A 111,354-nucleotide genomic window follows, 5' to 3' on the forward strand; every position below is an offset into this window, starting at 1 on the left:
GAACAGGTAATCGCCCACCAGAACGCTGGATTTGTTGTCCCACAGCAGGTTCGCCGTTGGGCGGCCACGCCGCTGGGCGCTTTCGTCTACCACATCGTCATGCAGTAGGGTCGCCGTGTGGATGAACTCAACCGTCGCGGCCAGCCGCACATGGTGGTCGCCCGCGTAACCGAACAGACGTGCGGCCGCCAGGGTCAGCATCGGACGCAGACGTTTGCCACCGGCCTCAACCAGATGTGCTGTTACTTCGGGGATGCGCGGCGCGTGATCAGAGGCCATGCGCGTGCGGATCAGCTCATTCACCGCAGCCATTTCGCTGGTCAGAAGGTCAGCCAGCCGCTCATGCGGTTTTGTGATCGCGTCGATTTCCATCACACTCCTGATACAAGGCTCGACTTTCGACTTACCTTGCCCTTACATCCATCCCTATGAAAGAACTTTTGCGCAGCACCGATCCGACGATCCTGGCCTTTGCTTCGGCCCTTCTTGAGGGTGAGGATATAGACTGCTTTCAGATGGACGTAAATATGAGCATCCTCGAAGGCGGCATCGGAATCTTCCCCCGTCGTCTGATGGTGCGGGCTGATGACCTGACGCGGGCTGAACGGGTGATGCGCGATAATGAGATTCCGCTGGGTCGATGAGCCATTTTCCGGATAATGATCTGACATGTAACGATTTTTTGAACGGCCGTGTGCGCCTGTGGCAACCGCGTTTGGGATATCGTGCGGGCGTGGACCCGGTCTTGCTGGCTGCCTCGGTTCCGGCGACACGTGGTCACACCGTGCTGGAACTGGGCTGCGGGGCAGGCGCCGCGATCCTGTGCCTTCTGGCGCGTGTGCCGGGATTGCATGGGGTCGGGGTGGAGTTGCAGGCCAGCTATGCCGCGCTGGCCCGTCGCAACGCAGCCGAGAACGCCGCGTCGTTCGAGGTGGTCGAGGCCGATCTTGCCGCCCTGCCTGCCGATCTGAAACAGCGCCAGTTTGACCATGTCATCGCCAACCCGCCTTATTACCGCGCCGGAGCGCACAGTGCCGCTGCGGATGACGGACGGGCAATCGCGCTTGGTGAGGGCACACCACTGGGTGTTTGGTTCGACACTGCGGCCAAACGTCTCGCACCGCGCGGCTATTTGCACATGATCCAAAAGGCCGACCGTTTGCCAGATATGCTTGCGGGCTGCACGGGGCGCCTGGGCTCAGTCGAGGTGTTGCCTTTGGCGGCACGCGCGGGTCGGGCTGCCGAATTAGTGATTTTACGCGCCAAAAAGGGCGGAAAGGCCGCGTTTCGGTTGCATGCGCCGTTGATTTTGCATGCAGGCGCGCGCCACGAAAAAGACGGTGAAAGCTACACACCGCAGGTTTCGGCGGTGCTGCGCGATGCGGCCGCCCTGCCGGGGTTGTCCGGCCAATAGGCAGTAACCAGCCGAATTTGTCGGATTTATTACAGAATCTGTGCGTATGCAGCGTGACAGGGTGGAAACGATGTGATCAACTTCTTACGTGAAACTCAGACACCAACAGAGGAGTATCGCCATGAGCGTGAGCGCACACCTGACCGAACTGAAGAAAAAGCACGAAACACTCGGTCTTGAAGTTGAACAAGCCCAACGCTCGCCTGGCATCGACGATCTCCATATTGCACAACTCAAAAAGCAGAAGCTTAAGCTAAAAGAAGAGATCGAGCGCCTGTCAGCCTAGCGACGCAAGCTCGCCCGCGCGGCAATGGCCGCGCCGCCAGTGATCAACACGGCCGCGATCGCCAGACCCCAGGACGGGGCGGCGATCCCGGCCCCAACCAAAGCCAGCGTAGACAACAGCGGTGCCGCGTAAGAAGCAGTACCGAGGATTTGTATGTCACCCTGCTTTACCCCGATATCCCACACATAAAACGCTAGACCCACCGGCCCCAGACCCAGTGCCACGACCGAAGCCCAGCCAAAGGCGCTGTCGGGCCAGATGGTTTCTTCAACAGCCAGATGCAGCGCGCCCGAGGCAATCGCCGCCGCGATGCAGAACACGGCGACCGAACTGGTCGGAGTGTCCCCCAAACGGCGCGACAGGACCGAATACCCCGACCATGTCAGCGCGCACAGCAGCGCCAGCCCATACCCCGGTAGATGAGCGGTCTGAACCCCTGCGCTACCGCCTCCTGCGATGATGATCGCAGCTCCGGCAAAGCCCAGACAGGCCCCAAACAGATGACCGATACGCAGATGCTCGCCCGGCAATAGCCCGGAAAACAGCACGATCAGCAGGGGCCAGAGATAGGCGATCAACCCAGCCTCAGCTGCTGGAGCCATGCGCAGGGCCGAAAAATAAAGCGCGTGATAGCCGAACAGGCCCGTGGCACCGAACAGATATGTTGTCCAGGGCACCGCCCGTAATTGGGGCAAACCGCCGTTGGCCCATGTCCAGATCAGGCCCAGCGTGCCGCCGATAGAAAAACAGATGGCGTTCAGCAAAAGCGGTGGGGTTGGGGTCGAGCCGACTGTGAACAGCGCCAGTAAAGACCACAGCAGCACAGCCACAAACCCAATCGCTGATGCCTGAGCTTTTGTCATAGGGCCGTGACCTTTTTCACCGATCTGCTTTGAAAGAATACAGCCACCGGGAAGACGTGCAATTCTTTAACTGTCGGTTTCAGAACGAAAAAGGCCGATCCAAAAGGACCGGCCTGAATTGTTCGTGGGTCTGCAGATCAGACGAAGAACTGCGCACCGTTGGCCGAAATTGTCGAGCCATTGATGAACTGAGAATCGTCCGACGCCAGAAATGCCACGCAGCGCGCGATTTCCTCGGGCTCGCCCAGTCGACCAGCCGGGATTTGACCGATGATGGATTCACGAACCTTCTCGGGAACCGCCATCACCATCTCGGTTGCGATGTAGCCGGGGCAGATGGCGTTCGCGGTGATACCAGCACGAGCCCCTTCTTGCGCGAGGGATTTCACAATACCGAGATCACCCGCTTTGGTCGCGGCATAGTTCACCTGCGCGAACTGGCCTTTCTGACCATTGATCGAGCTGATGACGATCACACGGCCAAACTTGCGCTCGCGCATGCCGGACCATACCGGGTGGACGGTGTTGAAAACGCCGGTCAGGTTGGTGTCGATCACCTGATGCCACTGCTCAGGGGTCATTTTGTGGAACGGGGCATCGCGGGTGATGCCTGCATTGGCGACCACGATGTCGATCGGGCCAACTTCGGCTTCGACCTTTTCGATGCCCGCTTTCGATTCGTCATAGTCGGCCACGTTCCACTTGTAGGTGGCGATGCCGGTTTCCTCGGTGAATTTTGCGGCGGCTTCGTCATTGCCGGCATAGGTGGCTGCAACATTGTAGCCTTCAGCCTTGAGCGCCTTGGAAATTGATGCGCCGATGCCGCGGGAACCGCCGGTGACGAGTGCTGTACGTGCCATTGAGGAATCCTCCAATTAAGTCTGACTTGGTAATTCTGTTACTCTGAGAGAGATTGCTGCGCAATATCGTTTCGTCTTCGTTTTGATCTTTCTGTTCGGCGATATTGTCGCATCTAAGGGATAGGGCCCGAATGTAACAAAAAAGGGCGCCCAGTAGACGCCCTTTTCCATTTAGTTGTCAAAGCACTTAGTCGCGCTCCACACACAGGGCGACACCCATGCCGCCGCCGATGCAAAGGGTCGCCAGACCCTTTTTCGCGTCGCGGCGCTTCATTTCGAACAGCAGGGTGTTCAGAACGCGGCAGCCCGATGCGCCGATCGGATGGCCGATAGCGATTGCGCCACCGTTGACGTTCACGATGGATGGGTCCCAACCCATGTCCTTGTTCACGGCACAAGCCTGTGCGGCAAAGGCTTCGTTGGCTTCAACCAGATCCAGATCGTCAACCGACCAGCCCGCTTTTTCCAGCGCTTTGCGCGAGGCATAGATCGGACCAACGCCCATGATCGCCGGGTCCAGACCCGCCGTGGCGTAAGAGGCGATGCGGGCGAGAGGCTCGATCCCGCGCTTTTCGGCGTTTTCGGCTGACATCAGTAGGGTTGCGGCGGCACCGTCGTTCAGGCCCGAGGCATTGGCTGCGGTGACCGAGCCATCCTTGGTGAAGGCTGGGCGCAACTTGCCCATGGCTTCCATGGTTGCGCCGTGGCGGATGTACTCGTCTTTGTCCATCACGATGTCGCCCTTGCGGGTCTTGATAGTGAATGGAGTGATTTCGTCGGCGAATTTACCAGCCTTTTGCGCGGCTTCAGCCTTGTTCTGCGAAGCAACGGCGAATTCGTCCTGCATGTCACGGCTGATCTGCCATTTTTCAGCAACGTTTTCAGCGGTTTGGCCCATGTGATAGCCGTTGAAGGCATCCCACAGACCATCGCGGATCATCGTGTCGATATATTTCATGTCGCCCATCTTGTGACCGGCGCGCAGCGCGGCGGCATGGGGCGAAAGGGTCATATTTTCCTGACCACCGGCGGCCACGATTTCGGCATCGCCCAGCTGGATGTGCTGTGCGCCCAACGCAACCGCGCGCAGACCCGAGCCACACACCTGGTTGATGCCCCAAGCCGCGCTTTCTTGCGGCAGACCGGCATTGATATGGGCCTGACGCGCCGGGTTCTGGCCCTGTGCAGCCGTCAGTACCTGACCCATGATGGTTTCGCTGACTTCACCCTTGTCAACTCCGGCACGGTCTACAACTGCTTCCAGTACGGCAGTGCCAAGGTCATGTGCGGGTGTGTTTGCAAACGAGCCGCCAAAACTGCCGACACCGGTACGGGCTGCAGATGCGATTACTACGTTAGTCATATAGACAATCCTTTACCATCAAGGTCCAGTGGGAACCGTGATGACGCAGATCGCAGAGGTCCGGCCTCTAAGATCCAGAGCGCCTCATGATCCCCCGCTCCAACTGCTCATGGAATAGCGTAACGCTGCAATTGCAGCAACGGTCAGCTTGTCTCAGGTAAATTGGAAATGGATTCTAAATCTTTAACTACCGGTTTTCTTGAGTTTTTTGTCTTTCCAAGGGCCCGACACAGTGGGTGCGCCGAACAAAAACCCCTGCAAGCAGTCCACGCCATTGGCCACAAGGAATTCGGCATCGCCCCTGGTTTCGACCGATTCGGCGGTTACTAGAATTTCAAATTCCCGGGCCACAGCGACCAGTGCCCGGACCAACGCTTGATTGTCCGGGTTTTCGGAAACTCCGCGCACGAACTGACCGTCGATCTTGGCGGCATCAAACAAAAACTCGCGAAAGTGGCGGAAACTGAAATTGCTGGCACCGAAATCGTCCAGCGCAAACGCAACGCCGCGCGGTTGCAGCCGGTCCATGAAATCAATCACCAACTCGGGCACAGTCATGGCCGAACTTTCCGAAATTTCCAGAATCAGCCGTTCGCCCAAATTGGCGTCTTTCTTGAGAAACCGATCTAAAACCCGAGAATACCGCGCATAGCCGATCGAACGTGCGGACATGTTGATGGACAGGCGGATTTCGGGGTTATTGATCAGTGTCCTCAACCCCATTTCCAATGCGACACAATCCAGATCCCGCCCGATCGGGGTGTTTTCCAATTGCGGCATGAAATCCCGTGCAGGAATAACCCGCCCGGTTTCGTCCAGCACCCGAATGAACCCTTCGTAGAACGCTACACCGAATGGTTGATGCGCCTGCATGACCGGCTGAAAGGCCAGTTTGCATTGTTTGTGCTTTACCGCTTCGGTCGCCATCTGAACCGAGGATTCGTCACGGGATGCGACGGCTGCGTTCAGCGGGCTTTCGGCACCCTCGGGCGCATCTGCCTGTTTCCTGTCCCGCATGTCCTTGCCAAGCCCCTTAACGTCACCGGTCAGGGCCTTATTTCAAGGCAAAGGTATGAATTTGCGGTTAAGAGGAGCGATTTTGCCAGGTGTCAGCGCGCGGATTCCCAAACCCGTCCTAGTACAGCGGCGGCGCCGACCACGGCTCCCATGAAGCCCAGTGCAAGCATGACAAAGCCCATTGCAACGATGGTTGAGGGGCCACCCGTCAGTGCCGTCAACATGGCCAAAGCCAGACCGATCAAACCAAGTGTGGTCGATACTGTCATCAAACGGGTCATGGCGGCCTCCGGGTTACTGGCTACGGGTCACATCCGCTGAATATGGAATGTGAAATCCCGTTTTCAAGAAAGCAGAGAGTCGAACAGGCGGATTTAGGCCTGTTTTGCCTGTGGATTGGGCGTCTGGGCCTCAAGTTGTTCAAAACCGGGCGTTCCGTGATCTTCGGGATGGCGCGCCAGATGCCGGGCTTTGATCTGTTCCGAGCTTTCGCGGCTGCCATCATGGCTGTAACCCGGTGGAGCAAAGCAATAGGCCAGACGTTCGCGCAACGTCAGCCTCGGCTGGGTTGCGTCGCGCCAGATACTGACCCATTCGTGAAAGGCCACGCGCAGCGGGTTGAACGTGCCGATATTGTGGACCAGCCCGTAATCGACGCGGTCGTCCTTTTGTTCGGGCACAAACGTGCCAAACAGTTTGTCCCAGATGATGAAAACCCCAGCATAGTTGCAATCCAGATAACGCGCGTTCCGTCCATGATGGGCGCGGTGGTGGCTAGGGGTGTTCATCACCGCCTCGAACCAGCGGGGCATTTTCCCAATCGCCTCGGTATGAATCCAGAACTGATAGATCAGGTTCAAACCGCCGCAGAACAGCACCATCGCCGGGTGGAAGCCCAGCAGGATCAGCGGCGCACGTACCACCATCATGAAGGTAAACGTATAGGTCCATGTCTGCCTCAGCGCCGTGGTCAGATTGTAGTGTTGAGAACTGTGGTGGTTCACGTGACTGGCCCAGACCCAGCGGATGCGGTGACCGAACCGATGCACCCAGTAATAGCGTAAATCATCCAGCACAAAGCACAGGATGATCACCGGAATCGAGGTGCCCAGGTTCAGCGGCGTGATCTGCCACAGCCACATGAAAAAACCATATGCGATGAACCCAAGCAGCAACCCCGAGGCGATATTTCCCGCCCCCATGATCAGCGAGGTGACGGCATCGCGCGTCTCATACCGTCCGCCCCTGCCTTTGAAAGCGATCCACAGGAACTCGGCCAGAATGGCGGCGATGAAGAACGGCACCGCCCATTGCACGGCGTCGGGAAAGCTCACTTGGTCGGTCATGCGGGGTCCATCAGGTTTTGCCAGTGGGGGCGTTCGAAATCGTCAAGGCGGATCAGGGCTTTGGGCGTGCCGAAGTCATGAAATTGAATTTCGAACCCCTCGGGGTGATCGATCCAGTCGAAATCCAGAAGGTGGCGCGCCACCGTATCGGCACCAAAGGACCACAACAGCCCGTTTCCCGTCTCGGTACGGATCAGGGCGGACCGCTTGTCATGTGCGATTGTTATATCAATTATTACGTCGTCCGGCGCATGGCGCAGCCATTCCGAACGCGCGGTCTGGGGGGTCAGTTCGCGCACGCGTGACCGCCCTGACAGGTGCAGCAGAACGGTGATGCCGACGATGCCTCCGACCACCAGAACCAGAAGTATTTCAAGCGGCATTCTTTCCTCCCGCCCGACAGATTGCAGAGCGGCAATGACGCTGTCAAAGGTAGCGTTACGTCAGCCAGCTTCGAACGTGTCCAGGACTTCGTGCTGCACCACGCGTTCGACAAAGGGCACCAGCCCATCAGGCCCCGAGGCCCTGTCTTTCAGGTGTATGCAGATGTCTGGCCTGCGTGCTGCGATGATGCCCACCATCTCGCCGCGGATCTTGTCATCCAAGCCCGCGCCCATGACCGCACAGACGATCCGTGGTTCGGCATCCAATTGCCGCCGGACCTCATCCTGATCATGCGCACCCAGCCATTGAATCGGCATGTGATCCAGACGCCGCGCCACGTCGCCGATGACATTCGGCAAGCGACCGATCAACAGAACCACTGGTTTCATTGTCGCCTCCTTTCACTGGTAACCAACAGAAAAACCGGCCCCGAGGGACCGGTTCTATTCTAGCACAGATGAATTCTGTGTTTCTGCCTAGTTGGAAATGGTCATAGGCACAGCCTCACCTTTTCCTTTATCGCGTGTGAAGGTTACCTGATTGCCATCGATTGTAACTTTCTGGCAATCTTCGGGAAGTTGGTTGGTTCCAATAAAAACATTTCGGCAAAAATACCTTTTGTTCCAGACCCAAGCCCCTTTGATTTTGCCTTTTTTGGCGGTTTCCCCCTGAATCGTTCCGTCTGCCGCGACGACAAGCCAGGACCCTCCGCTTACGAGCTTCTTGCCAACGATTGTGTCCATGAATTGTTGTTGCTTTTTAATGTCTTTGGCGTCTGCTGTCGTCGCTGCAATACAAAGAACACTGACCGCCGCGATCAGGATGGCAATTGATTTCATAGCTATTCCCCCAACGATTAAAGCTGAGAGAGTAGCATGATTCGTCGTTTTTCGTGTGTGTTTACTTAGCTTTCAGCGCCGACAAGCGTCGCGATAATCGCCTTGGCACTTTCTGAATTCCATTCCGCATCGCCGATTAACCGGGCAATTTCCTGACCCTCAGGATCCAGAATAACGGTGATTGGCAACGCAACAACGCCAAACTCGCGCGCGGCGGCTGAACCGGGGTCCTGATGGCGCGGCAGGTTATTGATGCCGTTTTCCTCGAAGAACTTCTTGATCCCGGCGGGTGAGTTGCGCCCGGTGGCAAGGGTCAGAACCTCAAACTTGTCACCGCCGAACTCTTCTTGCAGCTCGGCAATCTGCGGCATCTCTTTGCGGCAAGGCGCACACCACGTGGCCCAGAAGTTCACCAGAACATACTTGCCGGCATAGTCCTCAAGCGTTCCAACTCCGCCCTCATCTTCCAGCTGGAATTCGATTGTTTTTGCGGGCTTGGGTTCTTTGTGCAGGATCAGGCGTTTCAGTGTTCCATCACGCAGCGGGCCAAGCGTTTCGGCATCTGTCGCCAAAGCGGCGTTTGCACCCAGCGCAAGGGCCATATAAAGGGGGATCAGACGAAATAGGCGCATATCAACTCCGGGTTTTCTTACATGACCGATCAATCTTCGAACCAGATGTGGGGCGGCCGCTTTGCCGCCGGTCCAGACGCGATCATGGAGGCAATCAATGCCTCGATCGGGTTCGATCAGCGGATGGCAGCCCAGGACATCGCAGGCTCGCGCGCCCATGCCGCCATGTTGGCTGCCACAGGCGTAATAACTGATAGTGATGCGCAGGCAATTCGGGAAGGGCTGCTCACCGTTTTGTCAGAAATTCAGAACGGGGAATTTCAGTTCTCGACCGCGCTGGAAGACATCCACATGAATGTCGAAGCGCGTCTGAAAGAGGTTATTGGCGAGCCTGCAGGTCGTTTGCACACGGGCCGCAGCCGGAATGACCAGGTTGCGACCGATTTCAAACTGTGGGTGCGTGATCAACTGGACGCGGCAGAGAGCGGCCTGCTGGCCCTGATCCGCGCGCTTTTGGCGCAGGCCGAGGCCGGGGCCGATTGGGTCATGCCAGGCTTTACCCATCTGCAAACCGCACAGCCGGTGACGTGGGGCCACCACATGATGGCCTATGTCGAGATGTTTGGCCGTGACCTGAGCCGCGTCCGCGATGCGCGAGCCCGGATGAACGAATCCCCCTTGGGGGCGGCGGCCTTGGCTGGGACGTCTTTTCCCATCGACCGCCAGATGACGGCCGAGGCGCTGGGCTTTGACCGGCCTGCCGCCAACTCGCTGGACGCAGTCAGCGACCGCGATTTCGCGCTTGAGTTCCTGTCGACCGCCTCGATCTGCGCCATGCACCTGTCGCGCTTTGCTGAAGAGCTGGTGATCTGGTCTTCGGCCCAGTTCCGATTTGTCACCCTGTCTGATCGGTTTTCAACTGGTTCGTCGATCATGCCGCAGAAGAAGAACCCGGATGCTGCAGAGTTAATCCGCGCCAAAGTGGGCCGCATTTACGGTGCAAATACCGCATTGATGATGGTGATGAAAGGCCTGCCGCTGGCCTATTCCAAGGACATGCAAGAAGACAAGGAGCAGGTCTTTGATGCCGCCGACAATTGGATGCTGGCGCTGGCTGCGATGGAAGGTATGGTTAAGGACATGACTGCCAACCGCGAGAGCCTTGCGGCGGCAGCGGGCTCGGGGTTCTCGACCGCTACCGACCTTGCTGACTGGCTGGTTCGTGTATTGGGCCTGCCGTTCCGCGACGCCCACCATGTGACCGGATCGCTGGTGGCCATGGCCGAAAGCAAAGGCTGCGACTTGCCTGACCTGACGCTGGAGGACATGCAATCGGTCCACGCAGATATCACCGATGACGTCTATTCTGTCCTTACCGTCCAAAATTCGGTAAACTCGCGCCAGTCTTATGGCGGCACCGCACCGGATCAGGTGCGGGCCCAGATCAAGCGATGGAGGGCGTTGGTATGATGCAAATTCTCCGTGTTGTCCTGCTGATTGCGGCTGGGTTTGCCCTGGCCGCCTGTGGCGCAGATGGCGAGCCGATCCAACCCACGATGAGCGCCAATGTAGGCGTCGGAAGCAGTGGCACCTATGTTGGTGGTGGTGTTGGCTTTCGGCGCGGTGGATTGGGTGTTTTTCTTGGGGTTTAATCCTCTGAGGTAATTGCATTTTGTCCACGCGGCGCCCATGTTCGCACGTATGATCGGCCTAGCGCCGAATTTCCTGAGCTAAGATGACATCATGAAGATTTTCGGCCTGATCCTGACTATTGCCGTACTTGCGGCCTGCGAGCCTTCGCACAACTCCCGCCCCGAACCCGAGGCGAATTCCGGCAGCTCTGGCGTTTCGATTTCGGGCTATGGTCGGGTTGGCGTTTCTGTCACCAACTGACCGAATAGCGCCGGATGTGCGGAATCCATTGATCCGCCGGGCGGTTTTGGTCTAAGCGCGCTGTCATGGATCACTTTCTCTACCGCGACGGCGCGCTTTACGCCGAGGATGTCCCAATCTCCGAAATCGCTGCCGCGGTCGGGACCCCGTTTTACGTCTATTCCACCGCGACTTTACTGCGCCATTTCCAGCTGTTCGATGATGCGCTGGAAGGGACCGAGCATCTTGTATGCTATGCGATGAAAGCCGCCAGTAATCAGGCGATCCTGAAAACGCTGGCGCAGGCGGGCGCGGGGATGGATGTGGTCTCGGGCGGGGAATACCTGCGCGCCAAGGCGGCGGGTGTGTCCGGCGATAAAATCGTGTTCTCAGGCGTTGGCAAAACTGTGGATGAGATCCGCACCGCGCTGACCGGGGGCATCCGTCAGTTCAACGTCGAATCCGAGCCCGAGATGGAAGTGATTAACGCTGTAGCACTGGAATTGGGTGTGGTTGCGCCGATCACTGTGCGGGTTAACCCGGATGTTGATGCCAAAACCCACGCCAAGATCGCTACAGGAAAGTCCGAGAACAAGTTCGGTATTCCCATCGCCCGCGCGTCAGAGGTCTATGCCCACGCCGCGTCCCTGCCCGGGCTTGAGGTGATTGGCATCGACGTCCATATCGGCTCGCAACTGACCGAGCTGGAGCCGTTCGAGCTGGCCTATACCAAAGTCGCAGAGTTGACTGAGCAGCTGCGTGCCGAAGGTCACAATATCCGCCGTCTCGATCTGGGCGGAGGTTTGGGCATTCCCTATACCCGTGCCAATGACGCACCACCGCTGCCCGTAGAATACGGTGCGTTGATCAAGAAAACGCTGGGCCATCTGGATTGCGAGATCGAGATCGAACCTGGTCGTCTGATCGCGGGCAATGCCGGTTTGATGATCAGCAAGGTGATCTATGTGAAATCCGGTGAGGGGCGCGATTTTCTGATCCTCGACGGGGCCATGAACGACCTGATCCGCCCCGCCATGTACGAGGCGCATCACGATATCGTTGCCGTGCAGGAACCGGCGCCGGGCGTTGAACAACAGCCCTATGATATTGTCGGTCCGGTCTGTGAGACCGGTGATACCTTCGCCAAACAACGCAACATGCCACCGCTGGCGCCGGGTGATCTGGTGGCCTTTCGCAGCGCCGGAGCCTATGGGGCGGTGATGGCCAGCGAATATAACACGCGCCCCCTGATCCCTGAGGTTCTGGTACATGGGGATCAATTTGCAGTTATTCGTGAACGGCCAAGCTTTGACGAAATCATAAACCGCGATACCATACCTGAGTGGCTTTGACACGATGACCGTGCGGGCCCGCTCAGGAGGCCTGCCTTGAACGCAAGACATAACCTGCCGATTCCAAGACTTTCCCTGTGGCTGACGCACGCAGGGATGCTGGCCGAGCAGGTTTTGCGCGCATTCTGGCCATTTTTCTCGATTTTCATGGCGATTCTGGCTGCGTTGATGCTGGGGTTGCAGGATCACGTCCGGGTCGAGGTGGTCTGGGCAGTGGGTGTTGTCGCAGTGATTGGCCTGCTGGTGGCGCTGGTCTGGGGTATCAGGCGATTCCATTTGCCCAGACGGGCCGAAGCGCTGATGCGGGTGGATGCGTCACTGCCGGGGCGTCCGATTCAGGCGCTTATGGACGATCAGGCCATTGGGGCGATGGATGCCGATTCAGTCGCGCTGTGGCGGGCGCATCAGACGCGTATGGCGCAACGGGCGGCGCAGGCTGAGCCGGTCAAACCAGATTTGCGGCTGGCTGATCGCGATCCTTATGCGTTGCGTTACTCTGCCTTGCTGGCGCTGGTGATTGCGGTTTTGTTCGGATCATTCTGGCGCATTGGTTCAGTGGCCGAGATGACGCCGGGCGCGGCCACGGCTGGGCAGGGGCCCAGCTGGGAAGGCTGGGTGGAGCCGCCACGCTATACCGGCTTGCCGACGCTTTACTTGGCGGATCAATCAGACCCGACACTATCTGTTCCGCAAGGTAGCCGCATCACCCTACGTTTTTATGGCGAAGTCGGCGACCATAGCTTGACCGAGACAACATCGCCCCTGGGCGCCGAAGACGCATCTGAGGTGGAACAGGATTTTATTGCCACCCGTTCAGGCCAGTTGACGATTGATGGTCCGGCAGGGCGGAACTGGGCCGTAAACATCATTGCGGATACGTCGCCGAAGATTGCGATCGCCGACGAAGCCGAGACCGAGGCTGGTGGACGCATGAAACTGCCGTTCACTGCTGTGGACGATTATGGCGTGGTCTCTGGATCAGCCGTGATCGCGCTGGATCTGGCTGAGGTCAGCCGGAGCTATGGTCTGGCCGCTGTACCTGAACCGCGCGAAGTGATCACCGTGGAACTTCCGATGCCGATTACCGGCGACCGGATCGATTTTACCGAAGACCTGATCGAGGATTTCTCGCAGCACCCTTGGGCGCATTTGCCGGTCAAGATTACATTGACGGCACGGGATGCGGCCGATCAGGAAGGCCACTCTGATCCGTATCAGACCACATTGCCTGCGCGGCGTTTCTTTGATCCACTGGCCGCTGCAGTGATCGAACAGCGGCGTGATTTGCTGTGGGCCAGGGACAACGCGCCCCGGGTGTCTCAGATTTTGCGCGCGATCTCGCATCTGCCCGAAGGGTTCTTTCGATCCGACACCGCGTATCTGCGTCTTCGTGTGACCCTGCGGCGATTGGAAATGTTCGATGACTACGGGCTGACACTGGAACAACAGGAAGAGATCGCCCAGGCCCTGTGGGATCTGGCGATCATCATCGAAGACGGTACGCTGGCCGATGCGCTGGAACGGATGCGCCGGGCACAGGAACGCCTGACCGAGGCGATGAAGAACGGCGCCTCCGATGAGGAAATCGCTGAGCTGATGCAAGAGCTGCGCGAGGCAACGCAGGATTACATGCGCCAACTGCAGCGTCTGGCACAGGAAAACGGTGAGTTTGACGAAAACCAACAAGGCGAGAATGGCGAATCCCTGCAGATGACGCAGGACGATCTGCAGCGGATGATGGACCGTATTCAGGAACTGATGGAACAGGGCCGCATGGCTGAGGCTCAGCAGGCGCTGGAAGAGTTCCAGCGGATGATGGAAAACATGCGTGTCACTCAGGGCCAGGGGCAGGGCCAGCAATCCGAAGGCCAGCAGGCGATGGAAGGGTTGGCCGAAACCCTGCGCGAACAGCAAGGCCTCAGCGATCAGGCTTTTCGCGATCTGCAGGAACAGTTCAACCCTGGCGCGCAGGCTGGTGAAAGCCAGGGCAACGAAGGCCGCAATGGCGGTCAGGGTCGGGGGCAAAGCCACGAAGGTCAGGGTGGTCGCGGCGCAGATCAACAGGGCGACGGCCAGCAGGGGCAAGGATCGCTGGCTGATCGCCAACAGGCTTTGCGCGATGAATTGGGTCGTCAGCAACAGAATCTACCCGGTGCGGGCACGCCCGAGGGCGATGCCGCGCGCGATGCGCTGGGCCGCGCAGGGCGGGCTATGGACGAGGCCGAAAATGCGCTGCGCAATGATGATCTGGCTGATGCAATCGACAACCAGTCCGAGGCGATGGAAGCCCTGCGCGAAGGCATGCGGTCACTGGGTGAAGCCTTGGCCCAGAACCAGCAGAACCAACCGGGTCAGGGATCGCAAGAAGGTGATATGCAGGCCAACAGCCGTGATCCGCTGGGCCGCAACCCGGGTTCAAATGGATCGATCTCAACCGATGACAGCCTGTTGCAGGGCGAGGATGTCTATCGTCGCGCCCGCGAATTGCTGGACGAAATCCGTCGCCGCACCGGTGAATCGGATCGTCCTCAGATCGAGTTGGAATACCTCAAGCGGCTGTTAGAGCGGTTCTAGGTCCGTCTTTCAATCAGGTCAGTTCTGTGCTGTCCCCGAAGTCTGTGCTTCGAGCCACAGACGTGCCTGATCCACCAGCGACACATATGGGGTCAGGATCGGTTCGGCCTGCGGCACAGCCTCGCTGATTTTTTGGGCGTTGCCATAGACCAGCAACAGAATGATGCCAACAATCAGGATCAATGCAAATCCGCGCACAAATCCGCCAGATTTACGCGGCGCGGGCTCGTCTTCTGCGCCCATGATGTCGTCGCTGCGCAAGCTGGAATTGATCGCTTCGACATCGGGCAGGTCATCTTTCTGGCCCGCGTCTTCTGCGGTTTCCGTGGCCGTCAGTTCCTTGATGGCGTGTTCGGGGTCAGGTTCCGGAGGAGTGTCCAGTGCCAAATCGGGCTGAGTTTCTATGCTGCCGCCTTCCTGGGCACGCAGCTCAGCCTCTCGGGCGGCTTCCTCTTGCAGGATGCCGGCAACAGCGGGGTCGATATTTCCGGTTGTTTCGGGTTTTTCTGGCTCGGGGGCTGCTTCAGGTTCTGGTGCGGGTGTTGCTTCGGGTTCCAGCGCAGGTTCAGATCTAGGCTCAGCCTGCGGTTCCGCGGCAAACGCTTCATCCACCGGTGTGGGGGTCGGGTCTGTCGCGGCTTCCTCGGCTGCAGGCTCTTCTGAAATGAGCGTGACCGCTGCGGGCGCGGGTTGGTCCGGGTATTTGGCCTGGAACCAGGTGTTCTCGCAATTTGAACACTGAACGTCGCGGCCCTCTTCCGGGATGACTTCGTCTGGCACCTCATATTGGGCACCGCAATTCGGACACGTAAGACGCATGCTGCCTCCTGGTCGGGACCTCGACCTGATAATAGTTTTTTTAGGGATGTTATTCCGTTAAGACCTGACCGCAAAGGGTGTTTTCGGTTTGGCAGCATAAATGTCACCAATTCGCCCCGGTGCAGGCATTGAAACCACAACCACGCTCGGGCAAGAAGAGCAGCAATTAGAACGGGGGCCCCTGTGATCGAGCTGGAAAATGTCAGCTACACCTATGGTGGAGGTGAATTGCTGAGCAACGTGTCCCTGCGACTGCAGCCGGGTTCGTTCCACTTTCTGACCGGCCCTTCGGGCGCGGGCAAGACCACTTTGCTTAAACTATGCTACGGCGCATTGCTGCCCACGTCCGGACGGTTAAATGCGTTTGAACAGGACGTGGCCCAGCTGGATCGCGACCAGATGGCCCTGCTGCGCCGCCGGGTTGGCGTTGTGCATCAGGATTGCCGGTTTCTGGATCATATGACGGTAGTCGAAAATGTCTCGCTGCCGCTGATGGTGTCGGGGCGTTCGGAATCTGCGTTGCGGGATGATCTGACTGAATTGCTGAACTGGGTGGGTCTTGGCACCCGGCTGGGCGCGCTTCCGCCCGAACTGTCGGGTGGTGAACGTCAGCGCGCCGCGCTGGCCCGGGCGGTGATCCTGTCGCCCGATGTTGTTCTGGCAGATGAGCCCACTGGCAATGTGGACTGGGAGATGTCGCAACGCTTGCTGCGCCTATTGATCGAGCTGAACAAGATGGGCAAAACCGTGCTGATCGCCACCCATGATCTGAGCTTGATCCGAGCTGCCAAAAGCCAGGTGCAGGCACGCGTGCTGCGTATTTCGCAACGGCAGGTCCAACTTGCGGGGGCAGACCTATGAGCAAGGGGATGACCCGAAACTTGCTGAAACGGGATGCGCGCGCCGATCGGGTGGTGCCCCCCACCGGTTACACCGCACATTTGACCTTGTTCGTATCGGGCGCGATGGCTTTTCTGACCGTGTTTGCGCTGGCCCTGTCGCTGGCGTCCGGGCGATTGGCCGACCGTTGGGCAACCGAACTGGCCGGGGCGGCCACCTTGCGGATCAATGCCCCCGCCGACCAGCTGGCCGCCCAGACCGAGGCTGCGTTGACCGTGCTGGCCCAAACCCCCGGCGTCGCATCGGCCCGGGCGCTGACGACCGAGGAGCAGGCCGCGCTGTTGTCGCCATGGTTTGGTTCTGACCTGCCGCTGGACACATTGCCCGTTCCGCAACTGATCGAGATCATCGAAGGCGATCCGGGTCTGGATGCAACCGGACTGCGGTTGCGGTTGGGGGCCGAGGTGCCGGGCGCTGTGCTGGACGACCACACCCGCTGGCGCGAACCTCTGGTCGATGCGGCCATGTCACTGCGCCGGCTCGGTTGGGTCTCGATCCTGCTGATCGGTGGCGCGACCGCAGCCATGATTACGCTTGCGGCTAATGCCTCGCTTGCGGCCAACGCGCAGATCATTGAGGTGCTGCGTCTGGTTGGTGCCAGGGATCGCTTTATCGCCCGCGCCTTTGTCCGGCGCTTTACCTACCGGGCATTCTTTGGCGCGGTTGTCGGGGTATTGCTGGGTATGACCGGGGTGCTTTTGCTGCCCGAAGCCTCGGACGAGGGCGGGTTTTTGACCGGTCTGGGCTTTCAGGGGGCAGGCTGGTTGCTGCCTGCACTGATCCCTGTATTGGGCGCAACTGTTGCCTTCCTGGCCACGTGGACCGCCGCCAGCCGCAAATTGAAGGAGCTTTCGTGATGGCCACAGCGTTTCAATGGGTACGCTCTTTGATCTTCATGATCGTGATCTATGTCTGGATGCTGATCCTGGGCATCGTGTTTGCCCCCTTTGCCCTGTTCAACAAGCGTGGTGCGTTGCGGGCGTGTAAGACCTATGCCCGCACAACCCTGTGGCTGGCGCGCTGGATGGTTGGCATTCGATCCGAAGTACGCGGCACAGTGCCGGTGGACGAGGTGGTGATTGGCGCCAAGCACCAGTCCTTTCTCGACATCATCATAATTTTCGACGCCATCCCCCACGGCAAATTCATAATGAAGAAAGAGCTGCTGTGGACCCCTGTCATTGGCATGTATGCGCGGCGTCTCGGCTGTATCCCAGTCGATCGCGGTAAAAAAGGCGCGGCCGTTGCCAAGATGGTCAAAGACGTCGCCAAAGAATTCACTGAGCCCGGTCAATTGGTGATCTACCCGCAGGGCACACGCGTTGCGCCAGGGGTGCAGAAACCTTACAAAGTGGGCACAGCGGTTCTGTATGAGGGGTTGGGATTTCCCTGTGTCCCGGTGGCGACAAATGCCGGAGTTTTCTGGCCGCGCACAGGTGTTCTGCGCAAACCGGGTTTGGCGATTGTGGACTTTCTTGATCCGATCGAGCCGGGGGTTGCGCGCAATTCGTTTCTTGGTCGATTGGAAGACGTGATTGAGACGCGATCCAATGCATTGATGAAAGAAGTGGGGTTTGATCCGGATGGAGTTCATTAAGGACATCAAATCGCTCGAAGAGATCTACAACAGACCGCCCGGCGCGGCCTCTTTTCGAAAAGTGGTACACAGCCTGACACCACTTTATCGCAAATGGATCATGAGCTCGCGGCTTTGTATCCTCAGTACCGTGGGTCCCGAAGGTGTGGATGGCAGCCCCCGCGGAGATGATGGCCCGGCGGTGTTAGAGCTTAATCCAAATACGCTGGCCCTTCCGGACTGGCGCGGCAATAATCGATTGGATTCACTGCGCAATATTGTGCGTGATCCGCGTGTGGCCTTGATGTTTATGGTATCGGGCTCCAACAACGTGGTGCGTGTAAATGGAACGGCCCGACTGACTGCGGATGCAGACCTGCGCGCCCGGTTTGAGAAACACGGCAAACAGCCAGCCACGGTCATCGTTATCGAAATCACCGAGATCTACACGCAATGCGCCCGTGCCTTGATGCGCGCTGAAATTTGGACCTCGGGTGACAATTCCGCCGAGTTGCCCAGTATTGGTGAGATTTTGGCCGAGGCAAGTCAGGGTGAGGAGGGCGGTGAACGCTACGATTCAGAATGGGGCGCACGCGCTGCAAAAACGATGTGGTAAATGGGGGCTCTGCCCCTGCTGCGGCAAGCCGCAACTCCCCCGAGGTATTTAATGGCCAGATGAACGAGGAATCCGTCTTTTCATCTTGCCAAAAATATCTCGGAGCGCGAGGCAGAGCCTCGCTAACTCCGGTTGAGTCAGTGCTGTCCTACGAGTGGATCGGACCGTCACCACAAGCCAGTGCAGCTTCGCGCACCGCTTCCGAATAGGTCGGGTGGGCGTGACAGGTCAGGGCCAGATCCTCGGCTGACGCACCGAATTCCATCGCCACGCAGACCTCGTGGATCAGATCACCCGCTGCCGGGCCGATGATGTGACAGCCCAGAATGCGGTCCGTGTCCTGGTCGGCCAGAATCTTCACAAAGCCATCGGCGGCAAAGTTCGCCTTGGCGCGCCCGTTGCCCATGAACATGAACTTGCCGACTTTGTAGTTGCGGCCCTGTGCTTTCAGCGTCTCTTCGGTTTCACCCACATTGGCCACTTCGGGCCAAGTGTAGATCACGCCGGGAATGACGCCATAGTTCACGTGGCCATGCTTGCCCGCGACCTGTTCAGCAGCGGCCATGCCCTCATCCTCGGCCTTGTGGGCCAGCATCGGGCCTTCGGTCACGTCGCCGATGGCGTAGACTCCCGGTACGTTTGTCTGCCAGTCGCTGCCAACTTTGATCTGACCGCGCGGTGTCATTTCGACCCCCAGAGCCTCCAGTCCCAACCCGTCAGAGAACGGCTTGCGCCCGGTGGCGACCAACACGGTATCCGCGTCGATCACATGCTCGCTGTCGTCTTTCAGAAGTTTATAGGTGACCTTGGCCTTGGTTTTGGTCGCTTCGGTCTTTTGCACCGCTGCGCCCATCACAAACTTCAAGCCCTGTTTCTTGAGAATGCGCTGGAAAGTCTTCTGAACCTCGGGGTCCATGCCCGGTGTGATTTCCTTGAGGAACTCAATCACCGTCACTTCGGCCCCCAATCGCTGATAAACCGAGCCAAGTTCCAACCCGATCACACCGGCACCAATCACGACCATCTTCTTGGGAATCTTGCCAAGTGACAGCGCACCAGTCGAGGTCACGACAACCTTTTCGTCAACGTCTACACCAGGCAGCGAGGACGGTTCAGACCCCGAGGCAATGATGATGTTCTTGGCCGTGTGAACCTCATCGCCCACCTTGACCTGACCGGCAGCAGGGATCGACCCCCAGCCCTTCAGCCAGTCGATCTTGTTCTTTTTGAACAGGAACTCGATGCCCTTGGTGTTCCCTTCGATGGTTTCTTCCTTGTAGGCCTGCATCTGTTTCCAGTCGACCGAGGGGCTTTTGCCCTTCAGGCCCATCTTAGCAAAGTTATGCTCGGCCTCATGCAGCTGATGGCTGGCATGCAGCAATGCCTTGGACGGGATACAGCCCACGTTCAGACAGGTGCCGCCCAGCGTTTCACGTCCTTCGACAACAGCGGTTTTCAGGCCCAGCTGGGCGCAGCGGATGGCGCAGACATAGCCGCCGGGGCCGGCGCCGATTACGATGACATCATAATTTGCCATTTTACTCTCCTAAGTCGACCGGATTGGCCGGTGGCCGCATGATCCAAAGTGGTTGGATCATGCTGTGCTTACTTCAAACCGGTTCCAGCAGCTTGATCGTGATATGGGCGATGCCGCCCCGTTCATGGTGCATCGCCAATTCCTCAGATCCGAAAAAGGCGCGGGCCTTGTCCAGGTTCGTAACCTCGAACATGGCAATGGCATGGTCGGCCTGATCCGGGTCACGCCAGACGTGCAAGTCGCGGATACCCGCAGCCTTGCGCATTGGCGTATCCTCACGAAACACTTTCAGCCAGGCATCGAAATCGGCCACATCGGCCTGCCACAATACATGCGTTGCCATAATTACAGATCCATCAGCAGGCGGCGCGGGTCTTCCAGCGCCTCTTTTACACGAACAAGGAAGGTCACGGCGCCTTTGCCGTCAACGATCCGGTGGTCATAGGACAGGGCCAGATACATCATCGGACGGATCACGACCTGACCGTTGATTGCCATCGGACGGTCCTGAATCTTGTGCATGCCCAGGATACCCGATTGCGGCGGGTTCAAGATCGGCGAGGACATTAGCGAGCCATAGACACCGCCATTCGAGATGGTGAAGGTGCCGCCCTGCATCTCCTCCATTGACAGCTTGCCATCACGGGCGCGCTTGCCTTTTTCGGCGATGGCTTTTTCGATCTGGGCAAAGGACATCGAATCCGCGTCGCGGATAACCGGAACCACAAGACCGGTCGGTGTTCCGGCGGCAACGCCCATATGGACAAAGTTCTTGTAAACGATGTCGGTGCCGTCGATTTCCGCATTCACCTCGGGCACTTCTTTCAGCGCGTGGCAGCAGGCCTTGGTGAAGAAAGACATAAAGCCCAGACGCACGCCGTGCTTCTTTTCGAACTGGTCTTTGTACTGGTTACGCAGGGCCATCACCTCGGTCATGTCCACCTCGTTATAAGTGGTCAGCATGGCGGCGGTGTTCTGACTGTCTTTCAGACGCTTGGCGATGGTCTGGCGCAGGCGGGTCATCTTGACCCGTTCCTCGCGCGCGGCATCACCTGCTGCGACCGGTGCGCGCGGTGCAGGTGCAGGCGCTGGGGCCGGAGCAGGGGCTGCGGGGGCAGCTGCGGCGCGGGCCACGTCCTCTTTCATGATGCGGCCATCGCGGCCAGTGCCAGTGACCTGATCGGCAGACAGACCAGCCTCGGCCATTGCTTTCTCAGCCGAGGGTGCATTGGCCACGTCTTTTCCTGCAGTGGCTGCCGCAGGCGCTGCTGCGGCGGCTGGGGCTGCGGCCGGGGCGGCTCCAGCACCCGAACCCGAAATCACGGCCAGCTTGGCCGAGGCGTCCACGGTGGTGCCTTCGGGCGCTACGATTTCCGCCAGAACACCAGCAGCCGGTGCCGGAACCTCAACCGAGACCTTATCGGTTTCCAATTCGCACAGCATTTCGTCTTGCGCCACGGCATCGCCAACCTGTTTGAACCAGGTCGAAACGGTAGCCTCGGTCACGGATTCACCCAAAGTGGGCACCATCACATCGACGCTGCCACCACGAGCGGCCGCTGCAGGCGCGGCAGCAGGGGCCGGGGCAGCGGCGGGTGCCGGTGCAGCACCTTCGCCTGCGGTGATGGTGGCCAGCAATGCGTCAACGCCTACGGTTTCACCTTCGGCAGCGACGATTTCGCCCATCACACCGGCAGCGGGGGCTGGAACCTCGACCGTTACCTTGTCGGTTTCAAGCTCACAGAGCATCTCATCCACGGCCACAGCGTCACCGGGTTTCTTGAACCAGGTGGCAACCGTAGCTTCGGTGACGGATTCGCCTAGCGTAGGTACACGAACTTCAATGGTCATCGTTTACTTTCCTTCGAGGCTCAGCGCTTCGTTCACAAGCGCCTCTTGTTGAGCTTTGTGTTGGCTGGCCAGACCCGTCGCGGGCGAAGCCGAGGTTGCGCGGCCGACATAAATCGGCCTTGTGTGTTTGGCGCCGATGCGGGTCAGCACCCATTCGATATTGGGTTCGATAAAGGTCCAGGCGCCCTGGTTCTTGGGTTCTTCCTGACACCAGACCATCTCGGCCCCTTTGAAACGCTCAAGCTCATTGATCAGCGAGTGGGCGGGGAAGGGGTAGAACTGCTCGATCCGCATCAGATAAACGTCGTCGATCCCGCGGGCGTCGCGTTCTTCCAGCAGGTCATAGTAGACCTTGCCGGAACACATCACGACCCGCTTGATCTTGTCATCCTTGACCAGCTTGGTGTCCGAATTGCCGTGTTGTGCGTCATCCCACAGCACCCGATGGAAGCTTGAGCCTGTGGTGAATTCGTCGGCAGTACTGACCGCCAGCTTGTGGCGCAGCAGCGATTTCGGCGTCACCAGGATCAGCGGTTTGCGGAAGGTGCGGTGCAACTGACGGCGCAGTATGTGGAAGTAGTTCGCAGGCGTCGTACAATTCGCCACGATCCAGTTATCCTGGCCGCACATCTGCAGGAACCGCTCAAGCCGTGCGGATGAGTGTTCGGGCCCTTGCCCTTCAAACCCGTGCGGCAGCAGGCAGACCAGACCGGACATGCGCAGCCATTTGCTTTCGCCCGAGCTGATGAACTGATCGAACATGATCTGCGCACCGTTGGCAAAGTCTCCGAACTGCGCTTCCCACAGGGTTAGTGCGTTCGGTTCGGCCAATGAAAACCCGTATTCGAAACCCAGTACAGCGTATTCGCTGAGCATCGAGTCGATCACTTCGTATTTCGACTGGCCTGCACGGATGTTGTTCAGCGGGTAATACCGCTCTTCGCTTTCCTGATGCACAAAGCCCGAGTGACGTTGACTAAAGGTGCCGCGTGTCGCGTCCTGACCGGACAGGCGAACCGGGAACCCTTCGGTCAGCAACGAGCCAAAGGCCAACGCCTCGCCCGTGGCCCAGTCAAAGCCCTTGCCGCTGTCGAACATGTTCTTCTTGTGATCCAGCAACCGCCCGACGGTCTTGTGCAGGGCAACGTCGGCGGGTGCATGCGTCAGGGCCTTGCCGATCTCGACCAGAGTGTCCGGCGTGATCGCGGTTTCGCCGCGGACATATTCTTCTTTGTTCTTGTCCAGATGTGACCAGCGCCCGTCCAGCCAGTCAGCCTTGTTCGGTTTATAGTCTTTGCCCGCGTCGAACTCATCGTTCAGATGGGCCTGAAAGGCGGCTTTCATATCCTCGATCTCACCCTCGGGGATCAGACCGTCCTTGACCAAGCGCTCGGTGTACAGCGACAGCGTGGTCTTATGGGTTTTGATCTTCTTATACATGATCGGATTGGTGAACATGGGCTCGTCGCCCTCATTGTGACCAAACCGGCGATAGCAGAAGATGTCGATCACGACGTCTTTGTGGAACTTCTGGCGGAACTCGGTTGCGACCTTGGCGGCGTGCACGACGGCCTCTGGGTCGTCACCGTTCACGTGGAAGATTGGTGCTTCGACCATCAGCGCGATATCCGTGGGATATGGGCTGGAGCGTGAGAAGTGCGGAGCGGTGGTGAAACCGATTTGGTTATTGACCACGATGTGCATGGTGCCGCCGGTCTTATGCCCGCGCAGACCCGACAGGCCAAAGCCTTCGGCCACAACGCCCTGACCGGCAAACGCCGCGTCGCCATGCAGCAGGATGCCCATCACAGTCGTGCGGTCATCGTCTTTCAACTGGTCTTGCTTGGCGCGGACCTTGCCCAGCACCACCGGGTTCACCGCCTCAAGGTGCGAGGGGTTCGCGGTCAGTGACAGGTGGACTGAGTTGCCATCAAACTCACGGTCGCTGGAGGCGCCGAGGTGATATTTCACGTCGCCCGAACCATCCACGTCTTCGGGCTTGAAGCTGCCCCCCTGGAATTCGTTGAAGATCGCGCGATAGGGCTTGCGCATCACGTTGGCCAGAATGTTCAGACGGCCCCGGTGCGGCATGCCGATCACTATGTCCCGAACGCCTAGCGCGCCACCGCGTTTGATGATCTGCTCCATCGCCGGGATCAGGGCCTCGCCGCCGTCCAGACCAAAGCGCTTGGTGCCCATGTATTTGACGTGCAGGAATTTCTCGAAACCTTCGGCCTCGACCATCTTATTCAGGATCGCCTTGCGGCCTTCCTTGGTGAAGGCGATTTCCTTGCCGTAGCCTTCGATCCGTTCCTTCAGCCACGCGGCCTGTTCGGGATCAGAGATATGCATGTATTGCAGCGCGAATGTGCCGCAATAGGTGCGTTTTACGATCTCAACGATCTGGCGCATGCTTGCCATCTGCAGGCCAAGCACGTTGTCGATAAAGATCGGCCGGTCCATATCGGCCTCGGTGAACCCATAGGTCTTAGGGTCCAGCTCTGGGTGCGTGCTGGCGGTGCGCATGCCCAGCGGGTCCAGATTGGCGGCCAGATGGCCCCGAATCCGATAGGCCCGGATCAGCATCAGCGCCCGCAGGCTATCCAGCACCGCACGCTTGATTTGATCGTCGCTGACGGTAACGCCCTTGTCCGCGGCCTTTTCCTTGATCTTTTTGCCCGCTGCCTTGGCGTCGATCTCGGCCCATTCGCCGGTTAGCGCGCCGGTTAGGTCATCGGCTGGCATCGGCGGCCAGTCGGTGCGCGCCCAGGATGGCCCCTCGGCCTCACGCTGCACGTCCGGCGTGGCGTCACCCATGGCCTTGAAAAACTCGGCCCAGGCGGCATCCACCGCGCCGGGATTCTTGGTGTACTGGGCATAAAGCTGTTCCAGATACTCGGCATTGTGCCCCTGCATAAAGCTTGAGGCGTGAAACGCGGAATTGGGCGTATGTTCGGTCATTGGGCTACCTCATATGGGTTGGGACCGTATTGGTTGGTGCCTGGTTGAGACGGGCGGGTCAGCCACCACAAAACCAGGAGGGGCGACACAAACAGAACGAAAAGTGTCGGAAGGACGACCAGCAAAGTGGCGCGAGTGAACAGGATGTCCAGATTTCCGCCATGCGGGAAATGAGAAGCGAGGCCGATGCCAAAGATCAGGACTCCGAAGGCCCCGAGGATCAGCAGGATTGGCAGTAGAGCATAAAGCCCGTTGCGCCCTGTATCATGCATCCGCCGCCAAGCGACCGCCAGATGGGGGATGAACACGATCAGGCTAACGATGCTTTGCACCGGTGCCGAAGACGTGCCGGTGACGGATTTGGATGTTTCAGTTTCAGTCACAGCAACCTGAGTGAAGAACTGTGCATCAATGATCCCGGCGATGATACTCCAGATCACGATGAACAGGAAAAAGAACCAATATTCAGACCGCGAGGCACGACCTGAAAAGGTTAAGAACTTGGTAAAGCAAGTGCGTATGGCGTCGGAGAAGGTCATATAAACTATTCCGAGGTCCTCAAATCTAACCGGTGCATCGCACAACCAGATGGCGCGCTCCCGGCAACTCTTCTGGATGGTGCAAGTCCGCTTCTTCTATCTCGTAGACCTTGGCACCTCTTTCTGCGCATAGCCTCGCGGGGGCCGCATCCAATTGTTTTCGATCAATCTTATCTGGATAGTAAAACACACCAATTTGCGAACCAATTCCAATAACGGCGGCCAGGGCCTTTTTATCAATGCCTGAAATAGGCTCGATGCCCGCAGGCTGCTCGTTCCCGATTACGGCAGATTGATCTACCGTTGAACCGTGTTCAGACACACAACCTTGCAGCAACAATGTTGCTGCAAGGGACAGTATGAATGGTGTTAACCTCACCCAATCGCTTCCAGCACCGCCTCACCCAGTTGCGCCGGGCTTTCGGCCACGACGATACCGGCGGAGCGCATGGCTTCGATCTTGTCCTCAGCTCCACCTTTGCCGCCGGCGACGATTGCGCCTGCGTGGCCCATGCGGCGGCCCGGAGGGGCTGTGCGGCCTGCAATGAAACCGGCGGTCGGCTTCTTACGGCCCTTCTTGGCCTCATCCGCCAGGAACTGCGCGGCTTCTTCCTCGGCTGAGCCGCCGATCTCACCGATCATAATGATCGACTCGGTTTCGTCATCGGCCAGGAACCATTCCAGCACGTCGATATGCTCGGTGCCTTTGATCGGGTCGCCGCCGATGCCCACGCAGGTGGACTGGCCCAGACCCACATCGGTGGTCTGCTTGACGGCCTCATAGGTCAGGGTGCCCGAACGGGACACAACGCCGACCGAACCGCGCTTGTGGATGTGACCGGGCATGATGCCGATCTTGCAGGCATCCGGCGTGATCACGCCAGGACAGTTCGGACCGATCAGGCGCGAGCTTGAGCCTTCCAGCGCGCGTTTCACCTTCATCATGTCCAGAACCGGGATGCCTTCGGTGATGCAGACGATCACCTCCATCTCGGCATCAATCGCTTCGAGGATCGAGTCAGCCGCGAAGGGCGGCGGCACATAGATCACGCTGGCGTTGGCTTCGGTCACAGCCTTGGCCTCGTGGACCGAGTTGAACACGGGCAGGTCAAGATGCGTCATCCCGCCTTTGCCGGGGGTCACGCCGCCGACCATCTTGGTGCCATAGGCGATGGCCTGTTCGCTGTGGAATGTGCCCTGCGAGCCGGTAAAGCCCTGACAGATCACTTTGGTATTTTCGTCGATGAGGACTGCCATTTCGTGGCCTCCATAGTGATTAATATTAGCGCGCTAGATGTTTTGATCACCAGCGCTGCGAGTCTCGTTTTGGTCGGGATCAGAACCGCGTCGTGCCAAGGCGTCGATGACCTGGTCTCGGGACCAAATCCCCAAAGACCGTTGTTTCTGACCTTCTCGCGTCAGCATAAACTCGGGGTCCAGGTTGATTTCGCCCGTTTCACTGACGGTCTCGATCGGTTCTAAAAAGTTAAAGGGTGCAACGCACGGGTTGAACCGTTTGAAACCTCCGTTTCTTGGCAGTCTGGGGTTTTGGGGGATGTAATGCCGCGTCGTCAGCAAATACGGGATTCCGCTGGCGACGAAGTTTTCAAAAAAGGCCCACCGCAACCACCATTTTAGATGAAAAAGACAGTCGCGGCACATCATCATGTCCGCCTTTGGCAGAGTGTCTGATGTGATGTCGAGGTGCATGAACTCGCGTCCCGGAGCAGCATGCTGCTGTTTGACCTCTTCCAGAACCTCCAGCGAAATGTCACCGCCGACATATTGAATGCCGGTCAGGTCCACATGTTGCATCCAAGTCCAATCACCACATGGCGCGTCAAGAAACGTTTTGACATTGTACTCGTCAAAAATACGCGGAAGCGCATCACGCAGCGGTCGGGTCGCCGCAAGGGTCGACCCATGCCCCGAGCGCGGTCCGTTGCGGCGTCCGGCCCAGCTCAGCGTTTCAAAAGTGTCTCTCAAACCACTGCGCATAGCGGTTCTCCGTTTGGTTTAAGGTTCGATGAGCTGTGGCGATTACCCCTTAACCGCCTTCACGATCTTCTCGGCACCGTCTTTCAGGTTGTCCGCCGCGATCACGTCCAGGCCCGAGGTGTTGATGATCTCTTTGCCTTTCTCGACATTCGTGCCTTCCAGACGCACGACCAGCGGGACCTGCAGGCCGACCTCTTTCACCGCGGCGACAACGCCCTCGGCGATGACGTCACAGCGCATGATGCCGCCGAAGATGTTGACCAGAATGCCTTTGACCTGCGGGTCCGAAGTGATGATCTTGAACGCTTCGGTTACTTTCTCTTTGGTCGCACCGCCGCCCACGTCGAGGAAGTTGGCAGGCTCGGCCCCGTACAGCTTGATGATGTCCATCGTCGCCATCGCCAGACCAGCACCGTTGACCATGCAGCCGATCTCACCATCCAGCGCGATGTAGTTCAGGTCGTACTTGGAGGCTTCCAGTTCCTTGGGGTCTTCCTCGGTGGTGTCGCGCAGTTCGGCGATGTCGGGGTGGCGGTAGACCGCGTTGCCGTCAAATCCGACCTTGGCGTCCAGCACCTTGAGGTCGCCGCTGTCGGACACGATCAGCGGGTTGATCTCCAGCATCTCCATGTCCTTCTCGACGAAGGCGTTATAGAGCTGACCCATCAGCTTGACGCATTGCTTGACCTGAGCGCCTTCCAGACCCAGCGAGAACGCGATCCGGCGACCGTGATAGGGCTGATAGCCGGTTGCAGGGTCAACCGAGAATGACAGGATTTTCTCGGGCGTGGCTGCGGCCACTTCTTCGATGTCCATGCCGCCTTCGGTCGAACAGACGAAGGAAATGCGGCTGGTCTGGCGATCCACCAGCAGGGCCAGGTACAGTTCACGCTCGATGCCGGAACCGGCTTCGATATAAATGCGGTTAACCTGTTTGCCCGCCGGGCCGGTCTGATGCGTAACCAGCGTGCGGCCCAGCATCTTCTTGGCTTCTTCGGCGGCTTCTTCCACCGATTTGGTCAGACGCACGCCGCCTTTTTCACCGGCATCGGCCTCTTTGAAGCTACCTTTGCCGCGTCCACCTGCGTGGATTTGCGCTTTGACAACCCAAAGCGGGCCGTCCAGTTCACCGGCTGCGGTTTTGGCTTCCTCGGCGCGCAGAACCGCGCGTCCCTCGGAGACCGGAGCGCCATAGCTGCGAAGAAGAGCTTTGGCCTGATATTCGTGAATGTTCATCAACACTGTCCCGTCTGACTACGATTACCCCGTTATAGAGGGCTGTAGAGCGTAAATATAAAGGCTTTTTTGACGGCGAAGAGCTTTTTAGTGTAGATTTTTGTTATTTGTGATCACAGTTTTTTGGGGTGTGATCACAATTCATTCTCGGGCAGTTACTTGATTCGAATCTGAAACCAAACCTGCCAAAAACACATTCAAAAACAAAATTTAAAACGTTTGCGCCAACATTTTCGGTAGCTCCATTCGGACTTGGGCAAACGGGCAATAGAAAAGCCGGACCTGAAAAGGACCGGCTTTCGAAAGTCTCATAAATGGGATCAGGCCAGCGAGCTGTCGATACCTTTGCACGCTTCGATCAGGCCTTTCACCGCATTGACCGAATTGTCGAAACCGGCCTGCTCTTCTTCGTTCAGCTTGATGTCGACAACACGCTCGATACCGCCCGCGCCGATTACGGTGGGCACGCCCACATAAAGGCCGCTGACGCCCAGCTCACCTTCGCAATAGGCTGCGCAGGGCAGGACGCGCTTTTGGTCTTTCAGATAGGCTTCGGCCATTTCGATTGCCGACGTGGCCGGTGCGTAAAAGGCCGAACCGGTTTTCAGCAGGCCAACAATTTCGGCACCGCCGTCACGGGTGCGCTGTACGATAGCGTCCAGCTTGTCTTGCGTGGTCCAGCCCATTTCGACCAGATCGGGCAGCGGGATACCAGCGACGGTCGAGTAACGGACCGACGGCACCATAGTGTCGCCATGGCCGCCCAGAACAAACGCGGTGACGTCTTTCATCGAGACGTTGAACTCTTCGGCCAGGAAATGAGCAAAGCGACCCGAATCCAGAACACCTGCCATACCGCAGACCTTGTTGTGCGGCAGGCCCGAGAATTCACGCAGCGCCCAGACCATCGCGTCCAGCGGGTTGGTGATGCAGATGACGAACGCGTCGGGTGCGTTGGCCGCAATGCCTTCGCCGACAGATTTCATGACCTTCAGGTTGATGCCCAACAGGTCGTCGCGGCTCATGCCCGGCTTGCGAGGGACGCCAGCGGTCACGATGCAGACGTCGGCGCCAGCAATATCTTCGTAGGACTGAGTGCCTTTCAGCTTGGCGTCAAAGCCTTCGGACGGGCCGGATTCAGCGATGTCCAGCGCCTTGCCTTCGGGGGTGCCTTCGGCGATGTCGAACAGGACGACGTCACCCAGTTCTTTCATTGCTGCGAGGTGGGCGAGCGTGCCGCCGATCTGACCTGCGCCGATCAGCGCGATCTTGGGTCTGGCCATTTGGATTATCTCCGGTCGGTTTTGAAATCGCGGTTTTGCTAGTCGTTAAATGGGTTTCGCGCAAGTACCCTTGGGCGCGGCATGCAACCGCATACCATTTGCACCCGGTCGTGTGATTGCGCTAAACGGCCTTTTAGACAGGCCAATTTGCAGGACGCCACATGTTCGAATTGAACTTGATGTTTTTTGCCGTGGCGATCCCTGCGGTGGTCTTTGCCGGAATCTCGAAGGGCGGGTTCGGGTCGGGGGTGGCGTTTGCGTCCTCGTCGATTCTGGCCCTGATACTTGAACCCGGGCAGGCGCTTGCGCTGATGTTGCCGATCCTGATGGTGATCGATGTGGCCACCCTTGGCCCATACTGGAAACGGTGGAGCTGGCCGGATTCACGCCTGTTAATACTGGGCGCTGTGCCGGGGGTTGCGCTGGGGGCGTGGTTGTATCGCGCCACCAATGATGACCTGCTGCGATTGTTGATCGGCGGAATTTCTGTCGGATTTGTGATTTGGCATTTTTCGCAGACCAAAGGCTGGGTGCGCGGTTTTGCCAACCGCCTGCCACCGCCTGCCGGGCTGTTCGCGGGTCTGATCGCCGGGTTCACCAGTTTCGTCAGCCACGCCGGAGGGCCCCCGGCCGCGGTCTACCTGCTGTCGCAGCGCTTGACGAAAACTCAGTTTCAGGCGTCGACCGTGCTGGTTTTCTGGGTCATCAATATCGCGAAGTTTGTGCCTTATGCCTATCTGGGTCTGTTCACCTGGCACACCGCATGGGTTGACCTGCTGCTGACGCCCTTTGCTATTCTGGGTGCTTGGCTGGGCGTCCGGGCGCATTTCATGCTGTCCGAGCGCCTGTTTTTTGGCATTGCCTATGTGCTGCTGACATTGACCGGCAGCAAGCTGATCTGGGACGCGTTGACCTAGACGTTGGGCGGCAGCGCCTCGGCCATATCATCATAGGCCTGGCCCGAGGCGACCAGGCAAGTTATCCCGTCCGGCAATGTCACCGTGATCGTCCAGCTGCCGCTTTGATCCGAAGCGTAAACCTCCATCATGGTCCCTTGCCGCGCGACGCCGATACTGCGGCGTGTTTCGCCGTAGGTCTCGGTCAGGCGCCTCACTATGTCCTCGCGCGGGGCACAGGTGCGGGCCTGTACCTGTTGTGCGGCCAGAACCATGATCCCAAGGCCCATCGTCATCTTGAACAACGTCGTTTTCATCAGTCACCCCTTTCGATTCCATAGCAATCAGAGTGCGTCCGGCGGGCAGAAATCCGGTTAAAGCTCCGCACGTTGCGTCGTAAATGCTGCAGCGCGGCGATTTTGCTCTTGAACTTTCCGACAAAAAATGCCCCATTCCGCGCAACATTCTTTCAAAGGGAGAGGCCAATGGACCCCCGTCAGCGCCCCTATCGTTCCGTTCTCTATATCCCCGGCTCGCGCGATCGGGCGCTGGATAAGGCCCGCACCCTGCCAGTGGATGCGATCATCTTTGATCTTGAAGATGCCGTTGCCGCCGACGAAAAGGTCAATGCGCGCGAAACGCTCAGGGCGGCACTGGCTGCTGGCGGGTATGGTGACCGGGTCAGGATCGTGCGCATCAACGGGCTGGATACCGAATGGGGCCGTGCCGACGCCGAAGCCGTACGCGAGATGGACGCGGATGCCGTGTTGTTGCCCAAGGTGGGTTCGACCGCTGACGTGGACGCGCTGGCTGCGATCACCGGCGACATGCCGATCTGGGCGATGATGGAAACTCCGCAAGGGATGTTGAACGCGGCCGAGATTGCAGCGCATCCGTTGATGGCAGGCTTTGTCATGGGCACCAACGATCTGGCCAAAGATCTGCAAACCCGGTTCCGTCCGGACCGTCTGCCGTTGATGACGTCGCTGGGCCTGTGCGTGTTGGCCGCCAAGGCCCATGGGCTGATCATCGTGGATGGTGTCTATAACGCATTCAAGGATGAGGCTGGTCTGGCCGCAGAATGCGAACAAGGCCGTGACATGGGTTTTGACGGCAAGACGCTGATCCACCCGGCGCAGGTCAACATCACCAACGCGGCCTATGCGCCGTCAGAGGCCGAGATCGACTTGGCCCGCCGTCAGATTGCAGCGTTTGAAGAGACCGAGGCACAAGGGCAGGGCGTTGCCGTCGTGGAGGGGAAGATCGTTGAAAACCTGCATGTTGTAACAGCCCGCGAAATTCTGGCAAAAGCAGAGGCGATTTCAGCTTTGCAAGCGGGGTAAGCCAGCAATGGGCTTTGTTCTTCTGATCCTTGGGGTGGCGCTGTGGTGGGCCGCTCATCTGTTCCAACGCGTCATGCCGGCGCAGCGCGCGGCGATGGGCAGCGCGGGCAAAGGCGCGGTCGCGCTGGCGCTGGTCGCGGCAATCCTGCTGATGATCTTCGGCTATCGCATGACCGATACCGTTTTCGTCTGGGCGCCACCATCTTTCATGACCCACATAAACAACCTGATGGTGTTGATCGCGATCTATATGATGAGCCCCGCAGGCACCAAGGGTCGCCTGTTGAACAAGCTTCGCCATCCGATGCTGGGCGGGTTCAAGCTGTGGGCTTTTGCGCATTTGCTGGTTAACGGCGATTTGGCCTCGATCATTCTGTTCGGCGGGCTTCTGGCCTGGGCTGTTGTAGAGGTCATTGTGATCAACAAGTCCGAGCCCGATTGGACACCCGGTGAACCCGGTACCTATGGCAAGGACGCGATGTTCTTTGTCGCCTCGATCGTGTTGTTGGGTGTGATCGGCTATATTCACGGGCTGGTTGGTCCGTCTCCGTTCCCATCTTAAGGAAATGACATCATGGCAAAACTCTATCGCCTGCTGACCGAGGAAGACACATCCGCCTTCTGCCACAAAGTGTCAGACGCCTTGGCAAAAGGGTGGGAGCTGTATGGCGGCCCGTCTTACGCCTATGACGAAAACAGCCGCATGATGCGGTGTGCGCAGGCTGTGACCAAAGAGGTCGAGGCCGACTATTCCTCCGATATGAAACTGGGACAGCAATAATGGCAAAGACAAATCCGGGCCGCTTTTTCGAAGACTACTCTGTTGGGCAGGTGCTGCATCACGCCGTGCCGCGTACTGTAACCGACGGAGAGCGGGCGCTGTACCATGGGCTCTACCCGGCGCGGCACGCGCTGTATTCGTCGGATGAATTTGCTCGGAATTGCGGCTTGCAGCAAAGCCCGATTGACGATCTGGCTGCTTTCCACGTGGTGTTTGGCAAGACCGTGCCAGACATCTCGCTGAACGCGGTTGCCAATCTGGGATATGCCGAGGGGCGCTGGTTGTTGCCGGTCTATCCGGGCGATACGCTGCGCTCTGAATCCGACGTGATTGGGGTCAAGCAGAACTCGAACGGCAAGACCGGTGTGGTCTGGGTGCGCACGCGTGGCCTGAATCAACGCGATGAGGTTGTCATCGAATATGTCCGTTGGGTGATGGTGCGCAAATCGAACCTTGACGCCCCCGCGCCCGAGGCGGTTGTACCGGACCTGAAAAAGGTACTTGAGCCAAAAGATCTGGTGGTGCCCGCGGGGCTGGATTTCTCGAATTACGATTTTGCCCAATCGGGCGAGGCGCATCGTTGGGGTGATTACGAAATTGGCGAAACCATTGATCATGTCGACGGCGTGACGGTGGAGGAGGCCGAGCATATGCTTGCCACCCGGCTGTGGCAGAACACAGCCAAAGTGCATTTCGACCTGACCTTCCGGCCCGATGGTCGTTTGATTTATGGTGGCCACGTAATTTCGATGGCGCGGACATTGTCGTTCAACGGCCTGGCCAATGCGCAGATGATTGTCGGCCTGAACGGCGGCGCCCATGCCAACCCCTGCTTCGCAGGCGACACAATCAAGGCCTGGTCCGAGGTTCTGGACAAGGCCGAAACTGGTGTGCCGGGCGTGGGTGCCATCCGTCTGCGGCTGGTCGCGACAAAGGGTGGAGAGCCGTTTGCGCTGAAAAACGAAGATGGCCGGTATCAGCCGAACGTCCTGTTGGACCTTGATTATTGGGCGCTGATGCCAATCTGAGCACGCCCCACATTCATTTGATCGCAGCCTGCGTCAATCATGCTAGGCTGCGATCATGGTCCTACTTCGATCACTTGCTGCCTGCCTGTTTCTGACGCCGCCCGCCGTCGCGTGCGATCTGGCGTTGGCATTGGCAGTGGACGTATCCGGTTCGGTCGATACGACGGAATACCGGATTCAGATGGATGGGCTGGCCGCCGGGCTGCGCGACCCCTTAGTGTCCGAGGCGCTGGTGCGGGGGCAGGCACAGTTGATGCTGGTGCAGTGGACCGGGTCCTCGCGTCAAAAGGTAACGATCCCGTGGACTCGGATCGATAGCTTTGACACGCTTGAACGGTTTGCCGATCAAGTTGCCGACGACCCCAGGGTTTGGCGCAACTTTTCAACCGCTATCGGTGAGGCGCTTGAGATGACCATGTCCAGCTTCGATGCGGTGGCGGATTGCAAACGGCATCTGATAGACATTTCGGGCGATGGGGTGTCGAACGAGGGTGTCGAACCAACCGAGACGCACAGGGCGTTGCGCACACGCGGGGTGACGGTAAACGCAATTGCGATCGAGGAAAGCGAACCGGACCTGACCGCCTATTTCTTTGAAAATGTCATTGTCGGCGAGGGCGCATTTGTGGTGTCGGCAGCGGGGTTTGCTGATTACCCCGAGCGGATTCGAAAGAAGCTGTTGCGCGAAGCTACACAGCAATCAGCGGCTTTGGAGCAGCAGTAGCAGATTCGTGATCACAATGCTTGTTCCCTGAAAACGCTAACATTCAAGGCTTGGAAGGGTTTTCGTGATCACAGTATTATTTTGCGTGATCACAAACTGATGAAATCTGCTATTTTGAACCCTTTTTACCCATTTTTGCGCATGCAGCACGTGACAGAAGGGCAAAAAACAGTAAAACGACCGGTAGCCAACGAAAGAGGAGCCGACATGGCCGATGTCAATCGGGGCAACCGCCCGCTCTCGCCACACATTATGATCTATCGCCCCCAGATGACTTCGTTGTCGTCGATCATGGTTCGCCTCTCGGGATTGGGCGCCTTTGCCGTTGCAATCCTGATCGTCTGGTGGCTGTTGGCCGCTTCGACATCGGAAAGCGCGTTTCTGGCCATCGATGGATTTTTGCGCAGCTGGTTCGGCGACATCCTCCTGACCTTGGCCACCTGGGCACTGTGGTATCACACGCTGGGTCGTCTGCGTCACGTCTTTTGGGATTTCGGCTACTGCCTTGATGTTGAGGTCTCTGAGAAACTGGGTCTTGGCATGTTCGTCGGTGCGACCATCCTGACCATTATCACTGTGGTTGCGGTTTAAGGGGACGGCACATGCGATATCTGACTGACCGTAAACGCGCGCAGGGTCTGGGCGCAGGGAAATCCGGCACACAAACACATTGGCGCACCATGGTCCGGGCGATGATCCTGACCGTGCTGGTTCCGATCTTCATCTTCACCTTCGGGGCCGGTATCGGCGGCACATACGAAGAAGTCGTCGCCTATTTCAGTCGCCCATTCCCGGCAATTGTGACCGCTCTGACTTTGGTCGTGGGCATGCAACAGCTGATGTATGAGGCGCAGGAAACCATCGAAGATTATGTCCATGGTGTTCTCGAGAAAGTCTCGCTCGTTGCAATGTGGGCCCTGGGCTACACGCTGATCGCGGCCGGGCTGTTCGCTCTGGTCAAGCTCGCCCTGTGATGCGCGGTAAGGAACAAGAACAATGACAGCAGCATATGAATATGAAACCCACGAATACGACGTCGTTGTCGTAGGCGCAGGTGGTGCAGGTCTGCGGGCGACGCTGGGCATGGCCGAACAGGGCCTACGCACTGCATGCGTCACCAAAGTGTTCCCGACACGCTCGCACACGGTTGCGGCGCAGGGCGGCATCGCGGCATCTCTGTCTAACATGGGACCGGACCACTGGCAGTGGCACATGTACGATACCGTCAAGGGCTCGGACTGGTTGGGTGACACTGACGCGATGGAATATCTGGCCCGTGAAGCACCCAAAGCGGTGTATGAGCTGGAGCACTATGGCGTGCCCTTCAGCCGGACTGAAGAAGGCAAGATTTATCAGCGCCCCTTCGGTGGTCACACAACCGAATTCGGCGAAGGTCCTGCCGTGCAGCGTACCTGCGCCGCCGCTGACCGGACAGGCCACGCGATCCTGCACACGCTGTATGGTCAGTCACTGAAGAACAACGCCGAGTTCTACATCGAGTATTTCGCCATCGACCTGATCATGTCCGAGGACGGACAATGTCAGGGCGTCGTCTGCTGGAAGCTGGACGACGGGACGATGCACGTATTCAACGCCAAGATGGTGGTGTTGGCGACCGGCGGCTACGGCCGTGCTTATTTCAGCGCGACGTCGGCCCATACTTGTACTGGTGACGGCGGCGGTATGGTGGCCCGGGCGGGCCTGGCGCTGCAGGATATGGAATTCGTGCAGTTCCACCCGACCGGCATCTACGGTTCGGGCTGCCTGATCACCGAAGGCGCACGGGGCGAGGGTGGCTACCTGACCAATTCGGAAGGTGAACGGTTCATGGAGCGTTACGCGCCCCAATACAAGGACCTCGCGCCGCGCGACTATGTTTCGCGCTCGATGACCATGGAGATCCGTGAAGGCCGTGGCCATGGTGACAATGGCGACCACATCCACCTGAATCTCAGCCACCTACCGGCCGAAGCGCTGGCGGAACGTCTGCCGGGCATTTCGGAATCGGCGCGTGTGTTTGCAGGTGTGGACGTGACCAAGGAACCGATCCCGGTTCTGCCGACCGTGCACTATAACATGGGTGGCATTCCGACCAATTATTGGGGCGAGGTTCTGAACCCCACAGCCGACAACCCAACCGCTGTTGTACCGGGCCTGATGGCCGTGGGTGAAGCGGGTTGTGCCTCGGTCCATGGCGCGAACCGATTGGGCTCGAACTCGCTGATTGACCTTGTGGTGTTTGGCCGGGCGGCCGCGATCCGGGCCGGTGAAGTTGTCGATGCCAAAGCGTCGAACCCGGTTCTGAACCAAGCGTTGGTCGACAAGGCGTTTGACCGGTTTGATGCTGTGCGGAATGCCAGCGGCGCAATCCCTACCGCTGATCTGCGGCTTGAAATGCAGCGGACCATGCAGGAAGACGCAGCCGTATTCCGGACCGCCAAGACCATGGCCGAGGGCGTCGAAAAGATGACGGTGATCGCCGCCAAGATGGACGACCTGAAGGTCTCTGACCGCTCGCTGGTGTGGAACAGTGATCTGATGGAATCTCTGGAACTGACCAACCTGATGCCAAGCGCGCTGGCCACCATCGTTGGTGCCGAGGCACGCAAGGAATCCCGCGGTGCTCATGCGCACGAAGACTTCACCGAGCGTGACGACAAAAACTGGCGTGTCCATACCGTTTCGCGGGTTGAGGGCAACAAGGTTGAGCTCAGCTATCGCCCGGTCATAGCCGATCCGCTGACCACCGAAGAAGAAGGTGGCATCAGCCTCAAGAAAATCGCGCCGAAGGCGCGGACGTTCTAAGGAGAGGAACTAATGGTACAACTAACCCTCCCCAAGAATTCGCGCATCACGACGGGCAAAACTTGGCCCAAACCCGAAGGCGCGACCAATGTGCGTAAGTTCCAGATTTATCGCTGGAACCCGGATGACGGCAAAAACCCCCAGCTCGACACCTATTTCGTCGATATGGACAACTGTGGTCCGATGATTCTGGATGCGCTGATAAAGATCAAGAACGAGATCGATCCGACTCTGACCTTCCGCCGCTCGTGCCGCGAAGGGATTTGTGGGTCCTGTGCGATGAATATCGACGGGATCAACACGCTAGCCTGTATCTACGGTATGGATGAGATCAAGGGCGACGTGAAAATCTATCCGCTGCCGCATATGCCGGTGGTCAAGGACCTGATCCCCGATCTGACGCATTTCTATGCCCAGCACGCTTCGATCATGCCGTGGTTGGAAACCAAGACCAACCGCCCCGCGAAAGAGTGGAAGCAGTCGATCGAAGACCGCAAAAAGCTGGATGGTTTGTATGAATGTGTGATGTGCGCCAGCTGCTCGACCTCGTGCCCGAGTTACTGGTGGAACGGCGATCGCTACCTTGGGCCCGCCGCGTTGCTGCATGCCTATCGTTGGATCATCGACAGCCGCGATGAAGCCACGGGTGAGCGTCTGGACGAGCTGGAAGATCCCTTCAAGCTGTATCGCTGCCATACGATCATGAACTGTGCCAAGACCTGTCCCAAGGGGCTGAACCCGGCCAAGGCAATTGCCGAGATCAAGAAGATGATGGTCGATCGGTCCGTTTGATCACAGCCACAAAAGAAGACAAAACCCGGGGTGGAAACACTCCGGGTTTTTTCGTGTTATGCGGGCATTGTAATATCGGAGTACATCAATGACCCAAAGACTACTAAAAGCCCTGTCTATTTCTGCGATCACCGTTCTTTCAGCGTGTGGCGGATCAGGTGGCAACCGGGCGGAACTTGTTTTTAAGCAGGTAGACTGCGCGAAGCAGGCGGGAATTGGCGGTTCATTTACCACTCAATATGTCCTCCAGGATGGTAAGCAGACTGAAGTGTTCGTGCCCGGCAACGGTATCAGCAAAGAACAAACCGCTAAAGCGAATGCTTGTATGACCGCGTAATTGGCGAAAAACGAGAAAGGCTGGCAGATGCAAGTGCCAGCCTTTTATGCAGTTTTGTCATACCGAGGTTGCGAAAAGATGTGATGAAGTCAGTTGTTGGACTGCTTAACCTTTAAACAGGGGAGGAGTGATGGAACCGAAACGGGATCGCTCCGATGCACGACCAAAACTCAAAAACGAACGCTGCCGAGGCTCTGGAACTGCTAGAACAAGCTTGGGCATATTACACGCCGGAACCTGCGTCGGTGGCTGAGGTTCACGAGCCTGAATTGTTCGAATACGCAAACGCCGCCTAACGCTTGAATTTATCCTTGGATTGGGCAATGCATAAGCATGCCCATTCTGTTGTTAGTACTGACGGCCGGAGTGTTCGCCTATTTTATCTGGCGATCACGGACGTCGTCGTTGACGCGCGATTGCCGATGGCGGCAGCACCGCAAGGAAGGCGTTTGGGTTTGTGCCTATTGCGGGGCACAGCACGAAGGTTCGGATACTCCGACAAGTTGCCTGAAAGGGAAATAGGATAGCAGGGCGATCATTCGCCCTATCAGTGGCTATGCCGCGTCGGGAAATGCTGCTTGCAACGCGATTTCCACCATATCCCCAAAGCTGCTTTCGCGTTCGGACGACTGCAGTGCCTCACCCGTAAGCAGGTGATCGGACACGGTCAGAACGGCCAGCGCGCGGCAACTGTGACGCGCGGCGAGGATATACAATTCGGCGGCCTCCATTTCGACCCCCAGAATGCCGTGTCGCACCATCTGTTCGTTCAAATCAGGTCGTTCGTCATAAAACACGTCCGACGAATAAATCCCGCCGATGTGCGTGGGTGTCCCTTTCGCCGCCGCCGCCTGAGCCGCCGCCTGTAGCAAACCCCAGTCGGCGCAGGGGGCAAAGTTCAGTTCTTTCAGAATGCCGCGTGATGGCGTGCTGAGCGTTGTCGAGGTCATCGCCAATATCACATCGCGGATATTGACACTGTCCTGCATCCCGCCGCACGATCCGATGCGGATCAGGGTTTTAGCACCAAAATCGCGGATCAGTTCATTGGCGTAAATCGACAAGGACGGCATCCCCATGCCGCTGCCCTGAATTGAAACCGGGTTTCCTTTCCAGGTTCCGGTGAAACCCAGCATGCCCCGCACGTTATTGACCAGCCTGGCATCCTGCAAAAAGGATTCTGCCGCCCATTTCGCCCGATAGGGATCACCGGGCATTAAAACGGTTTCAGCAATTTCACCTTTTTCTGCGCCAATATGAATTGTCATTTTTCACTCAATTCCTGTCAGATTTCCAAATCCGAAATATCTGCCCCGGCTTTTAACGCGTCATGAACCCATTGCGGTTTGCGGCCTCGGCCCGACCAGGTTTGTTCGGGGTTGGAGGGATTTTTGTACTTTGCGTTGGCCTTTGAACTCTTAGGTAATTTTGAGCCATTGCCAGACAGGTCTGAAAGTGAAAATCCGAACTCAGCGGCGGCCTTTTCGGCCGCTTTCAAAGCCTCTTTGCGATCACGCTTTTCCGCATTTTTAAGCGCGATTTCCACCTTGTCGCGCAATTCAAGCAGTTCTTTTCGAGACATTTTATCTAGGCTGATCGCCATTTTTTTCTCCGTTCCGCACTTCGTCATACGTGGACGCAATAGCCCACCGTAATTCCAAATCCGAAATTTATCTATCCCCTCGTGAAGGGGAATAGAAACAGAGATTTCCCAAAAAGGGTTGAACTATTCAGCCGCGATATTTTGCGGATCGACCAGAGTTACGATATCACCCATGATCACATTCAACTCAAAGTTCTTGGGCGTATAGATTTTGGCAACGCCCATTGCCTTGAGTTTCGCTGCATCATCATCGGGAATGATCCCTCCAACCACGACAGGGACATCGTTCAGCCCGGCTTCGCGCAGGCGGGTCATGACGTCTTGCACCAATGGGATGTGGCTGCCGGACAGAATCGACAGACCGATGACATGGGCCTTGTCTTCAATGGCAGCCGTGACGATTTCCTCGGGCGTCAGGCGAATGCCTTCATAGCTGATGTCGATGCCGCAATCGCGGGCGCGGAAGGCGATTTGCTCGGCTCCGTTTGAATGGCCGTCCAATCCCGGCTTACCCACCAGGAATTTCAGGCGGCGCCCCAGTTTGTCACTGACCGCATCAACAGCAGCGCGCAGATCCTCCAGCCCTTCGGTCTTGTTCGACACCGAGCCGGACACGCCGGTTGGGCCACGGTAGGTGCCGTAGACCTTGCGCATTTCTTCAGCCCACTCGCCGGTGGTGACACCTGCCTTGGCGGCGGCGATTGACGGCTCCATCACGTTGGTGCCGGATCGCGCCGCCTCGCGTAGTGCGGCCAAAGCCGCCGCGACGGCTGCGTCGTCACGATCTGCGCGCCATTCATTCAGGCGGTTGATCTGTTCTTGTTCGACGGCCGGGTCGACGACCATGATACCGCCGTCTTCGGTCTCCAGCGGTGAGGGTTCTCCCTGTGTCCACTTGTTTACACCGACCACAACGGTTTCATTCCGTTCGATCCGGTTCAGACGTTCGGCGTTGGAATCGACCAGACGGGATTTCATGTATTCGATCGACGCCACCGCGCCGCCCATCGATTCGAGGTTGCCCAATTCAGCCCGCGCGCCTGCTTTCAGCACTTCAACCTTAGCGTCCACGGCGGGGTTGCCGTCAAACAGGTCACCATATTCCAGCAAGTCGGTTTCATAGGCCAGGATTTGCTGCATCCGCATCGACCATTGCTGATCCCACGGGCGTGGCAAACCCAACGCTTCATTCCATGCGGGCAATTGCACAGCACGGGCCCGGGCCTTTTTCGACAAGGTCACGGCAAGCATTTCGATCAGGATGCGATAGACGTTGTTTTCGGGCTGCTGCTCGGTCAGACCCAGCGAGTTGACCTGAACACCATAGCGGAACCGACGGTATTTTGAATCCTCGACGCCATAGCGTTGTTGCAGAATCTCGTCCCAAAGATCCACGAAAGCTCGCATCTTGCACATTTCGGTGACAAAGCGGATGCCCGCGTTCACAAAGAACGAAATACGACCGCAAAGCGCCGGGAAATCCTCGGCTGGGACGCGGGGGCGCAGCTCATCCAATACGGCGATGGCCGTGGCAAGTGCATAGGCCAGCTCTTGTTCGGGTGTCGCGCCGGCTTCTTGCAAGTGATAGGAACACACATTCATCGGGTTCCATTTCGGCACGTTGGTATAGCAATACTCGGCCACGTCCGCGATCATCTTCAGCGACGGTTTTGGCGGGCAGACATAGGTGCCGCGGCTCAGGTATTCCTTGATCAGGTCGTTCTGCACGGTGCCTTGCAGCTTGGACACGTCCGCGCCCTGTTCCTCGGCCACAGCGATATAAAGCGCCAGCAACCAAGGGGCGGTGGCGTTGATAGTCATCGAGGTGTTCATCTGTTCCAATGGAATCTGATCGAACAATACCCGCATGTCGCCCAGATGGCTGATCGGAACGCCAACCTTGCCGACCTCGCCGCGCGCCAATGTGTGATCGCTGTCGTAACCGGTCTGCGTCGGCAGGTCGAAAGCCACGGAAAGACCGGTCTGTCCCTTCGCCAAATTCCCGCGATACAGCGCGTTTGAGGCCTTGGCGGTGGAATGACCGGCATAGGTTCGGATGAGCCAAGGGCGATCTTTCTGCGTCTGCGTCATAGCTGGGCCTCGTGTTGCGGGTGGGCAAGAAAATTACGTCACTGGCCTCTAAAGCGCAATTTTCGGGATATGTCAATTCGCTGCGTCGCGGCATTTCAGGTTCTTCAGATTGTAGGTGGCCCGGTTTGGTGGCAGGGTGCGTGCATGACTCAGACCGTGGAACTTCCGCTTTGGCTGTTTTTGCTGATCGTGGTGTTTGCCGCGGTCACTCTGGCCTCGCATTTTCTGTTTCCTTCGGTGCGCTGGTTTTTTCGCCGCCGGCTTGAGCGGGCAGTCAAACGCCTGAACAAACGCCTGCAGCGACCCATCCAGCCATTCAAGCTGGCGCATCGACATGACATGATTCAGCGGCTGATTTATGACCCGCAGGTCGGGCAGGCGGTTCAGAACTTTGCACGCGAGGAACGTGTTCCCGAGGCCGTGGCCTTTGAAACGGCCCGTCGTTATGCGCGCGAAATCGTTCCGTCCTTTTCAGCGGTAGCCTATTTCAGCATCGCCATCCGCCTGACTCGTATGCTGAGCAACGCGTTTTATAACGTGCGTCTTAGCTATATGGACGAAAAAGCCCTGCGCAACATTGACCCTGAGGCGACGGTTGTTTTCGTCATGAACCATCGCAGCAATATGGACTATGTGTTGGTGACCTATCTGGCGGCGCAACAATCTGCGCTATCTTATGCGGTTGGGGAATGGGCGCGGGTCTGGCCGCTTAGCCGTTTGATTCGTGCGATGGGCGCTTACTTTATCCGGCGAAAATCAGGCAGTGAACTGTATCGTCAGGTGCTGGCCTGCTATGTGCGCCACGCGACCGAAGCGGGCGTGACACAAGCCATGTTCCCCGAGGGCGGTCTTAGCTTGACCGGCGCACTGGGTCGGCCAAAGCTGGGGCTGCTCAAATACATCATTGATGCCGCCACCCCCGACGGGAGGGACGTTGTTTTTGTACCCGTCGCGCTGAATTATGACCGCGTGCTAGAGGATACAATCCTGACCAAAGCGGCGCTGGGAAATGAACGCAGGTTTCGGGCCAGGATCGGGGTCATCGCCTGGTGGATTATCAAACAGGTCGGCCGACGGTTGGTAGGTCGCTATCAGCGATTCGGCGTGGCTTCGGTGCGGTACGGCCAGCCTGTTTCGCTGCGGGCGTTCCGGGCGGACCACAATACCAACCTGATGACCGATCTGGCGCGGGACTTGATGGTGGGCATTGGTAAAGCGATTCCGCTGGTTCCGGGGCCTGCTACGTGTTGGTTGGTGCGTGAAAAGGGCGAAATTGCCGAAGCAGACGCGGTGGCGCTGATAGACCAACTGCTGCGACGCAACGGAAGTTCTACACCATTGGAGCACAGTGCAATCGAGGCTAGTATTCAGCAATTGGTGGATCGCCGCATTCTGAAACGCGAGGGCGGGATATTATCGTCGTCAGGTCAAAGAGTTGACCTGTTGAACTACTATGCTGCCTCGGCGCCACTGGATGCAGGGCAAGTGATTTCTGCGACTGCAAAAGAAATTTCTGCACCCGCTGGGTCATAAAATTACAAAATGAACTCAAAATGGGTTGCAATATTGCTCGATGGAAAATACTCATCGGGTAAAGCCGCCGATTCTGCGTTGCGGCAAGGATTTTAGAAAAGGAGGCCAACATGGCTCTGGACACCGATAGCGGCATCGCGTCGTACGAGGCACCGGAAAAAGACCTCTATGAGATGGGTGAAATCCCTCCGATGGGGTTTGTCCCGAAACAAATGTATGCATGGGCGATCCGCAAGGAACGCCATGGCGAGCCGGACACGGCCATGCAACTGGAAGTGGTAGATGTCCCCAAGCTGGACAGCCACGAGGTGCTGGTTCTGGTGATGGCTGCCGGCGTCAACTACAACGGCGTCTGGGCGTCGTTGGGTAAACCGATCAGCCCGTTTGATGGTCACGGACAGCCGTTCCACATCGCCGGTTCGGATGCATCGGGCATCGTTTGGGCCGTAGGCGACAAGGTCAAGCGCTGGAAAGTGGGCGACGAAGTCGTAATCCACTGCAACCAGGATGACGGTGACGACGAAGCCTGTAACGGCGGCGATCCGATGTATTCGGACAGCCAGCGGATCTGGGGCTATGAGACGCCGGACGGGTCGTTCGCTCAGTTCACTAATGTTCAGGCACAGCAGCTGATGCCGCGCCCCAAGCACCTGACCTGGGAAGAAAGCGCCTGCTACACGCTGACGCTGGCCACCGCATACCGGATGCTGTTCGGTCACGAACCACACGATCTGAAGCCGGGCCAGAACGTTCTGGTTTGGGGTGCGTCGGGTGGTCTGGGCTCATATGCAATCCAGTTGATCAACACTGCGGGTGCAAACGCAATCGGCGTGATCTCGGACGAAAGCAAACGTGACTTTGTAATGGGTCTGGGTGCTAAGGGTGTTCTGAACCGCAAAGACTTTAACTGCTGGGGCCAATTGCCCACAGTGAACACACCGGAATATGCCGATTGGTTCAAAGAAGCACGCAAGTTCGGTAAGGCCATCTGGGACATTACCGGCAAGGGCAATAATGTCGACATGGTGTTTGAACACCCCGGCGAAAGCACCTTCCCGGTGTCGACCTTCGTGGTGAAAAAGGGCGGCATGGTTGTGATCTGCGCCGGCACCACCGGCTATAACCTGACCTTCGACGTGCGCTATATGTGGATGCACCAGAAGCGTCTGCAGGGTTCGCACTTTGCGCATCTGAAACAAGCGGCTGCTGCGAACCAGCTGATGGTCGAGCGTCGCCTGGACCCATGCATGTCCGAGGTGTTCTCGTGGAATGAACTACCCGATGCGCACATGAAGATGATGCGCAACGAGCATAAGCCGGGCAACATGTCGGTCTTGGTTCAAGCTCCGCAGACCGGAATGCGCACTCTGGAAGAGGTTTTGGACGCCCGCGGTTGAACCGCACCAAAATCAGGTAATGGTGCCCGCGAATCGTGTTAACGGTTCGCGGGCGTCACTTTTTCAAGGGTAAGTCTATTCATTTTAAGGGGTTATAGATATTAACCCCACTGTTTTGGGGGAGTAGAAAGCAGCGAATAGGCAAAAAAATACTGCACATGTTATGGTTGTGTTAACCCTTCGTTAACCGTTTCGGAGAGACCCTGATGGCGCAGAATGAGTGGATACTGGACGTGTTGTCGGACCTCAACGCCTTCGCTGTTGAGAATGGTATGATCGCGCTGGCCGAACAGCTGGACGACACCAAGCTGATCGCCGCAGCCGAGATCGCGTCCATGAAGGCTGAGGTACGGACGCCGGCGGATGGGAAAAATACTCGATATGAGCCAAGTCCTGGAGGACTTGGAAAACACCAGCACGCTTGATGAATTAAGTGGCGTCGCAATCCGGTTGCGTGACCGGCTGAAAGTCGAGCACCTTATATACCACTGGGTCGATGGTGCCGGGGATCAGTACGGCTATACGACCTATCCCGACGCTTGGGCAGAGCGATATCTGGAAAAGAGTTATCACCGCATTGATCCGGTCATCCTGGGGTGCTTTCAGCGGTTCCACCCGGTCGATTGGAAAACGCTGGATTGGTCCAGCAAAGTGGCCAAGGCATTTCTGCAAGACGCACAAAGCCACGGTGTCGGCAATCAAGGCTATTCCATCCCGATCCGGGGGCCGAACGGGCAATTCGCCTTGTTTACGGTCAACCATAACTGTGATGATGAAACCTGGCAGCGTTTCATCGAGCGTCATGGTCGTGAGCTGATCCTGATCGCGCATTATTTCAACCGCAAAGCGCTGGAATTCGAAGTTGATCGACAGCCCGACTCTGCCCGCAGTCTGTCGCCACGCGAAGTCGACGCGATGACCTTGCTGGCGCTGGGGTACAGCCGGGCCCAGGTGGCCCATTCGCTGTCTATCTCTGAACATACACTACGGGTCTATATCGAAGGCGCCCGGGCGAAGCTTGGGGCGCAGAACACCACTCACGCCATCGCCACAGCGCTCAGCCGAGGATTAATAGTGGTTTAAGAGGCGCGCGCCCTCAGAACGGGAAATTAACTATGACTTTGTACCCCCTTCGTTCCTGCACAGGACGACAAGGGGAAAAAAGTCATGTTGCGCTATTTGTATGCGGATGAGCTGCACAAGTTTCCGGATCTGGCCGAAGGGATGTTCCGGGATCGCGCGGATCAGTTCAAAACCCGGTTGGGTTGGGACGTACACGTTAACGAAAAAGGGGAAGAGCGGGATCGGTATGACGATCTGAACCCGCTTTATGTCATCTGGGAAGAAGAAGACGGCAGTCATGGAGGCTCAATGCGCGTGTTGCCGACCACCGGCCCGGTCATGGTGAACGAGGTGTTCGGCCATCTGACCGGTGGCAAACCAGTCTGCAGCCCGCTGATTTGGGAGGTCACAAGGTTCTGCCTGTCGCGCACGGCCAGCTCGCACACCGCAGGCGCCATCATGCTAAGCGGCGGTGAGATGATGGAAGGGTTCGGCCTGACCCATATCGCCGGGGTCTTTGATGCACGCATGATTCGGATTTACCGCCTGATCGGATCGTCCCCGGTGGTTCTGGGGACCGAAGGGCATGGGCGTGATCAGATTTCGGTCGGGCTGTGGCCCTATTCTGCCGATGATTGCAACCGCGTGGCCGAACGCGCGGGGATCCCGCGAGAGCTGTCGCGGCTGTGGTTCAAGACGGCATTCGGGATCGGACGGCAGCATCGCTTTTCTCTGTCGGCCTGATCAGACGAAAAGCCCAATCCCTCTCTGGTGATAGCTGGCGCGGCCCTGTAGGGTCGCGCCATGTCTTTGCCCCCCGTGACCTTCTCTGACGACCAGGCGGCCGCCTATGACAGCATCTCTGAAATGCTGCGATCAGCCGGTGTAGATCTGGATGATGATGCCCTGCTGAAATTGCCGGGCAATGGCAAATCCGGTGTGATGGCGGTGATCGGCAAAGCTGGCTCGGGCAAGACCCTGTTGCTTGCCGAGCTGTACAAGGCCTTGGCCGAAACCGGTGTTCAGATTGTGTCTGGTGATTTCGAAAGCCGCAAAGCCAAGGAAAAGCGTAGCCTTGCGATCCTGGCCCCCACCAACAAGGCCGCCAGCGTGTTGCGCCTGCGCGGGGTCCCTGCAACGACCATTCACCGCATTCTCTATACCCCGGTTTATGACCCGGAATATGAACGCATCGCCGAATGGCTGGCGGGCAATGACGAACGCCCCGAGATCGAAGGTCTGACGGACGAGGCGTTGGACCGTGCAGCGGCGTTTTATGCGAATAATAAATCGATCCCTGGTGCCTTGGCCGCCGCCGGATTGCGCGGGTCCGATTTCATCACCGGCTGGAAACGTCGGGACGAGCCTTTGGATATCGGGTTCGTCGATGAGGCCTCGATGCTGGACGACCGGCAATTCGAGGACCTGCAAGAGATTTTTCCGACCTTGTTGTTATTTGGTGACCCTGCGCAGCTGGCCCCCGTCAATCAATCGGGTAGCATGGTGTTTGACGCTTTGCCCGAGCCGCGCAAACAGATCCTGCACCGGGTCCACCGGCAAGAGGCGGACAATCCTATCCTGGACCTGGCCCACGCGCTGGCGGACCCCAAGATGGGGTTCGAGGATTTCGAACGTCTTATAGAACAAACCGCCCGTCAGGATGACCGCGTGGTCTGGGGTCAGCGGGTCGAGGTTGATCTGATGGCCCGCAGCCCGGTTCTGGTCTGGCGCAACGCCACACGTATTCGGTTGATTCAGGCGTTTCGGCAAGTTCACGGCGCGCCGGAGACCGAGCTGCTGGAAGGTGAACCACTGATCTGTGATGGCATCGAACTGCCGTTGAAACACCGCAAGAAACGTTTGGACCTTGAGGCGCGCGGGCTGATCAAAGGCGCGCAAGTCATCTATTTGGGACCAGGGCGCAAGCCGGGCTTTTCACGCCTGCACGTGATGGGCGCCGAGGACCCACAGGTCAGTGCGGCCTCGATCGTCAAGATCGAAAAGCCGGATGAAGAAGAACCCTTTATCCCCTTCGCCGCCCGCATGGGTGCCACCTTTCTGCATGGCGCGGCGGTAACCATTCACAAGGCGCAGGGCTCGCAATGGGACACGGTACAGGTCTTTGCACCGGATATTTACGCCGCCGCCCGCATGGGCAGGACCGAGGCCGGGCAGCCGCTTTGGAAGCGGCTGGCCTATGTCGCCATCACCCGCGCGCAAGAGCGGTTGATCTGGGTTGTGCGCAACCGTCTGGCCAAGCCCACCCATCCGCTGCGTGTGGATGATCTGCGCGCGGTTCCGGCGGCGTCCTTGACATTGGAGGCTGAAGATACATGACATCCATCATAGTAACCGGCGCAAGCTCGGGCATTGGGCGGGCCACGGCGGAATTGTTCTTGAACGAAGGCTGGACAGTGGGCCTGTTGGCGCGCAGCGCCGATACGTTGCACGAAATGGCCAAGGATCGCACAAACGCGATCCCATTGGTTGCGGATGTAACGGACGCGGATGCGGTCCATGCGGCCTTTGGCGCGTTTCAGGAAAAGGCTGGCCGGTTGGACGCGTTGTTCAACAATGCGGGCATCTTTGCGCCCGGCGGAACCATCGACGAGATCGCGCTGGAGGATTGGTATCAAACCGTCAACGTCAATCTGAACGGCATGTTCCTATGCGCGCGCGAGGCTTTTCGGATCATGCGCCATCAGTCGCCGCATGGCGGGCGCATCATCAACAACGGCTCGATTGCCGCATATGTGCCGCGCCCGAACTCGGTGCACTACACGACCACGAAACATGCCATCACCGGTCTGACTCGCAGTCTGTCGCTGGACGGGCGGGACCTCGGAATTGCTTGCGGTCAGATCGACATCGGCAACGCGCGCACGCAGATGGTACAGGGACTGGTGGATGCCGCAGTTGAGGCCGGTCAGACGCCAGACCCGACCATGGCGGTTGAAGATGCAGCACGCTCGGTGCTGCATATGGCGACCCTGCCGCCCGAGGCGAATGTGCAGTTCATGACCGTGATGGCAACAACGATGCCCTATATCGGGCGCGGTTAGGGGTTAGTTTTCACGCAGCAATCGGAACGCAGTCGACGCCCCCCAGCCCGCTGCAATCGCAATGACCAGTGACATCAGCCCGTACCACACAGGTTGCTGTCGGGACATGTTGTACAAAAACCGCTCCAGCCCCACTTTGCGCACGTCGATGGTTGTCTCGAATTCCGAGATCACCTCTTTGCCGCGGGTCAGGAAGATGCGCGCAGCATAGTCGCCTTCGGTCAGGTCGGCAGGCATTGCAATTGAGGTGCGGAACAGGGTTTGCTCATCCACGGCCACTGTGTTTTCGCGAATGGAATACAGCCCCTCATCCTCGCGAATGCGCACCACGGCATCTGCAAAATCCTGCGCGCCTCGGATATGCATGGCCGCCCCGACCGATCGGATGGCGCGTTCGATTGAAATCCGGTATCTCAGGTCCTCGGTGTCCAAAAGGATATTATCCAGCGGCCCGCTTGTGGCGACGGCGTAGAAACTTGGCGCAAGGTCGACCAGAACGCTGTCAGTGTTGACCCAGATGCCCAGTTTGCGTTCCTTGCGCCGGACTGTCACTGGGCTGGACGGCCCGGCCACAGTCACGATCACCTCAAGCGGTGGGCCGGCGGGGATCGGTGCTTCTCGTTTGACGGCACCGAAGATCAGGATTTCAGAACCATCGAATGTCGCGGTAATGGCTACCCGGTCCTGGCTGAGACCCAGCACCACCTGCTCTTCTTGCGCAAGAGCTGGTGAGCAGCAGAAAACCAGCAGGGCAATCAAGCGTTTCAGCATGATCAGTGCCCTCCTTCGCTGCCAATGGAATACAGCTCGGATGGTTCGATCAATAAGTCCAGTGCCAGCTTGCCGCAGACCACCAGAACCAGGGCTGCCAGCAGCACGCGCAACTGCTCGGCGGGCATCTTCGCGCCAATCACTGTTCCAATCTGCGCGCCCACGACACCGCCGACCAGCAGCAGAACGGCCAGAACAACATCAACCGTAAAGTTCGTGGTTGCGTGCAGCATGGTGGTAAAGCCGGTCACGAAGATAATCTGAAACAAGGATGTTCCAACCACCACCTTGGTGGGCATGCCCAGTAGATAGATCATTGCAGGCACCATAATAAAGCCGCCGCCGACGCCCATGATGGCCGCCAGTACACCGACGCAAAGCCCGACCAGAATTGGGGGAATGACCGAGATATACAGGCCCGAAGTGCGAAAGCGCATTTTGAACGGCATCGCATGAACCCAGCCACGCTGGCGCCGTTTTGCTGGTGCGCCGCCGCCCTTTTTGGCCTTGCGCAGTGCCCGCAAGCTTTCGATGAACATCAGGCCACCAACGACGCCAAGGAAGACGACGTAGCATAACGTGACAAGCAGATCGACCTGGCCCAGGCTTTTGAGATAGTTGAACACCACCACCCCAAGGGCCGCACCCATTAAGCCCCCGATCAATAAGACCGTGCCCATTTTCAGATCTACGGTCTTTCGTCGAAAATGCGCTAATACACCGGAAAAGGACGAGGCGACGATCTGGTTGGCTTCGGTTGCGACGGCGACAGCGGGGGGGATGCCGATGAAGAACAGCAGCGGCGTCATCAGAAACCCGCCGCCTACACCGAACATGCCCGACAGGATGCCAACCATCCCACCCAGCCCCAGCAGCAAAAAGGCGTTGACGGAGACTTCGGCGATTGGAAGGTAGATCTGCATGTGTATTTACCGGATGAGGTCAGACGCGTCACACAAAGTGATCCGGCCCGTCTCATACCACAGGGATGAGGCTTTAATACTGCGCGCGCAATGCGGCCGTATGGCGAATACCAACCTGCCGATCGCGCGGGCTGCGTGATCGACAAGCCGATCTGGCTGAATTGAAAAACGGACCCCGGAACCGAGACGTTTTTGTGCGTTTGCCACCGTGACAGGAACGAATCCGATCTTGGCTATCACAGGAAACAAACACATACCCCCTTAGAGCGGTTGCGGCATGCAAAATCAACTCTGCATGCCGCTCTGCAGCGAACAGGACTGAAATGAGTCTTAAACTGGACTTATCAGCGCTCTTTCACATAGGGTTCGCCACCGGCGCGTGGCGGGACGGCTTTGCCTACGAACCCGGCCAGAATAACCACCGTCAGGATATAGGGCAGGGCATCCATGGCCTGTACCGGGATAACCACGCCGCCCAGGTCGATGTTCTGGAAACGCAGCGCAATCGCCTGTAGCAGACCGAACAGCAGGCAAGCCCACATCGCATGCCAAGGCCGCCATTTCGCAAAGATCAGCGCGGCCAAAGCGATGAACCCGCGACCGGCGGTCATTTCCTTGACGAACCCGGCCTGCAGGGCAGTGGCCAGATAGGCCCCGGCGATCCCACACAGCACGCCGCAGATGGCAACGGCCGCAAATCTCAGGCCGACAACCGAGACACCTGCGGTATCCACCGCAGCCGGATTTTCACCCACCGCGCGCAGGCGCAAGCCGAACCGGGTGCGATACAGAATCCACCATGTCAATGGCACCATCAGAAACGCCACATAGACCAATATCGAATGACCCGAGAGTAGTTCGGAATACACCATGTGAAACGAATTTGTGTCAGACATCAGTTCAGAAACCGGTTTTCCCGACAGTTCAGCATCTTCGGGGCCGATTGCATAAGGAAACTCTGCAGATTCGAACCGTCCACCGCCAAAGAGAGAAGGCGTGCGCCCGCCCTGTTTGAACCAGCTCTGCGCAATCAGAACAGTCAGGCCCGAGGCCAGAAAGTTGATGGCAACGCCCGAGATCAGCTGATTGCCCCTGAAGGTGATCGAAGCGAGCCCGTGCAAGCCGGACAAAATCAGCGAGGATCCGATCCCCGCCAGCAGGCCCAACCAGACAGACCCGGTCACTGCCGCAATCGCCGCCGAGAAAAACGCCGCCATCAACATCTTGCCTTCCAGCCCTATGTCGAAAATACCCGCGCGTTCCGAATACAACCCGGCCAGACATGCCAGTAAAAGCGGTGTTGCCAGACGGATCGTTGAATCAAAAACCTGAATGAGTGTTACGAAAATCTCCATCACTCGGCCCCCTTCCGCAGACCGAGGAACAGTTTCTCAAGCGGCATGCGCACCATGTTGTCCAGTGCCCCGGTAAACAGGATCACCAGCGCTTGAATAACCACGATCAGCTCACGCGGGATCGAGGTCCACAGCGCCAATTCGGCACCGCCCTGGTACAGGAACCCGAATAAAAGGGCCGCCACAAACACGCCGAACGGGTGCGACCGGCCCATCAGCGCCACGGCAATCCCGATGAAACCCGCACCTTCGGTCGAGTTGAGTACCAGCCGTTCAGCCTCTCCCATCACGTTGTTGGTCGCCATCAACCCGGCCAACGCACCCGAGATCAGCATGGCGACGATAGTGATGCGTACGGGCGAGATACCGGCATAAACAGCGCCGGTTTCGGAATGACCATAGGCGCGGATTTCATACCCCAGCCGCGTCCGCCAGATCAGCGCCCAGACCACGAAACAGGCCAGGATCGCGACGAAGAACGAGATATTGGCCGGCGCACCCTTGAACACCGCGTTTTCAGCGGTCGAGAACATCGACTGGAAGGTCGGCAGATGCACGGCCTCGGGGAAGCGTGCAGTTGCAGGATCTTGCGAGCCCTGCGGGCGCATCACATTGACCAGCATATAGTTCAGGAAGGCCGCCGCAATAAAGTTGAACATGATCGTGGTGATGACGATATGACTGCCACGTTTGGCTTGCAGATAGGCCGGGATTGCGGCCCATGCCGCCCCAAACAGCATCGACGCCGCACAGGCGGCCAGCAGGGCAATGCTCCAATGCGGCCAGTCGATGTACAGACACACTATGGCAACGCCAAGCCCGCCCAGCATGGCCTGGCCTTCGCCGCCGATGTTGAACAGCCGCGCGTGGAACGCCACAGCCACCGCCAGCCCGGTGAACATGAAATTGGTCGCGTAATAGAGCGTATAGCCCCAGCCATAAGTCGACCCCAGCGCGCCGGTAACCATCAGATTCACCGCTTCAACCGGGTTCTCACCAATGGCCAGAATAACCAGCGCCGAAAGGATAGCGGCCAGTATCAGACTGATCAGCGGGATCAGAACGACATCGGCCCATTTGGGCATTTTATCCATGCTTCACGCGGCCTCTTCCGCAACACCGGCCATCAGCAGGCCCAGTTCTTTTTCATCTGTCTCATGGGGCAGGCGTTCGCCCATAATATGTCCGTCGAACATTACCGCGATCCGATCGGACAGCGAGAAGATCTCCTCCAACTCGACCGAGACCAGCAGGATTGCCTTCCCCTGATCGCGCAGGGCGACGATTTGTTTGTGAATGAATTCGATCGCGCCGATATCCACACCGCGTGTCGGCTGGCCGACCAGCAACAGATCGGGGTTCCGCTCGATCTCGCGCGCGACGACGATTTTCTGCTGGTTGCCGCCTGAAAAGCTTTTGGCGGTCAGCCAGCCATTGGGCGGGCGCACATCGAACTTTTCAATTTTGCGCTCGGTATCCGCGCGCAGGGCGGCATTGTCCATGAACAGACCGCGTTTATAGGCAGGGTCGCGGTGATAGCCGAACGCCACGTTTTCCCACGCGTGGAAATCCATGATCAGGCCCTCGCGCTGACGATCCTCGGGGACGTGAGCGATATGCTGCGCACGCCGCGCCTGACCGTCAGACCCATGCCCACTAAGCGCCAGCGGTTCACCATTCAGCTTGATCGACCCTTTTCCAGGCCGCATCCCGCCCAAAACCTCAAGCAGTTCCGACTGGCCATTACCCGCAACACCGGCGATGCCGACGATCTCACCCGCGCGGACCGTCAAGTCGATACCCTTGACCCGCTCAACGCCCGCTGAATCGAAGACGCGCAGGTTTTCGACCTCAAGAATGGGTTTGCCGGGTTTTGCAGGAACCTTGTCGACTTGCAGCAGAACCTTGCGGCCTACCATCAGCTCGGCCAGCTCCTCGGGGCTGGTTTCGGCGGTTTTTACTGTCGCCGTCATCTGCCCGCGCCGCATCACCGAGACTGTATCGGTGTTTTCCATGATCTCGCGCAGCTTGTGGGTGATCACGATGATCGTCTTCCCTTCGGCCCGCAGACGGTCGAGAATGCGGAACAGCTGATCGGCCTCGGCCGGGGTCAGAACGCCGGTCGGTTCGTCCAAAATCAAAATCTCGGCCTTGCGATACAAGGCTTTGAGGATTTCGACCCGTTGCTGCATCCCCACGCCGATTTCGTCAATGCGCTTGTCTGGGTCAACGAACAGCTCGTATTCTTCTTCCAGCTCTTTCAGTTCCTTGCGAGCCTTGGACAAAGACGGAGCCAGCAGCCCGCCATCTTCGGCGCCCAGAACGATGTTTTCCAGAACCGTGAAATTCTCAACCAGCTTGAAATGCTGGAACACCATCCCGATGCCCGCCGCAATCGCCGCCTGACTGTCGGGGATGTCGGTCTTGGTCCCGTTGATCCAAATCTCACCTTTGTCGGCTTTGTAGAAACCGTAGAGAATACTCATCAGCGTGGATTTGCCCGCACCGTTTTCACCGATGATCCCGTGGATCGTGCCAGGGACGACGCTGATGGAAATGTCTTTGTTGGCCTGAACCGGCCCAAAGGCTTTGGAAATCCCTTTGAGCTCAATGGCGGGGACTGTCATGTCGTGTCCTCAATTGCCGAAAAGGCCGCGAACGCTGCGGCCAAGTGGGAATGAGGCGGAGGATCAACCCCCGCCCCACGCGATATCAGAACTGCAGTGCCGGGCAGCTGTCGTTCTCGTAATAGCTGACGACGGTGACGTTTCCGTTGATGATGTCACTGCGTGCATCTGCAACGGCCGAGCTCATCTCTTCCGTAACTAGTTCAGCGTTGTATTCATCCATGGCGACGCCCACACCCTCTTCGGCCAGACCCATGGCGAAAACGCCGGTTTGCAGATCCTCGCCAGCCTTCATGGCGTCATAAACGGCCACGTCCACGCGCTTCAGCATCGAGGTCAGAACCTTGCCCGGATGCAGGTGGTTCTGGTTGCTGTCCACACCGATCGAAAGGATGCCTTCATCGGCGGCGGTCTGCAGAACGCCCACACCGGTGCCGCCCGCAGCAGCATAGATGACGTCAGCACCCTGGCTGATCTGTGCCTTGGTCAGTTCGGAGCCCTTGACCGGGTCGTTCCATGCCGATGGGGTGGTACCAGTCATGTTGGCAACGATATTGATGTCTGGGTTCACGGCTTTGGCGCCTTGCGCGTAACCGCAGCCAAAGTGACGGATCAGCGGAATATCCATGCCACCGATGAAGCCAACTGTTCCGGTCTTAGATGCCATCGCAGCCATCATTCCAACCAGATAGGAACCCTCATGCTCGGCAAAGCCGATCTGACGCACGTTTGGAGCATCTAGCCAATTCACATCAACTGCAACGAATTTGGTGTCGGGATAGTCGCCCGCGACAGCCGCCAGCGGATCAGCCATCGCGAAACCCATGGTGATGATTGGGTTCAGGCCAGCTTCGGCAAAACGACGCAGGGCTTGTTCACGCTGGGCTTCAGACTGCAGTTCGATTTCGCGATAAGTCTTACCGGTCTGTTCCGCCCAACGTGATGCCCCATTATGGGCTGCTTCGTTGAACGATTTGTCAAACTTGCCACCCAGGTCGAAGATCAGGGCTGGTTCAGCCAGGGCCGCACCCGCGGTCAACGCGACGGCGGCGGCAGCGCCCATCAAGGATTTCATCAGGGTCATTTCATACTCCCGTTTGTTATTGTTGGTCGGGGTCAAGATAGCCCCGATTACTCACTGTGAGCGAGCATAACTGTTGTGATGGCGGGAATTAAGGGTGTTTGCAACCGGTGCGGTCAACTGATTCTTGACCAAATGGTCGAAAAAATTAAGAGGCGTCGGTCAGGTCAAGGCGCAGACCATGACAATGGCGTCGATTTTCTCAGCGTTTTCGCGCAGATAGTAACCCTTGCGCAGGCCGCAGGTTGTGTATCCACAGCGCTGGTACAACGCGATAGCCGGGTGATTGTCTGCCGCAACGTCCAGAAAGGCGCGGGTTGCGCCCAAAGCTTTGGCTTTTGCGTGCCAGTCCTGCATGAGGCGCAGGGCAAGACCTTGGCGCTGACTATTGGGGTGGGTGGCGATTGTCAGCAGTTCAGCTTCACCTGCAGTGACTTGAAACATGGCAAAACAGTCAGCGTTACCAATGACATGCGTGAACCGATTGGTCAGAAGATCAGCAAATTCTGATTCCGTCCACGGGCGCGACTGCGTGAAGGCTGCCGTATGGGTATGAGCCAATTCTTGCGGGGTCATCCGTCCAGCAGAACCGGTGGTGAGTCCTTTGACGGGGCCGCATCAGCCGGGCGCACATATAACGGGGCAGGGGGCTGGGTCGTGGTGGACCATCTTTGCGCTGTCAGCCGGGCAAGGGCGTTGACCAGCACATCGGCGTCATCATTCAGAATCAGATTTCCAAGTGATTCTGCCTGTTCCTGCGCCATCAGTGCGGGGTCCTGACCGGGCAGCGCGACATAGACTTGCTCGCGGGGTGCGCGGATCGCGGGAATCCCATCCCCGATTTCGGCCAAGGCATCAAAACCGGTAACTCCAACAGCCGGGATACCAAGTCCCAACGCCAATCCCCGCGCAGCCGAAACCGAGATACGGATGCCGGTAAAATTCCCCGGCCCGATCCCGACTCCAATGGCGGTCAGATCGCGCCACGTGCAATCCGCCTCGGCCAGAATCTCTTCTAACAGCGGCATCAACCGTTCTGCCTGCCCGCGTGACATGGGCTCAACGCGCGAAGCGACAATCGTGTCGCCATGTAGCAAAGCGGCCGCGCAATGCGCGGCCGATGTGTCAAATGCCAAAATGATCGGGTCAGACAGCAACGGGGCGAACCTCGGTCACTTCCGGGATGTAGTGGCGCAGCAGGTTCTCAATTCCCATTTTCAGCGTCAGGGTCGAGGACGGGCAGCCCGCGCAAGCGCCTTGCATGTGCAGGTAAACAACGCCCCGGTCGAACCCGTGGAACGTGATGTCACCCCCATCCTGCGCCACCGCCGGGCGCACGCGCGTATCCAGCAGGTCCTTGATCTGATTGACCACTTCGGCATCCTCGCCGAAATGTTCTGCGTGACCTGACCCATCAACAGCATCTTCACCCAATACCGGCTGACCGGACTGAAAATGCTCCATCACAGCGCCCAGAATGGCCGGTTTGATGTGATCCCACTGAACGTCATCCGATTTGGTCACGGTGACGAAATCATTGCCAAAGAACACGCCGGTGACACCAGACACTGCAAAAATCCGTTTCGCCAAGGGTGATTTTTCCCCGGCTTCCGCCGAAGGAAAGTCTGCAGTGCCCGCTTCCAGCACCGGCTGACCGGGCAGGAATTTCAGCGTTGCAGGGTTCGGCGTGGATTCGGTCTGGATGAACATGTCACGGCTCCGTTTCAGTTGTACCTGATATGCGGGTCCGGGCCGGGGAAGTCAAGATTTGGAACCATTCTAAATTTCTGCCGCCAGTTGCATCGCCGCATCCAGCCGGTCATCGCCCCAGAACAGTTCATCCCCCACTAGAAAGCTTGGCGCCCCGAAAATCCCCTTGGCCTGCGCGGTCTGAGTCTGTTGGATCAAGGCCGCCTTGATATCCGGGTCTTGACAGCCGGCCAGCGTTTCTGGGGGCAGGCTGGCTTGGGACAGGCAGTCGATCAGCACCTTGTCGTCCGAGATATTGAGGCCATCAACGAATTCGGCGGCATAGACGGCCCGAACAAAGGCAGCCCGTTGAGGGTGGGTTTCAATCGTCATCACTAGCCGCGCAGCTTTCAGGCCATTCTGGGGAAAGGGGTCAGGCCGGGCAAATCGCAACCCCCGCTGGGCCGACAACCGTTCCATATCGCGCCACATATAACGACCTTTGGCGGGATAGATGTTGAACGGCGAATTGTCCCAGCCCTGCGCGGCGAAAATCGGACCTAGCAAAAAGGGATGCCATTCAACTGACACCCCGTTCTGCGCAGCCAGATCCTCGATTCGCATCGCACTTAGGTAAGAGTATGTGGATGCGAATTCGAACCAGAACTGGATGCTGCGCTGCATGGGTGCCCTTTTAGGTGATTTCTTCCAGCTTTTCCTTGCTCAGATCACCAGGAACGATGGTGATCGGAATTGGCAGGTTGCCCGAATTCTTGGTCAGTTGCGTCACCAGCGGCCCGGGGCCTTTCTTTTCAACGCCTGCGCCTAGCACCAGCACCCCGATCTCGGGGTCTGATTGCACATGTTCGATGATCTCGGCGACCGGCTCACCTTCGCGGATGGCCAGTTCGGGGTCGATGTTTTGCTTGTCGCGCATCCACTTGGCGAACACCTCGTAATGGGCGTGAATACGCTCGCGTGCTTCCTCGCGCATTACCTCGGCCACGCCGATCCAATGGTTGAACTCATCCGGCGGAATGACCGATAGGATTGTAACGCCACCGCCGGTGTGGGCTGCGCGCATAGCGGCAAAACGCATCGCGTTCAGGCATTCGCGACTGTCATCCAGAACGACCAAGAATTTGCGCATGAAGTGTCCTCGTATATTTCAGGCGATCATGCCCGACCATTTGCGTGCTGGCAATAAGCGGCTGTTTAGCGGGTGCTTAGTGCCCAGTCCCAATACAGCTCGCGCGCACGGCGGGCTATGGGGCCGATTTGATATTGCGTATCCTCCAGCGCGGTGACCGGGGTGATCTTGTTCATGTTGCCGGTCATAAAGACCTCATCCGCCTTGTGGAAATCGTCAAAGCCAAGGATGGCTTCGTGAACGACCGTCCCGTCGGCGCGCAGGTTTTCAATGTGACGCGCGCGGGTGATGCCAGCCAGGAAGGTGCCGTTGGGGGTTGGGGTAAACACCTCTCCGTCACGGACCATGAAGATGTTGGCGGTTGCAGTTTCGGCCACGTGGCCCAGTGCGTCCGCGACCAGCGCATTCGAGAACCCCTTGGCGCGAACCTCTTGCAGCATGCGCGCATTGTTGGGGTACAGGCACCCGGCCTTGGCATTCACCACCGACGATTCCAGAACCGGACGGCGGAATTTTGTGGTACCCAGCGTGACCGAGGCGGTCTCGGGCGCCATCGGGATCTCTTCCAGGCAGATGGCAAAACCAGTGCTGTTTTCCTGTGGGACAATGGCGGTCGCGTCGCCGTCGATGCCCCAATACATCGGGCGGATATAGACGGCTGAGTTCGGTCCGTAAGAAGCCAACCCCTCGCGGATGATCTCGACCATCTGCTGGGTTGAGACAAACGGGGTCAGCATCAGTGCCTCGGCTGAGCGATTCACGCGGGCACAATGTGCCTCAAGATCCGGGGCCATGCCGTCGAAATAGCGCGCACCGTCGAAGACTGACGATCCCAGCCAAGCACCGTGATCGGCCGCGCGCATGATCGGGGCATCCCCGTCATGCCACTGACCCTCGAAATAGGTGCGGATGTTCTTGCCGACTGCCATGACGCCCTCCCACGCTTTGCGCAAACCTAGGAAGGCGCTGCGGTAACGTCCAGCGCAATCAGCCTTGTTTTGAGCTGACCATGCCCACAATTTCGTAAGTCTGCTGCAGGATCGGCGCGGCAATCGCGCGGGCCTTTTCCGCACCCTTGCCCAGAATCCGGTCAATCTCGGCTTCTTCGCCCATCAGGCGGGCCATTTCGGACGAAATCGGTGCCAGTTTTTCCACCGCCAGTTCTGCAAGCATCGGTTTGAATTCACCGAACTGTTTACCGCCAACATCGGCGAGCACCTGATCGACCGTCTGATCGCTGAGCGCGGCATAGATGTTCACCAGATTGCGCGCCTCGGGGCGGTCTTCCAGACCATCGATCTCGGATGGCAGCGCATCCGGGTCGGTCTTGGCTTTGCGAATCTTCTTGGCGATCGTGTCGGCGTCGTCCGTCATGTTGATGCGGCTCATGTCCGAGGGGTCGGACTTGGACATCTTTTTGGACCCGTCGCGCAGGCTCATGACACGGGTCGCGGCCCCTTCGATCACAGGTTCGGTGATCGGAAAGAAATCGACGCCGTAATCATGGTTAAACTTGATCGCGATATCGCGCGTCAGCTCAAGATGCTGTTTCTGGTCGTCGCCAACCGGCACATGCGTTGCGTGATAGGTCAGGATGTCGGCGGCCATCAGCGACGGATAGGCGAACAGACCCAACGAAGCGTTTTGCTGGTTCTTTCCGGCCTTGTCCTTCCACTGGGTCATCCGCTGCATCCAGCCCATGCGGGCGACGCAGTTGAAGATCCACGCCAATTGCGCATGCTCAGGCACCTGGCTTTGGTTGAACAGGATCGATTTATCCGGGTCGAGACCGGCAGCGATGAAACCAGCGCACAGTTCGCGCGTCGAATGGGCCAGTTCCTTGGGGTCCTGCCAGACTGTGATCGCGTGCAGATCGACCATGCAATAGATGGTCTCCATGTCCGGCTGCTGCATATCCACAAACCGCTTGAGCGCACCCAGATAGTTGCCAAGATGCAGGTTTCCCGACGGCTGGATGCCGGAAAACACGCGCGGTGTGAACTGGGTCTCGGTCATCGAAGGGAACTCCCGTCTGGAAAAATCAGCCCCCGTCGCTTACCCATGAGGCTAAGGGACGTCAACCGCCGCGAAAGGCCAGCCCAATGAGCAGTGAGAATTATACACCCGCCGTGAACCCTTTGCCTCCCGTTGTGGTGGCCTTGGTGCTGTTCATTATGGGGGTGGAACTGGCCTTTACCCTGGGAACACGCGGGCTGATCGGCGGTCCGTCGGCGGTGGGATGGCGGCTGGATGCGCTGCAGAGCTATTCGTTTTCGCCTGATATCTTTGATTGGATGGTCGAGAACGGGCGCTGGCCGTTCGAACATGTCATGCGTTTCGTGACCTACCCCTTCGTGTCGGGCTCTTTCACGCAGGCCGTTTTTGTCTGCGTCTTCCTGTTGGCCATGGGCAAGATGGTGGCCGAGGTCTTTGGCGGGTTTCAGATGTTGGTGATCTTCGTGCTGTCTGGCGTGGGCGGGGCACTGGCCTATGCACTGTTGCTGGACCCCCAATACCCGCTTGTCGGAGGGTTCCCGCCTGTCTATGGCCTGATCGGCGCATTCACGTGGTTGCTATGGCGCAAACTGTCATTGGTTGGCGAAAACCAGCACCGCGCCTTTGGTTTGATCGCGGCCCTGATGGGGATTCAACTGGTGTTCGGCCTGCTGTTCGGCGGTACGTCTGACTGGGTGGCCGATCTGGGCGGGTTTGCCACAGGCTTTGGCCTTTCGTTCCTGCTTGCCCCGGGTGGCTGGGCGCGGATCGTGCGGCGCATTCGCCGCGACTGATCACGACCGACGCAAGGCTTTGCGGAACTCTGACACCTCGAAAGCGCCAAACAGGTGGCCCAGAAAGAAATAGGTGGCCGCGGCAATCTTGATCAGGATGATCAGCGCCAGATAACGCCAGCCGGACAGTTCGAATGCCCAGCCGAACAGGTGAATGGCGGCGTATAGAACGACACCCATCCCCAGCGACGCGGCCACGATGCGCCATGCTCGGTGTTTGAAGCGGTCGTCGAACCGCGCCTCTTCACCCATGCGTCGCGCGCCGAGGATCAGCAGACCGACCATAGCCCACCCGGCAGCCGACGCCGCAATGGCCGGTGCGATCCAACCCACCAGCGGATAGAGACCAAAGGCCAGCCCGGCATTCACGACCATTGCAACCACTGCATAGCGGAACGGGGACCGCGTATCCTCACGTGCGAAATACAGCGGTTGCAGCAGCTTTTGCAGCATAAAGGCAGGAAGGCCGATTCCGTAAATTGCCACTGCCAGCGCTGTGGCCGCGGTGTCCTCGGCGCTGAATTGGCCACGTTCGAACAGGACCGAGACCATCGGGTTTGGCAGGATCACAAACGCCACGGTCGACGGTATGGTCAGCAACAGCGTGAACTCACCTGCGCGGGAAAATGCGTTGCGGGCGCCGTCCTTGTCCCCGGCGCGCAGGCGGCGGGACAGATCGGGCAGCAGCACGATGCCGACGGCAATGCCCACCACGCCCAGCGGCAGTTGATACAACCGGTCAGCCGCGAACAGCCAGCTGATCGCCTTTTCGGTTTTCGAGGCTACCAATTGCCCCACCACCAGATTGATCTGAGTGACGCCCATTGCCAGTGCCGCCGGAACGGCGATGCGCACCATGCGGCGCATCTCGGGGCTGAGTTTCGGCAGGCCGGGCCGGATGCGAATGCCTGCACGCTCGGTCGCCACCCAGACCAGCGCCAGCTGTGCGACCCCGGCCACGGGAATGACGGCGATCAGCCAACGGATCACCTCGCCTCCAGCGGCTGCCCCGGCGATCAGGGCCGTGCAGGCAAAGATGTTCAGCAATACGGGTGCGGCGGCGGCGGCGGCAAAGCGACCCGTCGCGTTCAAAACACCCGAGAACAGCGCCGCCAGCGACATGAACAGGATGTAAGGGAACACCACATATCCATAGTCCACGGCCAGATCGAACCGTTCATCACCGTGAAACCCTTCGGCCGTGATCCAGACCAGCGCGGGCATGAACACCATTGCCAGCCCGACCAGCGCCAGTACCGCCACGGCCAACAGATTGAAGGCGTCCTGCGCAAAGCCTTGGGCATTTTCCTCGCCTTCCAGCCGCTTGGAAAACATCGGCACAAAGGCCGCGTTGAACGCGCCTTCGGCAAAGAAACGGCGGAACATGTTTGGCAGACGGAAGGCTGCTACAAAAGCATCCATCACCGGACCCGGACCGATATAAGCCGTCAGCAGGATTTCCCGCAAAAAGCCCAGAATCCGGCTGGCCAGCGTCCAGAACCCGACCGTGAACAGGCCTGAAAACAACCGGATCTGCTTCATGAGGCCGCGCGCTCGGCGCCTTCGGTGATGGCTTTGCGCAGTTTGGTTTCAAGCGTGCGCTGTTTGCCTTCCGCATGGTATTTTAGTCCAAACATGTCCTTGACGTAAAAGGTGTCGACCACCTGTTCGCCATAGGTCGCGATCACTGCGTTGGCGATATAGACATTGGCTGCGGCCAACGTTCGGGTCAGGTCATAGAGCAGACCCGGACGGTCGCGGGTATCGACCTCGATGATCGTGTAAATCTCGGACCCATCATTATCAAAGGTGATATGGGTCGGCACGTTAAAGGCGCGTTCGCGTTTCTTGATCTTGTCGCGCGATTTCAGCGCATCGCGGGCAACAACCTCACCCTTGAGTGTCTTTCGGATCATCTGGGCCAGGCGTGGCAGGCGGCTGGCCTCGAACGGGTGGCCTTCGGTGTCCTGAATCCAGAAGGCATCGGTTACATAACCGTCTTTGGTGGTGTAGCTGCGCGCATCCACCACGTTGGCCCCGACCAGCGCCAGAGCACCCGCAATTCGCGCAAAGATACCGGGGTGATCGCCCATTGCGAAACAGGCCCGTGTGGCGTCCCGGTCTTCGTCCGGTTGCATGCGGATTTCTACCTCACCCGGATCACCGCTGTGTTCCAGCGCCCGCAGCATCTCGGCAAACTCGACTTGGGTGTGCAGGTTCAGGCCCTGCCAATAAGGCGGGTAATGCCGACCAGTTTCGGTCTTGAGGTCCGCCTTGGACCAATCCGACAACGCGTTGCGCAGGGCTTTTTTGGCCTCGGTCCCGCGATTGGCGCGGTTGAGGTCCTCCATCCCGGTTTCAAGCGCACGCTTGGTTTCGGCGTGCAGGGCGCGCAAAAGTGTGGCTTTCCAGTTGTTCCACGTGTTCGGCCCAACCCCGCGAATATCGCAGACCGTCAGCACTGTCAGCAGGTCCAGCCGTTTGACCGTTTTCACCGCTTTGGCAAAATCGCGCACAGTGCGCGGGTCTGAGATGTCGCGCTTTTGCGCCATGTCCGACATCAACAAGTGATACCGCACCAGCCATTCCACGGTTTCCGAGTCCGCCTTGTTCAGCCCAAGCCGGGGCGCAACCTTACGGGCGATTTGCGCGCCGAGGATCGAGTGATCTTCGGGTCGTCCCTTGGCGATGTCATGCAACAACAACGCAACATACAGCACCTTGCGGTTCACACCGCCTTTCAGAATGGACGACACCAGCGGCAGCGGTTCAATCAGTTCTCCGCGTTCGATCTGGGCGAGGTTAACGATACATTGGATGGTGTGCTCGTCCACCGTATAGCTGTGATACATGTTGAACTGCATCATCGCCACGATGGGCTCGAACTCGGGCAGAAAGGCGGACAGCACCCCCAGTTCGTTCATCCGCCGCAGGGCGCGTTCGGGGTTGCCGTGTTTCAGCATCAGATCAAGGAAGATGCGCCGCGCCTCGCGGTTTTCGCGCATATCTTCGTCGATCAGGTCCAGGTTCGCGGTCACCAACCGCATCGCGTCTGGGTGGATCAGCATGCCGGTGCGCAAACCTTCTTCGAACAGACGCAGCAGGTTCACCTTGTCGGCAAGGAATTTCTCGGGATCGGCCACGTCCAGACGACCATGCACCACCCTATAGCCCGCCTTGACCCGCGGTCGGCGACGGAAGATGCGTTCAAGCAGGGCCTCACCTTTCATATGCGAGGCTTCCAGCTTGGTAAGGAAAATACGCGTCAATTCCCCGACATAAGTGGCCTCGCGGAAATAACGCTGCATGAACACTTCGACCGCGCGGCGCCCGGCCCGGTCTTCATAACCCATCCGGTCGGCCACCTCGACTTGCAGGTCAAAGGTCAGTTGTTCGGTCGGGCGTCTGGTGATCAGATGCAGATGCGAACGGACGGCCCACAGGAAATCCTCGGCCTTTACGAATGTTTTAAACTCTTCGGGCGTAAACAGGCCCAGAGGCACCAGTTCAGCCACATCCTGAACGCCATAGATGTATTTCGCGATCCAGTAGAGCGATTGCAGATCGCGCAGCCCGCCTTTGCCTTCTTTGACATTGGGCTCGACCATATAGCGCTCACCCTGTTTTTGGTGACGCTCATCGCGTTCCTGCAATTTGGCTTCGATGAACTCTCGCTCGCTGCCTTTGAACAGGTCAGCCTTCAGGCGGTTGTCCAGCTCGGCGGCCAGTTTGCTGTCCCCCGCCAGATAGCGCTGTTCCAGCATCGAGGTTCGGATGGTGAAATCCTCGGCCCCAAGCCGCAGGCAATCCTTGATCGTGCGGGACGCATGGCCAACCTTCAGCCGCAAATCCCACAGGATATACAGCATGGATTCAATCACGCTCTCGGCCCAGGCGGTGATTTTGTAGGGCGTCAGGAACAGCAGGTCGACATCAGAGGACGGTGCCATTTCCCCGCGCCCATACCCGCCCACCGCCAGCACAGCGATCCTTTCCCCCTGTGTCGGGGTGGCCAGAGGGTGCAGATCCTCGCTGGATACCTTCATGGCGGTACAGACCAGCCCATCGGTCAGATAGGTGTAGGAATGGGTCAGCGGCCGTGCATCAAACGGGCGTTCGGCAAAGGCATCGGCAATGGCCTGGCGCCCACCTTTCTGGGCATCACGCAAGATGCGAACGGTCTCATTGCGCCGCGCTGCGTTGTCCGAGGTCTTGTCAAAGGCCTCCGACAGCTGTGCCATGACGGCGGCGCTGTCGAAAATTTCATCCGCCGGGCAGATCAGCTCACCCCTGGGGGTGAGCTTCAAACCCGTTTGCTCAGAAACCGGCGCCTGTGAAGCTTTGTGGGGCAGGGTCAATCACTACTACCTGTTTATTTTGGATCGTGGCGACAGCCAGACCGCGTTCATTCGTACCGTTCGGCCGCAGGCGGAAGATACCGCCAACCCCCTGGAAACCGGCGTTTTGCGTCAGCGCCGAAGCGGTCAGAGCGTTGGATTTACCCTGGCTGACAAGTGCGGCGATTGCGGCGATGCCGTCATAGGCCAATCCACTGATCGGGTGCGGGGCCTCGCCATAGGTATTGTTATACCGTTGTCGGTATGCCTGCGCCTTCGATGGGTCCGGCAGCGCAAACCAGCCACCTTGTACGCCTGGCAGGTCCAGTGTTTGCGGCGGGATGTCCCAGCGTGTCAGTCCGATAAACTGCGTGCTTGTTGTGGAAACGCCCGCCTCAGGCAGTAGCTGAGTGAAAAGCGGCAGCGCGCCGGCTGTGGTTGCCGTTAAGAACAGCGAATCCGCGCCAGACGCATCTACTGTTGCTTTGACTGAGGGAACCGAGTTGATGACGCCCTGCTGCGAACGGTCATACCCCACCGATCCTGCATTGTTCACGCGGCTGCCGGCAAGCGCGTTGGCAATGGCGGTTTGACCCAACTGGCCCGCAGCATCGTTGCTGTGAACGATGACCATGTTTGATTTGCTTTGCGACCCAGCAAAACTGACAAGGCGGTTGGCCGTATTGTCGAAAGTTGGTCCAAGCACGAACACATTGCCGCCTGCAATGCTGGTGTTGTTCGAGAAGGACAACACGTTGACGTTGCTGCTCAGCGCCGCAATGCCTGCAGAGTTTGCAGCCTGCGCATAGACCGGACCGAGTATGATTTTCGCCCCGTCCGCCACCGCCTGCTGCGCAACCGCAGCGGCCGTATTTGAACTGCCCCGCGTGTCATAAACGCGCAGATCAATCTGAACATTCTGCAGATCTGACATGGCCAGTCGGGCGGCGTTTTCCAGGCTACGTGCCAGCGCCGCATCACCGGCCTGCCCCGATCCCGCGGGAACCAGCAGGGCAACAGGCACGGGGTCTGACGTGTCGATCGACGGACCTCCGCCGATGGTGCTGACGTCACAGGCGGCCAGAAATGCGGCGGTTGCCAGTACGGCGGCGGTACGCGCCAGTTTGCGAACGGGCTTGCAAACGGTAAACATCTGAATGAAAACTCCCTGTCCCGGCGGCTTGAGATGCCGCCAATCTATTGGGTCGCGATAATAAACGTCACGCTGTGAGGGTCCAGCTTTGAATTTCCAAAAAGTCAGATTGGGCACCGGCCTGTATTTTGTTGCCACTCCGATTGGAACAGCGCGCGATATCACGCTCAGAGCGCTGGACGTGCTGGCCTCGGCCGATGTGATTGCCGCCGAAGACACTCGCAGCCTGCGGCGGTTGATGGAGATTCATGGCGTCCCGCTCGAAGGGCGGCGCATTCTGGCTTATCACGACCACAGCAGCGCGGGGGCACGCGGCAAAATTCTGGATGCTCTGGCCGAAGGGAAATCGGTTGCTTATGCGTCCGAGGCCGGAATGCCGCTGATTGCCGATCCGGGTTATGATCTGGGGCGGCAGGCGGCCGAGGCCGGGCATATGGTGACCTGCGCGCCGGGGCCGTCGGCGGCATTGATGGCCCTGACGCTGGCGGGGTTGCCGACGGACGCGTTCTTTTTCGCGGGTTTCTTGCCCAACGCAACCGGCGCGCGCCGGACGCGGATCGAGGCGCTGCGCGACATTCCCGGCACCCTGGTGTTCTACGAGTCGCCCAAGCGCGTGGCGGTTTGCCTGTCGGATTTGGCCGAGGTGTTGGGTGAAGACCGCCAAGCCGCGATGTGCCGTGAGTTGACGAAAAAGTTCGAAGAGATCCGGCGCGGCTCGTTGGGTGAACTGGCCACTGCCCTGCAAGGACAGACGGTCAAAGGTGAAATTGTTCTTCTGGTTGACCGAGGTCATTCGGAAACTGTTAACGAATCCGACATAGAAGAGGCTTTGACGCGCGCCTTGGAAACCCATTCGGTGCGTGATGCGGCGGATCTGGTGTCGCAGATGTACAAACTACCGCGCCGTCCGATTTATCAAAAGGCGTTGAAATTGGGAAAGGGATGACATGACCTCGCGATCTGTCCGAAGTTCGGTTTCCTACCATGCCGGACAGGCGGCAGAGTTGCAGGTCGCAGCCGACTATGAACGCCGAGGTTTCAAAATCGCGCATCATCGCTGGCGTGGCACAGTCGGTGAGATCGATCTGATCGCCCGGGGCAGTGATGGGCTTGTGTTCATCGAGGTCAAGAAAAGCACCAGTTTCGACATGGCCGCGGCGCGGATTAACCAGCGGCAGATTGACCGGATTTTCACCTCGGCAGCGCAATTTCTGGAAACGGAACCGGGCGGGCAGCTGACAAATGTTCGGTTTGACGCGGCGTTGGTGGATGCCACGGGGGCTGTTCAAATCATCGAAAACGCGTTTGGTCAGGCCTGACACCCATTGAACCCTCGGCCCCTCTGGGCCATGTATCTGGCGTGAAACTGAGGGACACGCCATGAAAATCGCCTTTCAGATGGACCCGATCGGGGCCGTGGATATCAACGCAGACAGCTCATTCCGTCTGGCCGAAGAAGCACAGGCGCGCGGGCATACGCTGTTTTTCTACAGCCCGGACCAGTTGGCCTATCAAGAGGGGCGGATCACCGCGCGCGGTCAGGACATGAAAGTGCAGCGTGTGGCAGGCAACCCCGCCGAGCTGGGCCCGGAACGCGAGGTGGATTTGGCCGAGTTCGACGTGATCTGGCTGCGTCAGGACCCTCCGTTCGATATGCATTATATCACCTCGACCCATCTGCTGGATCGTCTCAAAGGGCAGGTGTTGGTGGTCAATGATCCGTTTTGGGTGCGGAATTACCCCGAAAAGCTGCTGGTTCTGGATTTCCCTGACCTGACCCCGCCAACCACGATCGCGCGTGATCTGCAAACCATCAAAGCGTTCAAGGAAAAGCACGGCGATGTCATTCTGAAGCCGCTCTATGGCAACGGTGGCGCGGGCGTGTTCCGGCTGGATGCGAATGACCGCAACCTGACCTCTCTGCACGAGCTGTTTACAGGCTTCTCGCGCGAGCCATTGATCGTGCAGAAGTTCCTGCCCGATGTCAGCAACGGCGACAAGCGCGTGATCCTTGTGGATGGCGAGGCCGTGGGCGCGATCAATCGTGTTCCGGCGAAGGGTGAGACACGGTCAAACATGCATGTGGGGGGGCGGCCCGAAAAGATCGGCCTGTCCGAGCGTGATCAGGAGATTTGCGCGGCGATCGGCCCGTTGCTGAAAGAAAAAGGCCAGATTTTCGTCGGGATCGACGTGATCGGAGACTATCTGACCGAGATCAACGTGACCTCGCCCACCGGCATTCAGGAGCTTGAGCGGTTCGACGGTGTGAACATCGCCGAAAAGATCTGGCAGGCCATTGAAGCCAAGCTTTAAGAGGCAACCTTGGCGCTGATGCGAAAACTCAGCGCCTCGGCCACGTGCGGGCGCCGGACATCTGGTGCGCCATCGAGATCTGCAATCGTGCGCGCGACCCGTAAAATTCGGTGAAAGGCGCGCGCCGACAGGCCGAACCGTTCAGCTGCTTTCAGCAGCAACTCTTTGCCTTCGGCATCCGGCGCGGCAATCTCTTCCAGTATCGAACCTTCAACATCGGCATTCTGCCGCGTAGCGGGCGTATCCCGGAACCGCTCGGCCTGAATGGCGCGGGCCAGGTCGACGCGCGCCGCAACGGTGGCCGAACTGTCGCCGGATGGGGGCAGGTCCAGATCGGTGAACCCGACTGGGGGCACCTCGATCCGCAGATCAAACCGATCCATCAGCGGGCCTGATATGCGGCCCAGATAGTCCTCTCCGCAGACAGGCGCGCGAGAACAGGCGCGGGCGGGATCGGTCAGATATCCACATTTGCAGGGGTTGGCCGCAGCCACCAACATGAACCGGCAGGGGTATTTCACATGGGCATTTGCGCGCGCGACCATAACCTCGCCAGTCTCGATAGGTTGGCGCAGGGTTTCCAGCACGGTGCGCGGGAATTCGGGAAATTCGTCCATGAACAGAATGCCATTATGAGCCAAGGAAATCTCGCCCGGTTTGGCGCCCTTGCCACCTCCAACGATAGCCGCCATAGAGGCGGTATGGTGGGGTTCGCGAAAGGGACGGCTGCGGCTGATGCCGCCTTCGTCCAGCAACCCGCAAAGGGATTGAATCATCGAAGTTTCCAACGCCTCGGTTGGGGTCAGAGGCGGCAGAATACCGGGCAGGCGCGCAGCCAGCATGGATTTACCCGATCCGGGTGTGCCGATCATGATCACGTGGTGGCGGCCTGCGGCGGCTATCTCTAGCGCGCGCTTGGCCCGTTCCTGCCCTTTTACATCGCGTAGATCGCGGGCGCTGGGCGCCAAGTTCACTTCGCCGGGTTGGGCCGCAGGCAAGGGCGACTGGCCCGAAAAATGGCGTACGACATCGCCGAGTGACCCCGCGCCGATGACCTGTGTGGCATCCACCCAAGCGGCCTCGGCGCTGGAGGCTCGAGGACACAGCAACGCGCGATCCTCGGCTGCGGCAGTCATGGCGGCAGGCAGCGCACCGACGACCGGAACCAGCGAGCCGTCCAGAGACAACTCGCCCAGCGAAACCGCGCCTTCGGCGGCGTCGGGCGGGATGATTTCCAACGCCGAAAGCAGCGCGACGGCGATGGGCAGGTCGAAATGGCTGCCTTCTTTGGGCAGGTCAGCGGGGGACAGGTTGATGGTGATCCGTTTCGACGGCAGCGCGATGGCCATCGAACTCAGCGCGCTGCGGACGCGGTCGCGGGCCTCGGACACGGCCTTGTCGGGCAGGCCTACGATGGAAAAAGCGGGCAGGCCCGGCGAGACGGCGCATTGCACCTCGACCGGGCGGGCATCAACCCCTTGGAAAGCGACGGTATGAGAACGGGCGACCATGAACGACCTGTTTGGTTAACAGGTCGTTGCTGCCATGGATGCGGTTTACGAATGGTTAACGGTGTCGGTCATTGCTAAGAATTTTGGCCAGGCACCGGGGTCCGCAACCGTTTTGTCGCGGCAGAATTGGTTACAGAATCCCCAGCGCTGACCGTCCAGTTCCAGAAAATGGGTGACCGCTTTGCCGGAATAAGGACAGATATCGTTGATCGATGGTCCGTTATCTACAGATTGGGCATCGGTTTGCGCGCCGATGGGCCATGCCTGTGACGGCAGGTCGAATGCGTAGGGGAACGGATCATAGGTCACGGTCAATCCCATTGCGCGCCATTGTCGGACCGATGGGTCGGATAGCAAATCCAGGCAATATTCCCGATTAGCCACGGACACAGGCAAACCATAGCCAATGATCCGCGCGGCCACGGGGGTGTAAAATACATCCACCAGAGAATACCTGCCGAAAAGCGGCCCGGAGTCTGCACCGGATATAGTGCGGGCATGTGCCCAGAGGGTTTCGATCCGGTCCAGATCAACCAGCGTTTCAGGCGATGGATCAAATCCCTGCCAGCAGTGCAACAGCTGCATCGAACATTCCGCGCGCAACGCGGCGAATCCGGCAGTCATTTCGGCGCATAGCCACCGGGCCGTTGCGCGGGCGGCCACGTCTTCGGGCCACATCCCGGCCTCTGGATGCCGTTCGGCCAAGGTCTCGGCCATGGCAAGGCTTTCGCCCACTATGGTCCCATCCGGCAGGCGCAGAGCAGGGACAAGGCGCGCCGGGGCCAGCGGCTTCATATCCTCGGCCATGGTGCCGGAATAGAGGCCAATCATGTGGTTTCGGTAGGGCAGGCCGAACTTTTCCAGCATCAGCCAACCGCGCAAGGACCAGCTGGAAAACAGGCGGTCTCCGATAAATAAATCATAAGTCATACGACTACGATGGCGCGCCGCGATCGTTCAGTAAATCAGTGATTTGTGCGGGGTGTGATCACGGACAGTGATTGATCTGCCCAACCGACCAGCGATTGCCGTGATGAGTAATGTCGGTGACCGAGAGGTTGTCGATGCGATGGCTGAACGCCTCTTGTGCGTCAACGCCAAGGGCGCGCTGCACCTGGGTCAGGATCACGCCGAAATGGGCCACGATGATCAGGTCGTGGCCCGTGTGATCGACAATCAACTGGTCGATCACGGCATCGACGCGGGCGCAAACCTCGTTCCAGCTTTCACCTTTGGGCGGGCGCACGTCGCCGGGATTGTCCCAATACGCAAAGGCCAGATCGGGGTTTTCGGCCTCAATCTCTTTGAAATTGCGCAATTCCCATGTGCCGAAGTGAATCTCGCGCAGGTCTCTATGATGCGGCAGGCGCTGGCGTTTACCCTGAATGGCCGATGCCGTATCGGTGGCCCGCAGCAAGTCAGATGATACCACCAGCGCCTTGTCTGGCAGATGGTCGTGCAACCGCGCGATAGCGGCGTGATCGCTGAGGTCGGCAGGCAGATCGGACCACCCGACCATGGTTTTCGCATGGGTCGGCCCGTGACGAACAAGATGCAGCCGGGTCACGGCAATTGTCCTTTCAGCACCAGCGGAAGCCCAGCTGTGACCTGCACGACCAGATCGGCCTGCGCGGCCAGCGCGATGTTCAACCGTCCCTGGGCTTCGCGGAAGCGGCGGGACAGAGAGTTGTCCGGGACGATGCCATGGCCGACTTCGTTCGAGACGATGATAACCGGCGCCCGGCACGATTGCAGGGCCTGCAACAGCACAGATTGGGCTTGTTCCAGATCGTTTTCAGCCAACAGATGATTGGTCAGCCACATGGTGGCGCAGTCGATCAGACAGATATGATCGGGGGTCAAATCGGACAGGGCCGGGCCAAGATCAAATGGGGCCTCGATCGTCGACCATCCTGCACCGCGTTGGGCGATATGGCGCTGAACCTTGTCGCGCATCTCATCATCAAACACTTGTGATGTGGCGAGATAAGCGCGGGTTTTTCCTGATAAAACAACAATTTGCTCGGCAAAGGCAGATTTACCAGAGGCCGCGCCACCCAACACAAAGGTTAAATCCGGATACACTATTATTACCTTTCTGGTGATCCACCCGGTTTTGTTCTGCGTATCGACCCTAGGTCGGTAAGGCAAGCCCGGCCCGCGCCTGTGAAAAGGGGAGATTTCCATGGCACTGGATAATGGAACCGATTTTTCGATGTCCCGGCAGGCAATGAAAGCCGAATTGCTGGACGCAGAAACTGAATTAAAGCTGGCTTATGCGTGGCGTGACGACCGCGACGAACAAGCGTTGCATCGGTTGATCACGGCCTATATGCGGCTGGCGATTTCGATGGCGGCCAAGTTCAAACGATACGGCGCGCCGATGAATGATCTGATTCAAGAGGCCGGATTGGGCCTTATGAAAGCGGCCGACAAATTTGATCCCGACCGAGGCGTGCGCTTTTCAACCTATGCGGTCTGGTGGATCAAGGCGAGCATTCAGGACTACGTGATGCGCAACTGGTCGATGGTGCGCACTGGGTCGACCTCATCGCAGAAATCCCTGTTTTTCAACATGCGGCGGGTTCAGGCGCGTTTGGAACGCGAGGCTGCAACCGAAGGGATGGATCTGGACCGTCATCAGTTGCACCAGATGATTGCAGCTGAAATCGGTGTGCCCTTGCGTGATGTTGAGATGATGGAAGGGCGCCTTTCGGGCTCGGATTTCTCACTGAACGCGGTGCAATCGAGCGATGAAGACGGTCGGGAGTGGATCGATGCGCTAGAGGATGAACGCGAGCAAGCTGCCGAGACGGTTGAAAACAGCCACGATACTGAACAGCTGCGCGAATGGCTGGTGACGGCGATGCAGGCGTTGAACGACCGCGAACGCTTTATCGTGCGCGAACGCAAGCTGCGCGATCCTGCCCGCACGCTGGAAAGTCTGGGGCAAGAGCTTGGCCTGTCGAAGGAACGCGTGCGTCAGCTTGAGGCTGCGGCTTTTGTGAAAATGCGTAAGAACCTTGAAGCCCAGTCGCGCGAGGTGCAACACTTCATCGCATGAGACAGCTTGCGATTCTTGTTTGTACACTGATGGTTATGGCCGTGCCAGGCCAGGCCGAAGATTTGATCCCCGATGATATTCTGGCCGCGATGACCTCGGCGGATGTAGTCATTTTGGGCGAGATACACGACAACCCGCAACACCATGTCATTCAGGCCGAAGCATTGAAGGCCATCACCCCCTCGGCTGTTGTGTGGGAGATGGTAACAGAAGAAGGTGCGCAGCGACTGGCGGATAAGGCTGTGTCCAACCCCGAAGAGCTTGCGCGCATTCTGGAATGGCTTGAATCGGGCTGGCCGCCACTCAGCATGTATTACCCGGTGTTTCAGGCATCAGACGCGCCGGTTTATGGGGCGATGGTTCCACGGGCCGCAGCCCGTGCGGCGATGGAGCGAGGGGCAGCCACCGCTTTGGGCGCGGATGCGGCACGTTACGGGTTGACCGTGCCTTTGCCAGCCGACGAACAGGCCGCGCGCGAAGCCGATCAACTGGCCGCCCATTGCGATGCGATCCCCGAAAGCGCCTTACCGCAACTGGTGGCCATTCAACGCTTGCGCGATGCAGTGCTGACGCGCGCCATCTTGCGCGCCACCGATGAAACTGGCGGCCCGGTTGCGGTGATTACCGGGAATGGCCATGCGCGTAAGGATCGTGGCATTCCTACCTATTTGTCCCGACTGCGCCCGGGGCTTAAGGTCTTTGTGCTGGGTCAATCCGAGGATGGCGTGGTAAACGGCACCTTCGACGCTGTGATCGACAGCCCCAGCGTTGAACGTGAAGACCCATGTCTGGCGTTTCAAAAGCCGAATTAACGGCTGGAACTGTTAGGCCCCCTTGCCTAATGTCGGGGCCGACCGGGACAGGAAAGGCTCAACATGCTGGCATCGAAACGCATTCTGCTGATTATCGGCGGTGGGATCGCGGCTTACAAGTCGCTGGACCTGATCCGGCGCCTACAAGAACGCGGCGCGGCCGTGACGCCCGTGTTGACGCGCGCGGCTGAGGAATTCGTGACACCCCTGTCCGTGGCGGCTCTGGCCGGAGAGAAAGCCTATCGCGATCTGTTCGATCTAACAGATGAGGCCGAGATGGGGCATATCCAATTGTCGCGCTCGGCGGATTTGATCGTTGTGGCCCCCGCGACTGCGGATTTGATGGGAAAGATGGCTACCGGGCTGGCGAACGATCTGGCCTCGACCCTGTTGATGGCGACCGACACGCCGGTTCTGTGCGCCCCTGCGATGAATGTGCGCATGTGGGACCATCCGGCGACGCAGCGCAATTTGAAACAATTACAGGCCGACGGCGTCCGTTTTGTCGGCCCGAACGAGGGTGATATGGCTTGCGGCGAATACGGCCCCGGCCGTATGTCCGAACCGCTTGAGATCGTCGCAGCGATTGAGGCGGAACTGGGTCAGGGCCCGCTTAGCGGTAAGCGCGTGCTTGTGACCTCGGGGCCGACGCATGAACCGATTGACCCGGTGCGTTATATCGCCAATCGCTCGTCTGGGGCGCAGGGTACGGCGGTGGCCCGGGCGCTTGCTGCACTGGGCGCTGACGTGGTCTTTGTTACCGGCCCAGCGGATGTTCCGCCGCCCCCAGGGGTGCAGGTCGTGCAGGTCGAAACCGCGCTGCAAATGTCGGACGCCGTCAATGCCGCACTGCCGGTGGATGCAGGCGTGTTCGCTGCAGCTGTCGCGGATTGGCGGGTTGCCAGTGCCTTTGACAAAAAGCTGAAGAAAAGCCGCGATGGGATGCCAGCGCTGGAGTTTGCCGAAAATCCCGACATCCTAAAACGCGTATCGCATATGAAAACCGGTCGCCCGGCGCTGGTTGTCGGATTTGCCGCCGAGACGGACAATGTGATCGAACATGCCACCGCCAAACTGGGGCGTAAGGGCTGTGACTGGATCGTGGCCAATGATGTCAGCCCGGCAACCGGGATCATGGGCGGGTCCGAGAATGCGGTGATCCTGATCTCGGATGACGGGGCCGAGGAATGGCCGCGCATGGGCAAAGATGCAGTGGCCGAGCGTTTGGCGACCAAGATCGCCGACGCTTTGACGAGCTAGATAAGAGGAACAGTGATGGTTGCAATTCGTGTGATCCGCGAACAGGGCGCTGACCCCTCAGTACCCTTGCCGTCTTATGAAACTGCGGGGGCGGCTGGTGCAGATGTGCGGGCAAACCTGCCCGACGGTGCGTCAATCACGCTAGAACCGGGCCAACGCGCCCTGGTGCCCACTGGTCTAAGGATCGAAATTCCGCAGGGGTTCGAAGTTCAGGTGCGCCCCCGCTCGGGTCTGGCTCTGAAACACGGGATCACCCTGCCCAATACGCCCGGTACGATCGACAGCGACTATCGCGGTCCATTGGGTGTGATCGTCCTGAACGCAGGTCAAGAGGCGTTCGAGATCACCCATGGCGAACGCATCGCGCAACTGGTCGTAGCCCCGGTCGTGCAAGCCGCGTTCGAAGCGGTTGATATGCTCAGCGACACGGCGCGCGGGGCGGGTGGTTTCGGCTCGACCGGGCGCGGCTGATGCTTCTGGTCGGGATTTTAGCGGCTGGTCTGTGGGGCATCGGTTATCTGGCTGGTGTATCGAGAACGGCCCGCACGACTTCGGTGGCCGTGCTGCTTCTGGGTGTGATTACGGCTCAATTGCTGCTGTCTGATGGGCATCCGTTGCGTCAGGCGACCGGCGGTTCTGCGGCGATGTGGCTGATACTGGCGGGTACGGTGCTGCTGGTACTGGTTTACGGACGTGTTCTGAAAGCGTTGCGAAACCGTGCCGCGCCAGCCTCAGCCAAGGAGCCCGCAATGCCATCTGACCAGTTTTCTGAGACCGAACTTGAGCGCTATGCCCGCCATATCGTCCTGCGTGAGCTGGGCGGGCCGGGACAGAAAAAGATGAAACAGGCGCGGGTTCTGGTCATCGGTGCTGGCGGTCTTGGAGCACCTGCGTTGCAATATCTGGCTGCCGCCGGGGTGGGGACTATCGGCGTGATTGATGATGACGAGGTTGAAAACGCCAATCTGCAACGGCAGGTTATCCATCGCGACGCAGATATCGGCATGCCCAAGGTCTTTTCGGCCCAACAGGCGATGCTGGCGCAGAACCCCAATGTGATCGTCCTGCCATATCACCGACGCCTGACGGATGAAATCGCCACTGAACTGTTTGCCGATTTTGACCTGATCCTTGATGGCACCGATAACTTTGACACCCGCTATCTGGCAAACCGCACTGCTGTCGCGCTGGGCAAGCCGCTGATCTCGGGCGCGCTGTCACAATGGGAAGGCCAGCTCAGCGTCTTCGACCCGGCCAATGGTGCGCCCTGCTATCAATGTATCTTCCCCCAGGCTCCGGCCCCCGGTCTGGCCCCCTCCTGCGCCGAGGCTGGTGTGATTGGCCCGTTGCCCGGCGTGTTAGGCTCGATGATGGCGGTTGAGGCGATCAAGGTAATCACCGGGGCTGGGCAAGCTCTGCGCGGTGAGATGTTGATCTACGACGCGCTATTTGGTGAAAGTCGCAAAATCACCTTATCACGTCGGGAAGATTGCCCCATTTGCGCAGGTTCCAAAAACTAGATGCAACCGCCGCGCGCGTCAGCGCGCGGTCCGGCCCAACGCCGCCAAGGCGCATCTTTGATGCGCGCTGCGGGGGCGGGAGCCCCTGAAACCGCACCCTGCTTCTGGCGCGCGAAACTGGATTGTCGCGGAATTTGATACGCCACCTCTGGACCATTCCAGCCCGCCTCCCTAGCTTGACCAGCAAAGGAGATTTGCATGACCAACCCGATCCTGTCCAACTGGACCACGCCGTTTGAAATCGCTCCGTTCAACGCAATCTCAGACGACGATTTCGCCCCCGCGCTCGAGCAGGCCATGCAGGCGCATAACGCCGAGATCGACGCGATTGCCGACAACCCCGATGCGCCCACCTTTGCCAATACGGTCGAAGCGCTGGAAGCTGCTGGAGAGCAGATGGACAAGGTGTTGTCGGTCTTTTTTACGGTCGCAGGGGCAGACAGCAACCCGGCACGAGAGGAACTGCAACGAGACTTCTCGCCCAAACTTGCGGCGCATTTCTCGGGTATTTCTTCGAATAAGGTTCTTTTTCAACGGCTGGCCGATCTGTGGTCTCGCAAGGAGGATCTGAACCTGACGGATGAACAGGCCCGCGTTCTAATGCTGACCCATCGCGGTTTTGTCCGTGCGGGTGCGGCGCTTGAGGGCGAAAAGGACGCCCGGATGCAGGACATCAAGGCACGGCTGGCCTCGTTGGGAACGTCTTTCACGCAAAACCTTCTGGCCGACGAACGTGATTGGTACATGGAGCTTTCCAAAAACGATCTTGAGGGGTTGCCTGCATTCGTGGTGGATACCGCCCGCGCTGCGGGGCAGGAAAAGGGAGTAAAGGGTCCGGTGGTCACCCTGTCGCGCTCGCTGATTGTGCCGTTCTTGCAATTCTCGCCCAGGCGCGACCTGCGGGAAAAGGCCTATCGGGCCTGGGCGGCGCGTGGTGCTAATGGCGGTGAGACCGACAATCGCAATATCTCAGCTGAAATCCTGCAACTGCGCGAAGAACGCGCCAAGCTGCTGGGCTATGACAGCTTCGCCGGTTTCAAGCTGGAAACTGAAATGGCCCGCACGCCTGACAAGGTGCGCGACCTGCTGATGCAAGTTTGGGGTCCCGCCAAGTCACGCGCCGATGCCGATGCTGAAATCCTGACGCAGATGATGCAGGAGGACGGCGTCAACGGCCCGCTGGAAGCGTGGGACTGGCGCTATTATGCCGAGAAACGCCGCAAGGCCGAGCATGATCTGGATGAGGCCGCGTTGAAGCCTTACCTGCAGTTGGATCGGATGATCGAGGCTGCCTTTGCCTGCGCAAACCGGCTGTTCGGGTTGGAGTTTACGCCACTGGACGTGCCGCTTTATCACGCTGATTGCCGGGCGTGGGAAGTCACGCGCAACGGGCAACATATAGCCGTATTCATAGGCGACTACTTCGCACGGGGGTCTAAACGGTCAGGGGCATGGTGCAGTGCGATGCGGTCGCAGGCCAAGTTCCCCAAAGTGCAGGCGCCGGTCGTGATCAACGTCTGCAACTTTGCCAAGGGCGATCCTGCGTTGTTGTCTTACGACGATGCCCGGACTCTATTCCACGAGTTCGGTCACGCGCTGCATCAGATGCTGTCCGATGTGACCTATGAAAGCATTTCGGGCACCAGCGTGGCGCGGGACTTTGTAGAGTTGCCCAGCCAGCTATATGAACACTGGCTGGAAGTGCCCGAGGTTCTGGCCGAATTTGCCACCCACGCCGAAACCGGCGAAGCGATGCCACAGGAGATGCTGGAAAAAGTGCTCAAGGCCGCCAATTTCGATCAGGGGTTTCAGACGGTGGAATATGTCGCCTCGGCGCTGGTCGATCTGGCGTTCCACGATGGCGATGCCCCGGCTGATCCGATGGCGAAACAGGCTGAGGTTTTGTCCCAGATCGGCATGCCGCAAGCCATTGGGATGCGCCACGCCACCCCGCATTTCGCGCATGTCTTTGCGGGCGATGGCTATAGCGCGGGCTATTACAGCTATATGTGGTCCGAGGTCATGGACGCCGATGCCTTTGCCGCGTTTGAAGAGGCCGGAGGGGCCTTTGACCCGGAACGCGCTAAAGCGTTGGAAGAAAACATCCTGTCCACAGGCGGCTCACGCGAGGCCGAAGAGCTGTACCTCGCCTTTCGGGGTCGGTTGCCGGGGGTTGAGGCCTTGCTAAAAGGGCGCGGCCTGATCGCGGCCTAGTACCCCAGAGACCGATCAACGAGGTGCAGGAAGGGTTTGCCTTCCTCACCTCTGCGGATGTTCTCGCAGATCACTTGCGCTGCCGTTTCGGGCCTGGTTTCCGAGGCGATATGCGGTGTCACCGTCGCGTTCGGATGTGCCCAGTAGGGGTGATCTGCAGGCAGGGGCTCAACCCGAAACACGTCCAGCGTCGCGTGACCGACCTGACCCGTATTCAGTGCCGCCAGCAAGGCATCGTCGTCGATCAACGGGCCCCGACCGGGATTGATAATGCAAGCGCCCTTTGGCAGCAGGGCCAGAGTGTCGGCGTTCAATATATTTACGGTGGCGGGTGTGTCGGGCAGCAACAGAACCACGATCTCGGCCCGCGACAAGGCTGTACGCAGCCCGTCGGGACCATGCAGGCAGGTGATACCGGGGATATCCTTGGCTGTGCGGCTCCAGCCGGTGACATCGAAATTCAGCGCCGCCAGCGCACGCGCCGCGGCCTCGCCCAACGCGCCAAGGCCAAGAACGCAGACCTGACGTCCGGTTGCCAGCGGGGGCGGTGCAGGGGTCCAGACACCATCCTGCACGGTGATGTGCCGATCCATGCCGAGGTGATGGCGCAGCACGTGGCCCACCACCCATTCGGTCATGCCCTGCGTCAGGCCATGATCCACCATCCGCGCCAGCGGCACGGTCAGGGTCGCATTCCCCGCGATTTTTTCTACCCCGGCCCACAGGCTAAGCACGGCCTTCAGCCGGGTGTATGGGGTGAAATCCAGTAACCCACCGCTTGGGGCATAGACAATATAGTCGACTTGATCCGGCTCAAACTCGGTTGCCAGGTGAAAGTCTACCCCGGCCTCGGTCAGGCCTTTGGTCAATAGAGGCTTATAGATCGGCCATTGCGCTGGGCGCGCGGAAAACAGGACGTTCACGGGCATAAGGGGCCTTTCGGATCAGCGGGGGCGGTGGATATGGGCGCTTTGGACGATGCCGAAGGCGGCCATCAGAACCAGCATGGCGGAACCGCCATAGCTGACCATCGGCAACGGCACTCCCACCACCGGGGCAAGGCCCATCACCATCGACATGTTGACAGCAAAGAACAAAAAGAAGTTCAGCGCAATGCCCAGCGTCACCAGTGATGAGAATCGATCTTTTGTCGAGAGCGCGGTGATTAGGCAGAACACCAGGATCAGGCCATACAGGGTCAGTAGGGTGATGCCACCGACAAAGCCGAACTCTTCGGCAAGCGTGGTAAAGATGAAGTCGGTGTGTTTTTCGGGCAAAAAATTCAGACGCGACTGCGTACCCTGCATGAACCCGCGCCCGTTCCATCCCCCCGATCCCAAAGCGATCTTGGACTGGGTGATGTGATACCCTGCGCCCAGCGGATCGGTAGACGGGTCCAGAAACGTGTCGATCCGTCGGAACTGATAATCCTTGAGCAACTGCCACTCGGTCCCGCGGCTGTTGAACACGGTGGCAATCAGGCCGACTACAGCGGCGATGACGGCGGCGAAATAGGCCCAGTGGACTCCAGCCAAAAACATCAGCCCGCCACCAGCCGCCAACAGCAGGATCGAGGTGCCCAGATCGGGCTGTTTCAGAACCATGAACGTGGGGATCAGGATCAACGCCACGGGGATCAGCACCCAAAGCGGGCGTGACGTTTTATGAGATGGCAGCCAGTCGTAATAGGCGGCCAACACCATGACCAGCGCAACTTTCATAACCTCAGACGGTTGCAGCCGCATGAAACCCAGGTCGATCCAACGCTGCGCGCCCATGCCAATAGTGCCAAAAAGTTCAACGAAAACAAGCAAAACGATGGACCCGAGATAGGCCACAACAGACATGTTTCGCCAGAACCAGATCGGCACCAGCGCGATGATGAACATGGCCGTCAGACCCAACCCAAAGCGTTCCATCTGCGGTTCCGCCCAAGGCATCCACGATCCGCCCGCAACCGAATACAGCATCAGGAACCCGGCACTCGCCGTGCTGATCAGCAACAGGGTCAGTGGCCAGTTCATATACAGGAATTTGCGAAACCCCGACGGCGTGGATTTGACGGCATATTCAAGATAGCTCATGCGCGGTCCTTCTCGGTCGGACGCGCTTTGGGGCGGCGGTCGCCCTCAAGCCGTTTTTGTTGTTCCTTGATGCGGTCGCGATCGCCAGCTGGATAAGCCTCAAGCGGCGGTGTGCCGTTGTACAGCGCCTGCAACATGATGTCCCGCGCGACCGGGGCCGCTGCCTTTGACCCGCCGCCGCCATGTTCCACGACCACGGCCACGGCGAATTTCGGATTGTCATAGGGTGCAAAGCTGACGAACAGCGCGTGGTCGCGGCGTTCCCATGGCAGGTCTTCGTTGCGGATCACACCGGCTGCGCGCTCCGCCTTGGTGATGTTGCGCACTTGGCTGGTGCCGGTTTTACCCGCCATGCGCAGGTCATCCGCGATGATACGGCTGCGATAGGCGGTGCCGCCTCGTTCATTCGAAACCGAGAACATGGCCTTGCGGATCCGTTCCAGATTGTTCGGATTGACGGCCAGCGGCTCACCAGCGCCGGAAGGCTGCTCAATCCCGTTCACGGACCGCACCAAACGCGGCTTGACCGCACGCCCTGTCGCAATTCGCGCTGTCATCACGGCAAGTTGCAGGGGGGAGGCCAGCATGAAGCCCTGACCAATAGACGCGTTCGCGGTGTCACCAACCAACCAGCTTTCACCGTGAACACGTTCTTTCCATTCTTGGTTCGGGGCCAGTCCGGCAGCTACGGCCGACATCGGGATATCGTGCTTGACGCCCAGTCCGAAGATGCGGGCCATCTCTGATATATTGTCGATGCCGGTGCGCAGAGCTACGTCATAGTAATAGACATCGCAGCTGCGTTTCAGCGATAGATTGAGATCAACGGTCCCATGCCCACCGCGTTTCCAGCAGTGAAAGCGGCGGCTGCCCACCTTCAGGTGACCGGGGCAGTAGACTGTGTTCGATGGCCCGATCACCCCGGCCTCAAGCGCGGCCATGGCGGTGATCATCTTGAAGGTCGAGCCCGGCGGATAGGTGCCCTGAACCGTCTTGTTGGCCAGCGGGCGGTAATTGTCCTGTGTCAGTGTCCGGTAGTCGCCGACGGAGATACCGCGCACGAACAGGTTCGGATCAAAGCTGGGGGCCGAGCTGATGGCACGGATATCGCCGGTCTCGCAATCGATCACCACGGCGGCGGCGCTTTCCCCGGCCAGACGTGCCTGCGCGTATTGCTGCAGATCCGCATCGACAGAAAGCTGCAAGTCGGCCCCGGTCTCACCTTCTTGCCGGTCCAGTTCGCGCATCACGCGGCCGGTGGCGTTGACCTCGACCCGTTTCGCCCCGGCTTTGCCGCGCAGGGCAATCTCTTGCTTGGCCTCTAGCCCGACCTTGCCGATCTGGAACCGCGGAATTCGTAGGACCGGCTCAGGGTCTTCGATCTGGCTCAGGTCATAATCGCTGACCGGGCCGACATAGCCGACCACATGGGCAAAATCCTCATAGCGCGGGTACTGCCTTGTCTGTCCCACTTCGGGGATCACACCGGGCAGGGCGGGTGCGTTGACGGCAACCTTCGAGATATCCTCCCACGTGACCTGATCGGCCAGCGTGACCGGCAGGAACGGGGCCGAGCGGCGCATTTCGGTCTTGGCGCGTTCAATCTCATCTGCCGTCAGGGGGATCAGTTCTGAAAGCTTGGCGATAACCTGGTCGACGTCACCGGCATCTTCGCGCACCATGACGATACGGTATGAGGGCGAGTTCTGGCCGATGATCTCGCCGTTCCGGTCGTAAATCCGTCCACGGGTTGGCGGGATCAGGCGGATATTGATCCGGTTTTCCTCGGCCAGCAGGCGGTATTCATCGGCCTGATCCACCTGCATATAGCGCATCCGGGCGGCGAGCCCGCCTATGAAGGCGGCCTGTAACCCACCCAAAAGCAATGCTCGACGAGGCAGACGTTTATAGGCAAGGCCCGGGGCTTTGGGTTTGCGCTGTTTCATCCCCGTGCCCCTACGGCATTGGTATTGGCCACGGTTGCGCGCCGCACGCCAAGCGCGTTCTGGCTAAGCAGAACGATCAATGGATAAACCGCAATTGTCAGAACCACTTGTATCACTACAGGCCCCAATGCCGCTTGTTGTACAGAAACAATAGCAAGAATGACACGGTTCAGCATGAAAACTACCGTGATCGCCACCGCAACGGTGGACCATTCGCTAACAAAACCTGAATCCCGCATTCCAAATGCAGCCGAGCGCAGATAAGCCGAGCCCAACACTACGAGCGCGGCCAACAAGCCGGGCGGGCGTTGTAACAACAGATCAGCCATCAGCATGACGAAGGCGATCAGCAGGGTCGGTACAAATTCGGGCCGCCGCAATACCCAGGCAAAAGTCAGTGCGATCAAAAAGTCGGGAAATGGCCAGCGGTCTGGTTTCGTGTCCAGTGGCAGCAAGTGCAGAAATAGCACAAGGGCGGCCAGTATAAGATACAGCCCACGCTTGGACCAAAGCTGTGAGGTTGCGTTATCCATCGCCGACCTCGGACGGGGTCAGGGCGGCCTCGGGGTTTCGTGGACCGACGATATCACCCGTATCGCGGATCTGAGGCGCTGATTGATAGCGCAGCACCCGCAGAAATTCGAGCCGTTCAAAATCTGCTGACAGGCGCACCCGCAGGCGACCGCCGGGATCAGCAGTGATCTGACCGATCAGCAAACCGCCGGGAAACACGCCACCATCGCCCGAGGTTACGACCCGGTCGCCGGGGCGGACCAGCTCTCGGTTCTCCAGAAACTCGACCGCCGGTGCGGATGTGTTGTCGCCGGTGATCAGGGCGGTCTGGCCAGAGGGCTGGATTGTGGCAGGGATCGCGCTGGAGGCATCAGTCATCAGGATCACCCGTGCCGTGTCCGGCCCCACGCCGGAAATGCGCCCGACCACACCAATCCCATCCATTGTGGCCCAGCCATCGGTGATACCGTCGCGCTCCCCCACATTCAGCAGAACCGACTGCCGGAAGGGTGACCCGCTATCGGCCATCACGACCCCGGTGATATAGGTCAGACGGGGATCGAGACGCACGTTGTTCAAATCCAACAGCCGGGCGTTTTCCTGTTCAAGCTGAAGTGCTGCTTCTTTCCAGGCGCGCATCAGGCGCAGCTCGCTGCGCAGCTCCTGGTTCTGTTCGCTCAGGCGTTGGTAACTTTGGAAATCGCGGGCCAGGTTGACCACGGCGGTGACCGGGACCATTGCCCACTCCATCGAGGGCACCACCCGGTCCACGACCTGCGCGCGAAACCGTTCCACGCGCGGGCTGTCGATCCGCCAGACCAGAAAGATGGCAAGCAGGCACAGCACCACAATCCCCAACAGCAGACGGCGCAGGGGGGTGGTGTATTCGTCGCGCTGTGATCGGTCCTTTGCCACAGGTTACCTTCCCGTGCTGCTCTTGCCCGAGTGTTGTCCCTTAAAGGGTGCGCGCCTTAGCTTTCGTAGTCAATCGCGTGGCGCAGCTGTTTTTCATATTCCAACGCCTTGCCGGTGCCCAAAGCCACACAATTCAGGCTTTCATCTGCAATCGACACGGCCAGCCCGGTTTGTTCGCGCAGGGCCAGATCCAGATCGCCCAGCAGCGCGCCACCTCCGGTCAGCATGACGCCTCGGTCCACGATGTCCGCAGCCAGATCGGGCGGAGTGGTTTCCAGCGCGGTCATGACGGCTTCGCAGATCGCCTGAACTGGCTCCGACAATGCCTCGGCCACTTGCGCCTGGCTGATTTCGATTTCCTTCGGCACGCCGTTCAGCAGGTCGCGGCCACGGATATGCATCGACTGACCGCGGCCGTCATCGGGCATACGGGCGGTGCCAATGGTGGTCTTGATCCGCTCGGCGGTCGATTCACCCACAAGCAGGTTCTGCTGGCGGCGCAGATACGAGATGATGGCTTCATCCATCCGGTCTCCGCCCACACGGACTGAACGGGCATAGACGATGTCGCCCAGCGACAGAACAGCCACCTCGGTGGTGCCGCCGCCGATATCAACGACCATGTTGCCGGTCGGGTCAGTAATTGGCATGCCAGCACCGATCGCGGCAGCAATAGGTTCCGCAATCAATCCGGCGCGACGCGCACCTGCGGACAGAACCGACTGACGGATCGCACGCTTTTCAACCGGAGTTGCGCCGTGTGGAACGCAGACGATGATTTTGGGTTTCGAAAAGGTCGAGCGCTTATGCACCTTGCGGATGAAATGTTTGATCATCTCTTCGGCGGTGTCGAAATCGGCAATGACGCCTTCACGCATCGGGCGGATGGCTTCAATCGAACCCGGCGTCCGGCCCAGCATCAGCTTGGCGTCCTCGCCCACGGCCAGCACTTTTTTCACGCCGTCTTTCACGTGGTAGGCGACAACGGACGGTTCCGACAGGATCACGCCGCGTCCTTTGACATAAACCAGCGTGTTCGCTGTCCCAAGGTCGATGGCCATGTCCGCTGTGAACAGGCCGCCTAGATTGCCAAAGATCCCCATGATTCCCCTGATCCTGTATGTCGGTTTTCTACTGCCCGCGACTCGACGGTTCCGGGACGGATGACTTATAGGGTGCCAATACGCCCGGTTAAAGGGCTGATTCCGCGACAATCAGCACCTTTCCGCCTTATTGAGAGGGACTTTAGAAGGCAATATGCTCTCTTATCAACACATTTACCACGCCGGGAATCTGGCTGATGTGCAAAAGCACGCATTATTGGCATGGGTGCTGAATTATTTGACCCGCAAAGACAAGCCGCTGACATACCTTGAAACCCACTCTGGACGGGGACTTTATAAGCTGGATACGGTTGAGGCACTGCGCACGGGCGAGGCGGCGGCGGGTATCGGGCGAGCCCAAAGGGCCGACTGGTTCGATGCGGATCATCCCCTGAGCCGGGCAATTGCGGCGGTTCAGCAGCGACAGGGGAGCGTGACCTATCCCGGTTCTCCGATGATCGCGGCCAGTTTGCTGCGGGATCAGGACAGTTTGCACTTTGCGGAGCTACACCCGCAGGAACACGCGGCTTTGGCTATGGCGATGTCACCCTATGGAGCCAAAGTGTATCAGCAGGATGGGTACGAATTGGCGCAATCCCTGCTGCCGCCGACGCCGCGGCGCGGGATGTTGCTGATCGACCCAAGCTACGAGGTGAAATCGGAATATGATCGTCTGCCCGGCATCATCGCCAAACTGCATCGCAAGTGGAATGTTGGCGTGATTGCCCTGTGGTATCCGCTTCTAACGGATGACCGTCACCGGGCCATGGTTTCGGCGCTGCAGGCGCAGAAACTGCCCAAGGCGTTTTGCCACGAGGTTCGGTTTGATCCGGTGCGAGAAGGGCACCGCATGGTCGGTTCAGGTATGTTTATCGTCAATGCACCATTCGGTCTGGAAAACGAAGCCGCCCGGTTGACTAAGTTGTTCAAGGCGCTCTGAACACAGTCTACAGTCAATTCCAGAATGCTCCCGCCTCGTTTGCCCGCATCAAAGATGCAGCCAACCGAGTTGGGCCCGGCAGCGCGCCTTTGGCGCGCTGCCGGGCCCGAAACCCAAGAAGGTTAGGCGAAGCCGGGCCGCCGCGGATGCGGGAGCCTTTGACCTTTGTCTCTAGGTCAGATCTTTGTAGCTGATCTCGCGCGCGTCGGCACCGGGGCCGGTTTTTTCACGGCGTACTATCAGGCGGTTCAAGGCGTGAAGATAGGCTTTGGCTGAAGCCACCACTGTATCCGTGTTGGCCGATTGGCCCGTTGCGATCATGCCGTCTTCTTCCAGACGCACCGACACTGTGGCCTGGGCATCAGTGCCCGCGGTTACTGCATGCACTTGATACAGCTGAAGATGGGCTTTGTTCGGAAAGATCGCGCGGATAGCCTTGAAGGTCGCATCCACCGGACCGTCACCGTGTTCGGTTGCGATGATGTCCTTGCCGTCCACTTCCAACTCAACCGTCGATTCTGCCTGTCCGCCAGTGCCGCAGGTCACCTTCATCGACACCAATTGCAGATGATCGTCTTCGTCATCCAGCGTCATCAGTGCAATAAGATCGTCGTCAAACACCTCTTTCTTGCGGTCAGCCAAATCCTTGAACCGCACGAAGATATCCTTGAGCTGATTGTCACCAACCTCATAGCCCAGCGTTTCCAGCTTGTCGCGCAACGCTGCACGGCCCGAGTGTTTTCCCAAAGGCAAGGACGTGCCCGAGAGGCCGATATCTTCGGGGCGCATGATCTCAAAGTTTTCGCGGTTCTTCAGCATGCCATCCTGGTGGATACCGCTTTCATGGGCAAAGGCGTTCTTGCCAACGATGGCCTTGTTGAACTGCACGTTGAAGCCCGACACCGTCGCAACGCGTCGCGAGATATGCATGATCTTGGTCGTATCAATGCCGGTGTTCCACGGCATAATGTCGTTGCGGGTGCGCAGCGCCATAACGACCTCTTCCAACGCCGTATTGCCAGCGCGTTCGCCAAGGCCGTTGATCGTGCATTCAATCTGACGTGCCCCGCCCGCGACAGCGGCAAGCGAGTTCGCCGTCGCCATGCCAAGATCGTTGTGGCAGTGGGTGGCAAATACCACCTCATCTGCACCCGGCACCGTCTCGATCAGGCGCTTGATCAGGTCAGCCGATTCCATCGGGGCCGTATAGCCCACAGTGTCTGGGATATTGATCGTCGTGGCGCCGGCCTTGATCGCAATCTCGATCACGCGGCACAGATAGTCCCACTCGGTCCGCGTTGCATCCATCGGCGACCATTGCACGTTTTCACACAGGTTGCGCGCGTGGCTGACAGTCTCGTGGATTTTCTCGGCCATTTCGTCCTGTGTCAGGTTAGGAATGGCGCGGTGCAGTGGTGAGGTGCCGATAAACGTGTGAATTCGGTTCTTTCCGGCGTGCTTGACGGCTTCCCAACAGCGGTCGATATCCGCGAAATTGGCACGCGCCAAGCCGCAGATGCGGCTGTTTTTGGATCGCTCGGCGATCTCGGATACCGCCTTGAAGTCGCCCTCTGACGCGATGGGGAAACCGGCCTCGATGATGTCGACGCCCATTTCATCCAGCAGTTCTGCGATTTCCAGCTTTTCGTCATGGGTCATGGTTGCGCCGGGGCTTTGCTCGCCGTCGCGCAAAGTGGTGTCAAAGATCAAGACGCGGTCTTGGTCGGTCACGTTGGTCATGGGATTCTCTTTCTTCTTCTGTCCTAAAGCCTATGGCGCGCGGGCGTCCTCCTCTGAGCGGGCGCGCCGGATGGCACGCTCAGAGGCGGATTAGGATCAGTAGGCCACGCAGAGACGCACCGCGCAGGGCGGTGTCGGCAAATGGGATATCTGCGCGGTTGATCATGGGGCGGAATTTATACAGAGCCTGCCCAGAATGAAAAGACCCATTTGCGCCTTAACTGCTGTTGCAGGGGTTTCTTTCAAGAGTGGCGTATTGATCCGCGTAACAGGACGTCTAGGTGGTTAGTGATGAAAACAGCGTTGATCATAGGCGCGTCAGGAGGAATCGGTCAGGCGGTATGTCACCGCCTGAGGCGGCAGGGCGTGGCGGTGACCACCTTGTCGCGGTCTACGGACGGGTTTGATTTAACCGATCCCGCCGGTATTGAGAGCGTATTGGGCAATTTGTCCGGCCACTTCGATTTGATCCTCGTCGCCTCGGGCGCGTTAGAAATCAACGGGGCGGCCCCGGAAAAGACAATGCGTGCGGTCACAGCACAGACAATGATGGACCAGTTTGCGTTGAACGCTGTCGGACCTGCGCTGATTCTGGGCCATGCAACACGCCTGCTTCCGCGGGATCGCCGGGCCATTTTTGCTGTGCTATCGGCACGCGTCGGGTCCATCGGGGACAATAGGCTGGGCGGTTGGGTCAGTTATCGCGCAGCAAAAGCCGCGGTGAACCAGATCGTACATACGGGGGCGATCGAACTGCATCGTACCCACCAGCAAGCGATCTGCGTTGCCCTGCATCCCGGCACCGTGAAAACTGAATTCACCCGAAAATACCTGGGACGTCATCCCGCTGTTGCACCGGATGAAGCCGCCGAGAACCTGTTGACCGTGATGGCGCATTTAACCCCAGCCGAAACCGGAGGGTTTTTCGATTGGGCCGGAGACCCCGTGCCGTGGTGATGGTTCAGCCGTCCGAATCGGTGGTGTCTGTTGTATCCGTCTCAGGGGTTGTGCTGTTCGATGTCGCCAATGCACCGTTTTCCCAAACGCCGGTTTCCTCTTCGCCGTTGGCATAGCGCACTGTGCCGTTGCCGTGCCGTTTGGCGTCGACAAAGCTGCCCTCGTAAACATCGCCGCTTGGGTATGTGGCGATCCCGTCACCGGTGATCTTGCCTTCGGTCCATTGGCCAGAATAGCTGAACCCGTTGGCCATGACGATTTCACCTTGCCCATGGCGTTTGCCTGCGTTGAACTCGCCGGAATAGGTGGTGCCATCGGGGTACGTGGACAAGCCCTTGCCCTGACGCAGACCATCGGCCCAATCCCCGTCATAGCTGGACCCGTCAGCAGAAGTCAGAATGCCCTTGCCACTCGGTTTGGCGTTTTTGAACTGTCCTTTGTAGACCGTGCCGTTGGGATAGGTGGAAATACCCTGACCTTCAATCACGCCAGCGATCCAATCGCCATCATAGGTCGAGCCGTCGGGGTAGGTGATCAGGCCCTTGCCCTCGGCCAAATCAGCCTTGAAATCGCCGACATGGACCGAGCCATCCGGATAGGTCATCTCACCTAAACCCTCAAGCAGCCCGTCGGTCCATTCGCCGGTGTATGCAAATCCGTCAGTGCCGGTATAGGCCCCCTGACCATGGCGCAGATCGTTGGCATAGTCGCCTTCGTAGACGTCGCCATTGGCATAAATCATCTTGCCCTTGCCTTGCCGCCGACCCTCGATCAGTTCGCCTTCGTAGACGTCACCGTTGACAAGGGTCATGCGCCCGGAGCCTGTTATGCGGTCTTCGACCCAATCGCCGACGTAAGTCATCCCGTCGGGCAGGGTCAAGCTGCCTTGACCGTGGCGCTGACCATCCTTGATTTCGCCCTCGTAGATACCGCCTTCGGCATAGGTAATCTTGCCACTGCCCTGTTTGACACCATCAACCCAGTCCCCGTCATAGCTAAAGCCGCTGGGGTCCGTCATCACGCCCTTGCCGTGATAACGCGCGTTTTTGAAATTGCCCTCGTAGCGCGCGCCATTGGCATAGATCGCGATGCCAGCGCCATTGAGTGACCCGTCGGCCCATTCGCCGTCATAGCTGCCGCCGTCGGCATAGATGATCTTGCCGCGCCCTTCGGGTTGCCCTTTGACAAACATGCCTTCGTAGATCGAGCCGTTGACATAACGGGCAATCCCCTTGCCCTGAATCTCACCCTCGGCCCATTCGCCGCTATATTCGAACCCGTTAGGCAGGCGATACGTGCCGGTCCCGTGGCGCAGGCCGTTTTCGAACGTGCCTTCATAGACGCCGCCAACTTCATCGTCCGTGGTGATTACCTGACCGTTCTGCGCGGCGGCGCCAGCAGCGATCAGAGCGATTGCTGATGCGGCAATGGAAATGCGAAAAGCGTTCATAATCTGTCCTGCCTGCCCAGTGTTCATCCTTTTACGCAAAACTAAGGTACCGGTGGGGGCAGAGCAACGGGTTTTGCCGCATTTGCCTTTTACTTGCGCAATGATCTGCTAAATGGCTGTAAGACTGACGAGGGCAAGAGGGCACAATGGCCGACCGTTTCCGTATCACTCTGGCGCAACTCAATCCCACTGTGGGGGATATCGACGGTAACGCTGCCAAGGCGTTGGCCGCGTGGAAGCAGGGGCGCGAGGCCGGGGCCGATCTGGTGGCGTTCCCCGAGATGTTCATCACCGGCTACAACACGCAGGACCTGGTGATGAAGCCTGCGTTCCACCGGGCGGCGATGGCGGCGGTCGTGGATCTGGCCAAACAATGCGCCGATGGCCCTGCGGTGGCGATTGGCGGACCTTGGGCAGAAGATGGCAATCTTTTTAACGCTTACCTGATCCTCAAGAACGGGCGGATCAGCAGCAAGTCGTTGAAACATCATTTGCCCAATGAAACCGTATTCGACGAAGTTCGCCTGTACGATGCCGGGCCTTTGGGCGGGCCTTATGCGGTTGGCAACACCCGCATCGGCAGCCCGATCTGCGAAGACAGCTGGCATCCGGACGTGGCCGAAACGCTTGAGGAAACCGGGGCCGAGTTTCTGCTGATCCCCAATGGTTCGCCGTATTTCCGCAACAAATACGACGTGCGCCTGAACCATATGGTGGCCCGCGTGGTCGAGACTGGCCTGCCGCTGATCTATCTGAACATGGTTGGCGGTCAGGACGATCAGGTATTCGACGGGGCCACGTTTGGCCTGAACCCGGGCGGAGAGCTGGCGTTTCGGATGCCTGTCTTTGACGAGGCCGTGACGCAGATCGATCTGGAGCGTGGCGATGATGGCTGGCGCATCGTGCCCGCTGAAATCGTGCCGCAGCCCGACGAATGGGAGCAGGACTATCGCACCATGGTGCAATCCTTGCGCGATTATATGGGCAAGACCGGATTCAAAAAAACGCTGCTGGGTTTGTCGGGCGGTGTTGATTCTGCCTTGGTCGCGGCTATCGCAGTGGATGCCATTGGCGCTGAGAATGTTCGCTGTGTGATGCTGCCTTCGGAATACACCAGTCAGGCGTCGTTGGACGATGCCGAAGCCGTCGCCAAGGCGTTGGGCGTTCACTATGACTATGTGCCGATCTCGGACAGCAGGGCAGCCGTGACCGAGACCTTGGCCCCGCTGTTTACTGGGCGTGATGCGGATTTGACCGAAGAGAACATCCAATCCCGCTTGCGCGGATTGCTGTTGATGGCGATCTCGAACAAGTTTGGTGAGATGCTTTTGACCACAGGCAACAAATCCGAGGTCGCGGTGGGATATGCCACCATCTACGGCGACATGAACGGCGGCTATAACCCGATCAAGGATTTGTACAAAACCCGTGTGTTCGAGACCTGCCGCTGGCGCAATGCAAACCATCGCGACTGGATGATGGGGCCCGCAGGTGTGGTGATCCGCCCTTCGGTCATCGACAAACCGCCCAGTGCCGAACTGCGTGAGGACCAAAAGGACAGTGACAGCCTGCCCGACTATCCGGTTTTGGATGCCCTTCTGAATATTCTGGTCGATCGTGAAGGCTCGATCGCCGATTGTGTCGCTGCCGGATTTGACGAGGCAGACGCGCGGCGGGTCGAGCATCTGATCTATATTAGCGAATACAAACGCTTTCAGTCCGCCCCCGGAACTCGGTTGACACATCGGGCTTTCTGGCTGGATCGCCGCTATCCGATTGTGAATCGCTGGCGGGACAAAGGCTGAACTGCTCTGGAACCAATTAAGGAATAAATGATTGTCTCCTTCGCTAGGCTAGTTTGTCCAGAGAGGTGAGCATTGTTTCAAATTTTCCGATAACACTCTAATTTTCCAGCCTCTCTTGGAATGGATGGCTTGAAATTGAGACATTTTTTTGCCACATTTTAGCTTAATTCACGCCCCATCTGGGGCGGTGTGACCTTATTTCGAAAGTATCGAATTGTGGCGCACTTGGTGTTGGATGTCTGAGTTAACGATTTGGTGTTATTATGTATGAGGGATATGACAAACCGCTTCACCCGCCGTTGAGGTTCAAATCAATGGAGTCCGAGGCGCGGGTTCTGGACGAAGCTAAGTTGGATTCTGCCATCGCGGATCTTCTTCGCGAGGATGAGCCCGAAGACCCCGAGCCTGAGGTGAAATCCACAAAAGCGCCGACCGTCTTTCCTGAACTGCCTCAACAGGCCGAGATGGATGAAGAGGTCGAGACGAAAGACAGCGGGTTGGGGGCGACCCTGCGCCAGAAATTGGCAGAGTTGCGCGGCGCGGCTTAATTTCCAGTTGAAACCGGACGGAATGGCGCGTGTTTTCTCGCGCCTATTGGCGTGTTCGCCACAACTTTTGAAAATCATCACCCCTGGGGCACAAGGCACGTTGCCTGTGCGCTCGCTCTGGGCCTTCATAGCGGTTCGAGCCATGAAATAAGAGCGGTTGATGCCCGGCCCCAAGCCAACCCCCGTCGAACCTGATTTGCACTTGCCCAAAACCGTGGATGTCGTTGTCGTTGGCGGCGGCATAATCGGCGCGTCCACCGCGTTGGAACTGTCTGAACGCGGTGCTTCGGTGCTGCTGTGTGAAAAGGGGCAGATCGCGGGCGAGCAAAGCTCGCGCAACTGGGGATGGGTGCGTCTGGGTATGCGCGACCCGCGGGAAATCCCGTTGATGGTCGAGGCGCTGCACCTGTGGCAAGGGCTGGATCAGCGGACCGGCCGCAAGACAGGTTATACCCGTGCAGGCATCCTGTTTGGCGCCTCGGGCAAACGCAGCAGCGGAAATCTGGAACGCTGGCTACGCCATGTCGACGGGTTGCAAACCGGTGCCAGATTGGTGGCCGGGGGTGAGTTGGACGCGATGCTGCCCGGTACTGCAACGGAATTTGATTGCGCCCTTTTTATGCCGCAGGACGGTCGGGCCGAGCCGCAATGGGCCGCACCCGCCATTGCCGAGGCGGCGCGGGACCGTGGGGCGGTGCTGATGACCAATTGCGCAGTGCGCAGTGTCGATCTTAGGGATGGCCGCGTTTCTGGTGTGTTCACCGAGCGTGGTCGGGTGGCATGTAATTATGTGGTTCTGGCCGGTGGTGCGTGGTCACGTCTGTTTGCTGGGAATGCCGGGATTGATCTGCCGCAACTGAAGGTACTGAACACGGTTCTGCGCACGTCACCTGTCGAGGGTCCTGAATCAGCGCTTTGGGCGGATGAATTTGCCATGCGAAAGCGCGTTGATGGCGGCTATAGCATCGCGTCCGGTCGCGAGAATACGGTTGATATCGTTCCCGACAGCTTTCGTCTGGGCCGACAGTTCCTGCCTGCCTTTAAACAGGAATGGCGGTCTTTGCGCTTTCGATTGTCGGGCCGCTGGCGCACCGAGGCGCAGCAGGATCAGACCTGGCTGCCAACCGATGTGACGCCATTCGAAAAATGCCGTGTGCTGGACCCCGAGCCGTCGTCAAAAGTGTTGCGCAAGGCATGGGCCAAAGCACGCAATGCGTTTCCGGCGCTTGAACAGGCCGAGATTGTACAAAGCTGGGCGGGGATGATCGATGTGACACCGGATGCGGTGCCGGTAATCTCGGGGGTGGATGAGATGGCGGGAATGTATATTGCAACCGGTTTTTCCGGTCACGGGTTTGGTATTGGCCCCGCAGCAGGTCGTCTGATGGCTGACCTGGTCGCCGAAACCACGCCTTGCGTCGATCCGGCCGCTTTTCGCCTGTCCCGTTTCACGGATGGCTCAATAGTGCGGCCGGACCCTGGATACTAGGGCTTAGCCCATCATCTGATAGCTGACCGGGACAAAGCGGAACCCGTCACCGCGCGTTTCGACAAAGCCGGCCGCCGGGAACGGCATGTGATAGCCGATCATAGGCACCTTGTCGGCGGCCAGCATGCCCAGCACATTGCGCCGGGATGCAGTGGCTGCCGCCTTGTCCATGTCAAAGCGCACCTCCCATTCCGGGTGGGCAAAAGACCAGACATAGTGATTGGCCAAATCAGCGGTCAGCACCAGACGTTGCCCGTTGCTTTCCAAGTGGTAAACTGTGTGACCCGGAGTATGCCCATAGGCTGCGACTGCGGTGATGCCCGATGCAACCTCGCCCCCGTCTTCGACAAAGGTCATCTTTTCGGCCAGCGGTGTCACTTTGGCTGCGACCAGATCGCCGACGCGGTTGCCTGCGTCTTGCGCGGCCCAGAAATCATATTCAGGCGATGCAGTGACATAGCGCGCATTCGGGAAGGTCGGCGCGTCGTTCGTGGTCATGCCGCCGATATGGTCGGGATGCATATGGGTGATCACAACGGTATTGATCTGATCTGGCGTCACGCCCGCATCCGCCAGCGCGGCCTGAATGCCGCCCTGACCCAGGCCAGTGTCGAACAGAACCAGCTCAGACCCGGTATTGACCAGTGTTGGGGTAAAAAAGAACTGCGCCACCTCGGGCGAGATGAAGTTGTCGGCTGAGACCTTGGCGAAGTCCTCGTCCGAAGCGCCGCCGCCAAAGATATCCTTGGCGCCGTCACGGGGCAGGCTACCGTCCAACAATGTGGTGACGGTGAAGTCGCCCAACTTAAAGGTTTTGGCGATGGTTGAATTGGCCTTGGTCTCGGTCCCGGCGGCCAGAACCGGGGCGGCGGCGGATGCGAATGGCAATGCTGCTGCGGCTCCTAGGGCCGCGCGGCGAGTCAATTTGATGGTCATTTTCGATCTCCCTGTCAGAATATCAGGATGTTAGGTAGGGCGGAGAGGGTCACTTGCCACTCTATACACCCAAGACATGGGCTGTGTGGTTGAACATTACGTGTTAAATTTTGTTCATGGCGCGATCTGTAAACAAAACCGTCCCCACAGGGCAAAGCGTTGAGAGTTTCCTTTCGGCGGTACAGCCAACGCGAAAAGCCAAGGAGGCACGGATACTGGATGCAGTATTCCGTAACGCGACGGGATTTGCACCTGTTATGTGGGGGGCGTCGATGATCGGGTACGGACGATACCATTACCGATATAAATCCGGGCGCGAGGGTGATTTTCTGGCCACCGGGTTTTCCCCACGTAAATCCGCGCTGTCGATCTTTATCATGCCCGGTTATGCGGATTTCGGGGATATCCTGACGCGCCTGGGCAAACACAAACTGGGCAAGTCCTGCCTCTATGTGAACAAGCTGGCGGATATTGATCTGGACGTTCTGTCCGAGCTGATCCGAGCCGGGTTGAAGGACCTTGATCAGCACTGGCCGGTACAGCCGACCTGAACGCCTCTGCTGGACAATTGGCCCATCCTGTGACATGAGCCGCGCCAACAGGAGAACTCCATGACCACCACCCGTTTTGCCCCGTCGCCCACCGGTTATATCCATGTGGGCAACCTGCGCACCGCCTTGATGAACTATCTGATCGCCCGCAAGGCAGGCGGTACGTTTATCCTACGTATCGACGACACCGATCCCGAGCGGTCGAAAGAAGAATATGTCGACGCCATCAAGCAGGATCTGGAATGGTTGGGCCTGCATTGGGACCGGGTCGAGCGTCAGTCCGAACGGCTGGACCGCTATGCCGAAGCTGCGGACAAACTGCGTGAGATGGGCCGGTTTTATGAGGCGTTTGAAACGCCGACCGAGCTGGACCTGAAGCGCAAGAAACAGCTGAACATGGGCAAGCCGCCAGTTTATGACCGCGCCGCGCTGAACCTTTCTGAGGCTGAGAAAGACGCGTTGCGGTCTGAGCGTGGAAATGGTGTCTGGCGGTTCAAGCTGGATCATGAGCGGATCGAATGGATCGATGGCATTCTGGGAGACATCTCAATCGATGCGGCCTCGGTGTCTGACCCGGTGCTGATCCGGGGGGACGGTCAGGTTCTGTATACGATCGCGTCAGTGGTGGATGACACTGAGATGGGCGTTAGTGACGTTGTGCGCGGCTCGGACCACGTGACCAACACCGCGACGCAGATTCAGATCATCGAGGCACTGGGCGGCACTTGCCCGCGCTTTGCGCACCACTCACTGCTGACCGGCCCGCAGGGTGAAGCTTTGTCCAAGCGTCTGGGCACGCTGGCCCTGCGCGATCTGCGTGAACAGGGTGTGCAACCAATGGCTCTGCTGAGCCTGATGGCGCGTCTGGGCTCGTCCGATCCGGTTGAGTTGCGTTCGGACATGGCTGAACTGATCGAAGGATTCGATGTAAATCGTTTCGGGGCTGCACCAACCAAGTTCGACGTGCAGGACCTGTTCCCGCTGACGGCGAAGCACCTGCAATCGCTGCCGCTGGCCGATGTGGCCGACGCCGTTGCCGACGCAGGCGTTCCAGCCGACTTGGCCGAGCCGTTCTGGTCGATGGCGCGCGAAAACATCACCACCCTGGCCGATCTGAAAGGCTGGTGGGAGCTGTGCCGCGACGGGGCTGAACCCTTGATCGCGGATGAGGACCGTGAGTTTATCGCCGAAGCCGTTGCGCTGCTACCCGAAGGGCCTTTCGATGGTGAAACATGGGGCGCATGGACAAAGGCGGTGAAAGATGCCACCGGCCGCAAGGGCAAGGGCCTTTTCATGCCGCTGCGCAAGGCGCTGACCGGCATGGAGCGGGGCCCGGAAATGGCGACCTTGCTGCCGTTGCTGCAGGTGATCCGCGCGCGCGGGTGAATGTACCTGATCCGGTATTAATCAGCCTAGAACACGAATGAGGCAGGCAAACCGCCTGCCTTTTTTTGTTGGCCGGTCTGCAGCACTTGTGCCGAAACCTGTTGCAAACGATCATCCACCAATTCGGTCTCTGCCGGTTTTAGTTGCTGATGGCGCGGATACCGAGGTTCTGCGCGATCATTCAGGATTGGCGCGTCCCAACCATCGGTGGTTGCAAAAAACCGATCCACTCCATCGGGTCCGAAGGCACGCAGATAACCCTGCACAACCACGTCTATATAACTGAGCAGCAGCGGGTGGTGGTTGCTGGGTGCGGTATGACGGTCATGCGGCACCGCATAGACGGCAATTTCAACGTCATGTGTCAGAGAGTGTGTCACCGCCTGCGTGGCTGGAACCCGATCATAGGCCCACTCCCGTTCATCCAGCGCCGCCCAGTCGTTTTTCGGCACATGAGCTATCATCCCCTCAATCTCACAATCCGGGTCCGGCACTGCGGTCAGAAAGGCCACCGGGCGCAGATCGGTATGCCGCCAGGCGCGCCGCCATCCCTTTAACCGGGCCGGGTGCGGATCGGGGAAATCATGGGTCGAAAGGTTCACAAGGCTGCCATAGCCAAAGAAATAAGGGTCCGCCATGCGCCGTCATGTCCTTTGAAGCGATTGATGTATGTCAAACCGCTTTTTTGCCAGACATGCAATAAGGTCCCACCTTGAAATTTGGGAGGCCAACATGCGGATTACCAAACGGACAAACATAGCAGTGCGCCTTTTGATGTATTGTGCGGCGCATCAGGATCGATTGGTGACAAAGGCCGAGATTGCGGATGTGTGCAATATCTCGGAAAACCATCTGGCACAGGTGATCAATCAATTGAGCCAGCTAAATTACCTGAGCACCCAGCGCGGTCGCAATGGCGGTATGTCTCTGGCGCGCCCAGCTGACGAAATTCGCGTCGGGTCGGTTTTTCGCCATGTCGAGGGCGCTTTGCCGATCGCCGAGTGTTTTGCCGATGCCGACAATACTTGTCCACTGACCGATGCGTGTCGCTTGCGGGTGGCGCTTAGCGACGCTGCCGAGGTTTTCTATGCCTCGCTGGACGAGATCACGCTGGATGCGCTGGTCTGTGACAACGAACAGCTGTTGCAAATTCTGCAACCGGTGGCCTGCGTGCGCTGATCCTAGTCAGCGGCGCGCAGAATGCTGGCCGGGCGTACCGCCAGTGGGCGCAGGGCAAAGACCAGACCTGCGCCCAGTGTCACAAGGATTCCAGCCAGCACGATACCCAGGGCTGAACTCCAGATGACCGTGAACCCGGTGTCAAAGATGTATGTGGCCACGGCCCAACCCCCTAATATCCCGGTCAGCAGGGCGACACATCCGGCGGCCGCGCCCAGCAAGATCGAACGCAGCGCAAAGCTGAGCAAGATGCGCCGCCGGTCTGCGCCCAATGTCTTGAGGATCGCAGATTCGTAGCGGCGCGCGGTTTCGCCTGCTGCAGCGGCCCCGATCAGGACCAAGAAACCGGTCAGCAAAGACACACCCGCTCCATAGGAGGTCGCCGCCGCCAGCCCGGCCAGCAGGCCCGAGACACGATCAATCGCGTCCCGCACCCGGATCGCGGTGATGTTCGGATATTGCCCGGCCAGATCGCGCAGAATGGCAGCCTCGGCCTGTTCTTCGGCATAGACGGTGGCGATAAAGCTGTGTGGGGCTCCGGCCAGCGCCGAAGGGTTCATCGACATGATAAAGCCGATGCCGGCGGTTGAAAAATCGACCTCGCGTAGTGAGGTGACTTCGGCAGTGATGTCCCGGCCAAGGATATTTACGGTCAACTCGTCGCCTAGGGACAGGCCCATTTCCTCGGCCTCTTCTGCCGCGAAACTGACCTGCGGTGAACCGGAATAGTCATCCGGCCACCATTCGCCTGCCTTGACGCGGGTGTTTTGTGGCCGAGCGGCGGAATAGGTCACGCCCCGATCACCGTCTAGAACCCAGTGGTCGCCAGCTACCTCACGGGCAGGGCGGCCGTTGATCTGGGTGATGATCCCCCGCAGCATCGGTGCGCTTTCAACACGGGTGACAGCCGGGTCAGCGTTCAGCCGTTCGGTAAAACCGGGCATCTGGTCTTTTTGAATGTCGACGAAGAAATAGGATGGCGCCACGTCCGGCAAATTGCCTGCGATTGCATTGCGCAGGGTTCCGTCAATCTGGCCAACGGCGGCCAGTACCGAAAGCCCCAGCCCCAAGGACAGCACGACCGACGCAGCCCCTTCGCGCGGGTCCGATATGGCCGATAAGGCCCATCGCAGGGCCGGGCGACCACGTGCTGGTTTGGCACCGAAACGGGCAAACTTGCGGATTGCCAAAGCCGACAGAGACAGCACAAGCAGCGCGCCGACCAGCCCTCCGCTGGTCCAGAGTGTCAGACGTGCCGAACCGCTGAACCAGGATGCTGATGCGACCAGCAGGACCAGCCCGATGCCAGTCGCCAGGATGAATACCGGGCGCGGGAGGGCGCGGGCCGAAGACAACGCATCGCGGAACAGGGTCGCGGCACGCACTTCTTCGGTGCGGGCCAGGGGCCAGAGGGTGAATAGGAAGGCTGTCAGAACCCCGTATAGCGCGGCCTCGGCCAGCGGACGGGTATAAAGCGAGAAGACCGCCGGGACAGGTAATTGGCTTTCGATCAGCGGGGCCAGTAGCAGGGGAAGTAGCCCACCCAATGTTATGCCTATAAGGATGCCAATACCGGACAATACACCGATCTGGATCATGTAGGTTTGTAAAATCGTCGCGCGGTCCGCCCCTAAAGTGCGCAGCGTGGCGATGGTTTCGGTCTTTTGCCTCAGATAGGCCCTGACGGCGGCAGAGACGCCGATACCGCCAACCGCCAGACCCGACAGTCCCACAAGAACCAGAAAGGCGCTGAGGCGGGCGACGAATTCCGCGATCCCCGGAGCGCCATTGCGGGCATCGGTCCAGCGCATACCGGTACTGTCGAAACTTTGCTGTGCTGTGGTGGACAAGGCCGCAAGGTCAGTATCGGGTGGCAAAGCCAGCCGGTATTTGGTGGAAAACAACGTCCCCGGCGCCAAAAGGCCCGACGCCTGTAAATCTTCGGTTCGTACCAAAGTACGCGGCCCCAATCCGAATCCGTCGGCAGCCCCGTCCGGCTCGTGAATCAGGGCGGCGGTCAGGGCAAACTCTTGCGTACCAAGGGCAAAGCGGTCTCCGACGGACAGACCTAACCGATCCATCAGCACCGGATCCATGACCGCTCCGGGCAGGTTCTGATCACCATCCAGAGCGGCGGATAGCGTTTGGTCAGGGTCCAGCACGGGTGTGCCCAACAACGGATAAGCTGCATCCACCGATTTCACCTGGGTCAGCGCGCGCTGGGCTTCCTCGCCTTGCTGGACTACGGCCATCGAGCGGAAGTCGACCACCTCAGACACAGCCGTTGCGGTCTGTTCCATCCAGTCACGCTCATCCTCATTGGCGAAGCGGTAGGTGAATTCCAATTGGGCGTCTCCACCCAGAAGCGCAGCGCCTTCCTGGGCAAGTCCCGTCTGGATGGCCTGACGCACCGATCCAACGGCGGCGATGGCGGCAACACCCAGCGCAAGACAGGCCAGAAACACCCAAAAACCGCGCAGGCCGCCGCGCAGCTCGCGCCGGGCTAGACGGCCAGCCAGCCGCAGGCTCATTCCGCGGCCTCCTGCTGAACGTCTTCGGCAATCGTTCCGTCTCGCAACCGCACGACCCTGTCGCACTTGCGCGCCAGACTGTGGCTGTGCGTGACCAGAACCAGTGTCGCGCCGTGTTTGTCACGCAGACCAAACAGAAGATCGACAATGGCGGCACCAGTTGCATCGTCCAGATTTCCCGTGGGTTCATCCGCTAGCAATATCTGCGGTCGCGGGGCTGACGCCCGGGCCAGCGCCACCCGTTGTTGTTCACCCCCCGACAATTGCGCCGGGTAATGATCGCGCCGATGGGACAGGCCGACCGCTTCCAGTTCGGCCTCGGCGCGGTCGAACGCATCTCTGTGCCCGGCTAGTTCCAGCGGCGTGGCCACGTTTTCCAGCGCGGTCATGGTCGGGATAAGGTGGAAGTTCTGAAACACCACCCCCATCGTGTCCCGCCGGAAACGGGCCAAGGCGTCTTCGTCCATTTCTGTCAGATCGTTGCCAAGGGCGGTGATCTTGCCCGCCGTCGCCAGTTCCAGCCCGCCCATCAGCATCAACAACGAGGATTTGCCCGACCCGGACGGCCCCACCAGCCCCAGTGTCTCACCTTTGGCCACGGTCAGGGAGATGTCATGCAGGATATTGACCCGCCCGGCATTGCCATCCAGCGACAAAGCGGCATTTTGGAGCGAAAGAACAGGTGTCGTCATAGGTCTTTCCAAATGAAGGCGGTCAAATGGGATATGGAGCGGTTCTGATGGTGCGCAAGGCTTTGTTGTCGGTGATATTTGTCTGCTGCGGTTTTGCAACCACAGCTGAACAGGTCGTAATCGCAGCCTTAGGCGATTCCCTGACACAAGGCTATGGGTTGCCGGAAGAGGACGGGTTTGTACCGCAGTTGGACCGGTGGTTGAGGGCACAAGGCGCGGATGTACGCCTGATCAACGCCGGTGTATCCGGCGATACCACAGCCGGAGGCGCCGCGCGCGTGGGCTGGACTTTGACGCCGGACGTGGATGGTATGATCGTGGCGCTGGGCGGTAATGATCTGCTGCGGGGGATCGATCCGGCAGTGTCACGCAGTAATCTTGAGGCAATTGTAAAAGCAGCAGAAGGTTCGGAGGTCGATGTCCTGCTGGTCGGCATGCAAGCGCCGGGGAATTATGGGGCGGATTACAAAGAAGCGTTTGACGCGATCTATCCCGACTTGGCGACAGCGTATGAAACGCGTTATGCGCCCAGTTTCTTTGCTGGGCTGACAGCCGGGGGCGATCCGGACGCCGCCCGCAACTACATGCAATCAGATGGCATTCATCCGAATGCCGCAGGTGTGTCCTTGATAGTTGAGAACCTAGGTCCTTACGTGTTGGAGCTTGTGAACGCCACCCGGCAGTGATCAGACGACAGTGACCACGGTGCCGATGGGCACACGTTCATACAGATCGACCACATGTGAGTTCAGCATGCGAATACAGCCGTTGGATGCTGCCCGCCCAATGGTTTGCGGCTGCGTGGTGCCGTGAATGCGGAAATAGGTATCGACACCGTTCTGGAACAAATACAGCGCCCGCGCCCCCAATGGATTGTCGCCCCCGCCGGGCTGGACATAGTCATTGTCCTTGAACTTGGCATAGGTGACGGGCTCGCGTTCGATCATCTCATCAGTCGGGCGCCAGGTCGGCCACTCCTTCTTGACGTCAATCGTGGCGGTGCCGGTGAATTCCAACCCCGCTTTACCCACCCCGCACCCATAGCGGACCGCCTTGCGCGGTTCGGTAACGTAGTAGAGGTAGAAGGACCGGGGAACGACAAGCAACTGACCCGGCAAAAATTCTTTCTTGATCCGCACGTATTGCGGCGTGGGATCGTATTCAACAGCTTTTTGCTTTGCCATTGCAACACCGGGCAATAGGCTGGTGGCAGCTGTTGCTGTCAGGAAAGTACGGCGCGTGAACATGGCAGCTCTCTTCAACAAAAACACAAAAATCTTGACCCTAATGTCGGAATGATAACCGATCTGGTCAATCGCCGGAGAGAAGTAACCTGTTTGTGATGTATTCGCCGGGACACACTTGCGGACGGTGGTCAAACGCAAAAGTGGTCGTCCAGTAAGGAAAAGGGCAGAGAAATGCTCTGCCCTTTCATTGACTTACGCCAACTGAATGTCGTCGGCGCTTTCGCGGCCGTCACGACCCGAGCGCAGCTCGTACGTGACTTTCTGATTGTCGGCCAGGCCGGTCAGACCCGAACGCTCGACAGCTGAGATGTGTACGAAGATGTCTTTGCCGCCATCTTCGGGTGCGATAAAGCCATAGCCTTTGGTGGTGTTGAACCATTTTACGGTGCCTGCGGGCATATCCGTTGTCTCCTGTTTAGTGCTGCCCACGGTGTTGCGGCAGCCCGGCGTCGTTGTCTGTATCGATAGACTGAGCGCCGTAGAAGGAGACAGTAGGTCGAAATAGAAAAACGTGTGCCCGTCAGATATGGCATTTGCACAAGCGCAGGGCAAGAGAGTGCTGAAGGCGATATCCTTCAGTAGGCAATTGGCCGTTCGGTTAAGGGCGAGTCAAATCTTGTAAATCTTGCTTTCCTCAGGGAACATTGTTCGGATCGCCTTCAGACTTTGGTCTGACAGAACAACGGGTCGTTGATCACTTGCGGCCTTTCCAACCCCATCCGATTGATTAACGTGTGGAAGCGCCTTTTGTTTGTTCTTGGCGCTGGAAAGTGGCTTAAGTCTGCGAGACCGCCAAGCCTCGGACAAAGCTGGGAATCTGCGATTTTCCAGCTTGCTGGTTAGCCACCTGTTCAGTTTCTCAGTGTTTTCAAGCTGAAACACGTTTTTGACGTGGTTGACGCCTGCGCGGTCGATGGCATGTGCTTCTAGGCTGAGCGGGGAAAGGTTCTGGGTCGAGATCCATTTGGGCGCAAGTTCCTGCCAGGCAGGGTTCATGCCAACTTTGCCGAATTGAATCCATTCTTCAAAGTCGATTGTCGAGTTTTCATTCCAATCGGATTGATAGTTGTAGAGACAATCAGCATCAGGTCGAAAAAACCGATAATATGACCAGAGCATATCAACCGGATTACGGATGGTCATGAAATAGGTCAGCTTTGGGTGATCCGGGTACAACTCTGCCAGCTTTGCTTTGACATAGGGCGCCGTATCATGCGGGTGAAAATGCTCGACCGTTTTGGCCACATCGACAGCAAAATCACCGTCATCCTTTGAAAGAAAAGGGCCCAGATGTCTGCGGATTGATGTGGAACCACAGCGTGGCTTGGATATGAAAACAAGCCCCTTTGAGAAAAGCACTCTCACAATTATTGTCCTTTTTTTACTCGTCTGCGGCGGCTGCGATGTGACCAACAGTTGCAACCTGACCCACTTTTTTCCAATTGCCAAGCTGGTCTGACCCGGGTGATGCATCGTCGAACATCCAGTCAGGATGCTTTGATCTGCGGTCTTCAGTTGGAAATCGATAGTTCTTCGACAGTCATTCGGTATTGTTTGGACGCAACAAAACACCTTGGCAGGTGTTCGATCACTTCGTCGATCGGATCGTAAACAAGATCGGCTGCAGCTTTGAGTTCTGCCGGAATGTCCTTTGGCACACGCTCGCGCCGTTCAGGGGGCCTGAAGTCCAATCCAGTAAAGCGCGAGATGGTTTCCTGATATTCCCAAAGCGCGTCATAGTGAACGCACAGAACAGGGACGTCTTCAAATGTCACCCATTCCTTGATCTGCCGCGCCTGCTGCAGCACATCGCGCTGAAACAGTTCGTCATAGGTGCCGGTGGCATGCAGGTGATGAAAATGCAGGTCGATCCAATCTGCACCGTATCTGTCCAGCGCGGAATAGACGGAAAACGCGGAATCCTTAGCAGACCCAAAACAAAAAACTACCCGAGTGTTCTCGGGCCATGAAGAGAGGGGCTGAGGGTAATCGTGTGTCTTGTACACGCAAGGCGCGTGAAATGTTGCGTCGTCCAGCCGGGCGATGAAGTTCGATTTTTTCGCAGCTTCCCTATCAACGTCCCTTAGCGAATCCGCAAGGGCCAGAAAGGTCATTGTGCTACCTGACCGGCCATTGCTGGCGACGATGACGCAATTTTCCGGCGCGTTTTGCGGGATGCGCTTCAAACGCCGGGGGGCCAGCCTTTTGCGTACGCTGCGCATCCATTTGTCTATACGTGCTTCGATGAAACCGTTCATCGCGCAAACTTTTTGTGCTTCAACCGCTTGGGCTCCAGCGCATCTGGTCCCAAACGACGCTTCTTGTCCTCTTCGTAATCTTCGAAGTTGCCCTCGAACCATTCCACATGGGCATCACCTTCGAAGGCCAGTATATGCGTACAGATACGGTCCAGGAAAAAACGGTCGTGGCTGATGACCACCGCGCAGCCGGCGAAATCGACCAGGGCGTCTTCTAGCGCTCGCAGGGTTTCGACATCCAGATCGTTGGTCGGTTCGTCCAGCAGCAGGACGTTGCCACCCTCTTTCAACAGACGGGCCATGTGGACGCGGTTTCGCTCACCCCCGGACAGCAGCGAGACTTTCTTCTGCTGGTCGCCGCCCTTGAAGTTGAAGGACGAGCAATAGGCGCGGGAATTGACCTGCGCGTCGCCCAACTGGATGATCTCGGCACCGCCGGTGATCGCCTCCCACACGGTGTCGTTGTCTTTCAGGTCGTCGCGGGACTGGTCGACGTATGACAATTCAACCGTGTCGCCCAGCGTGATGGTGCCGCTGTCGGGCTGTTCCTGACCGGTGAGCATCTTGAACAGGGTCGATTTACCGGCACCGTTGGGGCCGATGACACCGACGATGCCGCCGGGGGGCAGGGCAAAGTCCAGACCTTCGATCAGTTGCTTGTCGCCCATGTGTTTCGACAGGCCTTCTACCTCGATAACCTTGCCACCAAGGCGCTGGCCGTTGGGTATGACGATCTGGGCGCGGGTCAGCTTTTCGCGTTCGGACTGTTCGGCCAGCTCGTTATAGGCGTTGATCCGGGCCTTGGATTTGGCCTGACGGGCCTTCTGGCCCTGACGCATCCATTCCAGCTCGCGCTGCAGGGTTTTCTGCTTGGACTTGTCTTCGCGCGCTTCTTGCTCCAACCGTTTGGCCTTTTGTTCCAGCCACGCGGAATAGTTGCCTTCGTAAGGAATGCCGCGGCCACGGTCGAGTTCGAGGATCCAGCCGGTGATATCATCCAGAAAATACCGGTCGTGGGTGACGATCAGAATGGTGCCCTTGTAGTCAATCAGGTGCTGTTGCAGCCATGCGATTGTCTCGGCGTCCAGGTGGTTGGTCGGTTCGTCGAGCAGCAGCATGTCGGGCGCTTCGAGCAGCAGTTTGCACAGCGCCACGCGGCGTTTCTCACCGCCCGAGAGGTTGGCGATGTTGGCGTCGTCCGGCGGGCAGCGCAGCGCCTCCATCGACACGTCGATCTGGCTGTCGAGATCCCACAAGTTTTCCGCATCGATCGCGTCTTGCAGGGTGGTCATTTCCTCCATCAGCTCGTCCGAGTAATTCTCGGCGATCTCCATGGCGATCTCGTTAAACCGGTCGACTTTGGCCTTTTTCGCAGCCACGCCCAGCATGACATTTTCGCGGACTGACAGCGATTCATCCAACTGCGGTTCCTGCGGCAGGTAGCCAACCTTGGCGCCCTCAGCCGCCCAAGCCTCACCAGTGAAATCGGTGTCGAGGCCGGCCATGATCTTCATCAGCGTCGATTTACCCGCGCCATTGACGCCGACAACACCGATTTTCACGCCAGGCAGAAAGCTCAGGTGGATGTTTTCAAAGCACTTCTTGCCACCGGGATAGGTCTTTGAGACTCCCTGCATGTGGTAGACATATTGATAGGCGGCCATGTCGCGTCCTTTGGGTCGGGGAAATTGGGTTGAAACGCTAGATATCTAAGCTGGGCGGGCGGGGCAAGCTGGTGGTTTTGTGAATTTCTAATGGCCTCGAATTTAGTTAGATCTATTCGCTGAGTGGGAGCTAAAATGTCGAATTTGGCGGAATTGATAGCTGGCTGGGCCAAGCCGGGTTGTGTCGATTGGATTGGATTGCGACCTGAGCGCTGCAAAGAAATGCGCGCGGTTGATAATATTATGATTTCAGCCGACGGCCTAGAGGGCGACCGGGGTCGCGCTGGCAAAAGGGCTGTGACTCTGATCCAGCAAGAACATCTGGCGGCGATTGGTTCCTACTTGGGGCAAGGGCCGATTGCCGCCGACATCCTACGGCGCAACTTGGTGGTTTCGGGGATCAATCTGGCGGCGCTCAAGGGGCGGGAGGTGCAGGTGGGGGAGGCTATTCTGCGATTCACTGTCATCTGCGCGCCGTGCAGCCGGATGGAGGAGGCGCTGGGCAAGGGCGGCTATTCCGCCGTGCGTGGGCATGGGGGATGGTGCGCCGAGGTCATCAGGTTCGGACGGGTCCGGCTGGGCGATCTGGTGCAACCGGTTGATTGACAAGCCGCTTCAGTTCTGAACATCAGCAAAGGATGTTGCGAAGCGATATTCCATATGCACGGCCTGGCCAGGTCGTTGGTCTGTTCGGCGGGTCTTTTGATCCGCCGCATCAGGGACATGTGCATGTCTCGCTTGAAGCGATGAAGGCGTTTGGGCTGGATCGGGTTTGGTGGCTGGTGTCTCCGGGCAATCCGTTAAAGGCGCGTGGACCTGCCCCGCTACAGCGGCGCATCAAGGCTGCACGGGACGTCATGCAGCACCCCAAGGTCGAGGTAACGGATATCGAGGCGCTGACCGGGACGCGGGCGACGGCGGATACGCTGGCGGCCTTGCAAAAACTTTATCCGCAGGTGCGGTTTGTCTGGCTGATGGGCGCGGACAATCTGGCGCAGTTTCATCGCTGGAAGGATTGGCGGCTGATCATGGACAGCGTGCCGGTGGGGGTTGTAGCACGGCCGGGGGATCGGATCTCGGCACGGATGTCGCCTGCGGCGCGGCTTTACGCTCGATATCGCATAGACGGCCAAGCGCGGCATTTGCTGGGGCGTGCGCAGGCACCCGCGTGGTGTTTCGTGAATGTACCGATGGTCGATGTCAGCTCGACCGAGATTCGCACACGCGGTGGCTGGGATGGAGGGGTGTTGCCTGAATAGCCCCCATGCGGGCATAATCACATTCAGTGGTTGTTTGCCTGTGATCTCTGGGATTTTAATTGACCCATGGTTGATCGTATTTCACGTCGTTTGTTTCTTGCGGGCCTGGGGGCCTCTATTGCGTCGGGCTCAGCGTTGGCCGACGCGCCTGTTCAATCCTTGCGACCGCAACTGCGGGGGGACCTGCCCAGCGGGGCAGAGCGCCTTATCCAGTCCGCCGGATTGCGCGGGGAGGTTGTGTTTGCAGTCGCTGATGCAGAGACCGGTATGCAGGTTGAGGCGTTTGGCGGCGATCAGGGCCTGCCGCCCGCCAGTGTCGCCAAAGCACTGACCGCGCTTTATGCGCTGGATGTTCTGGGCGCGGATTATCGGTTTGAAACTGCGTTGATGGCGGATGGGCCGATTGAGAATGGCGTGTTGATTGGTGACCTGATCCTTGTTGGTGGCGGCGACCCGTTGCTGGACACAGATGATCTGGCCACGATGGCCGCCAATCTGCGCGAGGCCGGAATCACCGAGGTGCGCGGGGCGTTCAAGGTCTATGACGGAGCGTTACCCTATGTGTTCAGCATTGACCCCGGGCAGCCGGATCATCTGGGTTATAGCCCGGCCATCAGCGGCATCTCACTCAATTTCAATCGCGTCCATTTCGAATGGAAGCGCGCTGGAGCCAGTTATGACGTAAGTATGGATGCGCGCACCGCCCGATATACTCCGTCTGTGGATATGGCGTCGATGCAGGTCGAAAAGCGCAGTTTGCCGATCTACACCTATCAGCCAAGTGCGCGGCAGGATCGCTGGACCGTTGCCCGCGGTGCGCTGGGCAATGGTGGCGCGCGTTGGCTGCCCGTTCGCAAACCTGCGCTTTATGCGGGGGATGTTTTCCGTACTCTGGCGCGGGCAAATGGCATTGTGCTGGGGCGCGTACAGATCACGCGGCAGACCCCGCAGGGCACTGTTTTGGTGGTGCATCAGAGTGATCCGCTGGAAAGTATTCTGCGCGGTATGCTCAAATATTCGACCAACATAACGGCCGAATTGGTCGGTATGATGGCTTCGAAAGCCCGTGGGGCAAATATGCAAAGCCTCGCCGATTCCGCCGCTGAAATGAATCGCTGGGCGGCCGAGACCTATGGTGTGACCAGGATTGCGATGGTGGATCATTCGGGGCTTGGCGATGCGTCCCGCGTGGCACCCGCGGATTTGGTTACCGCGCTGGTGGCGGCGCGCAAAGATGGCGCGCTGCGGCCCTTGCTCAAGAAATTTACCCTGGCGGACCGTCAGGGACGGCCGGTCAAGGATCACCCGATCAAAGTAGACGCAAAGACCGGGACGCTGAATTTCGTGTCGGGATTGGGCGGCTTCATAACTGCACCGGATGGCTCCGAATTGGCCTTTGCCATCTTTACCGCTGACGTTGATCACCGCGCGACCATTCCCCGTGCGCTGCGCGAGCGTCCGGAAGGCGCGCGCAGCTGGAACAACAGGTCGCGTAAGCTGCAACGCGCGTTGATCGAACGTTGGGGAACGTTACAGGGCAGCTAGGATCAGGTCGTGTGGCGCGCCCGTGCGCCACGCTCGATCGCTGCGGCGTGCAGACGGTCAATGCTCAACTCGTAGCGGATTTCTTCCAGCAGGCGCAGTTCGGTTTCCGCAAGCGACCCGTCCGCAGCGGCCACATCGCAAGCCAGCGCATAGGCCGTTTCATTCAGCCGCTCGGGAAGGTTATCGCGGATCAGGCCGAAAAGTGCATCCAGCCCGTCCTCTTGCTCAAACAGGTCGAACACCGTCTGAGATACACGGCGCGTGCGGTCGATATCGTATTCGGCAAAGACAGGTAACATGTTGACGGCGCCTTCGATCTTGACCAGCTCGGCCGTGCGAATGGTTTCATCCGATGCAGAGACCGCGACCATGATCGCAACCAGGCAATCCTGTGGGGACATCGGGTGGGGTACTTGTTCGGTCATGGTGTCGTCCTGATTGGGCTTTTTGCGCTCGCACGATAGGAGGGCTGGCGGGCAGGTTCAACGGATTTTGCCCCTGACCGATCAGAGAATGGGCAACGGGCCGCGTGTTT

The 111,354-nt window shown here is 58.6% G+C and carries 117 protein-coding genes and 1 pseudogene (2 of these 118 only partly in view); 53 read left to right on the plus strand and 65 right to left on the minus strand.

Going from position 1 to position 111,354, the window contains the following annotated elements:
* Positions 1-372 carry the 5' portion of a polyprenyl synthetase family protein gene (locus tag ACR0B8_RS12460; RefSeq protein WP_170361350.1) on the minus strand. The gene continues 627 nt to the left of window position 1, outside the view, so 372 of the gene's 999 nt are visible here — the first part of the coding sequence; the start codon lies at positions 370-372; its stop codon lies off the left edge, out of view.
* Positions 373-428: 56 nt separating this feature from the next.
* On the opposite strand from ACR0B8_RS12460, the gene ACR0B8_RS12465 reads away from it, so the two are divergent.
* The 3 genes from ACR0B8_RS12465 (at position 429) to ACR0B8_RS12475 (ending at position 1,700) form a co-directional block, all read left to right on the plus strand.
* Positions 429-644: a putative signal transducing protein gene (locus tag ACR0B8_RS12465; RefSeq protein WP_037316655.1), complete on the plus strand. Its 216-nt coding sequence runs from the start codon at positions 429-431 to the stop codon at positions 642-644.
* A complete protein-coding gene (locus ACR0B8_RS12470) occupies positions 641-1,414 on the plus strand; it encodes a tRNA1(Val) (adenine(37)-N6)-methyltransferase (protein WP_226689310.1) in 774 nt (257 codons plus the stop codon). Before ACR0B8_RS12465 ends, ACR0B8_RS12470 begins: the two co-directional genes overlap by 4 nt.
* Before the next feature lie 121 nt (positions 1,415-1,535).
* Positions 1,536-1,700 (plus strand): YdcH family protein, encoded by a 165-nt coding sequence (locus tag ACR0B8_RS12475; RefSeq protein WP_170350663.1) that lies wholly within the window; start codon positions 1,536-1,538, stop codon positions 1,698-1,700.
* Here ACR0B8_RS12475 and yddG read toward each other — a convergent pair.
* From yddG to ACR0B8_RS12525, 10 genes are all read right to left on the minus strand, one after another.
* A complete protein-coding gene (yddG, locus tag ACR0B8_RS12480) occupies positions 1,697-2,563 on the minus strand; it encodes an aromatic amino acid exporter YddG (RefSeq protein ID WP_480658637.1) in 867 nt (288 codons plus the stop codon). The two genes, ACR0B8_RS12475 and yddG, sit on opposite strands and share 4 nt — an antisense overlap.
* 137 nt (positions 2,564-2,700) lie before the next feature.
* On the minus strand, positions 2,701-3,423 hold the full coding sequence (phbB, locus tag ACR0B8_RS12485) for an acetoacetyl-CoA reductase (RefSeq protein ID WP_170350661.1): 723 nt from the start codon (positions 3,421-3,423) through the stop codon (positions 2,701-2,703).
* Positions 3,424-3,610: 187 nt separating this feature from the next.
* On the minus strand, positions 3,611-4,786 hold the full coding sequence (locus tag ACR0B8_RS12490; RefSeq protein ID WP_226689312.1) for an acetyl-CoA C-acetyltransferase: 1,176 nt from the start codon (positions 4,784-4,786) through the stop codon (positions 3,611-3,613).
* A 183-nt stretch (positions 4,787-4,969) separates the two neighbouring features.
* Entirely contained in the window at positions 4,970-5,803 is an 834-nt protein-coding gene (locus ACR0B8_RS12495; protein WP_170350657.1) for an EAL domain-containing protein, read from the minus strand.
* 92 nt (positions 5,804-5,895) lie between these two features.
* Positions 5,896-6,084, minus strand: coding sequence for a hypothetical protein (locus ACR0B8_RS12500; RefSeq protein ID WP_170412670.1), 189 nt, complete (start codon positions 6,082-6,084; stop codon positions 5,896-5,898).
* A 93-nt stretch (positions 6,085-6,177) separates the two neighbouring features.
* On the minus strand, positions 6,178-7,149 hold the full coding sequence (locus tag ACR0B8_RS12505; protein WP_480658639.1) for a sterol desaturase family protein: 972 nt from the start codon (positions 7,147-7,149) through the stop codon (positions 6,178-6,180).
* Positions 7,146-7,532, minus strand: coding sequence for a hypothetical protein (locus ACR0B8_RS12510; RefSeq protein ID WP_170350652.1), 387 nt, complete (start codon positions 7,530-7,532; stop codon positions 7,146-7,148). The genes ACR0B8_RS12505 and ACR0B8_RS12510 overlap by 4 nt, the downstream gene beginning before the upstream one ends.
* Before the next feature lie 60 nt (positions 7,533-7,592).
* Positions 7,593-7,922 (minus strand): hypothetical protein, encoded by a 330-nt coding sequence (locus ACR0B8_RS12515; RefSeq protein ID WP_170350651.1) that lies wholly within the window; start codon positions 7,920-7,922, stop codon positions 7,593-7,595.
* An 87-nt stretch (positions 7,923-8,009) separates the two neighbouring features.
* Positions 8,010-8,372, minus strand: a complete 363-nt coding sequence (locus ACR0B8_RS12520; protein ID WP_170361356.1) for a hypothetical protein — start codon at positions 8,370-8,372, stop codon at positions 8,010-8,012.
* A 65-nt stretch (positions 8,373-8,437) separates the two neighbouring features.
* Positions 8,438-9,004, minus strand: a complete 567-nt coding sequence (locus tag ACR0B8_RS12525; RefSeq protein ID WP_170361358.1) for a TlpA disulfide reductase family protein — start codon at positions 9,002-9,004, stop codon at positions 8,438-8,440.
* Between the two features lie 21 nt (positions 9,005-9,025).
* Here ACR0B8_RS12525 and argH point away from each other — a divergent pair, with 21 nt between their 5' ends.
* The 5 genes from argH to ACR0B8_RS12550 all read left to right on the plus strand — a co-directional run bounded on the left by argH (position 9,026) and on the right by ACR0B8_RS12550 (position 14,742).
* Positions 9,026-10,414 carry an argininosuccinate lyase gene (argH, locus tag ACR0B8_RS12530; protein WP_170377780.1) on the plus strand — a complete coding sequence of 463 codons (1,389 nt, stop codon included), beginning with the start codon at positions 9,026-9,028 and terminating at the stop codon, positions 10,412-10,414.
* Complete coding sequence (locus ACR0B8_RS12535) at positions 10,411-10,596, plus strand: argininosuccinate lyase (RefSeq protein ID WP_413247489.1); 186 nt, start codon at positions 10,411-10,413, stop codon at positions 10,594-10,596. The genes argH and ACR0B8_RS12535 overlap by 4 nt, the downstream gene beginning before the upstream one ends.
* A 91-nt stretch (positions 10,597-10,687) precedes the next feature.
* Positions 10,688-10,837 (plus strand): hypothetical protein, encoded by a 150-nt coding sequence (locus ACR0B8_RS12540; RefSeq protein ID WP_170350645.1) that lies wholly within the window; start codon positions 10,688-10,690, stop codon positions 10,835-10,837.
* Between the two features lie 65 nt (positions 10,838-10,902).
* The gene (lysA, locus tag ACR0B8_RS12545) at positions 10,903-12,168 is read left to right on the plus strand and encodes a diaminopimelate decarboxylase (RefSeq protein WP_226689316.1); all 1,266 of its coding nucleotides are present in this window, start codon (positions 10,903-10,905) and stop codon (positions 12,166-12,168) included.
* Between the two features lie 36 nt (positions 12,169-12,204).
* Entirely contained in the window at positions 12,205-14,742 is a 2,538-nt protein-coding gene (locus tag ACR0B8_RS12550) for a TIGR02302 family protein (protein ID WP_319003521.1), read from the plus strand.
* Positions 14,743-14,760: 18 nt separating this feature from the next.
* Here the strand turns inward: ACR0B8_RS12550 and ACR0B8_RS12555 are convergent, their stop codons facing one another.
* On the minus strand, positions 14,761-15,561 hold the full coding sequence (locus ACR0B8_RS12555; protein WP_226689317.1) for a zinc-ribbon domain-containing protein: 801 nt from the start codon (positions 15,559-15,561) through the stop codon (positions 14,761-14,763).
* Between the two features lie 183 nt (positions 15,562-15,744).
* Here ACR0B8_RS12555 and ACR0B8_RS12560 point away from each other — a divergent pair, with 183 nt between their 5' ends.
* The 4 genes from ACR0B8_RS12560 to ACR0B8_RS12575 are packed head-to-tail and all read left to right on the plus strand — an operon-like array spanning position 15,745 to position 18,653.
* Positions 15,745-16,422, plus strand: a complete 678-nt coding sequence (locus ACR0B8_RS12560; protein ID WP_170361368.1) for a cell division ATP-binding protein FtsE — start codon at positions 15,745-15,747, stop codon at positions 16,420-16,422.
* A complete protein-coding gene (locus ACR0B8_RS12565) occupies positions 16,419-17,318 on the plus strand; it encodes a cell division protein FtsX (protein ID WP_226689318.1) in 900 nt (299 codons plus the stop codon). The genes ACR0B8_RS12560 and ACR0B8_RS12565 overlap by 4 nt, the downstream gene beginning before the upstream one ends.
* A complete protein-coding gene (locus ACR0B8_RS12570) occupies positions 17,318-18,058 on the plus strand; it encodes a lysophospholipid acyltransferase family protein (protein WP_170350640.1) in 741 nt (246 codons plus the stop codon). The genes ACR0B8_RS12565 and ACR0B8_RS12570 overlap by 1 nt, the downstream gene beginning before the upstream one ends.
* Positions 18,045-18,653 (plus strand): pyridoxamine 5'-phosphate oxidase family protein, encoded by a 609-nt coding sequence (locus tag ACR0B8_RS12575; protein WP_170361372.1) that lies wholly within the window; start codon positions 18,045-18,047, stop codon positions 18,651-18,653. The genes ACR0B8_RS12570 and ACR0B8_RS12575 overlap by 14 nt, the downstream gene beginning before the upstream one ends.
* A 148-nt stretch (positions 18,654-18,801) precedes the next feature.
* On the opposite strand, the gene lpdA is transcribed toward ACR0B8_RS12575, so the two are convergent.
* From lpdA to mdh, 10 genes are all read right to left on the minus strand, one after another.
* Entirely contained in the window at positions 18,802-20,190 is a 1,389-nt protein-coding gene (gene lpdA / locus ACR0B8_RS12580) for a dihydrolipoyl dehydrogenase (RefSeq protein WP_170361374.1), read from the minus strand.
* Positions 20,191-20,263: 73 nt separating this feature from the next.
* Complete coding sequence (locus tag ACR0B8_RS12585; RefSeq protein WP_170361376.1) at positions 20,264-20,533, minus strand: hypothetical protein; 270 nt, start codon at positions 20,531-20,533, stop codon at positions 20,264-20,266.
* Between the two features lie 2 nt (positions 20,534-20,535).
* On the minus strand, positions 20,536-22,041 hold the full coding sequence (gene odhB, locus ACR0B8_RS12590) for a 2-oxoglutarate dehydrogenase complex dihydrolipoyllysine-residue succinyltransferase (RefSeq protein WP_226689319.1): 1,506 nt from the start codon (positions 22,039-22,041) through the stop codon (positions 20,536-20,538).
* A 3-nt stretch (positions 22,042-22,044) separates the two neighbouring features.
* The gene (locus ACR0B8_RS12595) at positions 22,045-25,002 is read right to left on the minus strand and encodes a 2-oxoglutarate dehydrogenase E1 component (RefSeq protein ID WP_226689320.1); all 2,958 of its coding nucleotides are present in this window, start codon (positions 25,000-25,002) and stop codon (positions 22,045-22,047) included.
* Positions 24,999-25,541: a DUF805 domain-containing protein gene (locus tag ACR0B8_RS12600; protein WP_170361380.1), complete on the minus strand. Its 543-nt coding sequence runs from the start codon at positions 25,539-25,541 to the stop codon at positions 24,999-25,001. The genes ACR0B8_RS12595 and ACR0B8_RS12600 overlap by 4 nt, the downstream gene beginning before the upstream one ends.
* Positions 25,542-25,566: 25 nt before the next feature.
* Positions 25,567-25,920, minus strand: coding sequence for a hypothetical protein (locus tag ACR0B8_RS12605; RefSeq protein WP_170361383.1), 354 nt, complete (start codon positions 25,918-25,920; stop codon positions 25,567-25,569).
* Positions 25,917-26,798: a succinate--CoA ligase subunit alpha gene (gene sucD / locus ACR0B8_RS12610; RefSeq protein ID WP_170361385.1), complete on the minus strand. Its 882-nt coding sequence runs from the start codon at positions 26,796-26,798 to the stop codon at positions 25,917-25,919. Before sucD ends, ACR0B8_RS12605 begins: the two co-directional genes overlap by 4 nt.
* A 33-nt stretch (positions 26,799-26,831) precedes the next feature.
* On the minus strand, positions 26,832-27,539 hold the full coding sequence (locus ACR0B8_RS12615; protein ID WP_170361387.1) for a class I SAM-dependent methyltransferase: 708 nt from the start codon (positions 27,537-27,539) through the stop codon (positions 26,832-26,834).
* Positions 27,540-27,581: 42 nt separating this feature from the next.
* Positions 27,582-28,775, minus strand: coding sequence for an ADP-forming succinate--CoA ligase subunit beta (gene sucC, locus ACR0B8_RS12620; RefSeq protein ID WP_170350625.1), 1,194 nt, complete (start codon positions 28,773-28,775; stop codon positions 27,582-27,584).
* Between the two features lie 320 nt (positions 28,776-29,095).
* Complete coding sequence (gene mdh, locus ACR0B8_RS12625; RefSeq protein ID WP_170361389.1) at positions 29,096-30,058, minus strand: malate dehydrogenase; 963 nt, start codon at positions 30,056-30,058, stop codon at positions 29,096-29,098.
* A 161-nt stretch (positions 30,059-30,219) separates the two neighbouring features.
* Here mdh and ACR0B8_RS12630 point away from each other — a divergent pair, with 161 nt between their 5' ends.
* A complete protein-coding gene (locus ACR0B8_RS12630) occupies positions 30,220-30,975 on the plus strand; it encodes a sulfite exporter TauE/SafE family protein (RefSeq protein ID WP_170377757.1) in 756 nt (251 codons plus the stop codon).
* Here the strand turns inward: ACR0B8_RS12630 and ACR0B8_RS12635 are convergent.
* Positions 30,972-31,271 (minus strand): hypothetical protein, encoded by a 300-nt coding sequence (locus tag ACR0B8_RS12635; RefSeq protein ID WP_170377755.1) that lies wholly within the window; start codon positions 31,269-31,271, stop codon positions 30,972-30,974. The genes ACR0B8_RS12630 and ACR0B8_RS12635 overlap by 4 nt on opposite strands.
* Positions 31,272-31,439: 168 nt before the next feature.
* On the opposite strand from ACR0B8_RS12635, the gene ACR0B8_RS12640 reads away from it, so the two are divergent.
* From ACR0B8_RS12640 to ACR0B8_RS12690, 11 genes are all read left to right on the plus strand, one after another.
* Positions 31,440-32,297, plus strand: a complete 858-nt coding sequence (locus ACR0B8_RS12640) for an HpcH/HpaI aldolase/citrate lyase family protein (RefSeq protein ID WP_480658645.1) — start codon at positions 31,440-31,442, stop codon at positions 32,295-32,297.
* Positions 32,298-32,304: 7 nt separating this feature from the next.
* On the plus strand, positions 32,305-32,859 hold the full coding sequence (locus tag ACR0B8_RS12645; protein ID WP_170350617.1) for an NnrU family protein: 555 nt from the start codon (positions 32,305-32,307) through the stop codon (positions 32,857-32,859).
* 12 nt (positions 32,860-32,871) lie between these two features.
* The gene (locus ACR0B8_RS12650) at positions 32,872-33,078 is read left to right on the plus strand and encodes a DUF1737 domain-containing protein (protein WP_170361397.1); all 207 of its coding nucleotides are present in this window, start codon (positions 32,872-32,874) and stop codon (positions 33,076-33,078) included.
* Positions 33,078-34,106 carry a MaoC family dehydratase gene (locus ACR0B8_RS12655; RefSeq protein WP_170361399.1) on the plus strand — a complete coding sequence of 343 codons (1,029 nt, stop codon included), beginning with the start codon at positions 33,078-33,080 and terminating at the stop codon, positions 34,104-34,106. The genes ACR0B8_RS12650 and ACR0B8_RS12655 overlap by 1 nt, the downstream gene beginning before the upstream one ends.
* Positions 34,107-34,161: 55 nt before the next feature.
* Positions 34,162-34,830, plus strand: coding sequence for a DUF1194 domain-containing protein (locus ACR0B8_RS12660; RefSeq protein ID WP_480658648.1), 669 nt, complete (start codon positions 34,162-34,164; stop codon positions 34,828-34,830).
* 207 nt (positions 34,831-35,037) lie between these two features.
* Positions 35,038-35,421 carry a succinate dehydrogenase, cytochrome b556 subunit gene (gene sdhC, locus ACR0B8_RS12665; protein WP_226689322.1) on the plus strand — a complete coding sequence of 128 codons (384 nt, stop codon included), beginning with the start codon at positions 35,038-35,040 and terminating at the stop codon, positions 35,419-35,421.
* Between the two features lie 11 nt (positions 35,422-35,432).
* A complete protein-coding gene (locus tag ACR0B8_RS12670) occupies positions 35,433-35,804 on the plus strand; it encodes a succinate dehydrogenase, hydrophobic membrane anchor protein (RefSeq protein WP_170350608.1) in 372 nt (123 codons plus the stop codon).
* Positions 35,805-35,826: 22 nt separating this feature from the next.
* Positions 35,827-37,635: a succinate dehydrogenase flavoprotein subunit gene (sdhA, locus tag ACR0B8_RS12675; protein ID WP_226689323.1), complete on the plus strand. Its 1,809-nt coding sequence runs from the start codon at positions 35,827-35,829 to the stop codon at positions 37,633-37,635.
* A gap of 12 nt (positions 37,636-37,647) precedes the next feature.
* Positions 37,648-38,427, plus strand: coding sequence for a succinate dehydrogenase iron-sulfur subunit (locus tag ACR0B8_RS12680; protein WP_170361401.1), 780 nt, complete (start codon positions 37,648-37,650; stop codon positions 38,425-38,427).
* A gap of 88 nt (positions 38,428-38,515) precedes the next feature.
* Positions 38,516-38,764, plus strand: coding sequence for a hypothetical protein (locus tag ACR0B8_RS12685; protein ID WP_226689324.1), 249 nt, complete (start codon positions 38,516-38,518; stop codon positions 38,762-38,764).
* A 155-nt stretch (positions 38,765-38,919) separates the two neighbouring features.
* Complete coding sequence (locus tag ACR0B8_RS12690; protein ID WP_170361403.1) at positions 38,920-39,060, plus strand: hypothetical protein; 141 nt, start codon at positions 38,920-38,922, stop codon at positions 39,058-39,060.
* 258 nt (positions 39,061-39,318) lie between these two features.
* Here ACR0B8_RS12690 and deoD read toward each other — a convergent pair whose 3' ends face one another.
* From deoD to ACR0B8_RS12705, 3 genes and pseudogenes are all read right to left on the minus strand, one after another.
* Positions 39,319-40,032 carry a purine-nucleoside phosphorylase gene (gene deoD, locus ACR0B8_RS12695; RefSeq protein WP_170361405.1) on the minus strand — a complete coding sequence of 238 codons (714 nt, stop codon included), beginning with the start codon at positions 40,030-40,032 and terminating at the stop codon, positions 39,319-39,321.
* A 17-nt stretch (positions 40,033-40,049) separates the two neighbouring features.
* Positions 40,050-40,367 (minus strand): H-NS histone family protein, encoded by a 318-nt coding sequence (locus tag ACR0B8_RS12700; protein WP_170361622.1) that lies wholly within the window; start codon positions 40,365-40,367, stop codon positions 40,050-40,052.
* Positions 40,368-40,490: 123 nt separating this feature from the next.
* A pseudogene (locus tag ACR0B8_RS12705) lies at positions 40,491-42,467 on the minus strand (methylmalonyl-CoA mutase family protein); the annotation flags it as partial.
* Positions 42,468-42,602: 135 nt separating this feature from the next.
* On the opposite strand from ACR0B8_RS12705, the gene ACR0B8_RS12710 reads away from it, so the two are divergent.
* From ACR0B8_RS12710 to ACR0B8_RS12740, 7 genes are all read left to right on the plus strand, one after another.
* Positions 42,603-43,991 carry a 1-acyl-sn-glycerol-3-phosphate acyltransferase gene (locus ACR0B8_RS12710; RefSeq protein WP_480658651.1) on the plus strand — a complete coding sequence of 463 codons (1,389 nt, stop codon included), beginning with the start codon at positions 42,603-42,605 and terminating at the stop codon, positions 43,989-43,991.
* 110 nt (positions 43,992-44,101) lie between these two features.
* Positions 44,102-45,388: a crotonyl-CoA carboxylase/reductase gene (gene ccrA, locus ACR0B8_RS12715; RefSeq protein ID WP_170377733.1), complete on the plus strand. Its 1,287-nt coding sequence runs from the start codon at positions 44,102-44,104 to the stop codon at positions 45,386-45,388.
* Positions 45,389-45,594: 206 nt separating this feature from the next.
* Positions 45,595-45,813: a hypothetical protein gene (locus ACR0B8_RS12720; RefSeq protein ID WP_170350439.1), complete on the plus strand. Its 219-nt coding sequence runs from the start codon at positions 45,595-45,597 to the stop codon at positions 45,811-45,813.
* A complete protein-coding gene (locus ACR0B8_RS12725; RefSeq protein ID WP_226689325.1) occupies positions 45,752-46,471 on the plus strand; it encodes a helix-turn-helix transcriptional regulator in 720 nt (239 codons plus the stop codon). Before ACR0B8_RS12720 ends, ACR0B8_RS12725 begins: the two co-directional genes overlap by 62 nt.
* Before the next feature lie 84 nt (positions 46,472-46,555).
* Positions 46,556-47,194: an acyl-homoserine-lactone synthase gene (locus ACR0B8_RS12730; RefSeq protein WP_170551593.1), complete on the plus strand. Its 639-nt coding sequence runs from the start codon at positions 46,556-46,558 to the stop codon at positions 47,192-47,194.
* Between the two features lie 60 nt (positions 47,195-47,254).
* Positions 47,255-48,787 (plus strand): ATP-dependent DNA helicase, encoded by a 1,533-nt coding sequence (locus ACR0B8_RS12735; RefSeq protein ID WP_170361417.1) that lies wholly within the window; start codon positions 47,255-47,257, stop codon positions 48,785-48,787.
* Complete coding sequence (locus ACR0B8_RS12740; RefSeq protein WP_170361419.1) at positions 48,784-49,512, plus strand: SDR family oxidoreductase; 729 nt, start codon at positions 48,784-48,786, stop codon at positions 49,510-49,512. The genes ACR0B8_RS12735 and ACR0B8_RS12740 overlap by 4 nt, the downstream gene beginning before the upstream one ends.
* Positions 49,513-49,515: 3 nt before the next feature.
* On the opposite strand, the gene ACR0B8_RS12745 is transcribed toward ACR0B8_RS12740, so the two are convergent.
* From ACR0B8_RS12745 to trpS, 13 genes are all read right to left on the minus strand, one after another.
* Complete coding sequence (locus tag ACR0B8_RS12745; RefSeq protein WP_170350596.1) at positions 49,516-50,283, minus strand: TIGR02186 family protein; 768 nt, start codon at positions 50,281-50,283, stop codon at positions 49,516-49,518.
* 2 nt (positions 50,284-50,285) lie between these two features.
* Positions 50,286-51,206 carry a sulfite exporter TauE/SafE family protein gene (locus ACR0B8_RS12750; protein WP_226689326.1) on the minus strand — a complete coding sequence of 307 codons (921 nt, stop codon included), beginning with the start codon at positions 51,204-51,206 and terminating at the stop codon, positions 50,286-50,288.
* Between the two features lie 344 nt (positions 51,207-51,550).
* Complete coding sequence (locus ACR0B8_RS12755; RefSeq protein ID WP_170350594.1) at positions 51,551-52,561, minus strand: ABC transporter permease; 1,011 nt, start codon at positions 52,559-52,561, stop codon at positions 51,551-51,553.
* A complete protein-coding gene (locus ACR0B8_RS12760; RefSeq protein WP_170350593.1) occupies positions 52,561-53,655 on the minus strand; it encodes an ABC transporter permease in 1,095 nt (364 codons plus the stop codon). The genes ACR0B8_RS12755 and ACR0B8_RS12760 overlap by 1 nt, the downstream gene beginning before the upstream one ends.
* A gap of 3 nt (positions 53,656-53,658) precedes the next feature.
* Positions 53,659-55,188: an ABC transporter ATP-binding protein gene (locus ACR0B8_RS12765; RefSeq protein WP_170350592.1), complete on the minus strand. Its 1,530-nt coding sequence runs from the start codon at positions 55,186-55,188 to the stop codon at positions 53,659-53,661.
* Positions 55,189-55,273: 85 nt separating this feature from the next.
* Positions 55,274-56,272 (minus strand): BMP family lipoprotein, encoded by a 999-nt coding sequence (locus tag ACR0B8_RS12770; protein ID WP_058281934.1) that lies wholly within the window; start codon positions 56,270-56,272, stop codon positions 55,274-55,276.
* Positions 56,273-56,431: 159 nt separating this feature from the next.
* The gene (locus ACR0B8_RS12775) at positions 56,432-56,845 is read right to left on the minus strand and encodes a GNAT family N-acetyltransferase (RefSeq protein WP_226689327.1); all 414 of its coding nucleotides are present in this window, start codon (positions 56,843-56,845) and stop codon (positions 56,432-56,434) included.
* Positions 56,842-57,426: a tRNA (adenosine(37)-N6)-threonylcarbamoyltransferase complex dimerization subunit type 1 TsaB gene (tsaB, locus tag ACR0B8_RS12780; RefSeq protein ID WP_170361426.1), complete on the minus strand. Its 585-nt coding sequence runs from the start codon at positions 57,424-57,426 to the stop codon at positions 56,842-56,844. Before tsaB ends, ACR0B8_RS12775 begins: the two co-directional genes overlap by 4 nt.
* On the minus strand, positions 57,416-57,979 hold the full coding sequence (locus ACR0B8_RS12785) for a NifU family protein (protein ID WP_170350589.1): 564 nt from the start codon (positions 57,977-57,979) through the stop codon (positions 57,416-57,418). Before ACR0B8_RS12785 ends, tsaB begins: the two co-directional genes overlap by 11 nt.
* 69 nt (positions 57,980-58,048) lie before the next feature.
* Positions 58,049-58,642 (minus strand): 2-hydroxychromene-2-carboxylate isomerase, encoded by a 594-nt coding sequence (locus ACR0B8_RS12790; RefSeq protein WP_170361429.1) that lies wholly within the window; start codon positions 58,640-58,642, stop codon positions 58,049-58,051.
* 10 nt (positions 58,643-58,652) lie between these two features.
* Positions 58,653-59,108: a universal stress protein gene (locus tag ACR0B8_RS12795; protein ID WP_170350587.1), complete on the minus strand. Its 456-nt coding sequence runs from the start codon at positions 59,106-59,108 to the stop codon at positions 58,653-58,655.
* A gap of 65 nt (positions 59,109-59,173) precedes the next feature.
* Positions 59,174-60,037, minus strand: a complete 864-nt coding sequence (locus ACR0B8_RS12800) for a branched-chain amino acid aminotransferase (protein WP_226689328.1) — start codon at positions 60,035-60,037, stop codon at positions 59,174-59,176.
* Positions 60,038-60,095: 58 nt separating this feature from the next.
* Positions 60,096-61,124 carry a tryptophan--tRNA ligase gene (gene trpS / locus ACR0B8_RS12805; protein ID WP_170361433.1) on the minus strand — a complete coding sequence of 343 codons (1,029 nt, stop codon included), beginning with the start codon at positions 61,122-61,124 and terminating at the stop codon, positions 60,096-60,098.
* A gap of 86 nt (positions 61,125-61,210) precedes the next feature.
* Here trpS and ACR0B8_RS12810 point away from each other — a divergent pair, with 86 nt between their 5' ends.
* The gene (locus tag ACR0B8_RS12810; protein ID WP_170350584.1) at positions 61,211-61,897 is read left to right on the plus strand and encodes a rhomboid family intramembrane serine protease; all 687 of its coding nucleotides are present in this window, start codon (positions 61,211-61,213) and stop codon (positions 61,895-61,897) included.
* On the opposite strand, the gene murJ is transcribed toward ACR0B8_RS12810, so the two are convergent.
* Genes murJ through ACR0B8_RS12825 form a run of 3 tightly spaced genes read right to left on the minus strand, consistent with a single transcriptional unit; the run spans position 61,898 to position 67,387 of the window.
* A complete protein-coding gene (gene murJ / locus ACR0B8_RS12815; RefSeq protein ID WP_170516770.1) occupies positions 61,898-63,439 on the minus strand; it encodes a murein biosynthesis integral membrane protein MurJ in 1,542 nt (513 codons plus the stop codon).
* Positions 63,436-66,255, minus strand: coding sequence for a [protein-PII] uridylyltransferase (locus tag ACR0B8_RS12820; protein ID WP_226689329.1), 2,820 nt, complete (start codon positions 66,253-66,255; stop codon positions 63,436-63,438). Before ACR0B8_RS12820 ends, murJ begins: the two co-directional genes overlap by 4 nt.
* The gene (locus ACR0B8_RS12825) at positions 66,215-67,387 is read right to left on the minus strand and encodes a penicillin-binding protein activator (RefSeq protein WP_226689330.1); all 1,173 of its coding nucleotides are present in this window, start codon (positions 67,385-67,387) and stop codon (positions 66,215-66,217) included. Before ACR0B8_RS12825 ends, ACR0B8_RS12820 begins: the two co-directional genes overlap by 41 nt.
* An 88-nt stretch (positions 67,388-67,475) precedes the next feature.
* On the opposite strand from ACR0B8_RS12825, the gene rsmI reads away from it, so the two are divergent.
* The 3 genes from rsmI (at position 67,476) to gshB (ending at position 69,700) form a co-directional block, all read left to right on the plus strand.
* Positions 67,476-68,333: a 16S rRNA (cytidine(1402)-2'-O)-methyltransferase gene (rsmI, locus tag ACR0B8_RS12830; protein ID WP_226689331.1), complete on the plus strand. Its 858-nt coding sequence runs from the start codon at positions 67,476-67,478 to the stop codon at positions 68,331-68,333.
* Between the two features lies 1 nt (position 68,334).
* Positions 68,335-68,706, plus strand: a complete 372-nt coding sequence (locus ACR0B8_RS12835; protein ID WP_226689332.1) for a YraN family protein — start codon at positions 68,335-68,337, stop codon at positions 68,704-68,706.
* A 61-nt stretch (positions 68,707-68,767) separates the two neighbouring features.
* On the plus strand, positions 68,768-69,700 hold the full coding sequence (gshB, locus tag ACR0B8_RS12840; RefSeq protein WP_226689333.1) for a glutathione synthase: 933 nt from the start codon (positions 68,768-68,770) through the stop codon (positions 69,698-69,700).
* Here the strand turns inward: gshB and ACR0B8_RS12845 are convergent.
* The 4 genes from ACR0B8_RS12845 to cobU are packed head-to-tail and all read right to left on the minus strand — an operon-like array spanning position 69,697 to position 73,296.
* Positions 69,697-71,211 carry a YifB family Mg chelatase-like AAA ATPase gene (locus ACR0B8_RS12845; RefSeq protein ID WP_480658657.1) on the minus strand — a complete coding sequence of 505 codons (1,515 nt, stop codon included), beginning with the start codon at positions 71,209-71,211 and terminating at the stop codon, positions 69,697-69,699. The genes gshB and ACR0B8_RS12845 overlap by 4 nt on opposite strands.
* 45 nt (positions 71,212-71,256) lie before the next feature.
* On the minus strand, positions 71,257-72,141 hold the full coding sequence (locus ACR0B8_RS12850; protein ID WP_170377697.1) for a glutathione S-transferase: 885 nt from the start codon (positions 72,139-72,141) through the stop codon (positions 71,257-71,259).
* A gap of 58 nt (positions 72,142-72,199) precedes the next feature.
* Positions 72,200-72,778: a histidine phosphatase family protein gene (locus tag ACR0B8_RS12855; protein WP_226689335.1), complete on the minus strand. Its 579-nt coding sequence runs from the start codon at positions 72,776-72,778 to the stop codon at positions 72,200-72,202.
* The gene (gene cobU / locus ACR0B8_RS12860) at positions 72,775-73,296 is read right to left on the minus strand and encodes a bifunctional adenosylcobinamide kinase/adenosylcobinamide-phosphate guanylyltransferase (RefSeq protein WP_170361450.1); all 522 of its coding nucleotides are present in this window, start codon (positions 73,294-73,296) and stop codon (positions 72,775-72,777) included. The genes ACR0B8_RS12855 and cobU overlap by 4 nt, the downstream gene beginning before the upstream one ends.
* A 100-nt stretch (positions 73,297-73,396) precedes the next feature.
* Between cobU and ACR0B8_RS12865 the strand changes: the two genes are divergently transcribed.
* The 6 genes from ACR0B8_RS12865 to ACR0B8_RS12890 all read left to right on the plus strand — a co-directional run bounded on the left by ACR0B8_RS12865 (position 73,397) and on the right by ACR0B8_RS12890 (position 80,081).
* A complete protein-coding gene (locus ACR0B8_RS12865; RefSeq protein ID WP_170350573.1) occupies positions 73,397-74,275 on the plus strand; it encodes an RNA polymerase factor sigma-32 in 879 nt (292 codons plus the stop codon).
* Positions 74,272-75,087 carry a ChaN family lipoprotein gene (locus ACR0B8_RS12870; RefSeq protein ID WP_226689336.1) on the plus strand — a complete coding sequence of 272 codons (816 nt, stop codon included), beginning with the start codon at positions 74,272-74,274 and terminating at the stop codon, positions 75,085-75,087. Before ACR0B8_RS12865 ends, ACR0B8_RS12870 begins: the two co-directional genes overlap by 4 nt.
* Before the next feature lie 63 nt (positions 75,088-75,150).
* Positions 75,151-76,347, plus strand: coding sequence for a bifunctional phosphopantothenoylcysteine decarboxylase/phosphopantothenate--cysteine ligase CoaBC (gene coaBC, locus ACR0B8_RS12875; protein ID WP_226689337.1), 1,197 nt, complete (start codon positions 75,151-75,153; stop codon positions 76,345-76,347).
* Between the two features lie 15 nt (positions 76,348-76,362).
* The gene (gene dut, locus ACR0B8_RS12880) at positions 76,363-76,818 is read left to right on the plus strand and encodes a dUTP diphosphatase (protein WP_170397230.1); all 456 of its coding nucleotides are present in this window, start codon (positions 76,363-76,365) and stop codon (positions 76,816-76,818) included.
* The gene (locus ACR0B8_RS12885) at positions 76,818-77,867 is read left to right on the plus strand and encodes a HesA/MoeB/ThiF family protein (protein WP_226689338.1); all 1,050 of its coding nucleotides are present in this window, start codon (positions 76,818-76,820) and stop codon (positions 77,865-77,867) included. The genes dut and ACR0B8_RS12885 overlap by 1 nt, the downstream gene beginning before the upstream one ends.
* A gap of 198 nt (positions 77,868-78,065) precedes the next feature.
* The gene (locus ACR0B8_RS12890; protein ID WP_226689339.1) at positions 78,066-80,081 is read left to right on the plus strand and encodes a M3 family metallopeptidase; all 2,016 of its coding nucleotides are present in this window, start codon (positions 78,066-78,068) and stop codon (positions 80,079-80,081) included.
* Here the strand turns inward: ACR0B8_RS12890 and ACR0B8_RS12895 are convergent.
* From ACR0B8_RS12895 to ACR0B8_RS12920, 6 genes are read right to left on the minus strand one after another with little or no spacing between them, the layout of a single operon-like run.
* Positions 80,078-81,010: a 2-hydroxyacid dehydrogenase gene (locus ACR0B8_RS12895; RefSeq protein WP_226689340.1), complete on the minus strand. Its 933-nt coding sequence runs from the start codon at positions 81,008-81,010 to the stop codon at positions 80,078-80,080. The genes ACR0B8_RS12890 and ACR0B8_RS12895 overlap by 4 nt on opposite strands.
* Before the next feature lie 15 nt (positions 81,011-81,025).
* Entirely contained in the window at positions 81,026-82,165 is a 1,140-nt protein-coding gene (rodA, locus tag ACR0B8_RS12900) for a rod shape-determining protein RodA (RefSeq protein ID WP_170350566.1), read from the minus strand.
* Complete coding sequence (gene mrdA / locus ACR0B8_RS12905; RefSeq protein ID WP_226689341.1) at positions 82,162-84,111, minus strand: penicillin-binding protein 2; 1,950 nt, start codon at positions 84,109-84,111, stop codon at positions 82,162-82,164. The genes rodA and mrdA overlap by 4 nt, the downstream gene beginning before the upstream one ends.
* Positions 84,108-84,644: a rod shape-determining protein MreD gene (locus ACR0B8_RS12910; RefSeq protein WP_226689342.1), complete on the minus strand. Its 537-nt coding sequence runs from the start codon at positions 84,642-84,644 to the stop codon at positions 84,108-84,110. The genes mrdA and ACR0B8_RS12910 overlap by 4 nt, the downstream gene beginning before the upstream one ends.
* Entirely contained in the window at positions 84,637-85,539 is a 903-nt protein-coding gene (gene mreC, locus ACR0B8_RS12915) for a rod shape-determining protein MreC (RefSeq protein WP_170350563.1), read from the minus strand. The genes ACR0B8_RS12910 and mreC overlap by 8 nt, the downstream gene beginning before the upstream one ends.
* A 56-nt stretch (positions 85,540-85,595) precedes the next feature.
* Complete coding sequence (locus ACR0B8_RS12920) at positions 85,596-86,642, minus strand: rod shape-determining protein (protein WP_008756832.1); 1,047 nt, start codon at positions 86,640-86,642, stop codon at positions 85,596-85,598.
* Between the two features lie 154 nt (positions 86,643-86,796).
* Here ACR0B8_RS12920 and ACR0B8_RS12925 point away from each other — a divergent pair, with 154 nt between their 5' ends.
* Positions 86,797-87,582, plus strand: a complete 786-nt coding sequence (locus tag ACR0B8_RS12925) for a 23S rRNA (adenine(2030)-N(6))-methyltransferase RlmJ (protein WP_226689343.1) — start codon at positions 86,797-86,799, stop codon at positions 87,580-87,582.
* A gap of 171 nt (positions 87,583-87,753) precedes the next feature.
* On the opposite strand, the gene ACR0B8_RS12930 is transcribed toward ACR0B8_RS12925, so the two are convergent.
* On the minus strand, positions 87,754-89,322 hold the full coding sequence (locus ACR0B8_RS12930) for a 2-isopropylmalate synthase (protein WP_170350561.1): 1,569 nt from the start codon (positions 89,320-89,322) through the stop codon (positions 87,754-87,756).
* Between the two features lie 291 nt (positions 89,323-89,613).
* Here ACR0B8_RS12930 and ACR0B8_RS12935 point away from each other — a divergent pair, with 291 nt between their 5' ends.
* Entirely contained in the window at positions 89,614-90,279 is a 666-nt protein-coding gene (locus tag ACR0B8_RS12935) for an SDR family NAD(P)-dependent oxidoreductase (protein WP_226689344.1), read from the plus strand.
* Positions 90,280-90,283: 4 nt separating this feature from the next.
* Here ACR0B8_RS12935 and ACR0B8_RS12940 read toward each other — a convergent pair whose 3' ends face one another.
* Positions 90,284-91,729 (minus strand): MORN repeat-containing protein, encoded by a 1,446-nt coding sequence (locus ACR0B8_RS12940; RefSeq protein WP_170551526.1) that lies wholly within the window; start codon positions 91,727-91,729, stop codon positions 90,284-90,286.
* Positions 91,730-91,875: 146 nt separating this feature from the next.
* Between ACR0B8_RS12940 and ACR0B8_RS12945 the strand changes: the two genes are divergently transcribed.
* From ACR0B8_RS12945 to ACR0B8_RS12955, 3 genes are all read left to right on the plus strand, one after another.
* Positions 91,876-93,534 (plus strand): NAD+ synthase, encoded by a 1,659-nt coding sequence (locus tag ACR0B8_RS12945; protein ID WP_170361472.1) that lies wholly within the window; start codon positions 91,876-91,878, stop codon positions 93,532-93,534.
* 314 nt (positions 93,535-93,848) lie between these two features.
* Positions 93,849-94,082, plus strand: a complete 234-nt coding sequence (locus tag ACR0B8_RS12950; RefSeq protein WP_170361474.1) for a hypothetical protein — start codon at positions 93,849-93,851, stop codon at positions 94,080-94,082.
* Between the two features lie 160 nt (positions 94,083-94,242).
* On the plus strand, positions 94,243-95,571 hold the full coding sequence (locus ACR0B8_RS12955) for an NAD(P)/FAD-dependent oxidoreductase (protein WP_170361476.1): 1,329 nt from the start codon (positions 94,243-94,245) through the stop codon (positions 95,569-95,571).
* A gap of 3 nt (positions 95,572-95,574) precedes the next feature.
* Here ACR0B8_RS12955 and ACR0B8_RS12960 read toward each other — a convergent pair whose 3' ends face one another.
* Positions 95,575-96,507, minus strand: coding sequence for an MBL fold metallo-hydrolase (locus ACR0B8_RS12960; protein WP_170361478.1), 933 nt, complete (start codon positions 96,505-96,507; stop codon positions 95,575-95,577).
* Positions 96,508-96,623: 116 nt separating this feature from the next.
* On the opposite strand from ACR0B8_RS12960, the gene ACR0B8_RS12965 reads away from it, so the two are divergent.
* Together ACR0B8_RS12965 and gltX are read left to right on the plus strand one after the other, a co-directional pair.
* Positions 96,624-97,058, plus strand: coding sequence for a DUF1801 domain-containing protein (locus ACR0B8_RS12965; RefSeq protein WP_170361480.1), 435 nt, complete (start codon positions 96,624-96,626; stop codon positions 97,056-97,058).
* Positions 97,059-97,118: 60 nt separating this feature from the next.
* A complete protein-coding gene (gene gltX, locus ACR0B8_RS12970) occupies positions 97,119-98,444 on the plus strand; it encodes a glutamate--tRNA ligase (protein WP_226689347.1) in 1,326 nt (441 codons plus the stop codon).
* 26 nt (positions 98,445-98,470) lie between these two features.
* Here the strand turns inward: gltX and ACR0B8_RS12975 are convergent, their stop codons facing one another.
* The gene (locus ACR0B8_RS12975; protein WP_226689348.1) at positions 98,471-99,082 is read right to left on the minus strand and encodes a gamma-glutamylcyclotransferase family protein; all 612 of its coding nucleotides are present in this window, start codon (positions 99,080-99,082) and stop codon (positions 98,471-98,473) included.
* 94 nt (positions 99,083-99,176) lie between these two features.
* Between ACR0B8_RS12975 and ACR0B8_RS12980 the strand changes: the two genes are divergently transcribed.
* The gene (locus ACR0B8_RS12980; protein WP_170350551.1) at positions 99,177-99,623 is read left to right on the plus strand and encodes an RrF2 family transcriptional regulator; all 447 of its coding nucleotides are present in this window, start codon (positions 99,177-99,179) and stop codon (positions 99,621-99,623) included.
* Between the two features lie 2 nt (positions 99,624-99,625).
* Here the strand turns inward: ACR0B8_RS12980 and ACR0B8_RS12985 are convergent, their stop codons facing one another.
* Both ACR0B8_RS12985 and ACR0B8_RS12990 read right to left on the minus strand, forming a co-directional pair.
* Positions 99,626-102,154 (minus strand): ABC transporter permease, encoded by a 2,529-nt coding sequence (locus tag ACR0B8_RS12985; RefSeq protein ID WP_480658664.1) that lies wholly within the window; start codon positions 102,152-102,154, stop codon positions 99,626-99,628.
* Positions 102,151-102,846, minus strand: a complete 696-nt coding sequence (locus tag ACR0B8_RS12990) for an ABC transporter ATP-binding protein (RefSeq protein ID WP_170350549.1) — start codon at positions 102,844-102,846, stop codon at positions 102,151-102,153. The genes ACR0B8_RS12985 and ACR0B8_RS12990 overlap by 4 nt, the downstream gene beginning before the upstream one ends.
* A 26-nt stretch (positions 102,847-102,872) precedes the next feature.
* Between ACR0B8_RS12990 and ACR0B8_RS12995 the strand changes: the two genes are divergently transcribed.
* A complete protein-coding gene (locus ACR0B8_RS12995; protein ID WP_226689350.1) occupies positions 102,873-103,532 on the plus strand; it encodes an arylesterase in 660 nt (219 codons plus the stop codon).
* Here the strand turns inward: ACR0B8_RS12995 and ACR0B8_RS13000 are convergent, their stop codons facing one another.
* The 5 genes from ACR0B8_RS13000 to ettA form a co-directional block, all read right to left on the minus strand.
* A complete protein-coding gene (locus ACR0B8_RS13000; RefSeq protein WP_170361488.1) occupies positions 103,533-104,093 on the minus strand; it encodes a L,D-transpeptidase in 561 nt (186 codons plus the stop codon).
* A 192-nt stretch (positions 104,094-104,285) separates the two neighbouring features.
* Positions 104,286-104,492 (minus strand): cold-shock protein, encoded by a 207-nt coding sequence (locus tag ACR0B8_RS13005; protein ID WP_170350547.1) that lies wholly within the window; start codon positions 104,490-104,492, stop codon positions 104,286-104,288.
* A gap of 210 nt (positions 104,493-104,702) precedes the next feature.
* Positions 104,703-105,566 carry a sulfotransferase family protein gene (locus tag ACR0B8_RS13010; RefSeq protein ID WP_226689351.1) on the minus strand — a complete coding sequence of 288 codons (864 nt, stop codon included), beginning with the start codon at positions 105,564-105,566 and terminating at the stop codon, positions 104,703-104,705.
* A gap of 38 nt (positions 105,567-105,604) precedes the next feature.
* Positions 105,605-106,351: a hypothetical protein gene (locus ACR0B8_RS13015; RefSeq protein WP_226689352.1), complete on the minus strand. Its 747-nt coding sequence runs from the start codon at positions 106,349-106,351 to the stop codon at positions 105,605-105,607.
* The gene (gene ettA, locus ACR0B8_RS13020) at positions 106,348-108,015 is read right to left on the minus strand and encodes an energy-dependent translational throttle protein EttA (RefSeq protein ID WP_170327107.1); all 1,668 of its coding nucleotides are present in this window, start codon (positions 108,013-108,015) and stop codon (positions 106,348-106,350) included. Before ettA ends, ACR0B8_RS13015 begins: the two co-directional genes overlap by 4 nt.
* 135 nt (positions 108,016-108,150) lie before the next feature.
* On the opposite strand from ettA, the gene ACR0B8_RS13025 reads away from it, so the two are divergent.
* The 3 genes from ACR0B8_RS13025 to dacB all read left to right on the plus strand — a co-directional run bounded on the left by ACR0B8_RS13025 (position 108,151) and on the right by dacB (position 110,819).
* Positions 108,151-108,621 carry an MOSC domain-containing protein gene (locus ACR0B8_RS13025; RefSeq protein ID WP_170361493.1) on the plus strand — a complete coding sequence of 157 codons (471 nt, stop codon included), beginning with the start codon at positions 108,151-108,153 and terminating at the stop codon, positions 108,619-108,621.
* A gap of 32 nt (positions 108,622-108,653) precedes the next feature.
* A complete protein-coding gene (locus ACR0B8_RS13030) occupies positions 108,654-109,274 on the plus strand; it encodes a nicotinate-nucleotide adenylyltransferase (protein WP_170361495.1) in 621 nt (206 codons plus the stop codon).
* Between the two features lie 66 nt (positions 109,275-109,340).
* Positions 109,341-110,819, plus strand: coding sequence for a D-alanyl-D-alanine carboxypeptidase/D-alanyl-D-alanine endopeptidase (dacB, locus tag ACR0B8_RS13035; RefSeq protein WP_226689354.1), 1,479 nt, complete (start codon positions 109,341-109,343; stop codon positions 110,817-110,819).
* A gap of 2 nt (positions 110,820-110,821) precedes the next feature.
* On the opposite strand, the gene ACR0B8_RS13040 is transcribed toward dacB, so the two are convergent.
* A complete protein-coding gene (locus tag ACR0B8_RS13040) occupies positions 110,822-111,244 on the minus strand; it encodes a tellurite resistance TerB family protein (protein WP_170350540.1) in 423 nt (140 codons plus the stop codon).
* 81 nt (positions 111,245-111,325) lie between these two features.
* Positions 111,326-111,354, minus strand: the end of a protein-coding gene (locus ACR0B8_RS13045) for an Lrp/AsnC family transcriptional regulator (protein ID WP_226689355.1). 439 nt of this gene lie beyond the right edge of the window; the window shows 29 of its 468 coding nt (coding positions 440-468); the start codon falls outside the window, past its right edge; its stop codon occupies positions 111,326-111,328.

The organism is Ruegeria sp. BH6 (assembly GCF_056538105.1).

Excerpts from the sequence above, each read along its gene's own strand:
- deoD (WP_170361405.1), bottom strand. The coding sequence starts at position 40,032 with ATGACAATTCATATTGGCGCAGAAAAAGGTGAAATTGCTGAAACCGTT.
- ettA (WP_170327107.1), bottom strand. The coding sequence starts at position 108,015 with ATGGCCGCCTATCAATATGTCTACCACATGCAGGGAGTCTCAAAGACC.
- ACR0B8_RS12810 (WP_170350584.1), top strand. The coding sequence starts at position 61,211 with ATGAGCAGTGAGAATTATACACCCGCCGTGAACCCTTTGCCTCCCGTT.
- yddG (WP_480658637.1), bottom strand. The coding sequence starts at position 2,563 with ATGACAAAAGCTCAGGCATCAGCGATTGGGTTTGTGGCTGTGCTGCTG.
- ACR0B8_RS12885 (WP_226689338.1), top strand. The coding sequence starts at position 76,818 with ATGCTTCTGGTCGGGATTTTAGCGGCTGGTCTGTGGGGCATCGGTTAT.
- ACR0B8_RS12760 (WP_170350593.1), bottom strand. The coding sequence starts at position 53,655 with ATGGATAAAATGCCCAAATGGGCCGATGTCGTTCTGATCCCGCTGATC.
- ACR0B8_RS12685 (WP_226689324.1), top strand. The coding sequence starts at position 38,516 with ATGACCCAAAGACTACTAAAAGCCCTGTCTATTTCTGCGATCACCGTT.
- ACR0B8_RS12570 (WP_170350640.1), top strand. The coding sequence starts at position 17,318 with ATGGCCACAGCGTTTCAATGGGTACGCTCTTTGATCTTCATGATCGTG.
- ACR0B8_RS12955 (WP_170361476.1), top strand. The coding sequence starts at position 94,243 with ATGCCCGGCCCCAAGCCAACCCCCGTCGAACCTGATTTGCACTTGCCC.
- ACR0B8_RS12710 (WP_480658651.1), top strand. The coding sequence starts at position 42,603 with ATGACTCAGACCGTGGAACTTCCGCTTTGGCTGTTTTTGCTGATCGTG.
- ACR0B8_RS12600 (WP_170361380.1), bottom strand. The coding sequence starts at position 25,541 with ATGACCTTCTCCGACGCCATACGCACTTGCTTTACCAAGTTCTTAACC.
- ACR0B8_RS12895 (WP_226689340.1), bottom strand. The coding sequence starts at position 81,010 with ATGCCCGTGAACGTCCTGTTTTCCGCGCGCCCAGCGCAATGGCCGATC.
- ACR0B8_RS12630 (WP_170377757.1), top strand. The coding sequence starts at position 30,220 with ATGTTCGAATTGAACTTGATGTTTTTTGCCGTGGCGATCCCTGCGGTG.
- ACR0B8_RS13040 (WP_170350540.1), bottom strand. The coding sequence starts at position 111,244 with ATGACCGAACAAGTACCCCACCCGATGTCCCCACAGGATTGCCTGGTT.
- ACR0B8_RS13005 (WP_170350547.1), bottom strand. The coding sequence starts at position 104,492 with ATGCCCGCAGGCACCGTAAAATGGTTCAACACCACCAAAGGCTATGGC.
- ACR0B8_RS12975 (WP_226689348.1), bottom strand. The coding sequence starts at position 99,082 with ATGGCGGACCCTTATTTCTTTGGCTATGGCAGCCTTGTGAACCTTTCG.
- ACR0B8_RS12835 (WP_226689332.1), top strand. The coding sequence starts at position 68,335 with ATGACCTCGCGATCTGTCCGAAGTTCGGTTTCCTACCATGCCGGACAG.
- ACR0B8_RS12850 (WP_170377697.1), bottom strand. The coding sequence starts at position 72,141 with ATGACTTATGATTTATTTATCGGAGACCGCCTGTTTTCCAGCTGGTCC.
- ACR0B8_RS12775 (WP_226689327.1), bottom strand. The coding sequence starts at position 56,845 with ATGACCCCGCAAGAATTGGCTCATACCCATACGGCAGCCTTCACGCAG.
- ACR0B8_RS12615 (WP_170361387.1), bottom strand. The coding sequence starts at position 27,539 with ATGCGCAGTGGTTTGAGAGACACTTTTGAAACGCTGAGCTGGGCCGGA.
- coaBC (WP_226689337.1), top strand. The coding sequence starts at position 75,151 with ATGCTGGCATCGAAACGCATTCTGCTGATTATCGGCGGTGGGATCGCG.
- ACR0B8_RS12520 (WP_170361356.1), bottom strand. The coding sequence starts at position 8,372 with ATGAAATCAATTGCCATCCTGATCGCGGCGGTCAGTGTTCTTTGTATT.
- ACR0B8_RS12680 (WP_170361401.1), top strand. The coding sequence starts at position 37,648 with ATGGTACAACTAACCCTCCCCAAGAATTCGCGCATCACGACGGGCAAA.
- ACR0B8_RS12555 (WP_226689317.1), bottom strand. The coding sequence starts at position 15,561 with ATGCGTCTTACGTGTCCGAATTGCGGTGCCCAATATGAGGTGCCAGAC.
- ACR0B8_RS12505 (WP_480658639.1), bottom strand. The coding sequence starts at position 7,149 with ATGACCGACCAAGTGAGCTTTCCCGACGCCGTGCAATGGGCGGTGCCG.
- ACR0B8_RS12985 (WP_480658664.1), bottom strand. The coding sequence starts at position 102,154 with ATGAGCCTGCGGCTGGCTGGCCGTCTAGCCCGGCGCGAGCTGCGCGGC.
- ACR0B8_RS12640 (WP_480658645.1), top strand. The coding sequence starts at position 31,440 with ATGGACCCCCGTCAGCGCCCCTATCGTTCCGTTCTCTATATCCCCGGC.
- mrdA (WP_226689341.1), bottom strand. The coding sequence starts at position 84,111 with ATGAAACAGCGCAAACCCAAAGCCCCGGGCCTTGCCTATAAACGTCTG.
- rodA (WP_170350566.1), bottom strand. The coding sequence starts at position 82,165 with ATGAGCTATCTTGAATATGCCGTCAAATCCACGCCGTCGGGGTTTCGC.
- ACR0B8_RS12655 (WP_170361399.1), top strand. The coding sequence starts at position 33,078 with ATGGCAAAGACAAATCCGGGCCGCTTTTTCGAAGACTACTCTGTTGGG.
- ACR0B8_RS12795 (WP_170350587.1), bottom strand. The coding sequence starts at position 59,108 with ATGCGCAAATTCTTGGTCGTTCTGGATGACAGTCGCGAATGCCTGAAC.
- ACR0B8_RS12540 (WP_170350645.1), top strand. The coding sequence starts at position 10,688 with ATGAAGATTTTCGGCCTGATCCTGACTATTGCCGTACTTGCGGCCTGC.
- ACR0B8_RS13000 (WP_170361488.1), bottom strand. The coding sequence starts at position 104,093 with ATGTTCACGCGCCGTACTTTCCTGACAGCAACAGCTGCCACCAGCCTA.
- lysA (WP_226689316.1), top strand. The coding sequence starts at position 10,903 with ATGGATCACTTTCTCTACCGCGACGGCGCGCTTTACGCCGAGGATGTC.
- sdhA (WP_226689323.1), top strand. The coding sequence starts at position 35,827 with ATGACAGCAGCATATGAATATGAAACCCACGAATACGACGTCGTTGTC.
- ACR0B8_RS12635 (WP_170377755.1), bottom strand. The coding sequence starts at position 31,271 with ATGAAAACGACGTTGTTCAAGATGACGATGGGCCTTGGGATCATGGTT.
- ACR0B8_RS12565 (WP_226689318.1), top strand. The coding sequence starts at position 16,419 with ATGAGCAAGGGGATGACCCGAAACTTGCTGAAACGGGATGCGCGCGCC.
- ACR0B8_RS13025 (WP_170361493.1), top strand. The coding sequence starts at position 108,151 with ATGTCGAATTTGGCGGAATTGATAGCTGGCTGGGCCAAGCCGGGTTGT.
- ACR0B8_RS12785 (WP_170350589.1), bottom strand. The coding sequence starts at position 57,979 with ATGTTCATCCAGACCGAATCCACGCCGAACCCTGCAACGCTGAAATTC.
- ACR0B8_RS12755 (WP_170350594.1), bottom strand. The coding sequence starts at position 52,561 with ATGGAGATTTTCGTAACACTCATTCAGGTTTTTGATTCAACGATCCGT.
- ACR0B8_RS12740 (WP_170361419.1), top strand. The coding sequence starts at position 48,784 with ATGACATCCATCATAGTAACCGGCGCAAGCTCGGGCATTGGGCGGGCC.
- ACR0B8_RS12940 (WP_170551526.1), bottom strand. The coding sequence starts at position 91,729 with ATGAACGCTTTTCGCATTTCCATTGCCGCATCAGCAATCGCTCTGATC.
- ACR0B8_RS13030 (WP_170361495.1), top strand. The coding sequence starts at position 108,654 with ATGTTGCGAAGCGATATTCCATATGCACGGCCTGGCCAGGTCGTTGGT.
- ACR0B8_RS12535 (WP_413247489.1), top strand. The coding sequence starts at position 10,411 with ATGATGCAAATTCTCCGTGTTGTCCTGCTGATTGCGGCTGGGTTTGCC.
- murJ (WP_170516770.1), bottom strand. The coding sequence starts at position 63,439 with ATGAAGCAGATCCGGTTGTTTTCAGGCCTGTTCACGGTCGGGTTCTGG.
- ACR0B8_RS12490 (WP_226689312.1), bottom strand. The coding sequence starts at position 4,786 with ATGACTAACGTAGTAATCGCATCTGCAGCCCGTACCGGTGTCGGCAGT.
- ACR0B8_RS12890 (WP_226689339.1), top strand. The coding sequence starts at position 78,066 with ATGACCAACCCGATCCTGTCCAACTGGACCACGCCGTTTGAAATCGCT.
- ACR0B8_RS12995 (WP_226689350.1), top strand. The coding sequence starts at position 102,873 with ATGGGATATGGAGCGGTTCTGATGGTGCGCAAGGCTTTGTTGTCGGTG.
- gshB (WP_226689333.1), top strand. The coding sequence starts at position 68,768 with ATGAAAATCGCCTTTCAGATGGACCCGATCGGGGCCGTGGATATCAAC.
- ACR0B8_RS12935 (WP_226689344.1), top strand. The coding sequence starts at position 89,614 with ATGAAAACAGCGTTGATCATAGGCGCGTCAGGAGGAATCGGTCAGGCG.
- ACR0B8_RS13010 (WP_226689351.1), bottom strand. The coding sequence starts at position 105,566 with ATGCATCACCCGGGTCAGACCAGCTTGGCAATTGGAAAAAAGTGGGTC.
- ACR0B8_RS13015 (WP_226689352.1), bottom strand. The coding sequence starts at position 106,351 with ATGAACGGTTTCATCGAAGCACGTATAGACAAATGGATGCGCAGCGTA.
- ACR0B8_RS12870 (WP_226689336.1), top strand. The coding sequence starts at position 74,272 with ATGAGACAGCTTGCGATTCTTGTTTGTACACTGATGGTTATGGCCGTG.
- ccrA (WP_170377733.1), top strand. The coding sequence starts at position 44,102 with ATGGCTCTGGACACCGATAGCGGCATCGCGTCGTACGAGGCACCGGAA.
- ACR0B8_RS12750 (WP_226689326.1), bottom strand. The coding sequence starts at position 51,206 with ATGCAGATCTACCTTCCAATCGCCGAAGTCTCCGTCAACGCCTTTTTG.
- ACR0B8_RS12800 (WP_226689328.1), bottom strand. The coding sequence starts at position 60,037 with ATGGCAGTCGGCAAGAACATCCGCACCTATTTCGAGGGTCAGTGGCAT.
- ACR0B8_RS12950 (WP_170361474.1), top strand. The coding sequence starts at position 93,849 with ATGGAGTCCGAGGCGCGGGTTCTGGACGAAGCTAAGTTGGATTCTGCC.
- ACR0B8_RS12690 (WP_170361403.1), top strand. The coding sequence starts at position 38,920 with ATGCACGACCAAAACTCAAAAACGAACGCTGCCGAGGCTCTGGAACTG.
- ACR0B8_RS12525 (WP_170361358.1), bottom strand. The coding sequence starts at position 9,004 with ATGCGCCTATTTCGTCTGATCCCCCTTTATATGGCCCTTGCGCTGGGT.
- dacB (WP_226689354.1), top strand. The coding sequence starts at position 109,341 with ATGGTTGATCGTATTTCACGTCGTTTGTTTCTTGCGGGCCTGGGGGCC.
- ACR0B8_RS12745 (WP_170350596.1), bottom strand. The coding sequence starts at position 50,283 with ATGCTGAAACGCTTGATTGCCCTGCTGGTTTTCTGCTGCTCACCAGCT.
- ACR0B8_RS12945 (WP_170361472.1), top strand. The coding sequence starts at position 91,876 with ATGGCCGACCGTTTCCGTATCACTCTGGCGCAACTCAATCCCACTGTG.
- ACR0B8_RS12910 (WP_226689342.1), bottom strand. The coding sequence starts at position 84,644 with ATGGATAACGCAACCTCACAGCTTTGGTCCAAGCGTGGGCTGTATCTT.
- ACR0B8_RS12700 (WP_170361622.1), bottom strand. The coding sequence starts at position 40,367 with ATGGCGATCAGCCTAGATAAAATGTCTCGAAAAGAACTGCTTGAATTG.
- ACR0B8_RS12770 (WP_058281934.1), bottom strand. The coding sequence starts at position 56,272 with ATGACCCTGATGAAATCCTTGATGGGCGCTGCCGCCGCCGTCGCGTTG.
- ACR0B8_RS12575 (WP_170361372.1), top strand. The coding sequence starts at position 18,045 with ATGGAGTTCATTAAGGACATCAAATCGCTCGAAGAGATCTACAACAGA.
- ACR0B8_RS12930 (WP_170350561.1), bottom strand. The coding sequence starts at position 89,322 with ATGACCAACGTGACCGACCAAGACCGCGTCTTGATCTTTGACACCACT.
- sdhC (WP_226689322.1), top strand. The coding sequence starts at position 35,038 with ATGGCCGATGTCAATCGGGGCAACCGCCCGCTCTCGCCACACATTATG.
- ACR0B8_RS12845 (WP_480658657.1), bottom strand. The coding sequence starts at position 71,211 with ATGGTCGCCCGTTCTCATACCGTCGCTTTCCAAGGGGTTGATGCCCGC.
- ACR0B8_RS12925 (WP_226689343.1), top strand. The coding sequence starts at position 86,797 with ATGCTCTCTTATCAACACATTTACCACGCCGGGAATCTGGCTGATGTG.
- dut (WP_170397230.1), top strand. The coding sequence starts at position 76,363 with ATGGTTGCAATTCGTGTGATCCGCGAACAGGGCGCTGACCCCTCAGTA.
- ACR0B8_RS12465 (WP_037316655.1), top strand. The coding sequence starts at position 429 with ATGAAAGAACTTTTGCGCAGCACCGATCCGACGATCCTGGCCTTTGCT.
- ACR0B8_RS12920 (WP_008756832.1), bottom strand. The coding sequence starts at position 86,642 with ATGGGGATCTTTGGCAATCTAGGCGGCCTGTTCACAGCGGACATGGCC.
- ACR0B8_RS12825 (WP_226689330.1), bottom strand. The coding sequence starts at position 67,387 with ATGTTTACCGTTTGCAAGCCCGTTCGCAAACTGGCGCGTACCGCCGCC.
- odhB (WP_226689319.1), bottom strand. The coding sequence starts at position 22,041 with ATGACCATTGAAGTTCGTGTACCTACGCTAGGCGAATCCGTCACCGAA.
- ACR0B8_RS12965 (WP_170361480.1), top strand. The coding sequence starts at position 96,624 with ATGGCGCGATCTGTAAACAAAACCGTCCCCACAGGGCAAAGCGTTGAG.
- ACR0B8_RS12765 (WP_170350592.1), bottom strand. The coding sequence starts at position 55,188 with ATGACAGTCCCCGCCATTGAGCTCAAAGGGATTTCCAAAGCCTTTGGG.
- ACR0B8_RS12470 (WP_226689310.1), top strand. The coding sequence starts at position 641 with ATGAGCCATTTTCCGGATAATGATCTGACATGTAACGATTTTTTGAAC.
- argH (WP_170377780.1), top strand. The coding sequence starts at position 9,026 with ATGACCGATCAATCTTCGAACCAGATGTGGGGCGGCCGCTTTGCCGCC.
- ACR0B8_RS12990 (WP_170350549.1), bottom strand. The coding sequence starts at position 102,846 with ATGACGACACCTGTTCTTTCGCTCCAAAATGCCGCTTTGTCGCTGGAT.
- ACR0B8_RS12790 (WP_170361429.1), bottom strand. The coding sequence starts at position 58,642 with ATGCAGCGCAGCATCCAGTTCTGGTTCGAATTCGCATCCACATACTCT.
- sucC (WP_170350625.1), bottom strand. The coding sequence starts at position 28,775 with ATGAACATTCACGAATATCAGGCCAAAGCTCTTCTTCGCAGCTATGGC.
- lpdA (WP_170361374.1), bottom strand. The coding sequence starts at position 20,190 with ATGGCAAATTATGATGTCATCGTAATCGGCGCCGGCCCCGGCGGCTAT.
- ACR0B8_RS12500 (WP_170412670.1), bottom strand. The coding sequence starts at position 6,084 with ATGACCCGTTTGATGACAGTATCGACCACACTTGGTTTGATCGGTCTG.
- ACR0B8_RS12510 (WP_170350652.1), bottom strand. The coding sequence starts at position 7,532 with ATGCCGCTTGAAATACTTCTGGTTCTGGTGGTCGGAGGCATCGTCGGC.
- ACR0B8_RS12865 (WP_170350573.1), top strand. The coding sequence starts at position 73,397 with ATGGCACTGGATAATGGAACCGATTTTTCGATGTCCCGGCAGGCAATG.
- ACR0B8_RS12960 (WP_170361478.1), bottom strand. The coding sequence starts at position 96,507 with ATGACCATCAAATTGACTCGCCGCGCGGCCCTAGGAGCCGCAGCAGCA.
- gltX (WP_226689347.1), top strand. The coding sequence starts at position 97,119 with ATGACCACCACCCGTTTTGCCCCGTCGCCCACCGGTTATATCCATGTG.
- ACR0B8_RS12670 (WP_170350608.1), top strand. The coding sequence starts at position 35,433 with ATGCGATATCTGACTGACCGTAAACGCGCGCAGGGTCTGGGCGCAGGG.
- ACR0B8_RS12660 (WP_480658648.1), top strand. The coding sequence starts at position 34,162 with ATGGTCCTACTTCGATCACTTGCTGCCTGCCTGTTTCTGACGCCGCCC.
- phbB (WP_170350661.1), bottom strand. The coding sequence starts at position 3,423 with ATGGCACGTACAGCACTCGTCACCGGCGGTTCCCGCGGCATCGGCGCA.
- trpS (WP_170361433.1), bottom strand. The coding sequence starts at position 61,124 with ATGACCGAGACCCAGTTCACACCGCGCGTGTTTTCCGGCATCCAGCCG.
- sucD (WP_170361385.1), bottom strand. The coding sequence starts at position 26,798 with ATGGCAGTCCTCATCGACGAAAATACCAAAGTGATCTGTCAGGGCTTT.
- ACR0B8_RS12725 (WP_226689325.1), top strand. The coding sequence starts at position 45,752 with ATGGGAAAAATACTCGATATGAGCCAAGTCCTGGAGGACTTGGAAAAC.
- ACR0B8_RS12515 (WP_170350651.1), bottom strand. The coding sequence starts at position 7,922 with ATGAAACCAGTGGTTCTGTTGATCGGTCGCTTGCCGAATGTCATCGGC.
- ACR0B8_RS12595 (WP_226689320.1), bottom strand. The coding sequence starts at position 25,002 with ATGACCGAACATACGCCCAATTCCGCGTTTCACGCCTCAAGCTTTATG.
- ACR0B8_RS12475 (WP_170350663.1), top strand. The coding sequence starts at position 1,536 with ATGAGCGTGAGCGCACACCTGACCGAACTGAAGAAAAAGCACGAAACA.
- ACR0B8_RS12735 (WP_170361417.1), top strand. The coding sequence starts at position 47,255 with ATGTCTTTGCCCCCCGTGACCTTCTCTGACGACCAGGCGGCCGCCTAT.
- ACR0B8_RS12650 (WP_170361397.1), top strand. The coding sequence starts at position 32,872 with ATGGCAAAACTCTATCGCCTGCTGACCGAGGAAGACACATCCGCCTTC.
- ACR0B8_RS12720 (WP_170350439.1), top strand. The coding sequence starts at position 45,595 with ATGGCGCAGAATGAGTGGATACTGGACGTGTTGTCGGACCTCAACGCC.
- ACR0B8_RS12495 (WP_170350657.1), bottom strand. The coding sequence starts at position 5,803 with ATGCGGGACAGGAAACAGGCAGATGCGCCCGAGGGTGCCGAAAGCCCG.
- ACR0B8_RS12585 (WP_170361376.1), bottom strand. The coding sequence starts at position 20,533 with ATGGCAACGCATGTATTGTGGCAGGCCGATGTGGCCGATTTCGATGCC.
- mdh (WP_170361389.1), bottom strand. The coding sequence starts at position 30,058 with ATGGCCAGACCCAAGATCGCGCTGATCGGCGCAGGTCAGATCGGCGGC.
- ACR0B8_RS12730 (WP_170551593.1), top strand. The coding sequence starts at position 46,556 with ATGTTGCGCTATTTGTATGCGGATGAGCTGCACAAGTTTCCGGATCTG.
- ACR0B8_RS12980 (WP_170350551.1), top strand. The coding sequence starts at position 99,177 with ATGCGGATTACCAAACGGACAAACATAGCAGTGCGCCTTTTGATGTAT.
- ACR0B8_RS12645 (WP_170350617.1), top strand. The coding sequence starts at position 32,305 with ATGGGCTTTGTTCTTCTGATCCTTGGGGTGGCGCTGTGGTGGGCCGCT.